This window comes from Nostoc sp. NMS9 (assembly GCF_017114995.1).
GTDB lineage: Bacteria > Cyanobacteriota > Cyanobacteriia > Cyanobacteriales > Nostocaceae > Nostoc.
In genome coordinates this window covers 115,086-230,428 of the sequence record NZ_JABXKL010000005.1, presented here as the reverse complement: position 1 = coordinate 230,428, position 115,343 = coordinate 115,086, and the positions used below count along the sequence as shown (strand labels likewise).

Annotated in this window: 107 protein-coding genes, 1 tRNA gene and 4 pseudogenes (2 of these 112 cut by a window edge); 52 read left to right on the top strand and 60 right to left on the bottom strand. The window is 41.7% G+C overall.

Annotated elements, in window-relative coordinates; translation table 11 throughout:
- On the top strand, positions 1–619 hold the 3' portion of the coding sequence (gene prfA / locus HWQ40_RS03120; RefSeq protein ID WP_292774905.1) for a peptide chain release factor 1. The gene continues 479 nt to the left of window position 1, outside the view; the window shows 619 of its 1,098 coding nt (coding positions 480–1,098); its start codon lies off the left edge, out of view; it ends in the stop codon at positions 617–619.
- Between the two features lie 10 nt (positions 620–629).
- Here prfA and HWQ40_RS03115 read toward each other — a convergent pair.
- Positions 630–1,076: pseudogene (locus HWQ40_RS03115) on the bottom strand (hypothetical protein).
- Positions 1,077–1,373: 297 nt separating this feature from the next.
- On the opposite strand from HWQ40_RS03115, the gene HWQ40_RS03110 reads away from it, so the two are divergent.
- Together HWQ40_RS03110 and HWQ40_RS03105 are read left to right on the top strand one after the other, a co-directional pair.
- Positions 1,374–1,679, top strand: a complete 306-nt coding sequence (locus HWQ40_RS03110) for a helix-turn-helix transcriptional regulator (protein WP_230966239.1) — start codon at positions 1,374–1,376, stop codon at positions 1,677–1,679.
- Between the two features lie 163 nt (positions 1,680–1,842).
- A complete protein-coding gene (locus HWQ40_RS03105; RefSeq protein ID WP_292774904.1) occupies positions 1,843–2,301 on the top strand; it encodes a DUF29 domain-containing protein in 459 nt (152 codons plus the stop codon).
- 52 nt (positions 2,302–2,353) lie between these two features.
- Here HWQ40_RS03105 and HWQ40_RS03100 read toward each other — a convergent pair whose 3' ends face one another.
- Together HWQ40_RS03100 and HWQ40_RS03095 are read right to left on the bottom strand one after the other, a co-directional pair.
- Positions 2,354–3,082 carry a type I restriction enzyme HsdR N-terminal domain-containing protein gene (locus tag HWQ40_RS03100; protein WP_292774903.1) on the bottom strand — a complete coding sequence of 243 codons (729 nt, stop codon included), beginning with the start codon at positions 3,080–3,082 and terminating at the stop codon, positions 2,354–2,356.
- 94 nt (positions 3,083–3,176) lie between these two features.
- Positions 3,177–5,156 (bottom strand): hypothetical protein, encoded by a 1,980-nt coding sequence (locus tag HWQ40_RS03095; protein WP_292774902.1) that lies wholly within the window; start codon positions 5,154–5,156, stop codon positions 3,177–3,179.
- Positions 5,157–5,466: 310 nt separating this feature from the next.
- Here HWQ40_RS03095 and HWQ40_RS03090 point away from each other — a divergent pair, with 310 nt between their 5' ends.
- From HWQ40_RS03090 to HWQ40_RS03065, 6 genes and pseudogenes are all read left to right on the top strand, one after another.
- Positions 5,467–6,009 carry a hypothetical protein gene (locus tag HWQ40_RS03090; protein ID WP_334985939.1) on the top strand — a complete coding sequence of 181 codons (543 nt, stop codon included), beginning with the start codon at positions 5,467–5,469 and terminating at the stop codon, positions 6,007–6,009.
- Between the two features lie 34 nt (positions 6,010–6,043).
- Positions 6,044–6,837 (top strand): annotated as a pseudogene (locus HWQ40_RS03085) (Rpn family recombination-promoting nuclease/putative transposase).
- A 155-nt stretch (positions 6,838–6,992) separates the two neighbouring features.
- Positions 6,993–8,678: an ABC-F family ATP-binding cassette domain-containing protein gene (locus HWQ40_RS03080; protein ID WP_292774900.1), complete on the top strand. Its 1,686-nt coding sequence runs from the start codon at positions 6,993–6,995 to the stop codon at positions 8,676–8,678.
- 221 nt (positions 8,679–8,899) lie between these two features.
- Positions 8,900–10,498, top strand: a complete 1,599-nt coding sequence (gpmI, locus tag HWQ40_RS03075) for a 2,3-bisphosphoglycerate-independent phosphoglycerate mutase (RefSeq protein WP_292774899.1) — start codon at positions 8,900–8,902, stop codon at positions 10,496–10,498.
- A gap of 144 nt (positions 10,499–10,642) precedes the next feature.
- Positions 10,643–10,876 carry a preprotein translocase subunit SecG gene (gene secG, locus HWQ40_RS03070; RefSeq protein ID WP_292774898.1) on the top strand — a complete coding sequence of 78 codons (234 nt, stop codon included), beginning with the start codon at positions 10,643–10,645 and terminating at the stop codon, positions 10,874–10,876.
- A 10-nt stretch (positions 10,877–10,886) separates the two neighbouring features.
- The gene (locus HWQ40_RS03065) at positions 10,887–11,675 is read left to right on the top strand and encodes a peptidase (RefSeq protein WP_292774897.1); all 789 of its coding nucleotides are present in this window, start codon (positions 10,887–10,889) and stop codon (positions 11,673–11,675) included.
- A gap of 384 nt (positions 11,676–12,059) precedes the next feature.
- Here the strand turns inward: HWQ40_RS03065 and HWQ40_RS03060 are convergent, their stop codons facing one another.
- The 5 genes from HWQ40_RS03060 to HWQ40_RS03040 all read right to left on the bottom strand — a co-directional run bounded on the left by HWQ40_RS03060 (position 12,060) and on the right by HWQ40_RS03040 (position 18,332).
- Positions 12,060–13,208 carry a glycosyltransferase family 4 protein gene (locus HWQ40_RS03060; protein ID WP_292774896.1) on the bottom strand — a complete coding sequence of 383 codons (1,149 nt, stop codon included), beginning with the start codon at positions 13,206–13,208 and terminating at the stop codon, positions 12,060–12,062.
- A 358-nt stretch (positions 13,209–13,566) separates the two neighbouring features.
- Positions 13,567–15,219, bottom strand: a complete 1,653-nt coding sequence (locus HWQ40_RS03055; RefSeq protein ID WP_292774943.1) for an MFS transporter — start codon at positions 15,217–15,219, stop codon at positions 13,567–13,569.
- Positions 15,206–16,210, bottom strand: a complete 1,005-nt coding sequence (recO, locus tag HWQ40_RS03050) for a DNA repair protein RecO (RefSeq protein ID WP_292774895.1) — start codon at positions 16,208–16,210, stop codon at positions 15,206–15,208. The genes HWQ40_RS03055 and recO overlap by 14 nt, the downstream gene beginning before the upstream one ends.
- A 92-nt stretch (positions 16,211–16,302) precedes the next feature.
- Positions 16,303–16,983 (bottom strand): deoxyribose-phosphate aldolase, encoded by a 681-nt coding sequence (gene deoC, locus HWQ40_RS03045; protein ID WP_292729187.1) that lies wholly within the window; start codon positions 16,981–16,983, stop codon positions 16,303–16,305.
- A 170-nt stretch (positions 16,984–17,153) separates the two neighbouring features.
- A complete protein-coding gene (locus HWQ40_RS03040) occupies positions 17,154–18,332 on the bottom strand; it encodes a DNA cytosine methyltransferase (RefSeq protein WP_292774894.1) in 1,179 nt (392 codons plus the stop codon).
- 374 nt (positions 18,333–18,706) lie between these two features.
- On the opposite strand from HWQ40_RS03040, the gene HWQ40_RS03035 reads away from it, so the two are divergent.
- From HWQ40_RS03035 to HWQ40_RS03010, 6 genes are all read left to right on the top strand, one after another.
- The gene (locus HWQ40_RS03035) at positions 18,707–19,981 is read left to right on the top strand and encodes a WcaI family glycosyltransferase (protein WP_292774893.1); all 1,275 of its coding nucleotides are present in this window, start codon (positions 18,707–18,709) and stop codon (positions 19,979–19,981) included.
- A 607-nt stretch (positions 19,982–20,588) separates the two neighbouring features.
- A complete protein-coding gene (gene rsfS, locus HWQ40_RS03030) occupies positions 20,589–21,047 on the top strand; it encodes a ribosome silencing factor (RefSeq protein ID WP_292774892.1) in 459 nt (152 codons plus the stop codon).
- On the top strand, positions 21,044–21,544 hold the full coding sequence (locus tag HWQ40_RS03025) for a CGLD27 family protein (RefSeq protein WP_292774891.1): 501 nt from the start codon (positions 21,044–21,046) through the stop codon (positions 21,542–21,544). The genes rsfS and HWQ40_RS03025 overlap by 4 nt, the downstream gene beginning before the upstream one ends.
- Positions 21,545–21,642: 98 nt before the next feature.
- Positions 21,643–22,596 carry an asparaginase gene (locus HWQ40_RS03020; RefSeq protein ID WP_292774889.1) on the top strand — a complete coding sequence of 318 codons (954 nt, stop codon included), beginning with the start codon at positions 21,643–21,645 and terminating at the stop codon, positions 22,594–22,596.
- Between the two features lie 46 nt (positions 22,597–22,642).
- Positions 22,643–22,719, top strand: a tRNA-Met gene (locus HWQ40_RS03015).
- Positions 22,720–22,823: 104 nt separating this feature from the next.
- Positions 22,824–24,281 (top strand): YcjF family protein, encoded by a 1,458-nt coding sequence (locus HWQ40_RS03010; protein ID WP_292774887.1) that lies wholly within the window; start codon positions 22,824–22,826, stop codon positions 24,279–24,281.
- Between the two features lie 77 nt (positions 24,282–24,358).
- Here HWQ40_RS03010 and HWQ40_RS03005 read toward each other — a convergent pair whose 3' ends face one another.
- From HWQ40_RS03005 to HWQ40_RS02995, 4 genes are all read right to left on the bottom strand, one after another.
- A complete protein-coding gene (locus HWQ40_RS03005; protein ID WP_292774886.1) occupies positions 24,359–24,655 on the bottom strand; it encodes a hypothetical protein in 297 nt (98 codons plus the stop codon).
- A 146-nt stretch (positions 24,656–24,801) separates the two neighbouring features.
- Positions 24,802–25,185, bottom strand: coding sequence for a ParA family protein (locus tag HWQ40_RS03000; RefSeq protein WP_292774884.1), 384 nt, complete (start codon positions 25,183–25,185; stop codon positions 24,802–24,804).
- 13 nt (positions 25,186–25,198) lie between these two features.
- Complete coding sequence (locus tag HWQ40_RS35545) at positions 25,199–25,369, bottom strand: ParA family protein (protein WP_334985922.1); 171 nt, start codon at positions 25,367–25,369, stop codon at positions 25,199–25,201.
- A 397-nt stretch (positions 25,370–25,766) separates the two neighbouring features.
- Positions 25,767–26,816, bottom strand: coding sequence for a sugar transferase (locus HWQ40_RS02995; protein ID WP_292774883.1), 1,050 nt, complete (start codon positions 26,814–26,816; stop codon positions 25,767–25,769).
- A gap of 198 nt (positions 26,817–27,014) precedes the next feature.
- On the opposite strand from HWQ40_RS02995, the gene HWQ40_RS02990 reads away from it, so the two are divergent.
- Positions 27,015–27,812, top strand: coding sequence for a 7-carboxy-7-deazaguanine synthase QueE (locus HWQ40_RS02990; protein ID WP_292774882.1), 798 nt, complete (start codon positions 27,015–27,017; stop codon positions 27,810–27,812).
- A 272-nt stretch (positions 27,813–28,084) separates the two neighbouring features.
- Here HWQ40_RS02990 and HWQ40_RS02985 read toward each other — a convergent pair whose 3' ends face one another.
- Both HWQ40_RS02985 and HWQ40_RS02980 read right to left on the bottom strand, forming a co-directional pair.
- Positions 28,085–28,729, bottom strand: coding sequence for a DUF3318 domain-containing protein (locus HWQ40_RS02985; RefSeq protein WP_292774880.1), 645 nt, complete (start codon positions 28,727–28,729; stop codon positions 28,085–28,087).
- Between the two features lie 77 nt (positions 28,730–28,806).
- Positions 28,807–29,364 carry a hypothetical protein gene (locus tag HWQ40_RS02980; protein WP_292774879.1) on the bottom strand — a complete coding sequence of 186 codons (558 nt, stop codon included), beginning with the start codon at positions 29,362–29,364 and terminating at the stop codon, positions 28,807–28,809.
- A 692-nt stretch (positions 29,365–30,056) separates the two neighbouring features.
- Here HWQ40_RS02980 and HWQ40_RS02975 point away from each other — a divergent pair.
- A complete protein-coding gene (locus HWQ40_RS02975; protein ID WP_292774878.1) occupies positions 30,057–30,938 on the top strand; it encodes a LysR family transcriptional regulator in 882 nt (293 codons plus the stop codon).
- A 159-nt stretch (positions 30,939–31,097) separates the two neighbouring features.
- On the opposite strand, the gene HWQ40_RS02970 is transcribed toward HWQ40_RS02975, so the two are convergent.
- Positions 31,098–32,441, bottom strand: coding sequence for a deoxyguanosinetriphosphate triphosphohydrolase (locus HWQ40_RS02970; RefSeq protein ID WP_292774877.1), 1,344 nt, complete (start codon positions 32,439–32,441; stop codon positions 31,098–31,100).
- A gap of 210 nt (positions 32,442–32,651) precedes the next feature.
- Here HWQ40_RS02970 and HWQ40_RS02965 point away from each other — a divergent pair, with 210 nt between their 5' ends.
- The gene (locus HWQ40_RS02965) at positions 32,652–32,882 is read left to right on the top strand and encodes a type II toxin-antitoxin system HicB family antitoxin (protein ID WP_292774876.1); all 231 of its coding nucleotides are present in this window, start codon (positions 32,652–32,654) and stop codon (positions 32,880–32,882) included.
- A gap of 29 nt (positions 32,883–32,911) precedes the next feature.
- Here the strand turns inward: HWQ40_RS02965 and HWQ40_RS02960 are convergent, their stop codons facing one another.
- The 6 genes from HWQ40_RS02960 to HWQ40_RS02935 form a co-directional block, all read right to left on the bottom strand.
- Positions 32,912–33,460, bottom strand: a complete 549-nt coding sequence (locus HWQ40_RS02960; protein WP_292774874.1) for a hypothetical protein — start codon at positions 33,458–33,460, stop codon at positions 32,912–32,914.
- Positions 33,457–33,792, bottom strand: a complete 336-nt coding sequence (locus tag HWQ40_RS02955) for a hypothetical protein (protein ID WP_292774942.1) — start codon at positions 33,790–33,792, stop codon at positions 33,457–33,459. The genes HWQ40_RS02960 and HWQ40_RS02955 overlap by 4 nt, the downstream gene beginning before the upstream one ends.
- Before the next feature lie 45 nt (positions 33,793–33,837).
- On the bottom strand, positions 33,838–34,629 hold the full coding sequence (locus HWQ40_RS02950; RefSeq protein WP_292774873.1) for an IS5 family transposase: 792 nt from the start codon (positions 34,627–34,629) through the stop codon (positions 33,838–33,840).
- Positions 34,630–34,857: 228 nt separating this feature from the next.
- Complete coding sequence (locus tag HWQ40_RS02945) at positions 34,858–36,666, bottom strand: ABC transporter ATP-binding protein (RefSeq protein WP_292774940.1); 1,809 nt, start codon at positions 36,664–36,666, stop codon at positions 34,858–34,860.
- A 465-nt stretch (positions 36,667–37,131) separates the two neighbouring features.
- Positions 37,132–38,262: an aldo/keto reductase gene (locus HWQ40_RS02940; protein WP_292774872.1), complete on the bottom strand. Its 1,131-nt coding sequence runs from the start codon at positions 38,260–38,262 to the stop codon at positions 37,132–37,134.
- A 178-nt stretch (positions 38,263–38,440) separates the two neighbouring features.
- Positions 38,441–38,938, bottom strand: a complete 498-nt coding sequence (locus tag HWQ40_RS02935) for a bifunctional nuclease family protein (RefSeq protein WP_012406891.1) — start codon at positions 38,936–38,938, stop codon at positions 38,441–38,443.
- A gap of 340 nt (positions 38,939–39,278) precedes the next feature.
- Here HWQ40_RS02935 and HWQ40_RS02930 point away from each other — a divergent pair, with 340 nt between their 5' ends.
- A complete protein-coding gene (locus HWQ40_RS02930) occupies positions 39,279–39,959 on the top strand; it encodes a riboflavin synthase (protein ID WP_292774871.1) in 681 nt (226 codons plus the stop codon).
- Positions 39,960–40,038: 79 nt separating this feature from the next.
- On the opposite strand, the gene HWQ40_RS02925 is transcribed toward HWQ40_RS02930, so the two are convergent.
- Entirely contained in the window at positions 40,039–41,610 is a 1,572-nt protein-coding gene (locus HWQ40_RS02925; RefSeq protein ID WP_292774870.1) for a M23 family metallopeptidase, read from the bottom strand.
- 90 nt (positions 41,611–41,700) lie between these two features.
- The gene (locus HWQ40_RS02920; protein WP_292774868.1) at positions 41,701–42,519 is read right to left on the bottom strand and encodes a biotin--[acetyl-CoA-carboxylase] ligase; all 819 of its coding nucleotides are present in this window, start codon (positions 42,517–42,519) and stop codon (positions 41,701–41,703) included.
- Between the two features lie 77 nt (positions 42,520–42,596).
- Between HWQ40_RS02920 and pgeF the strand changes: the two genes are divergently transcribed.
- Positions 42,597–43,382 carry a peptidoglycan editing factor PgeF gene (gene pgeF, locus HWQ40_RS02915; protein ID WP_292774867.1) on the top strand — a complete coding sequence of 262 codons (786 nt, stop codon included), beginning with the start codon at positions 42,597–42,599 and terminating at the stop codon, positions 43,380–43,382.
- Between the two features lies 1 nt (position 43,383).
- On the opposite strand, the gene HWQ40_RS02910 is transcribed toward pgeF, so the two are convergent.
- From HWQ40_RS02910 to csaB, 3 genes are all read right to left on the bottom strand, one after another.
- A complete protein-coding gene (locus tag HWQ40_RS02910; protein WP_292774866.1) occupies positions 43,384–43,836 on the bottom strand; it encodes a retroviral-like aspartic protease family protein in 453 nt (150 codons plus the stop codon).
- A 138-nt stretch (positions 43,837–43,974) separates the two neighbouring features.
- Entirely contained in the window at positions 43,975–44,292 is a 318-nt protein-coding gene (locus HWQ40_RS02905) for a hypothetical protein (RefSeq protein ID WP_292774865.1), read from the bottom strand.
- Positions 44,293–44,323: 31 nt separating this feature from the next.
- On the bottom strand, positions 44,324–45,361 hold the full coding sequence (csaB, locus tag HWQ40_RS02900) for a polysaccharide pyruvyl transferase CsaB (protein ID WP_292774863.1): 1,038 nt from the start codon (positions 45,359–45,361) through the stop codon (positions 44,324–44,326).
- A gap of 156 nt (positions 45,362–45,517) precedes the next feature.
- Between csaB and HWQ40_RS02895 the strand changes: the two genes are divergently transcribed.
- The 6 genes and pseudogenes from HWQ40_RS02895 (at position 45,518) to HWQ40_RS02870 (ending at position 48,637) form a co-directional block, all read left to right on the top strand.
- A complete protein-coding gene (locus HWQ40_RS02895) occupies positions 45,518–45,838 on the top strand; it encodes a hypothetical protein (protein ID WP_292774862.1) in 321 nt (106 codons plus the stop codon).
- 148 nt (positions 45,839–45,986) lie between these two features.
- A complete protein-coding gene (locus HWQ40_RS02890; RefSeq protein WP_292774861.1) occupies positions 45,987–46,322 on the top strand; it encodes a DUF2499 domain-containing protein in 336 nt (111 codons plus the stop codon).
- Positions 46,319–46,621: a DUF3593 domain-containing protein gene (locus tag HWQ40_RS02885; protein ID WP_292774860.1), complete on the top strand. Its 303-nt coding sequence runs from the start codon at positions 46,319–46,321 to the stop codon at positions 46,619–46,621. Before HWQ40_RS02890 ends, HWQ40_RS02885 begins: the two co-directional genes overlap by 4 nt.
- A gap of 184 nt (positions 46,622–46,805) precedes the next feature.
- A complete protein-coding gene (gene hisA / locus HWQ40_RS02880; protein WP_292774859.1) occupies positions 46,806–47,579 on the top strand; it encodes a 1-(5-phosphoribosyl)-5-[(5-phosphoribosylamino)methylideneamino]imidazole-4-carboxamide isomerase in 774 nt (257 codons plus the stop codon).
- 127 nt (positions 47,580–47,706) lie between these two features.
- Positions 47,707–47,898: pseudogene (locus HWQ40_RS02875) on the top strand (Uma2 family endonuclease); the annotation flags it as partial.
- 334 nt (positions 47,899–48,232) lie between these two features.
- Positions 48,233–48,637: a hypothetical protein gene (locus HWQ40_RS02870; protein WP_292774858.1), complete on the top strand. Its 405-nt coding sequence runs from the start codon at positions 48,233–48,235 to the stop codon at positions 48,635–48,637.
- 190 nt (positions 48,638–48,827) lie between these two features.
- On the opposite strand, the gene HWQ40_RS02865 is transcribed toward HWQ40_RS02870, so the two are convergent.
- A complete protein-coding gene (locus tag HWQ40_RS02865) occupies positions 48,828–49,019 on the bottom strand; it encodes a hypothetical protein (RefSeq protein ID WP_292774856.1) in 192 nt (63 codons plus the stop codon).
- Positions 49,020–49,269: 250 nt separating this feature from the next.
- Positions 49,270–49,875, bottom strand: a complete 606-nt coding sequence (locus HWQ40_RS02860) for a DUF3318 domain-containing protein (RefSeq protein WP_292774855.1) — start codon at positions 49,873–49,875, stop codon at positions 49,270–49,272.
- 232 nt (positions 49,876–50,107) lie between these two features.
- Here HWQ40_RS02860 and HWQ40_RS02855 point away from each other — a divergent pair, with 232 nt between their 5' ends.
- Positions 50,108–50,368, top strand: coding sequence for a hypothetical protein (locus HWQ40_RS02855; protein ID WP_292774854.1), 261 nt, complete (start codon positions 50,108–50,110; stop codon positions 50,366–50,368).
- Positions 50,369–50,440: 72 nt separating this feature from the next.
- On the opposite strand, the gene HWQ40_RS02850 is transcribed toward HWQ40_RS02855, so the two are convergent.
- The 5 genes from HWQ40_RS02850 to HWQ40_RS02830 form a co-directional block, all read right to left on the bottom strand.
- Positions 50,441–52,090 carry an iron uptake porin gene (locus tag HWQ40_RS02850; RefSeq protein WP_292774853.1) on the bottom strand — a complete coding sequence of 550 codons (1,650 nt, stop codon included), beginning with the start codon at positions 52,088–52,090 and terminating at the stop codon, positions 50,441–50,443.
- A 131-nt stretch (positions 52,091–52,221) separates the two neighbouring features.
- Positions 52,222–52,851, bottom strand: a complete 630-nt coding sequence (locus HWQ40_RS02845) for a Crp/Fnr family transcriptional regulator (protein ID WP_292774851.1) — start codon at positions 52,849–52,851, stop codon at positions 52,222–52,224.
- Between the two features lie 432 nt (positions 52,852–53,283).
- A complete protein-coding gene (phoU, locus tag HWQ40_RS02840; RefSeq protein ID WP_292774849.1) occupies positions 53,284–53,952 on the bottom strand; it encodes a phosphate signaling complex protein PhoU in 669 nt (222 codons plus the stop codon).
- 29 nt (positions 53,953–53,981) lie between these two features.
- On the bottom strand, positions 53,982–55,301 hold the full coding sequence (locus HWQ40_RS02835) for an ATP-binding protein (protein ID WP_292774848.1): 1,320 nt from the start codon (positions 55,299–55,301) through the stop codon (positions 53,982–53,984).
- A 53-nt stretch (positions 55,302–55,354) separates the two neighbouring features.
- Entirely contained in the window at positions 55,355–56,107 is a 753-nt protein-coding gene (locus HWQ40_RS02830; protein WP_292774847.1) for a response regulator transcription factor, read from the bottom strand.
- A gap of 510 nt (positions 56,108–56,617) precedes the next feature.
- Between HWQ40_RS02830 and HWQ40_RS02825 the strand changes: the two genes are divergently transcribed.
- Positions 56,618–57,601 carry a hypothetical protein gene (locus HWQ40_RS02825; protein WP_292774846.1) on the top strand — a complete coding sequence of 328 codons (984 nt, stop codon included), beginning with the start codon at positions 56,618–56,620 and terminating at the stop codon, positions 57,599–57,601.
- A gap of 53 nt (positions 57,602–57,654) precedes the next feature.
- Positions 57,655–58,734 carry a hypothetical protein gene (locus HWQ40_RS02820; RefSeq protein ID WP_292774845.1) on the top strand — a complete coding sequence of 360 codons (1,080 nt, stop codon included), beginning with the start codon at positions 57,655–57,657 and terminating at the stop codon, positions 58,732–58,734.
- Positions 58,735–59,129: 395 nt separating this feature from the next.
- Here HWQ40_RS02820 and HWQ40_RS02815 read toward each other — a convergent pair whose 3' ends face one another.
- From HWQ40_RS02815 to acpP, 5 genes are all read right to left on the bottom strand, one after another.
- On the bottom strand, positions 59,130–59,540 hold the full coding sequence (locus HWQ40_RS02815; protein WP_292774843.1) for a PIN domain-containing protein: 411 nt from the start codon (positions 59,538–59,540) through the stop codon (positions 59,130–59,132).
- A 6-nt stretch (positions 59,541–59,546) separates the two neighbouring features.
- Positions 59,547–59,840 carry a hypothetical protein gene (locus HWQ40_RS02810; protein WP_292774842.1) on the bottom strand — a complete coding sequence of 98 codons (294 nt, stop codon included), beginning with the start codon at positions 59,838–59,840 and terminating at the stop codon, positions 59,547–59,549.
- Between the two features lie 114 nt (positions 59,841–59,954).
- Positions 59,955–61,982 (bottom strand): transketolase, encoded by a 2,028-nt coding sequence (tkt, locus tag HWQ40_RS02805; protein ID WP_292774841.1) that lies wholly within the window; start codon positions 61,980–61,982, stop codon positions 59,955–59,957.
- Between the two features lie 327 nt (positions 61,983–62,309).
- Complete coding sequence (gene fabF / locus HWQ40_RS02800) at positions 62,310–63,560, bottom strand: beta-ketoacyl-ACP synthase II (RefSeq protein WP_292774840.1); 1,251 nt, start codon at positions 63,558–63,560, stop codon at positions 62,310–62,312.
- Positions 63,561–63,796: 236 nt separating this feature from the next.
- Positions 63,797–64,051 (bottom strand): acyl carrier protein, encoded by a 255-nt coding sequence (gene acpP / locus HWQ40_RS02795; protein ID WP_292774839.1) that lies wholly within the window; start codon positions 64,049–64,051, stop codon positions 63,797–63,799.
- A gap of 430 nt (positions 64,052–64,481) precedes the next feature.
- On the opposite strand from acpP, the gene HWQ40_RS02790 reads away from it, so the two are divergent.
- Positions 64,482–65,387, top strand: a complete 906-nt coding sequence (locus HWQ40_RS02790; protein ID WP_292774837.1) for a CoB--CoM heterodisulfide reductase iron-sulfur subunit B family protein — start codon at positions 64,482–64,484, stop codon at positions 65,385–65,387.
- A 234-nt stretch (positions 65,388–65,621) separates the two neighbouring features.
- Here HWQ40_RS02790 and HWQ40_RS02785 read toward each other — a convergent pair whose 3' ends face one another.
- The 6 genes from HWQ40_RS02785 to HWQ40_RS02760 form a co-directional block, all read right to left on the bottom strand.
- Positions 65,622–66,353: an iron-containing redox enzyme family protein gene (locus HWQ40_RS02785; protein WP_292774836.1), complete on the bottom strand. Its 732-nt coding sequence runs from the start codon at positions 66,351–66,353 to the stop codon at positions 65,622–65,624.
- A 699-nt stretch (positions 66,354–67,052) separates the two neighbouring features.
- Positions 67,053–68,105, bottom strand: coding sequence for a UDP-3-O-(3-hydroxymyristoyl)glucosamine N-acyltransferase (gene lpxD / locus HWQ40_RS02780; protein WP_292774834.1), 1,053 nt, complete (start codon positions 68,103–68,105; stop codon positions 67,053–67,055).
- 133 nt (positions 68,106–68,238) lie between these two features.
- Positions 68,239–69,321, bottom strand: a complete 1,083-nt coding sequence (locus tag HWQ40_RS02775) for a hypothetical protein (protein WP_292774832.1) — start codon at positions 69,319–69,321, stop codon at positions 68,239–68,241.
- Positions 69,322–69,559: 238 nt separating this feature from the next.
- A complete protein-coding gene (locus tag HWQ40_RS02770; RefSeq protein WP_292774938.1) occupies positions 69,560–70,801 on the bottom strand; it encodes an NAD(P)/FAD-dependent oxidoreductase in 1,242 nt (413 codons plus the stop codon).
- A gap of 51 nt (positions 70,802–70,852) precedes the next feature.
- Positions 70,853–71,017, bottom strand: a complete 165-nt coding sequence (rd, locus tag HWQ40_RS02765) for a rubredoxin (RefSeq protein WP_292774831.1) — start codon at positions 71,015–71,017, stop codon at positions 70,853–70,855.
- 275 nt (positions 71,018–71,292) lie between these two features.
- Positions 71,293–71,487: a hypothetical protein gene (locus tag HWQ40_RS02760; RefSeq protein ID WP_289799327.1), complete on the bottom strand. Its 195-nt coding sequence runs from the start codon at positions 71,485–71,487 to the stop codon at positions 71,293–71,295.
- 422 nt (positions 71,488–71,909) lie between these two features.
- Here HWQ40_RS02760 and HWQ40_RS02755 point away from each other — a divergent pair, with 422 nt between their 5' ends.
- The gene (locus HWQ40_RS02755; protein WP_292774830.1) at positions 71,910–72,467 is read left to right on the top strand and encodes an SRPBCC family protein; all 558 of its coding nucleotides are present in this window, start codon (positions 71,910–71,912) and stop codon (positions 72,465–72,467) included.
- Between the two features lie 104 nt (positions 72,468–72,571).
- Here the strand turns inward: HWQ40_RS02755 and clpB are convergent, their stop codons facing one another.
- Positions 72,572–75,190 carry an ATP-dependent chaperone ClpB gene (clpB, locus tag HWQ40_RS02750; protein WP_292774828.1) on the bottom strand — a complete coding sequence of 873 codons (2,619 nt, stop codon included), beginning with the start codon at positions 75,188–75,190 and terminating at the stop codon, positions 72,572–72,574.
- 262 nt (positions 75,191–75,452) lie between these two features.
- On the opposite strand from clpB, the gene HWQ40_RS02745 reads away from it, so the two are divergent.
- From HWQ40_RS02745 to HWQ40_RS02710, 8 genes and pseudogenes are all read left to right on the top strand, one after another.
- The gene (locus tag HWQ40_RS02745; RefSeq protein WP_292774827.1) at positions 75,453–75,848 is read left to right on the top strand and encodes a hypothetical protein; all 396 of its coding nucleotides are present in this window, start codon (positions 75,453–75,455) and stop codon (positions 75,846–75,848) included.
- A 121-nt stretch (positions 75,849–75,969) separates the two neighbouring features.
- Positions 75,970–76,224: a TIGR02450 family Trp-rich protein gene (locus HWQ40_RS02740; protein WP_292774822.1), complete on the top strand. Its 255-nt coding sequence runs from the start codon at positions 75,970–75,972 to the stop codon at positions 76,222–76,224.
- Positions 76,225–76,834: 610 nt separating this feature from the next.
- Positions 76,835–77,701 carry a ferredoxin:protochlorophyllide reductase (ATP-dependent) iron-sulfur ATP-binding protein gene (gene bchL, locus HWQ40_RS02735; RefSeq protein WP_292774821.1) on the top strand — a complete coding sequence of 289 codons (867 nt, stop codon included), beginning with the start codon at positions 76,835–76,837 and terminating at the stop codon, positions 77,699–77,701.
- Positions 77,702–77,733: 32 nt separating this feature from the next.
- Positions 77,734–78,528 carry a DUF5331 domain-containing protein gene (locus HWQ40_RS02730; protein WP_292774820.1) on the top strand — a complete coding sequence of 265 codons (795 nt, stop codon included), beginning with the start codon at positions 77,734–77,736 and terminating at the stop codon, positions 78,526–78,528.
- Between the two features lie 176 nt (positions 78,529–78,704).
- Positions 78,705–80,108 carry a ferredoxin:protochlorophyllide reductase (ATP-dependent) subunit N gene (locus HWQ40_RS02725; protein ID WP_292774819.1) on the top strand — a complete coding sequence of 468 codons (1,404 nt, stop codon included), beginning with the start codon at positions 78,705–78,707 and terminating at the stop codon, positions 80,106–80,108.
- Positions 80,109–80,275: 167 nt separating this feature from the next.
- A pseudogene (locus HWQ40_RS02720) lies at positions 80,276–80,523 on the top strand (AbrB/MazE/SpoVT family DNA-binding domain-containing protein).
- A 75-nt stretch (positions 80,524–80,598) separates the two neighbouring features.
- On the top strand, positions 80,599–80,826 hold the full coding sequence (locus tag HWQ40_RS02715; RefSeq protein ID WP_292774818.1) for a hypothetical protein: 228 nt from the start codon (positions 80,599–80,601) through the stop codon (positions 80,824–80,826).
- Positions 80,816–81,232: a putative toxin-antitoxin system toxin component, PIN family gene (locus HWQ40_RS02710; RefSeq protein ID WP_292774817.1), complete on the top strand. Its 417-nt coding sequence runs from the start codon at positions 80,816–80,818 to the stop codon at positions 81,230–81,232. The genes HWQ40_RS02715 and HWQ40_RS02710 overlap by 11 nt, the downstream gene beginning before the upstream one ends.
- Positions 81,233–81,256: 24 nt before the next feature.
- Here HWQ40_RS02710 and HWQ40_RS02705 read toward each other — a convergent pair whose 3' ends face one another.
- Entirely contained in the window at positions 81,257–82,402 is a 1,146-nt protein-coding gene (locus HWQ40_RS02705) for a hypothetical protein (protein WP_292774816.1), read from the bottom strand.
- Between the two features lie 242 nt (positions 82,403–82,644).
- On the opposite strand from HWQ40_RS02705, the gene HWQ40_RS02700 reads away from it, so the two are divergent.
- Positions 82,645–82,896: a hypothetical protein gene (locus HWQ40_RS02700; protein ID WP_292774815.1), complete on the top strand. Its 252-nt coding sequence runs from the start codon at positions 82,645–82,647 to the stop codon at positions 82,894–82,896.
- Positions 82,877–83,140, top strand: a complete 264-nt coding sequence (locus HWQ40_RS02695; protein WP_292774814.1) for a Txe/YoeB family addiction module toxin — start codon at positions 82,877–82,879, stop codon at positions 83,138–83,140. Before HWQ40_RS02700 ends, HWQ40_RS02695 begins: the two co-directional genes overlap by 20 nt.
- A gap of 147 nt (positions 83,141–83,287) precedes the next feature.
- On the opposite strand, the gene HWQ40_RS02690 is transcribed toward HWQ40_RS02695, so the two are convergent.
- Entirely contained in the window at positions 83,288–83,620 is a 333-nt protein-coding gene (locus HWQ40_RS02690) for a XisI protein (RefSeq protein WP_292774813.1), read from the bottom strand.
- Positions 83,608–84,024, bottom strand: coding sequence for a XisH family protein (locus HWQ40_RS02685; protein ID WP_292774812.1), 417 nt, complete (start codon positions 84,022–84,024; stop codon positions 83,608–83,610). Before HWQ40_RS02685 ends, HWQ40_RS02690 begins: the two co-directional genes overlap by 13 nt.
- A 382-nt stretch (positions 84,025–84,406) precedes the next feature.
- Between HWQ40_RS02685 and HWQ40_RS02680 the strand changes: the two genes are divergently transcribed.
- Positions 84,407–87,016: a U32 family peptidase gene (locus HWQ40_RS02680; RefSeq protein WP_292774811.1), complete on the top strand. Its 2,610-nt coding sequence runs from the start codon at positions 84,407–84,409 to the stop codon at positions 87,014–87,016.
- Here the strand turns inward: HWQ40_RS02680 and HWQ40_RS02675 are convergent.
- Positions 87,011–87,634 (bottom strand): Uma2 family endonuclease, encoded by a 624-nt coding sequence (locus tag HWQ40_RS02675; protein WP_292774936.1) that lies wholly within the window; start codon positions 87,632–87,634, stop codon positions 87,011–87,013. The genes HWQ40_RS02680 and HWQ40_RS02675 overlap by 6 nt on opposite strands.
- A 167-nt stretch (positions 87,635–87,801) precedes the next feature.
- On the opposite strand from HWQ40_RS02675, the gene HWQ40_RS02670 reads away from it, so the two are divergent.
- The 6 genes from HWQ40_RS02670 to HWQ40_RS02645 all read left to right on the top strand — a co-directional run bounded on the left by HWQ40_RS02670 (position 87,802) and on the right by HWQ40_RS02645 (position 96,077).
- On the top strand, positions 87,802–88,848 hold the full coding sequence (locus tag HWQ40_RS02670; RefSeq protein ID WP_292774810.1) for a Fic family protein: 1,047 nt from the start codon (positions 87,802–87,804) through the stop codon (positions 88,846–88,848).
- A 439-nt stretch (positions 88,849–89,287) separates the two neighbouring features.
- Positions 89,288–92,728 carry a tetratricopeptide repeat protein gene (locus tag HWQ40_RS02665; protein WP_292774809.1) on the top strand — a complete coding sequence of 1,147 codons (3,441 nt, stop codon included), beginning with the start codon at positions 89,288–89,290 and terminating at the stop codon, positions 92,726–92,728.
- Positions 92,713–93,114, top strand: a complete 402-nt coding sequence (locus HWQ40_RS02660; protein WP_292774808.1) for a CHAT domain-containing protein — start codon at positions 92,713–92,715, stop codon at positions 93,112–93,114. The genes HWQ40_RS02665 and HWQ40_RS02660 overlap by 16 nt, the downstream gene beginning before the upstream one ends.
- A 494-nt stretch (positions 93,115–93,608) precedes the next feature.
- A complete protein-coding gene (locus HWQ40_RS02655) occupies positions 93,609–94,574 on the top strand; it encodes a trypsin-like peptidase domain-containing protein (protein ID WP_292774807.1) in 966 nt (321 codons plus the stop codon).
- 72 nt (positions 94,575–94,646) lie between these two features.
- Positions 94,647–95,423 carry a methyltransferase domain-containing protein gene (locus HWQ40_RS02650; protein ID WP_292774806.1) on the top strand — a complete coding sequence of 259 codons (777 nt, stop codon included), beginning with the start codon at positions 94,647–94,649 and terminating at the stop codon, positions 95,421–95,423.
- A gap of 54 nt (positions 95,424–95,477) precedes the next feature.
- A complete protein-coding gene (locus tag HWQ40_RS02645) occupies positions 95,478–96,077 on the top strand; it encodes a hypothetical protein (protein WP_292774805.1) in 600 nt (199 codons plus the stop codon).
- Positions 96,078–96,183: 106 nt separating this feature from the next.
- Here the strand turns inward: HWQ40_RS02645 and HWQ40_RS02640 are convergent, their stop codons facing one another.
- Positions 96,184–97,341: an extracellular solute-binding protein gene (locus HWQ40_RS02640; protein WP_292774804.1), complete on the bottom strand. Its 1,158-nt coding sequence runs from the start codon at positions 97,339–97,341 to the stop codon at positions 96,184–96,186.
- 356 nt (positions 97,342–97,697) lie between these two features.
- Between HWQ40_RS02640 and HWQ40_RS02635 the strand changes: the two genes are divergently transcribed.
- Positions 97,698–98,069, top strand: a complete 372-nt coding sequence (locus tag HWQ40_RS02635) for a hypothetical protein (protein ID WP_292774803.1) — start codon at positions 97,698–97,700, stop codon at positions 98,067–98,069.
- A gap of 341 nt (positions 98,070–98,410) precedes the next feature.
- Complete coding sequence (locus tag HWQ40_RS02630) at positions 98,411–100,381, top strand: di-heme oxidoredictase family protein (RefSeq protein ID WP_292774802.1); 1,971 nt, start codon at positions 98,411–98,413, stop codon at positions 100,379–100,381.
- A 122-nt stretch (positions 100,382–100,503) separates the two neighbouring features.
- Here HWQ40_RS02630 and cobT read toward each other — a convergent pair whose 3' ends face one another.
- The 3 genes from cobT to HWQ40_RS02615 form a co-directional block, all read right to left on the bottom strand.
- The gene (cobT, locus tag HWQ40_RS02625) at positions 100,504–101,700 is read right to left on the bottom strand and encodes a nicotinate mononucleotide-dependent phosphoribosyltransferase CobT (RefSeq protein ID WP_292774934.1); all 1,197 of its coding nucleotides are present in this window, start codon (positions 101,698–101,700) and stop codon (positions 100,504–100,506) included.
- Between the two features lie 70 nt (positions 101,701–101,770).
- Positions 101,771–102,511 carry a DUF2232 domain-containing protein gene (locus tag HWQ40_RS02620; RefSeq protein ID WP_292774801.1) on the bottom strand — a complete coding sequence of 247 codons (741 nt, stop codon included), beginning with the start codon at positions 102,509–102,511 and terminating at the stop codon, positions 101,771–101,773.
- A 13-nt stretch (positions 102,512–102,524) separates the two neighbouring features.
- The gene (locus HWQ40_RS02615; RefSeq protein ID WP_104905149.1) at positions 102,525–103,226 is read right to left on the bottom strand and encodes a Crp/Fnr family transcriptional regulator; all 702 of its coding nucleotides are present in this window, start codon (positions 103,224–103,226) and stop codon (positions 102,525–102,527) included.
- A gap of 616 nt (positions 103,227–103,842) precedes the next feature.
- Here HWQ40_RS02615 and HWQ40_RS02610 point away from each other — a divergent pair.
- Together HWQ40_RS02610 and HWQ40_RS02605 are read left to right on the top strand one after the other, a co-directional pair.
- Entirely contained in the window at positions 103,843–107,931 is a 4,089-nt protein-coding gene (locus tag HWQ40_RS02610) for a hypothetical protein (protein WP_292774800.1), read from the top strand.
- 446 nt (positions 107,932–108,377) lie between these two features.
- Positions 108,378–109,031 (top strand): sugar transferase, encoded by a 654-nt coding sequence (locus tag HWQ40_RS02605; RefSeq protein WP_292774799.1) that lies wholly within the window; start codon positions 108,378–108,380, stop codon positions 109,029–109,031.
- Positions 109,032–109,110: 79 nt separating this feature from the next.
- Here HWQ40_RS02605 and HWQ40_RS02600 read toward each other — a convergent pair whose 3' ends face one another.
- The 7 genes from HWQ40_RS02600 to HWQ40_RS02570 form a co-directional block, all read right to left on the bottom strand.
- Entirely contained in the window at positions 109,111–109,947 is an 837-nt protein-coding gene (locus HWQ40_RS02600; protein WP_292774798.1) for a carbohydrate ABC transporter permease, read from the bottom strand.
- A gap of 214 nt (positions 109,948–110,161) precedes the next feature.
- Complete coding sequence (locus HWQ40_RS02595; RefSeq protein WP_292774797.1) at positions 110,162–110,374, bottom strand: hypothetical protein; 213 nt, start codon at positions 110,372–110,374, stop codon at positions 110,162–110,164.
- Between the two features lie 298 nt (positions 110,375–110,672).
- Positions 110,673–111,683 carry a catalase family protein gene (locus HWQ40_RS02590; protein ID WP_292774795.1) on the bottom strand — a complete coding sequence of 337 codons (1,011 nt, stop codon included), beginning with the start codon at positions 111,681–111,683 and terminating at the stop codon, positions 110,673–110,675.
- 20 nt (positions 111,684–111,703) lie between these two features.
- Positions 111,704–112,297: a 5-formyltetrahydrofolate cyclo-ligase gene (locus HWQ40_RS02585; RefSeq protein ID WP_292774794.1), complete on the bottom strand. Its 594-nt coding sequence runs from the start codon at positions 112,295–112,297 to the stop codon at positions 111,704–111,706.
- Positions 112,298–112,365: 68 nt separating this feature from the next.
- Entirely contained in the window at positions 112,366–113,310 is a 945-nt protein-coding gene (locus tag HWQ40_RS02580) for a GDP-L-fucose synthase (protein ID WP_292774792.1), read from the bottom strand.
- A gap of 22 nt (positions 113,311–113,332) precedes the next feature.
- On the bottom strand, positions 113,333–114,412 hold the full coding sequence (gene gmd / locus HWQ40_RS02575; RefSeq protein WP_292774791.1) for a GDP-mannose 4,6-dehydratase: 1,080 nt from the start codon (positions 114,410–114,412) through the stop codon (positions 113,333–113,335).
- Between the two features lie 493 nt (positions 114,413–114,905).
- Positions 114,906–115,343, bottom strand: partial view of a sugar transferase gene (locus HWQ40_RS02570; protein ID WP_292774932.1) — the 3' portion only. It continues 318 nt past the right edge of the window; the window shows 438 of its 756 coding nt (coding positions 319–756); the start codon falls outside the window, past its right edge — the gene reads right to left on this strand; the stop codon is at positions 114,906–114,908.

Sequence of the window (115,343 nt, the reverse complement as noted above, 5' to 3'; positions counted from 1 at the left end):
AATGGGTGGCTGGAAAGAGGTCATTCTCGAAATTAAAGGTAATGACGTTTACAGCCAGTTAAAGTTTGAAGCTGGAGTGCATCGTGTGCAACGCGTGCCGGCAACTGAATCCGGGGGACGGGTTCATACTTCCACAGCTACCGTAGCGATTATGCCAGAGGTCGATGATGTGGAAATTCATATTGACCCGAAAGATATTGAAATGACCACAGCCCGTTCTGGCGGTGCTGGTGGACAAAACGTCAACAAGGTGGAAACAGCCGTTGACTTGATGCACAAACCAACGGGAATACGCATTTTCTGTACAGAAGAACGCAGCCAGTTGCAAAACAAAGAACGGGCGATGCAAATTCTGCGGGCGAAGTTGTATGAAATCAAGTTAAGCGAACAACAAGCAGTTGTAACTTCCATGCGGCGATCGCAGGTTGGTACAGGATCGCGATCGGAAAAAATTCGCACCTATAATTATAAAGATAACCGGGCTACCGATCACCGCTTAGGTCAGAATTATTCCCTTAACCCTGTTTTGGAAGGTGATTTAGAGACGCTGATCCAATCTTGTATATCTTTAGATCAACAGGAACGTCTCGCGGAGTTAGCGACTGCTGCCGCTAACTAAATTTTTGCGTTTAGATACTCTGTAAAACCACTTGTTTGACTGTTGTTTTTAACACATATAAGTGGTTTTCTGATATCGCGTTGAGTGCATCTTCTATTTCACTGGGATAATGGTAATAGGCAAATTCGTACTTCATAAGGTAATTTAGCCTTGCCCATTCCTTCAGAGTTTGGCAGGTATAAATTAACTTTTCTACTTCCTTTTGCCAACGCGAAAAAATCCGGTAGCTAAAAAAGCTGCTGCACACGTTACCTTTTGCATCCCACTAGGAAATACACACTTGATGCTTCAGACGGTAGATTTTTTTGATTTGCTTAACGTTGTAGCCTTTAACTTTTAAGGCTTCTTTCGCTTCAGCCTCTGAAATGTGCCACTGTTCTGGTTTAATTTTATTAGTGGCTATAAGGTTTTTACCTTTGCGGCGATATTGATTAAGTTTGCGTGGCTTGTGAAACATGATGCACCTTCGACATTATTTCTTCGCAGCAAAGTTGAGCTACTAGCACAAGCCCAGTAGCAAACTAAGTTTTTTGGGTTGATTAAAGATAGATAAGTTAGTCTACTAGCTTGATGCCTGTAGTTGCCGTTTTACAACCAGAGATATAGTTTAGTACTAAAATACAAGGCTGTCAATATAAAAGTAAACTTGTAATATTAAAAGTAGACTTGTAAATAAAGTTGGCTAGCTACATAAGCAGTAAAGATCGAAAGCAAACAAAAACTGATTGAAATCATTAAACTAGCTCGCGGTTCAATGAGTCAGCGAGCGTTTGGTAAGCTTTTGGGAGTATCTGCAACTGCCGTTCAGATGTGGGAAAAAGGTGTGAAGGTGCCAGATACAGAAAATTTGGCTCAAATTGCATCGAAAGCAGGCTACACAATGGAAGAGTTAATCAGCTGCATAGATGGCAAGCCAATTCCAGAAACCTCAGATTTAAGTCTGATTCTGAGACAAATCCAGCACATGCCTTTGGCCCAAGTGGCTCAAATTGTCCAAGCTGCGGCAGATAGATTGGCGGCTGTGGCTGAGGCATCCGGGGATGAAGCGAAGGCTAGTTGAATATTAAAATAATTCGTAATGACGCTCTCTACGAGACGCTAAAAGCGAACGCGGACTCGCTACCGCGACGCTAACGTAATTCGTAATTAAGTTTTTTAAGGGCGATTTAGCGCAAAATCGGATCAAACTAGCTCGTGGTTTCTTGCTGTCAAGATTCAACTCTATGGATAAACCTTTTTTGTATGACCAAGACTTCTATGGCTGGACACAGCAGCAGGCTAAAGCGTTAGAGCAGAGGCTAGTTATGGAACTAGACTGGCAACACCTGCAAGAGGAAATTCAAGCTTTGGGGAGACAGGAGTATCGGGAACTCGTGAGTCGTCTGAGTGTATTACTCGGTCATCTATTGAAGTGGGAGTATCAACCCGAACAACCCTCTCGCAGTTGGTTTTTAACAATTCGAGAAGAGCGTCGCGCCATCCACAGACATTTGCGACAGAACCCCAGCTTAAAGTCTCGAATCGAAGAAGCCTTGTTAGATGGCTTTGAAGCAGAAGTGGATTTGGCGCTACGAGAAACTAACTTACCATTAAGAATTTTTCCAGAGCGTTGCCCCTATTTATTTGATGATGCGATCGCAGACAATTTTCTGTGCGATACTCGTCAAGACTGGGAAGGATAATTACTACCATTTTCCTTACGATCATTTGTTACTTGGAGACAAGTTATATTTCTCAATAAATAATAGAAACTAGCTTTTCAAAATCTTGGTAATTTAAGCTTTGCCGCATTTTACCATTTTTAAGATAGTTCACCTGATGATCTTGAGATTCAAAGAAAGTGCCTGATACAGGTAATTGTTCACCTTTAAGTCTAAAAGTTATTGTATTCAGCTTATATTCACCATACTTCTTAACAAGATAAATAAAACTATCAAAACTTCCATTTACAGCTTTTTCAAATTCTAATATATCCTTCTCTAACTTATTAGAATTTTGTAAAATTAACGGTGGTATATCTTTAAGACTATTGAGATAATTACTCGTAAATACTGCGTCTTTTTTCGTATATGCAATAATTTCATGATAATTATATAAAATACCTATTTCTGAACCAGATTTTTTTAGGTATCTTTCAATCTGTTCCTCATGATTCTGTAAGTCTTCTTCTTCTCGCTTCACTTCCACAATCATCAAAGGAGGGTGATATGGTTTAAAATATTTATTCTTGACAGTTTTATATAGTTCTATATCATGATTATTAGATTCAACTTTGATATCAATTTCATTTGGAAATAAACCACTTTTATTTATCATAAAGTAGATAAATATTTGCCTAACTTTTTCTTCAGGTCTTCCATCAAGAACAATTTCTCTTCCTCTAATCAAGCATTTTGTATATTCTGTATAACTTCTCTTGTATATCTTTAGTTTGATGGATATTTCTTCACTTAAGCTTTTCATAGATAGTAAAATTTAGTTAGTGATAAAAGAATTTTAAGGACGCAATCAGGTAGCGTCCTCTGTCTTTCTTATGCAATTTAAAGTTTATATCTGTCTATTTATCTCCAAAAAAGCTTAATAGTTTAATAACTAATTTTTCCCAATGTTTCACTGCTTGAATCTCTAAAAATGTATTTAAACTTTTATCTTTTTCAAGTTCGTTTTTCAGGGTCTGACATACATTATCGGTATAGGTTTCATCTGGAGGTCTTACTTTACCTTTTTCATTAATTAGAGCCTCCCAGAATTTAGAAGTTTCGCTTTGAGGTGAGAGTTTCTCTTCAGCTTTCTTTTGAATCTTTTTTCCTACTTCACTTATAAAATTGTCATACAATGAATGAAATTGTATAACTAATTCAGGAATAAATGTTTTTAAAGATTCATTTGCAGATGTAAGCTCATTAAGGATATTTTCTAATTCCTGTTTTGCTGGTTTTGTAAACTTCTTCAACATCTCATCTTCATTTCTTCCCTCAGCAATAACCCTCATATCGTAATATATGTCTATATTCTTTGGATCATAGTAACCGAAGTTACTATGGATAGCATGTTTTGTATTCCATGCTTTAGGATTAGTACGATAGTGTTCAACATATTTAGTAACAAAACCCTTATCTTGACCTTGGTCTTTAAAATTATGACTTGGTACACTTTTACTTAAATCCCGTAAATCTTTTATCCTCTGAATCGCATTTTCAATTGCCTTGATTTCTGCTATGGTCAAAGCATCACCATTTTTTATTCTCGTAAAGTTTTCTTGGATATTCTTTATTTCATCCAATAAAATATTTTGTCTACGTTCTACTACATCGGCTATGGCTTCGATAAATTCATTTTTATCCGCCTGTACATATTCTTTGGTGTATATATCATCCCCATAGTACCTAAATGCATCATAGAACAAAATATTCTCCAGGAAAAAATCTAAATTCAAATTCCTGAATGTAGTTTGAACTTCTTCTTTTCTGATTTGAATTCCTGTATCCCAATCTCCATCACATCCATTGACTTGTTCAGGTTGATTTTTGTGAGGCAATACCAAAGTTACAAATCTATGATGAAAATCTTTGGATTTAGATGTAAGATGATAACCTATTAAATTCCTAATATTAGCTTCAGGGGCATCATTAAAGGGAGTAACAAAGAGACAGATAGTATCCTGACTCTCAATATATTTCTGCAAGTCTTTACGAATTGGATTTTCATCAAGTCCTTTAGTATCCACAACTGAATCGAACTGAGATAAGTTTGAGCCAGATAAAACATCATAGCTCAAATAAAGATATATTTTTCTAGGAATAGCAAACTCCTCAAGCTCAACATTATTTATAGCTGCAAAGGTGTTCTTTATCCATTCTTGCTCATTTTTTTGATGATCAAATTCAATCTTATTCGTAATCCTAGATTGTAGTTTTGCATTATTCAAAGCAAGTTTTTTAAATTCAACGAATCCGAATAAATCAAGCTTTTCCTTAGCTGTGTCAATTCTTTTCGTTTTATTTCTAACACCATCAAGTTTTTTATTGTAAAAATTCATTTTTATAATATTTCTAATAGCCCTTTCAACTTCTGTAGAAATAATTGTTTTTTGATCTGCTTGAATATTATTTTTATCTGCAATATATTCGCAGAATTCAAAAATAAGATTTTCCATCTCATCAACTGTATAAGGCTCTATTTCTATATAAGTTTTTTCCGCAGATTTTATAATTACTTCACATATAGTAGTTTTACCTGATCCCGTTGATAGTAACTCTTTGGTATTTTTGGAAACATGAAAGTCGCTTATCAAGTTAAAAAGATGACAAATAGCCGTAGTTTTTCCTTGCCCAACAGTACCTATAAAAGCAATTTTATATTTTTCTATACTAAGAATTTTTTCTATTTCATCTAATCGCTCTAACTTGGATTTCAGGTTATTAATGCAAATATGATTAGGTATATTAATTTCAGAATTACTTGAGATTTTTTTAATTTCCTTCTTCAAATCTTGTTTTAAGGATGCAATCTCTTCTTGCCATGTTATCGTCAGCATACTGTTTACCCTATTTCGATGCCTACTTACTTGATATTTACAGTATGCCCATTATGCTTGAATATCTAACAACAGCCTCATAACACTACCAACCCCTTTTCTGGTAAGACTTTAGCTACTTGGTGATGAGCAAGGCGATCGCTAATTTTGGCTGAGTTAAAGGTTCTGGTAGAAATACGTAATAGCTGCACAAACTAAGTCCGTCTGCATGGACTTTAGCAAGTTGAAACCCACGGAGGTGGGTTTTGTCTGTATAGCTGCGATTTCTAATCGCCAGTGATAGGGTATTTTACTGGCAGTTAAAGAATAAATGGTTTTAAAATGGTGCAATCTTAAAATATTTAGGGGTGCAGCTATGTCGCTACGCAATGAGCCTTTAGATTGGCAACTTGAAACGAATAATCCTTATATACCAGTTTATCATCAAGGTAATTTGGTGGGATTTTTTAAACCAGAATATGCCAGTGAAATTATTAAAGTTTTAAATGAAGAAGAAGTTTTGAAGAAAGCGCTAAAAATGGCTTGTACTGATTTAATTAAAAAAATCGGCGGCGATACCAGAAAAGTCAATTTTTTAATGGAAAAATATGTAAAGACTAGTGAGCGTCCAAAGCATGGAACTAGAGCGATCGCAGTTTTGCTTCATGATAGGCAAAAAGAGCTTGACTTGAATAACCAGGAGTTTGCTAAATTCTGCGATACCTTTAAATTATCTCCAACTGAACTGAATAATATTTATGCTGGAGAAACATTTGATGATAGTTTGTTAGCGCCCTTATCACGTATATTAGGGCTGGCAAAAGAGCGGTTGCTGGAAGTGCGAGATGGTTCGGAAAAATCAAGTAACACATGAACAGCAAATCCAAATCTTCAAATAATATAAAATTGTGAAAACAGACATCATTTTTTATCGGCTGTTTCAAGAATTCTCTGATATCTTCTTTGAACTTATTGGTAATCCGCCCGAAGAAGCTAGCCTTTATCAATTTTCATCAGTTGAAATCAAACAAACAGCCTTCAGAATCGATAGTGTATTTCTGCCTACACAAGGAAGTGAGAACCCGATTTACTTTGTTGAAGTGCAATTTCAAGCTGATGGGAAATTTATTCACGGCTAATTGTAGAAATATGTTTATAGCTCCGTCAGAATGAACCATTAAATGACTGGGGTGCTGTGGTTTTATACCCAAACAGGAATGTAGATACAGGCAATATCAAACATTACCGTGAGTTTTTCACAAGTGGGCGCGTCAGGCGCATTTATTTGGATGAATTAGATGAAGGTGCATCGCTTCCAATTGGCATTGCAACTGCTAAATTAGTAATTGCAAGCGATGACATAGCGATCGCTAAAGCAAGGGAGTTGATAGACAGAACCAAGTCAGAGATAAGCTCACCACCAAAACAGTAGCAATTATTACAATTTATAGAGACTATTTTGGCTTACAAGTTTCCCACAATGAGTAGGGAGGAGATGGAGCAAATGTTTAGCTTAAGCGAGTTAAAGCAAACCAGATTTTATCAGGAAGCTTTTCAGGAAGGTGTTGAACAAGGTGAGGTTAAAGGGAAACTAAAAGCAGTAACAGCAATGTTGGCAGCAGGATTGATTGTAGAACAAGTAGCAGAAGCGTTAGATTTGAGTGTCGAAGAAGTTGGACAAGCAACACAAAGTCAGCCTTGAGATATATGTGGTAAATTTTATCCGTGGCTCAAGCCAAATTTGGTTTGCGGCTTCCAAACTTTCTCGCGACAAATTTATAGTTAATTTTTGTTAAGATTAGAGGCGGTGTTAGTACTTCGTCCTCAACCACCCACTCCCTACCTGAGAGAAACTTAATGCTGCGACTAGAACATATAAGTAAAATTTATCCCACAGGCGAAGTTCTCAAAGATATCAACTGGGAAGTTAAACCAGGCGATCGCATTGGCTTAGTCGGTGTCAACGGTGCTGGAAAATCAACCCAACTCAAAATCATCTCTGGGGAAATTGAACCTACCGCAGGCGAAATTATCCGTCCTAACAGCTTACACATAGCTTACCTCAACCAAGAGTTTGAAGTAGACCCCACCCGCACCGTTAGAGAAGAATTTTGGACTGTCTTCAAAGAAGCCAACGAAGTACAACTATCTCTGGCGCACATACCACAAGAGATGGAAACGGCTAGCCCAGAGGAACTGGATCGACTAATCGACAAGTTGGATCGCTTGCAGCGCAAATTTGAAGCCTTGGATGGCTACAACTTAGATGCACGCATCGGGAAAATCTTACCAGAAATGGGGTTTGGGCTAGAAGATGGCGATCGCCTCGTCAGTGCCTTTAGTGGTGGTTGGCAGATGCGGATGAGTTTGGGTAAAATTCTTCTACAAAAACCCGATTTGTTGCTGCTGGATGAACCGACTAACCACCTGGATTTAGAAACCATTGAGTGGTTAGAAAATTACCTCAGAGGGCTAGTTACGCCGATGGTAATAGTCTCCCATGACCGGGAGTTCCTTGACCGCCTCTGCACCCAAATTGTGGAAACTGAACGTGGCGTTTCCAGTACTTACCTTGGTAACTACTCGGCATATTTAGAACAAAAAGCTGAAAATCAATCAGCACAACTGAGTGCTTACGAACGCCAACAGAAAGAATTAGAGAAACAGCAAACCTTTGTTGATAGATTTCGCGCCAGTGCTACTCGCAGTACCCAGGCAAAAAGCCGGGAAAAGCAACTCGACAAAATCGAGCGCATTGAAGCACCCATTGCAGGGGTAAGAACTCTACATTTCCGTTTTCCGCCGGCACCCCGCAGTGGACGCGAGGTAGTAGATATTAAAGATTTAACTCATCTTTATGGTGATAAAATCTTGTTTTTAGCAGCAAATCTCCTAATTGAAAGAGGCGATCGCATTGCATTTCTTGGCCCCAATGGTGCTGGAAAATCTACTCTTCTGCGCGTAATTATGGGTATGGAACCACCCACAGAAGGTAGCGTTCAATTAGGCGATCATAACGTTATTCCCGGTTACTTTGAGCAAAATCAAGCTGAAGCCTTAGATTTGAAGAAAACTGTCATGGAAACTATCCATGATGAAGTTCCCGACTGGGATAATCAAGAAGTCCGCACGCTTTTGGGACGCTTCTTATTCACTGGTGACACAGTATTTAAGGCAGTTGGGGCATTAAGTGGAGGAGAAAAAGCTCGTTTGGCGTTGGCAAAAATGCTCTTACGTCCCGCGAACTTACTAATTTTAGATGAGCCGACAAACCACCTAGATATTCCAGCTAAAGAAATGCTCGAAGAAGCGCTCCAAAACTATGATGGCACGGCAATTGTAGTCTCTCATGATCGCTACTTTATTTCTCAAGTAGCTAACAAAATCGTCGAAATTCGTGATGGTGAATTCCGGGTTTACTTAGGAGATTATCACTACTATCTCCAGAAAATTGCCGAAGAAAAAGAACAAGCAAAGTTAGCTGCAATAGAAGCCCAAAAAGCGGCGAAGAAAGCTGCAAAAGCTTCCACAAAAAGGAAATAAAGGAGTGGATAACACCTTAGTAGTAGTGCTCAAATGCTACTACTAAGTAATCACTCGTTATTAGCGTTTAAAAACATCACAGGAAAATTACTAAAATTTAAAACATATTTCAAAAGACTGCAAGTCCTTCATAAAAGAAGTTAATAAGCAAAAATTCACTTGCGGCGTGGATTAGCAGTGGTATCATTCGAGTATTACAAAAAGTAAAGGGCAATTTTACTATGACCAAAGCACCTGTTGCTCCTGTGGTGCTAGTCATTTTAGACGGATGGGGCTACTGCGAGGAAAGGCGAGGAAACGCTATTGTTGCTGCTAAAACTCCCATAGTGGACAGTTTATGGGCAGCTTACCCGCACACCCTCATCCACACTTCAGGAAAAGCCGTAGGGTTGCCAGAGGGTCAAATGGGCAACTCGGAAGTTGGTCATTTGAACATTGGTGCAGGGCGAGTGGTACCGCAAGAACTGGTACGCATCTCCGATGCGGTCGAAGACGGTTCTATTGCCTTAAACCCAGCACTTGTCAAAATTTGCCAGGAAGTTCGTTCTCGGAATAGCAAGCTGCATCTAGTCGGGCTTTGTTCTGAGGGAGGGGTACATTCGCATATCACCCATCTATTCGGACTACTTGACTTAGCCAAAAACCAGCGAATTCCAGAAGTTTGTATTCACGCTATCACCGATGGTCGTGACACCGCCCCAACTGACGGTGTAAGAGCGATCACACTGCTGCAAGATTATATAGACCGCGCAGGAATTGGGCGCATAGTCACCCTCAGCGGTCGCTACTACGCGATGGATCGCGATCACCGCTGGGATCGGGTCAAACGCGCCTATGACATGATGATACAAGATAGTGTTGGTAATGGCCTCAAGGCTGTGGAAGTCTTGCAAGCATCTTACGACCAAGGGATAAAAGATGAATTTGTCAACCCAATCCGAATTGCTCCCGGCGCAATAGAACCAGGAGATGGGGTGATATTTTTCAACTTCCGCCCCGATCGCTCTAGACAACTGACTCAAGCTTTGGTCAGTCCCACATTTAAAGGTTTTGAAAGACGGCAAATCACACCACTATCTTTTGTCACCTTTACGCAGTACGATTCAGACTTACCCGTGGCTGTAGCCTTTGAGCCGCAGAACCTCAGTAACATTCTGGGAGAAGTCATAGCCAATCACAGTCTGAAGCAGTTCCGCACCGCTGAAACAGAAAAATACGCCCACGTCACCTATTTCTTTAATGGGGGTCTGGAGGAACCTTTTGTCGGAGAAGATCGAGAACTGGTAAGCAGCCCGATGGTAGCGACTTACGATCATGCCCCAGCGATGTCAGCAGCAGCAGTTACAGATGTAGCGATCGCTGCGATTCAAAAGGGTACATATTCTCTAGTTGTAATTAACTATGCCAACCCAGACATGGTAGGGCATACTGGTCAAATCGACGCTACCATTACAGCAATTGAAACAGTTGATCGCTGTTTGGGACGCTTGTTAGAAAGCGTTATCAAAGCCGGCGGTACAACAATTATTACTGCCGATCACGGCAACGCTGAGTATATGCTAGATAATGGGGGTAATCCCTGGACGGCTCATACCACTAACCCAGTCCCCTTCATCTTGGTGGAAGGAGAGAAAGTCAAAATCCCTGGATATGGTACAAATGTCGAACTGCGAAGCGATGGCAAGCTATCCGATATCGCCCCCACTATTCTAGAGATTTTACAGCTGCCTCAGCCACCAGAAATGACCGGGCGATCGCTGCTGAAAACAGCAGAATACGAGCTACAACGTACTCGCACCCCTGTGCAAGTAGGACTGTAAAAGAGTTAGGAGTGAAGAGTTAAAAATAAGGAGTTAATAATTAAGAATTAATAGTGAAGAGTGATCAATTAAGACTTTCCTAACTCCTAACTCCTAACTCCTGACTTCTGTTTTTTAAAACTCGTTATAAATGAGATTCCTACCATGACAGTTACTAATATCGTGCAAGGCATTTGGGCATTTTCCGCCACTGGTTTGATTATCTTAGTTTTGCTGCATAGCCCTAAAGGTGATGGTGTTGGCGCCATTGGCGGACAAGCCCAGCTATTTAGTAGTACCAAAAGTGCAGAAAACACCTTAAACCGAATTACTTGGGCATTGACAGTAGTTTTTCTAGGTTTAACAGTAGTTTTAAGTGCTGGCTGGCTGCCTAAATAAGGATAGGTAAATGGGGAGAATAACCCAACACCCGATAGTTAACACCCTAATAAATTTAGTTTCACGACGGTTAATTACAGCTCTTGCCTTGTTTATTGGCACAGGGCTGTTAATCATTTTTACTAATATCCAGTCGAGTAACGGGTTTACAATAATACCAGAATATGTACATTCAGATTTAATAATTTCTCTCCCCACTTCCCCAAAACCCCATCCCTTACCGCCCACACTTGCACAGTGGCAAGATAATACTCACAGTGGTGACTACTTTTCCCAAGTCACAACAACCCAAGTTGGTTATTTAGTCTGGTCACAATTTCCCATTCGAGTTTACGTAGAAACACCAAAAGCCATCAGCGAAAAACAAGCTCAAGCATGGGTTAATGGTGTCTTGCAGGGTGTACAGGAGTGGAGTACTTATTTACCTTTAAAAGTAGTCGAACAGTCCGAAATTGCTGATATTACAATTGTGCAAAAAGCGCCACCTCTACAAATTTTCCCTGGTAGTAATATACCCCGTGCGCGATCGGCACAAACTACTTACGAGTTATACACCAGCAACAAAGTTTTATCCCACCGCTTCACCATCTTATTAAGCCCCAGTCAAACAGGTGAGTATCTAATTGCAGCAGCCCGCCACGAATTCGGTCATGCGCTAGGAATTTGGGGTCATAGTCCGCTACAAACTGATGCGCTCTATTTTTCTCAAGTTCGTAACCCGTCGCCTATTTCTCCCAGAGATGTAAATACTTTAAAGCGGGTTTATGAACAGCCAACGACTTTAGGATGGTCTTTATAGCAGTTCTCGTTTGGATGTAATACAGGGCAGGGAACATTGCTCATGGATGTCAAATTAAGCCCAAATCCCTTTAAAACCTCGTTTACAGCCAGAGGCTGTAAATACTATTCATTGCGGCCCTGCCGCTCTTTCTTGAGGTGGAGCTTAGATAACAAGTTTAAATTATCACCGCCTGTTGCCTGAGCATTAAGAATGTTTTCAAGTTCCCAAAGTTCTACTCGCCAAGTATCGGGATTTTGCCACTGTTCTGTGCTGATTATTAGAGCAAAGTTAAAACATAATATAAGACTGATGAAGGAAAGCTAAACTGCACCTGATGCATCTGGAGAACAGTGATGAGCGTAAAAATGCGTAAGCGCAGGCATCGCACTTTATTCCCTTTCCTTACGCTCTACGACTTAGTGGTAGAGGTCGCTGTGCTAAAACTCCTTTATAAAGTTCTTCCAGCAGACTAATATTTTTACTAAGGGTATAGCGGTCTAATACACGCTGTCTAGCTTTTTGCCCCAGTAGGGTTGTTAATTCTGGATGGTCTTGCAACACTGGCAAGAGCGTTCTCAATTGCGATCGCGCTGTTTTGGTACTAATAACTACACCTGCACCCTTTTCCAATACTTCTCCATCTGCACCCACATCTGTTGCTAAACAAGCCAACCCACACGACATTCCTTCTAACAGAGATAAAGACAAACCCTCTACCAATGAAGGCAAAACAAATACATCTGCGCCCCGCAAAATTTCGATGCGTCGGTCTTCATCAGCGACAAATCCCAACCAGATAATGCCGTATTCTGAACCATAAAATGGCTCTAAGGAAGACTTCAAAGGGCCGTCGCCAACAATTAGCAACTTACTACTAGGCGCCATTGGCGACTGCTTCCAAGCCCGGAGGAGAGCTTCAACATTTTTTTCTGGCGCTATGCGACCCTGATAGACAAACAAGCGTTCGGCTTTAAATTCTGCTTTGATTTTAGAAAGTCCTGGAGAATACCTGGTGGTATCAACACCGTTGGGAATTACGGCAATATTTTCTTCCCTTACGCCCATCCCTGCCAATAATTCTCGCTGAATTTGAGAAAATACAATCACGCGATCGTAGTTAACTAAAAAAGGCGCGTAGAGCTGATAAGCCAAAAGTTGTGTTCCCGATACCAGCTTTGCCCCCTTGCCAGCAAACGGCGTGTGAAAAGTGGCAACTAGGGGCAACCTCAGTTCTTCACAGATTTCCGGTAGAAAAAAGTCCAGGGGAGATAACGTCAAGGAAGCATGGACTACATCTGGTTTGATTTCCCGCAGCGAATCGGTTAAAACTTTGGTGGCTTTAAAAGTGGGAATTGTGTAAACCTGGGACTTGTAAATGAAAGGTAGGGAAACCTCTCGAAGATTTGGCCAATTATCAGGTTCAGACTCTTCCTGGGCGAAGTGAAGAAAGCTAACTTGATGTCCCCTATCTAGCAAAGCATTTGTAATTTCTCGACTGTAGGTGACATTGCCGCAAAAAGGTGATTTTTTTCCAATCCAGGCTATACGCATTCTTTATTTAGCTGTAAGAAAAGCAGGTTTAATCTTATTACTTGTGTGTCCTTTGTGATTTTTCTTTTATCTTGCTATACTTGCTAGTTTTTTTATTTATTAAAAATTTCCACAACTTTCTACTAGTTTAAAAAGCTTATTGTGAGCTAATTAAACCAGTGGATTTATGGCTTTATTTATTTTAGTTATAAGTTGTTAATTTCTGATATTTAAACAACTTATTCTGACTAATGTCAGATTCATATCCGGCAAGTATGTGATAAATTTTCACTGGCAACAGTTTACCACGAACACAAAAGCTTTAAGTAAATTATTAATTACGTCAAGGTAATGAATAATAACTCCTGTTAGCTGATAACTACTTGTGGGAGTTATACCAGGTTAATATACCTCCTGAAAAGACGATCGCAGCTAATCCCAAAAAAACTACCTGTAATCCCAGAAAGGTTTCTGCGACACCAGCTAATGCTAAAGGTAAGGAGAGGGCAATATTAATTACATTGTTCTGCAAGCCAAAAACTTTACCACGCATTTCTGGAGGTGTTTCTGTTTGGATTGCAGTTTGCATAGGAATTCCCACTAGTGCCCCAAAGATACCTAAGAGCGTCACTAGTAACAAGACGAGCCACAGTTGAGTTGTAAATACTGACAGACCAATCAGGGATGCAGCCATACCCATACAACCGCACAGACTTAGCTGAGTATAGGAGAAGCGTTGACCAAATTGACCGAGAATTGTTGCTCCAGCCGCGATGCCAACACCGCCAGCTGCTAGTAAAAAGCCAAACTGGGAAGCTTTCATGTTGGGAATTATTTCCGCCATCCGAACAGCTAGAACAGTTAATGCTGCAAAAACAGAAAACAAGATAATCAGTTGAAGCAAAGCATTGCGGACGCGCTGATTTGCTTTGAGATAAGCAAAACCGTCCCGCAAGTCAGAGAATACGTGAGGGAATTCTGTATCGGGGTGGTGGTGTTTTTCCTTAGTTGCCAGAAGGAACAAAATTATTCCAGCGATCGCATAACTACCACCTACTAAAAGTTCTTTGCCCAAACTACCACTACCACCAATTTGCAGCCAAAGTCCATCTGCGATCGCTAACAAGGGTTCCCCGACAGCAAACCCAATAATTACCGATGCCATCATCGTTGTTGTGTAAAGCGAATTAGCCGAGAGTAAATGCTGTTCTTCTACGATTAAAGGAATTACCGCCTGTTCTGCCGGGGCAAAAAACTGCGTTAAAGTCGAAACTAAAAAAGTCACACCTAAGATAATTACAAAACCCACTGGCAGCAATCCTATAGGTTTCCAATCATGAGTCAACCACAGCATGAAGGGAATTGACAAAACCAGAATGCCGCGCCAAATATTCGTTGCTACCAGCACAGCCTTTTTCGACCAGCGATCGACAAACACACCAGCAACGGAACCAAACAATACGGCTGGAATAGTAAAAGCCATCATCAAGACTGATACCCAACCACTAATACTCTGATTGCTTCCTTGAAACTGAGTATTAATCAAGGCAATCATCAGCACCAAATAAACTTTATCTGCTAGTTGGGAGAAAACTTGACCGCCCCAAAGAGCCAAGAAATTAGGATTTTTCAATACAGGTAAAAATCCTAGCTGTTTTACATTCCCTGCAATAGCTTCTCCACCTGAAGCAGAGGCATCTAATTTCGGTAATTCTTTTTCTGGAATAGTAGCTATCGGCAAATTCTGCCCATTGCGAACGCCATTGCTATCTACCTCAGCAGTGGTTAATTTGTCCTCAGATTGTATTTCTGATTGGCTTGGAAGATCAGTTTTTGGGATCTCCGCTGTCCAATTTTGATCGTTTTTAGAAACGTCTTTTGGGGACATTTCTTGGCCCTTTATTTGACTAGGTGTACACTTGGGAACAGCATTCAAGTGATTCCTGACTGTAGGATCTGATACCCTATTCTGTTTTTTGGCGAGGCTTGGTGACAAAGGTAGGATTTTTTTATCCAAATCAGACGGTTGCATCATGGTTGGCAGCAAAATAAGAGTCGATCAAGGTAGCAGAGCGGATAGGGCGACCTAATTGATACTGAGCATACTGGCGCAAAATCTGCTCAACAGATAACCAGTCATGATCTCTAGCACCATCAATTTGCATTATCTCTGGTTGTGACAGATGTTGAAGCAAAGCTAGTTCCATAGCACCCAGACGGCAAGAAATCACAGGTATTTCTTGCCGATGCACAACAACTGTTTGGGCATTGGGGAGCCAGTGCGTTGCGGAGGTTCCCGACGCTCGAGTACTCGCTAACGCTGCGCTATCCGTTGAAGCAACTGGCGTCATTGGGAATCGGGCATGATGGGGCACAGGGAATTGGTTATTAATCTCCCCCTGCTCCCCTGCTCCCCTGCTCCTCTGCCCCTCTGTTCGTAAACGTTCCCTAGCTTCTAAGGAAACCGTTCCACCCGCAGGGATACTAAATCCTACCTGCCAGTTGGGGTCTGTAAAGTCTGGCTTGAGGGGGTGCTGAGATAAGCAACAGATTTGGACTTGCGGCGTCAGTCCTGCTAAGGCTAATAGGTGAAATACACCATGAGCCAGATGAGCCAAAACACCAGATGGATTTGCACTAGACACCGCCTCTAAGCGATGGAGATGTTCATTGAACAAATCATAAAGTTCTTCTTGGGGTTGTTCGCTCAAAGCTTCACACAGAACTATTTCTGCTAAATATTGACTGGCTGCCAGTTTTCCCAAATCTTTAGCTAAACCAGGATAAGTTTTTAATGTCTGTGCTTGAGTAATTTTATCAAGTGATCGCCCTTTAGCAATCAATAGTTCATTCACAACGAACATTCCACTCCTACCGCCCAGGCTGGAGTTGTGCTTACGTGACCCTGGAGCCACGGCTCGAATTAGACCGAATTCTCGTGTCAAAATCGTCACTATTTTATCCGATTCTCCTAGCGCCTGGGTTTTAAGATTAATACCAGTTGCTTTGTAGGTTCTACTCATTAGTCATTATGTAGTTATTTAGTCATTAGTCATTGGTCAAGGGTGATTAGCTTAAGACAAATGACAAATGACATAGGACAAAAGACAAATGACTATTCACCCTTTCCCAGGTTATCGCGCTGACGGATCAAATCCATACCGCGAGATGTGCCTAATCTAGTAGCACCCGCTACGATTAAGTCTAGGGCTTGATTGATAGTGTGAATACCACCTGAAGCTTTAATTCCTACCCTTTCTTTTGCCAATTCTTGCAAAAGTCGCACATCTGCCACAGTTGCACCACCATTCCAACCTGTACTAGTTTTTAAGAATGCTGCTCCCGCCTCCATAGCTATTTCAGCAGCTATTTTTTTCTCCGCATCTGTCAACAGGTTAGTTTCCAAAATTACCTTAACTGTTTGCCCAGTCTCTTCACAAATTTCGGCAATCTCTCGGTGGACTTCTTCAGTTTTGCCAGCTTTCAACCAGCCCAAGTTCATGACTACATCCAACTCAGTGGCCCCACTATCCGCCGCTTCTTGAGCTTCATACAGTTTCACGGCTGAAGTCGTTGCACCAGAAGGAAAACCAATCACCGTACAGACTTTGGGGTTTTTACCGTGGAGGAGTTCTACTGCTTGCTTAACATTAGCGGGGAACAGACAAACCGCTGCAAAGTTGAATCTATATGCTTCTTCACACCATTGCTCAACCTGCTCTGGAGTAGCCGTTGGCATTAACAGGGAGTGATCGATAAATGGCGCAATATCAATGTCTGGATAGTCTGCTGCCATCGTGTCTTCTGCCAGTGATTGATTATTAAACTTTATAAAAAATTAAAACATTTCTTATATATATATTAAACCACATTTATTACGAGTTTATCCTGAAAACAAGCTGCTGAATTGTCTTTAATATTGGCTTTACAGATATCCCGGAATTAGTGCAAGTATTTAAGTTGACGCTAAGTAGTAGTAATACTAGGAATATCAAGAGTGTTTTTTACACTCTTTACTAAGAAGTTAATAATAGTTTGAGCCAATGCCTGCGATGCCAAATATGGGACACCATTACCAATAGTTTTAAACATATTAGTAAGTGACATACTTTCTGGAAGGATAAAATTTGCAGGCAAAGATTGGATAGCTAAAGCTTCTGCTACAGAAATCCGCCGGATTTTGTAAGGATGTAAATGTACTTCATTATTTCCATAGCAAGCTGTCGGAGAGTAACGCCATCTATGCAGACGCTTGAAAGACTTTTTAGAATCATCTCCTTCATCAATAGCAGCAAATTTTGTGATGCCTGCTCTTGGTTGAAAACAGTTTTCAGCATTGGGGTGCTTAAGTACATTATTTTTTCTAAACCAGTATTCAACTGTTAATTCTTCAGGGATGTCATCAGGACAAAGTATTAGAGAATTTTCTTGGAATGGTTCACACTTCCGCCAGGGGTAAGCAAAAACATTTTCTTGAGGATATAAAATATGATTTTTCCAAGGAAAAGATCCCTCATGTAGTAACTTTTCACTACCGATTTTGATCCCAATATCCTGAAGAAAATTATTGTTGACACCAATTAGGATAATTCTTTCTCTATCCTGCGGTACGCCATATTCGATAGCATTAATTAAACGCTCTGTTAATATATAGTCTGCTTCGTGTAATTGTTGCTTGAGGGATTCAAAAAATAAACGGTGTTTTGTTGTCTTCCATAAACCCTTAACATTCTCAAATAAAAAGAAATCTGGAAGATTGCGGCAAATTAATTCAATATATGAAGCGGAAAGTTGACCATTATCTCCTAAACTTCCTCTATTTTTCCCACCAATAGAAAAATCAGGGCATGGAGGCCCACCGATGAAACCAATTATATTATGAGATTTGCGGCAGTCTTTGACTAATTCTTGAAGGTGTTGTGCTTCTTTTCCGACAATAAGTTTTGTGACATCTGCTGCTTCACCATGATGATATCCATATTCAGGCGATCGCATTTTCAGAACTTCTCGTGAATGGCGATAGGCGGCGATGAATGGAACGAAGATTTCATTAACATAAACAATATTAAAACCGCTGGTTTCAAAACCTAAATCGAGGAAACCTGAGCCAGCAAAAAAAGAGAAAATACAAGGGCGATCGCTCATTGCACGACTAGTACGATCAAAAAGTATTATTAATATTCAGATTGTCGGAAAATGGGTTATGTGCGTAACTTATAGAGAGAGTTAATACTAACTATCCCAATTTGGATTTAAGAGTTGGCAAAACCTAATATACTTAGGGTTTCTACGTAAGTACCAATTAAAAAAGAACAATTGTAAAACTGCTTAAATAGTAAAAACTTTTTACAGTTCCCCTAAGTATTACATCTCAAAGTTTACTCAATCTTTAAGGAAAATACCTGACAGAAAAAGAGTCTGGAGTCACAATTAAATATAGGGGTTTCCAAGCCCAAATGATATTTCAGACAAATATTTGTCACTAAATAAAAAACCGGGGTACTTCAGACTAAATTTTTATGCGGATTTTAATTTACTCCTACAACTACTATCCAGAACCGATTGGTATTGCCCCACTGATGACTGAATTAGCAGAGGGACTAGTGAAACGTGGGCATGAAGTGCGTGTAGTCACCGCTATGCCCAACTACCCTGAGCGGCAAATTTACCAGGAATATCGGGGCAAATGGTATGTCAACGAATACAAAAATGGCGTTCAAATTCAACGCAGTTACGTTTGGATTCGTCCACAACCAAACCTATTAGATAGGGTGTTACTAGATGCTAGTTTCGTCGTCACTAGTTTTGTACCCGCCCTCATCGGTTGGCGCCCAGATGTGATCCTCTCAACATCGCCATCCTTGCCAAGCTGTGTACCAGTTGCGCTTTTAGGATGGTTACGTGCGTGTCCTGTAATCTTAAATCTACAAGATATATTACCAGAAGCAGCCGTCCACGTCGGTCTGCTGAAAAATAAATTACTCATCCAGTTGTTTACATTATTGGAAAAATTTGCCTACCGCAGTGCCAGTAAAATTAGCGTCATCGCCGATGGGTTTGTGGACAATTTGCGAGCTAAAGGCGTAGAAGCTCACAAAATTGTGCAAATTCCCAACTGGGTTGATGTAAATTTTATCCGCCCTTTACCTAAAGAAGATAACGCTTTCCGCACAGCACATAATCTCAACGGCAAATTTGTAGTACTTTATTCTGGTAACATTGCCCTAACACAAGGCTTAGAAAGCGTTGTCAAAGCTGCTTCTGTGTTGCGCCATATCCCAGATATTGTCTTTGTCATCGTTGGAGAGGCAAAAGGTTTACAGCGATTGCAACAGGAATGTCTAGACTGCGGCGCAGACAATGTGTTACTACTGCCATTTCAACCCCGCAAAGATTTGCCACAAATGTTAGCAGCTGCGGATGTTGGTTTAGTAGTGCAAAAGAAAAATGTTGTATCCTTCAATATGCCGTCAAAAATTCAAGTCCTACTTGCTAGTGGAGGGGCCTTAGTTGCTTCTGTACCCGATAATGGTACGGCAGCAAGAGCCATTAGGCAAAGTGGCGGCGGAGTTATCGTTCCTCCAGAAGATCCCCAAGCTTTAGCGATGGCAATTTTAGATTTGTACCAAAACCCCGAAAAAGTTAAAACTCTGGGTTACAAAAGTCGCCAATATGCCGTTGAGCAATATGCTTTTGAGCAAGCTTTAAATCAGTATGAGTCCTTGTGTTACTCATTGACAGCAGAACGTAGAACAATTCAGTCTACAGGCATAGTTACGAAACAAGAAGTTTAATCTTTGCAGCAAAGTTATGTTGCATCTGTAGAAATTGCAATTATACCCTCATATCTAAGTAACAGAAAGATTGAGGGTAAATAATTTTACTAATAAAAATATAGCAATACACAAGCAGGTTTTCAGGTGGATTGTTGAACTAAAAATCTCACGGTTTCACTTCATTCAACCCGTGGGCAATCGGCAAAAGGGTATTTAATAGCACTTTAACTATACGTATAAAAATCGTACTTTTGCTAGACCAGTCATTAGGTATGCTGTGTTGTATCGTAATTTTTAGCAGACAGACAGTAGAAAGCGTAGATGTATAGTTAACTGCGAATTACTAGCTTTACATTGCTATGCTGTTTGATGAATCTGCGATTATTTTCACTGTCAATTCCTGCCGGAAAGCTATTGGTTGATTTATCGCTGCACAATAACCATCAGCAATCAGCTGTTGCGGATATCGAAATCTAAACAGCCAATTATCAAACTAGGCCCATAGACACCTGTTTTTTTGTTAGTATTCAAAAAAACCTATTGACACATTTGTCAGATCAATTGTTTGTTGTTTGTAAGTAAATGTCAACAATTGTTTCAAAAGGAAGAAAGCACCTGAGGTTTAATGACTGATTATTTCCAAGGAAATTTCCCATTGCAATCTGTTCCACTGACGAAGAGTGCGGTAATAAGCCACGGCCAAACCGAAGAGGCGAGCGAAAAATTAGCTGCAACGATCGCTGTTGCGGCATCAGACCGCAAAGCAGGTGAGATTTTATTGCTCAAAGTAGCAGAGGTATCTTACCTGGCTGATTACTTTGTGATGATGACTGGCTATTCTAGGGTACAGGTCAGGGCGATCGCTCAAGCAATTGAAGGAAAAGTCGAAACTGAGTTGCAACGGCGCCCCTTAAGGACAGAAGGAAAAATCGAGGGGAGTTGGGTACTACAAGATTACGGTGATGTGATCGTTCACATCATGATGCCCAAAGAACGGGAGTTTTATAATTTAGAAGCGTTCTGGATTCATGCAGAACGTATTTCCCTTCCAGAATCTGATGAAGGTGAGGGTAAGCCAACATGATTAGGTCTTCGGTTTCTAATTGCCCAGTTCCTACAGACCAACAACCGCTCAATGAATACGAAGAATTAAAAACTTCCTGGCTGTTTCGTGATACCACTTTAGATTGGCGCGAGTATATCACGAAACTTGGTTGGATTTGGGGTTTATCTTGGCTTTTTGCAGGGCCGATAGCTGCGGCAAGTTTTCCCCCTCACAAGTATATTGCACATTTTATTCTCTGTGGTGCAGCCGGAGCAAGTGTTGGGTTAGTGCTTATATTAGTGAGGTTGTACTTAGGCTGGTTCTACGTGTGCGATCGCCTTTGTAGTCCCACAGTATTTTATGAAGAGTCCGGCTGGTACGACGGTCAAACTTGGACAAAGCCACAGGAAGTCCTTAACCGCGATCGCTTAATTGTTGCATACGAAATCAAACCCATTCTGCGACGGTTACAATTTACCTTTGCTGGCTTGGCGGGAATCTACGTTATTGGTACTATAGGTTGGCATTTGTTTTAAAAAGTTAGGAGTCAGGAGTTAGGGGTGATTAGTTAGTTAATAATTCATAACTCTTAACTCCTAACTCCTAACTAAAAAAAGGTGATAAATATAAACCCATGACAATGGGAAAACGAACTCAAGCCGCAGCACTGGAAGTCCGGTTGCTGCGGGAAGGTATTATTGAATCCAGGCATATAGTCCAAGCTGTTGTCTGCGACGAACGAGGACGGGTTCTAACCGTTGCCGGAAATTCTGAAACTGCTGCATTTATCCGTTCAGCCCTCAAACCATTTCAGGCACTCGCTGTCACCACAACAGGTACACTGGAACGCTATCAACTTAGCGATCGCGACTTAGCAATTATCACAAGTTCCCATAAAGGAAGAATAGATCAAGTCCGACAGGTATTTAACATCCTTTGGCGGGCGGATCTTGACCCAACTATACTCCAGTGTCCAATTCCTGAAGGCAAACGGAGTCCTCTGGAATACAATTGCTCTGGAAAACATGCGGGAATGTTAGCTGTTTGTCAGCAACGTCATTGGCCCTTGAATAACTACTTGGATCGCAAGCACCCAATACAGCAGTTAATTTTGGGCAAAGTAGCAGAGTTGCTGCGAATGCCAGCAGCAGAATTTATCAGCGCTCATGACGATTGTGGCGCACCAACTTATCTGATGCAACTCGGTCACATGGCATCTTTATATGCACTGTTAGCCTCTAGTACCAACTTGGATATGGAGCGCATTGTCCGTGCCATGACTCATCACCCCGCAATGGTAGCAGGAGATGGAGAATTTGATACGGAACTGATGCGCTTAACTCCAGGAGAACTAGTCAGCAAAACTGGTGCCGAAGGAGTGCAGTGCATTGGTAGACTTGGTGAAGGCTTGGGATTGGCAATCAAAGTCATGGATGGGGCGAAACGGGCAAAATATGCCGTTGCTATTCACTTACTCCAGCAAATGGGGTGGATTAGTCCCAGCACCGCCGAAAGCCTCTCAGAAAAGTTTGTCACCTTGGGAAAATACAAGCGTTTAGAAGTAATTGGAGAATTATCATTTTTGTAGTTGCCAAACTCTTGACTATAGGTTACACTATAAAAGTTAAGAGCGACGCGGGATAGAGCAGCCTGGTAGCTCGTCGGGCTCATAACCCGAAGGTCAGTGGTTCAAATCCACTTCCCGCCACCAAATAAAAGATAAAACAAAAACCCTACAATCAGTAAAGATTGCAGGGTTTTGTTTTATTTTGATCTATTCTGGAAGAAATAGCCATCTAAAAGGCGCGGAGAATCATGGTTGTGAAGTTGCAGCGACCAATTTTAGTGGGAGGATTGGGACTGTCCTTTTCTCTATGGATGTTGGACAGTTGGCACGATTCTATAGTGCAGGTGGGTGAGTTTGGTTTATTGAGTGCCTTAGCTGTAGGCGGTGGTTTGTGGTTATTCCAGCAAAATCGCCCCAAAGACAGTTTAAAGCAGCTAGATGGTATGGTGGTTAATCGGGCGACTGTGGAAAGTGCGATCGCTAAAACTGAAACTGTAATTAACCAACTAGCACAAGAAGCAGAAAACCATCCAGCCTTAGAGACACTCAGAGAACAAGTTGCCCAATTGTTGCTGGAATTAGACAGGCAAAAAATTAAAGTAGCTGTGACTGGCGGGAAATCCGTGGGTAAAAGCACTTTAATTCAAGTGCTAGAGCAAAATCTAGAGACACAAAATTTCGTGTCTCTACAAGAGACAGCACCTTTATTTAGAGAAGTGGGTGAAAATTCAGATGCCACTATTTTGGCAGAAGTAGCAAAATCTGATTTTGTTCTATTTCTGACAAACGGTGATTTGACAGACTCAGAATTTCAAACCTTACAGCAGCTAAAGGCAGCAAATCAGCCTAATATACTGGTTTTCAACAAACAAGACCAGTATTTAACCGATGAAAGCGCCAACATTTTGCTGTCATTGAAACAGCGGATGCAGGGAAATGTAGTTGCAACTGCGGCCTCTCCCATTGCCATCAAAGTCCGAAAGCATGAGGCTGATGGTTCTGTGCGAGAGTGGATGGAGCAACCAGCAGCAGATACCCAGCAGTTAACTCAGCAGTTGGGTGAAGTTTTGGCACAGCAAGGACAACGGCTAGTTTGGTTGACAACCATGAGGAAAGCCGGATTGTTGAAAGCTGAGGCGAAAAATTGGCTGAATGTAACCAGACGCGATCGCGCCACCCCAGTTATTGAACAATATCAGTGGATAGCTGCTGCCGCTGCCTTTGCTAATCCAGTACCAGCCTTTGATATTCTGGCAACTGCGGCAATTAATGCTCAAATGGTAATGGATTTGGGTAATATCTATCAGCAAAAATTTTCCCTAGAACAAGCACAAACCGTAGCTGGAACAATGGGAAGTTTGATGCTGAAACTCGGTTTAGTTGAACTTTCTACAAAGGCTATTAGTACTGTTCTGAAAAGTAATGCCGTTACCTTTGTTGTTGGTGGCGTAGTGCAGGGAGTAAGTGCAGCTTATCTGACTAGAGTCGCAGGGTTAAGTCTAGTTGAGTATTTCCAACAGCAGGAAATAGCGATAGATTCTGGAACTGGTTTAAATTTGGATAATTTGCGGCAAACTTTGCAAAAAGTATTTCAGCAAAATCAGCAGATTGGTTTTTTGCAGGGGTTTGTTAAGCAAGGTGTGAAGCGTTTGTTGCCAGAGGCGCAGCCGATTGAAGTAGTTGGTGTTCAGAAGGCGGTGGGTTAAGTTCACGCAGAGGCGCAGAGTTTTTCTTAGCATCTTTGCGCCTTTGCATTAGGCTGAAAAGGAGTTTGAAAGTATTTTTAGATACTGTTTATCACAGTCAAAAGTCTTTGTGCTATTGGCTCAAAATAATCAACTAAGTCTCTAGCTCTACTAATGTGTGCCCCACGCAAACCATCTGCACTGGTACAATCAAAAACTGGTTTTTTTGCTTCTAATGAATAAGGAATTAGACTGTGAAGATTAGGAATTTTTCCTAGATTAAAAGTTTTATCAGGCCAGTAGTGAACTTGCTCCAATTTTGCTAATCTGTTGACAATATTTTCTTGAATTGCTGACTCGATGCGATTTCCAAATATCTGCCAGCCTTTTGTCATTTTTTCTTCAGAATCTTCGCGGATATTATGCTATTGCATCACATAGCCTAAAAATGTTGGGCATCCGTGCGGTAGAGCTAAACTTTGATCTTTCCATGCATGATTACATTGTTCCCAACCTTGACGCCATGCTTCGAGTTTAGAACCTAGATTTTCTGTGCCTCTAATCGAGAGAAAAGATCAGGAGAGATGGGAATTATAAAATAATCACTAGCCCCCAGTACAGCACAATTGAGAGCACCTAGATTAGTACCAAGATCAACCATGATAACATCCGCCTGAACACGGTTTGCAGCCCAATTAATATAACGATAAATAGCCGACTGAACTCTTAAACTAGATTCACTACCACCTCTTCCACTGTTCCATGTATCACCCAAAAGGTCTTCGTAGTTACTTAAGAGTAAATCGCCAGGAACTAGGTAAAGATTTGGATAGTTGTTTGGACTTATTTGAGATGGACCACGTTGCCGAATATCTCCAATGTGATCTATAAACTGGCTCAATTGCTCGCCAGATGCTATTTCCACGCTCGCTCCATGCTCATTCTATATTGCTTTCAGGTAGTGCATAAGCTGTTAGATTGCATTGGCTATCACAATCAACCATAAGTACGGTTTTATTAGACTGCTCAAGAAGGTGGGCTATATAGAACATATAAGTGGTTTTACCCACTCCACCTTTATTATTAAAGATACTAATGATGGCTGGCATATATATAATTTAAACTTTCAAATACTACAGTACCATTTGAGTGATGAAATGTATATTTTTATTTAAATAAAAATTATTTTTTGATGAACAATCGCCCTTGTACTTTCTCTTTTTTTGCTGCTTAAGGTTTCCTAGATTTAGGTTTTGAAACCAGTAGTTTTAAACATTATTTATATCAACGAAATCTTTTCCCTATTCATCGCAGCATCTTGCCATTTAGGTGGAGATTCGCTTTTTTCTTTTTTCTTTTTCCTTTTTACTTGTTAAGCAGACAATGACACTTGTATGGTGCTGTAGGTTAACCTAAAATTTACCCAAGCCTAAAATAGGCTTGGGTGTATTTAAGAATATCGTGAGAGTTGCGAGTTCTCAAAAAATTGTGAATAAGGATAATTAGCTAAACAGCACCACTGTTTCTATTAAACAGAATAGCTATAGTTTTGAAAATTAGCTTTAAATCGTACACTAAACTCCAATTTTTTTGATACTGCAAATCCAGACGAATTACATCTTCAAAACTACGGACTGTAGAACGTCCATTTACTTGCCATTCGCCAGTCATACCGGGTTTTACATCTAAACGTTGCCACTCTGGTACTTCATAGCGTTCCACTTCATCAGGTGTCGGTGGTCGAGTGCCTACTAAACTCATCTCTCCTTTGAGAACGTTCCAAAATTGGGGTAATTCATCAAGACTAGTTCGCCGTAAAAAGCGCCCTACCTTAGTAATTCTAGGGTCATTCTCATTCTTGAAAAAAGCACCTTGCACTTGGTTTTTGACTTGGGATTTCTTCGCTTCCGCATCCACACACATAGAGCGGAATTTCCAAATTTTAAACTGTTTCCCCATCCAGCCACAACGAATTTGACAAAAGAAAATAGGCCCGGGATCGTTAATTTGAATAGCGATCGCAATCGGAATAAACAAAATTCCTGTAATTAATAAACCAATCACTGACCCAACAATATCTAAGAACCGTTTCATCCAAGATGCCATAGAAGGGTGAGTAGTGGGTAACTGCTCTACTTTACGGGAAGTTGTCTTCCGATTATCTACTACGTCATCTTGTTCTATTAACGACCCATCCCCCACAAGCTCTAGAGGAAAAACCTGATCCAACCCTGTGAGTTTTAGGACTGCCATGACTTGAGGTGTTACATTCCGCAGTGTTAATGTAATACCCTTAGTCTGGGCGTATTTAAAATTACTTACCAGGGCACCTAAACCACTACTATCGATAAAAGTAGTTTGGTGAAAGTCAATGATGATTTGCTTGGGATATGAATTGGGCTGAATTAAGCCTTGGCAGGTTTGCTTAAAGCCTAAAGCCTCCAGCACGCTCAACCGCGTCGGCACCTGCACTATAGCCATGTCGTTTAGGGAATTAACTGGAAAATCGACCTCTGTCGGTTGGCTAGTCATGAAGCTCTGCACTTTCGTTGCCATGTATAATGTAATATGCCAAACATTACTTTGTCCTACAAAATTACTTAACCTAATATCGGAATTAGTGATAATCAGGACTAACTACTATTTACCGGGGCTGAGATTGGAGATCGCTAGCGACGATTCACAATAGAACAAGAAGCCAAAAAACATCCTTGCTGTTGTGCCGACGCAGCGCGATTGCGTTGCTCTCATCAAATGATTGCTAAAAATACGGTTACACCTACCGCACGCCTGATTGAGGTCTTTTCTGCCATTCAAGGGGAAGGACTGAATGTCGGGACACGTCAGATATTTATTCGTTTTGCTTTGTGTGATTTGCGCTGTCACTTTTGTGATAGTGCCCACACTTGGAGTGCACCTACAACTTGTCGGATAGAGCGATCGCCTGGATTGCGCGACTTTGAAATTCACTCTAACCCCGTCCCATTACCCATATTAATCGAATGGGTGGAACAGCAAAATCTACCTTGTCTACACGATAGCATTAGCTTAACTGGCGGCGAACCACTTCTTCATGCCTCATTTTTAACGCAGTTTCTACCCCAAGTGCGAGCCATAACTGGTCTACCTATATACTTAGAAACCGGCGGACATCGCCCAGAACAACTAGCAATGATTATCCCATACTTAGACTCTGTAGGTATGGATTTCAAATTGCCCAGTGTTAGCGGCGAAAGTCATTGGCAAGAACATAGTAAATTTCTCCAGTTATGTTATGACTCATATTTAAATGTTTTTGTCAAGATAATTGTGTCTCAAAACACAGATCCCGCCGAGTTGGAACGTTCAGCTTCCTTGGTGGCAGAGGTTAGTCCAGATATCTCAGTATTTTTACAACCTGTTACGCCTTTGGCAGTACCAGAACAATTTTCTCCAGTACCTGTACTTGCGCCTTCTGGCGATCAAGTTTTGACGTGGCAAGCTTTGATGAAGGGGTTTGTCAAGCACGTGCGCGTGATCCCCCAAACGCATAAAATGCTGAACCAGTTGTAAAATTTGAGTTTGATAAAGATGTAGTCAAGAAAAAAGTAAGATTTTATGAAATGGTAATTGGGCTGTTGTCGCTAATTAGGGAGGCAGCAGCCTCCTTAGTAGGCAGTCTAATTAGCTAAATCAAAAGACCACTAACAGGTTTCGTAAAATCTTCCCTCTCAAACTCAGAGAGAAACTTGAACTAAAGTTCAAGGCAGGGGACTTTGTTAAAGCTACGTTGATTTAGGTATTTCGGGGGGTGAGCAAATACCCCCCAACCTAATTTATGGTTTCTATAGTCCGCCCTCGTTTGGAGTTTTCGATTTAGCTTTTGCCTTATTAGCACTGCGTTTGAGGGCAGAGAGTCTTGCTTCGTATCTCGACCGTTGGCGCTTACTAGGAGTATTATCAATCAGGGTTTTCAAGGCGCTACCGAGACTTTTGTAGGCATTGGGGAGGCTATAACCAAAACGAGTTGCTAAAGCGATCGCTTTCTCATCAGCATTGAGCAATTCTCTTAGTTGCTTTTCCCCATTATTCTTTTGGTACAGTCGCCAGCCTGACACGCCACAAAGCGACAAAGCTAACACCAGCAGCAATCCATCTTGTACCCACAATTCCCCTACAGCACCACCTAAACCGATGGCTAGTGCTGCCATTTCCCAACCATCTTTAGGAATTGTGTCATTTTGAACGCGAGCAACCTCATGCCAGAACAGCAGATTACGCTGATCCATTGCGAGGGCATCCCATTTCACCAAATCAATTTGAATTTCTACCTGGTCTTTACCAATTTCTTCGCAGCGAACCAGGGGTGGATTGACCTCAGTTGTGCCTTCAACCGTGACCCAGCTTTGCAGTTCTGGTGGTAGTAAGGCTTTCAACCGCCGGAGTTCGCTCATTTCCGCTTTGGCAGAGGAGGTTGCATAGGATGTCATAATATCCAGCCCCAGAAAATTTCAGTATATAGTGAGGGTATCACTTTGGAGTATAGCTATTTAAGTGATGATCCGTCTCACTCACTAGGAAAACTTCCTCGCTTTTTTCGCGCTTCCATTGCTTTTTCTAGTAGATCTAACAATCCTGGGGCTTCTTCTTGGATACTGAGTAATAGTCTTTCCCCAAGTTCTATATTCCCCGGATCGAGGCCTGTTGCCATCACTTCTGTCAGGCGAGGTATTGCTATGCCATCCACAATCTGAATTAATCCACTCAGACAACGGTGAAATTGTTTTTCTGTGAGAATCGAGTCTTCTAAAGGAAACTCAATAATGGCACGAATTTCACCATCCGATGGGTCATACTCCCATTGCAACATTTTGGTTTCCCAGGAAATGGCGAGCATTGTCTGGAGGATAGCTGCCTTGTGAGGATGGTCTTGGATTCCTCCCAGAACTTGAGGGGCAAATACCCGAAAAAATTTTCCTTCTTCATCCAGTTGGACAACTATTAGGAAATCTTCTAGATTATCAGCCTCCACACCTGTTATAATTCGGTCTTCTTCATCATCAAAACGGTAGTCCCAACCAAGGTTGTCTAAATAGTTGGCAATCTGTTTGAGGTTAGCTCCCATAAAAGCCTCATAAGGAACGTGGAGCAGTTGTTACCAGACCTAGTTTAACCTGCTAGGGGTAGTTGTTTGGGTTGGTGTGGATACTTCTGATCGCATAGAAGTATGCAATTAGGGTATTGGGCATGGGTTATGGGGTATGGGGCATTGAAGATAATAAAAATAGATGATCGTTCGGCCCTATGAATGATATTTTTTGAATGACTCTTGCTCATTATTAAATAAGCGATAATTACTATTTCTCAAATTTTAGCCAGTAAAGGATATAGCACTAATTCGCTTAAATGTTAATACTTTTTCTAGTTTGAATGAATATATTGCTATATCAAGTATGGTGGCATAATTTGCAATTAAATTTGAAACCTAAAGCCAAGTTTAAATAATTTATATATAGCATCTAAGGTTTTGGAAAGCACACGTAAAAATTTCAATTAATGCTTCTAAGAGTGAATAAATATAGCATGGTAAATGATACAGCTTGATATTAAAAACAACAAACTTTTTTCACAGAATGATTGTAGTGAAAAATGCATTTTTGATTGTGATTATCAATAAAGTTTATGTGTAGATCAGCATTAATTCTAGCGATCGCACCTCTAGTTTTTGTTACAAATCATCTAAAAACTCTGCGCTACTTTGCGCCTCTCTGAGTTTATATATTTATAGAAAATTGAAACTTATAAAATATCAAAAAAATGGAATTGCGACACCTGCGCTACTTTATTGCTGTAGCTGAAGAACTGCACTTCAGTAGAGCCGCCGAGCGACTGCACATCGCTCAACCACCCTTAAGCCAGCAAATTCACCAACTAGAAGCGCAATTGGGGGTAGAACTATTTCACCGCAAAACCAAACGACAGGTACAACTAACAGAAGCAGGAAAAGTTTTTTTGCAAGAGGCTTATCAACTTTTAGCTCAACTCCAAAGAGGAATTGAGCAAACCCAAAAAACGGGAAGAGGTGAAAAGGAACTACTGCGAATTGGGTTTACCAGTTTGGCAACTTATGATTTGCTTCCTGTGATTTTGCGGCGGTTTAGAGAACAGTTTCCAGAAGTAGAGTTGGTATTGCAGGAATTAACCACAACTCAGCAGGAGCAAGCGCTACAGGATTGCTGCATTCATGTAGGTTTTGCCCATCCACCTTTAGAAAACAACACACTCAATCAAGAATGCATTCAGCAAGAAGCTTTAATTGTGGCTATGTTGGAAACTCATTCTTTAGCTGAACAAGAAAAAATTTCAGTGCGATCGCTAGTAAACGAAAACTTTATCATGTTTCCTCGCCATTTGGGGCCCGGACTTTACGAGCAAATCGTAAGTCTTTGTCAGCAAGGAGACTTCAGCCCAAAAGTGACTCAAGAAGCGATTCAGATGCAGACGATTATCGGATTGGTTTCAGCCGGAATGGGGATTGCGATCGCACCGTCTTCATTGCAAAATTTTCAGAGAACTGGTGTAGTTTATCGTACTCTAGAGGAGAAAACACCATTAGTAGAAACGGCCATAGTGTGGCGGGAAGAAGATATGACACCTGTGCTAAGGGAATTTCTACAAGTTGTCAGAAGTATCTGTTGACAAATGACGACCCTCTTCTGACGAAAATCCTATGCGAACACGATTTAGCTTTATTTTTGCCAATCTACTTATTTCGTTAAAACAGGTTTTGCTACGTTGTCAATGTATTATTGAAATGGAAAATTTTAAATCAAGTACCATTATAAATTTGAATTAAACCTATCCCAATGAAATCCCACTAAATTGTTGGAATAGACTGGTAGCGTAAGAATCAGTCATACCGGAGATATAGTCTGTAACTCTAAGAATTTTATTATAATTATCTTTGTCTGAATCCGGATTATTATATTCTTTGGGAAGCATATGATAGACCAAATTGCCTTTTTTACTATTGTGCAGGACGGCATTAACAAATTCAGCAAATAGTTTACCCAAAACTTCATACCCAGCAATCTGGATACTAACAACATCAGGATGTTGGAAAACAGCCGTGCGAGTTTCCTTTCCAATTTCTTCTAAGTGGTTTGCATAATTGCTTAGAGATAACAAGTCCTTATCAAACTCTCCAGAAAGTATATCTTCTTCGTGTTTCAGGAAAATATCACTTGCCTCATTTATAAGTTTATTGATAGCTAAAGCCCGCAATCGCTTAACTATTTCTGTATTGCTTTCACCATGTTCTTGAATATCTTTATTTGCAATATTTGCAACTACGTTAAGTAATTCCTTGGTTTTTTCAAATGGGATGTAACCCATACGATGGCCATCTTCTACATCAACAATTGAATAACAAATGTCATCTGCGGCTTCAACAAGAAAAGCAAGCGGATGTCGAGACCACCATGCTGCATTATTATGACGGCGAATTAGACCAACCGTTTCTGCTACTTCAGCAAATAAATCTTTTTCTGCCTGGAAAAAACCATATTTTTTAACACTTTTACCTGAGTAACCGTTAAAAATAGATTTTGGTAGAGAAGATTCTCTAGGGTACTTTGTGAAAGCAGCTAAAGTTGGGCAGGTTAGTTGCATTCCGCCTTTTCTGGGGGGCATTTCAAGCTTGGTTAGAATACGAAAGCCTTGTGCATTACCTTCAAATGAATCAAAGTCAGCTTTCTGAGACTTGCTGAGAAGTTCTTCGCCTACATGATTAACAGTGTTGTACCATGATTCAAATCCTGTACGAATAGCATCCTCTCCAGAATGGCCAAAAGGAGGATTCCCAATATCATGAGCCAGACAAGCAGCAGATACGATATCACCAAAGTCTGAAGCACGTAACCCATCCTGATTAAAGTCGTATTTTTTTACAATTGCCTCACCCACTATTCTGCCAAGGGAGCGACCGACGCAAGACACTTCAAGGCTATGAATGAGACGAGTACGAATGTAATCATTTGTGGACAAAGAAAAAACCTGAGTTTTATCTTTGAGACGACGAAAAGGTGAGGAAAACACTAGGCGATCGTAGTCTCTTTGAAAGGGAGTACGATCAAACTGGAGATTTTCCGCGTCAGTCTTGCCAAGTCTTTTTGGTGTCAGGAGTTTCTTCCAATCCATCATTACTGTGTTATTTGAAAGTAGTTAGACAATGCCCCCTAGCTAGAAGGAATGGGCAATGCCACATTGTAACTCTACTTATCACTAAGTAAAAAATTATTCTATGCCATCAAACCACTTTAAGTAATAACCACAGTTTAAATTACTCAACTTCAACTGTGAATGCCAAGTCAATCGTGTTTTGAAGCAACTAGGAGAAATAGAGGAAGAATAATGAACGATCGCTACAGTATGGTAATTCAATGGTCAGATGAGGATAATTGCTACTTAGTACACTTACCAGAGTTTCCTTGGCAGCAATTCCACACTCATGGTAAGAGTTATGAAGAAGCCGCTAAACACGGGCAAGAGGTAATTGAATCTCTGATTGAATGGTATGAAGAGCAAGGAAAACCTTTGCCAGAGCCAATTACTTTTCCTCAAAAATCGTTAAAAGTGGCTTAAATCTTCGCTTTGATTATTTATTAATCAATTTAAACTGTAGGTGTAGCAGCAACTGATGATAAAAAATTAATCAGGTTTTGTATTAATGGATGTTGTTGCAATGCCTGAATTTCATCATTATTGATTTTGTTAAATATTTTATTAAATGGTGTATCTTTTCCAAAAACTGCTGTTAGAAAATCTTTGGGTTTACTCTGAGCCAGTTGCCACTCTAAATCAGTAAAGCTGCGTTCAGCTATTTTTTCAATTAGTGAGCGGTCTTGCAATAAAATTATTTCTATTTCTGGAACTGCTAGAAACACTTTATAGGGTATGCCTGGAGATGCTTGACGGAGTAGATAATTAAGTGAATCTAATTGTTCACTAACAAGTGAATTATCTTCTGTATCTGCATCATTAATCAAAGCAACAGGAATTGATCTAGTAACTAAAAGTGTACTTGCTAATGAGCGCGCTCCATACTGCCCTGAACCATCTACAAATTTAAAGTTTATGTCTTGAATAACAGATTGTGGGAGCAATTGCTTTAAAATTTCTATATCTTTATTTCCTTCTGTAATAATATAAGCTAGAGTCATATATCCTCAATTGTAATGTCGTAATCAGGAAGACCATACTCAACGCAGTACCGATATTTTTTGATTAGCGACCTACGTATGTATTTATTGTACAGTGAATATTTAATTTCTTTCCCTCCCCACAACAAAATAGTTTGGGGTGAAATATATCTCGCTAATGTTATAGCACCTACCGTAAACCCACTACGACTAAATACACTACCGATACTTGTTGTTGGTCTGCGTAATAGTTGATTTCTTAGCTTCGCAATTGCTTCAATATTAAGGCTTTCATTTGAATCTTTGCATTCTATAATACAAGCTAAACCATCTGAATAAATTACTCCATCAATTTGTTCTAAGAGGATGTCTGAAAAGTTTTGAGGAGGTGATTTTGACTAGGCAAGCTGTTTTAACATTAAGCGAATCATGGCAACATAAATAAAAGCCTCTGTCGTTTCAGGTAAAATCTCATAGTCTTTACTGAGTCTGCGACACCAATTGAACCAACCAAAAGTTCTCTCAACTAGCCAACGCTTTGGCAGGACAACAAATCCCTTCTGTTCTTCAGAGCGTGTAACAACGCTCCAGAGCCAGCGATAAACATCCATTACCCAATGCGTAAAATCCTGACCACGATAGCCACCATCAACCCAAATCCGAATCAATCTACCCATGCGCGAGCGTACTTGATGAAGTTTTGATAGAACCTTTTTTGCTCCTGCTTGTTCACTGACGTTGGCGGCTGTAATGACGACAACGATCAGTAAGCCTAATGTATCGATAAGTATATGCCGCTTACGCCCTTTAATTTTTTTACCTGAGTCATAGCCGACTTCCTTAGAAACCATTGTTGCTGTTTCAACCGATTGACTGTCCATAATCGCTTCAGATGGAGATGGTTCTCGATTTTGGCTTACACGCACCCATAAACGCAATCGCTCATGAATTTGTTGCCACGTCCCGTTCTGACGCCACTGGCGGAAATAATGGTACACAGTTTTCCACTTGGGGAAATCGTTTGGGAGCATTCGCCATGCACAACCCGCACATAATATGTATAGGATTGCGTTAACGATCGCCTGCATATCAACACTACGTTTTCGACCACCACTTTTTGGTTGAGGAATTAGTCCTGATAGTATTTCCCACTGTTCTAAAGTCAGATTACTTGGGTACGATGGATTCATCGCTCTCATAACGCTGTCATACTTAAGTATTTTTTCTACTGACAGGATACCGTTATGCGGGCTTTCTTACTTCTCAGACATCCTCTTAACGATACGGAGCGTCTAGGCACTAAAGAGATTTCACTCATGTTTACCGAACAGTTTAACGTAGTTAGATAGAAGTGTTATGTGCTTTGTAGAAAGTGAGCGATCGCTATCTCAATTCACAAAGTCTGCTAGCTTCTTTTCCTATTGATAACCAGCTGCTTGTAACAGAAACAATTTGGCATAACGTCCTCCTACCTGTAACAATTCTTCGTGAGTTCCTTGTTCTATAACTTCCCCGTTTTCTATAACTAGAATTTTGTCAGCCATCCGTACCGTCGAGAAGCGATGGGAAATCAAAAGTACCATCTGATTTTGAGTAATAGCGCGAAAATGATTGAAAATCTCAAACTCAGCTTGGGCATCTATTGCCGATGTTGGTTCATCTAACACCAAGATATCTGCTTGCGATCGCATAAAAGCACGAGACAGGGCAATTTTCTGCCACTGTCCCCCAGAAAGTTCCTGTCCTCCCTTAAACCAACGACCAAGTTGAGTTTGAAAGCTTTGAGGTAATTGGTCAATAAAAGATTGGGCCATGCCTTTTTCAGCAGCAGTTTTCCACCGTATTTTGTTTTCGAGATGTTCTACATCGCCCACGCCAATATTTTCTCCCACAGTGAACTGGTAGCGGACAAAGTTCTGAAAAATCACACCAATGCGACGCCGCAATACATCCACATCCCATTCCTGCAAATCCAAGCCATCTAAGAAAATTCGCCCAGAGTCAGGGGTGTAGAGTCGAGTAAGTAGTTTGATTAAGGTAGTCTTACCGGAGCCGTTTTCACCGACAATTGCCAGTTTCTCTCTGGGTTTCAGATGCAGCGAAATGTTTCTCAATGCTGGTTTGGAACTTCCCGGATAAGTAAATGAGACATTCTCAAAACGGATACCATCTTGGGAATTTAACCCAATGGTTGCCTTACCCCAAGATTTTGGTACTTCTTCTTCCAGAAAATCGTAGAGATTTGATAAATATAGGTTGTCTTCATACATCCCTCCAATAGAAGTGAGGGCATTGGAGAAAGTAGATTGTCCTTGGCGAAAAACGGTGAGATACATTGTCATATCTCCCAAGGAAATCTTACCTAACACTGTTTCCAACACAATCCAAGCATAAGCTAGGTAAAAAGCCCCAGTACTGACTAAACTCAGCAGATATCCCCACAATCCTCGCCGCAGAGTTAAATCACGGTCTTCGCCATATAGTTGATCGAACAGGCTGCGATAACGTCCTAGCAGCATTTCTCCCAACTGATAGAGTTTGACTTCTGTGACAAAATCTTCTCTTGCTAGTAAATTTTCTAAGTAGTGCTGTTGACGGGTTTCTGCCGCACGCCAACTAAATAAGCGAAAGGCTTCCCCAGCAAATTTTGTTTCCGCAATAAATACAGGCATAGCTGCCAAAATCAATACCACTACCGCCCAAACTGAGAAATTTACTAGCAAAATCCCATAGGTGATTAGGGAAAGGGCATTTTGCACCAACCCAAAGGTGCGGCTTACTAGGGAAAGAGGACGAACTGATGCTTCTCGTCGGGCATTGGTCAATTTGTCATAAAATTCTGAATCTTCAAACTGCCTAAGATCGAGTGTCAGCGCCTTTTCTAAAATGAGTACATTTACCCGTTGACCCATTAGCGCCCGCAATAACGACTGACAAATGATGATGCCCCGTTGACTACCTGCTAGTAAAATTACAGCGATCGCTTCTAATCCTACATAAAATAGAGACGGGTAAATATTGACAAAACCATTGTTTTGTGAATTAACTTGAGAGGCAAATACTACTGCATCAACAATTAATTTACTGATGTAGGATATTGCCGCCGGTAAAAGACCAGCCACTAAAGTTAAACTTGCTAAAAGAATAGTAAGTGATCGGCTAGTAGTCCATACCAAGCTTACAGCCCGTCCACTGTAACGGAAAACCGTCAGTGATTGGCGTAGGATATTTCTTTTTTTTTAATCTTCATCTTTCTTTGCGCGAGATACCCCAGCTTGGGCGGATCTTCCTGACTCTTGTAATCTTTATATAATTTTACCAAAAAATAACTTAGAACTCAGGAGCTAGAATGACGGGTGTGCAACTAAGTGGTAACTCTCATACTGAGGTTAACGGATATTCTGAATTCTGGATTCTGACTCCTGTTTCTCAAACAGAATTCAGGAGTCAGGAGTCAGAATGGGCTAAACGCCCCACTACCGCTAACAGAATGAATTCTGTATGACTGGCGGATGAATAACCGGGTTTAAGACCCTACCAAATTGAAAATTTGGTGGTCTTCAATCAGTCGCGGGTCTGAATCCACGATTGATAGCGTTCGCCTTTGGTGTCTCGTAGAGAAGTGTTAGCGAGTCCGCGAGCGTCTTGATTCTGACTCCTGAATTCTGACTTCTGAGTTCTTCTTCAAATTTTTATCCCCACAATCTCCGACCTGCTTTCCCACTTAATTTTTGGTGAGTATCTCTTAACAAAGCTGGAATATCTAACTTTTCTGGACACCGAGGCAAACAGTCACCACATTCTGTACAACGGTTGCCTTTCATTCCAGGGAACCAGTGACCGGCATTTTCAAACATTCCGTAACGATATTGACCATATTCTTTCATCTCGTATGCCACGGCGAGATTACGTAAACGTAATACCTCTGGAATATTGATATTTTCTGGACAGGGCAAACAAGCATAACACTGGCTACAATTATCAGTTTCCAAAGCAAGTTTTTGGTGATTTTCTAACCGTTGGAAAGCGGAAATTTCTGCTGATGTTAACTCTCCATCATGGTCAGCAACTTGCAAAGGTTCTCTTAATTCCTCTGGGTTAGCTGGCCCTATACTCAAAGTAGTAATACGGTAATCAGCAAGTAAAAACCGATAGCTTAATTCTAAGGGTGAATACGGATAACACAGGTTTTTTAAGGTTTGAGGTGGCGTGTAGAGGCGTCCTCCCTTATCAGCAGGGGAAATAATGAAAATACCCATATCCTTTTCGGCAGCTAGTTGAATCGCTGGTGCGTGCCGTTGAAAAAAATAGTAATAATGCAGATTGATAAATTGAAATAAATCTGTATCGATTGCAGCCTGAATTATCTCTAATGGCCCGTGGGTGGAAAAACCAACGTGTCGTACTCGGCCATCAGCAATTGCTTCCTCTACTGCTTGCATACAGCCATTTTTAGCTTGCACCCACTCCAAATGTTGCCAAGTATTCAAACCATGAACACCTAAGCAATCTAAATAATCTAGTTGTAATCGTTCTAGAGATTCGTCGATGCACCGACGCATGGTGTCAGCATCTGCTGTAGCTGAGATTTTGGTAGTGACATAAAGCTTCGTTCGGGGTACTGACAACCCAGCTTTTAGCGCCCTACCAAGATACTCCTCGCTTTTGCCGTAACCTCTGGCGGTTTCTAGATGATTAATTCCTAGCGCTAAGGCTTGTTCGATAGTTTGGTGAGCATTTTCAAAATCAGCCAGGTAGCGCATCGTTCCCAAGGAAAAAACCGAGAGGCGCAGATTCGTTTTTCCAAAGCGTCGGTATTTCATAAATTGAGTCCTGAGTAGTGAGTCCTGAGTAGAAATACGATTAATAGTGTCTCTACAAGAATGAACAGAGAAAGAATAAAGAAATTATTTTATTCTCTAGATTCTCTATTCTTTCTCAGCACTGGCTCAACCCTAGCTATCCGCTAACAGCACTCAGCACTCAGAACTCAGCACTCTCCTAGCTGTCGCCATTACCGAAGCGCTTGATCAAATCTTCAGGACGGAGATTAGAAATAAATTCACGGAAGGCTTGCTGTTCGGCTTCATCTGCATCACGATCGACAGGGATAGAAGCATCGGCAATGACTTCTTCCATTACCCAAATGGGAGTATTTGTACGGAGGGCAATAGCGATCGCATCGCTAGGACGCGCGTCAATTTCTTTTTTGACTTCGCCTTGTTGGACAATTAAAGCTGCATAAAATGTATCCTTTTGCAGGGAATGAATAATGACCTTTTCTAGAGTCATGTTCCAAGTCTCTAGAAGATTCACAATCAGGTCGTGGGTTAAGGGTCTGGGAGGCTTCTGATTCTCCAGCGCACCCATAATTGCCCTAGCCTGTTCCTGACCAATGTAAATTGGCAAAGCCCGCCGATCTGAAGAATCTTTCAAAAGGACGATCGGGCTGCGGGTTATGGCATCTAATGCTATGCCAGCGACTTTCATTTCAATCATTGCCTAAGCCTCTACAATGCTTTGAGAGCCTTGGATGCCGTGTATTAAATAGCACCCGTTTTTAGGCGGTTTGGTGACAGGAATAAACATAAGCATTCGTTCTCTATAATTGCTTCTATTAAACTCCGAACTTGTGGTGAAAACCAGAGTAAGTCAAATTGGTCTTCTTAGACAATAACCTTCTTACCCAAGTATGCCCTGTGAAGGATGCTAATGTGTTAATATTCCTATGCGAAAAAAAGTCAGAAAATATACTTGGATGTTCGAGATTTCTGTGACAATTACCAATTGATTTCAGCCAAAATTAGGCAATAAATAGAGTTAGTTTGACAAAAAAGCCGTGTTTACAGGATTAATCCAAGCATTAGGAACGATGGAACCCTTAGGGAGCGATTCTTGGCAAATTACTTGTGTAAGCCATTCGGGTGAAGTAATTATGCAAGATTTGGCTTATGGTGACAGTGTTGCTGTAGATGGTGTTTGCCTGACAGTGGAACAAGTTTTAAAAGACGGGTTTATTGCCACGGCTTCACCGGAAACTCTACGCCGCACAACGTTGGGAGGTGAGCAAACCCAACAGAGATATGTCAATTTAGAAGCATCGCTTAGGGTAGGCAGCAAAGTTGGCGGTCATTTTGTGATGGGTCATGTAGACGGCATCGGTCGATTGCTAGTGGCGGAACAAACGGCTAGTTCTTGGGAAATGACCTTTATTGCATCCGAAGCGATCGCACGGTACATTGTCCCCAAAGGTAGCATTGCCGTCAATGGCATCAGCCTCACAGTCGCCGCTTATGAGCCAGAACTCTCCCAATTCAAAGTAGCGGTAATCCCCCTCACATACAGCGAGACAAATCTTCGCTATTTGGTTGCTGGGAGTTTAGTGAATCTAGAAGGGGATATTCTCGGCAAATACGTGGAAAAATTTCTTTATTCTGGCAACCCACACACCACAGCCACTGATGACAATAGTATAGATGGCATTACACCCGCATTCCTAGCAGAACACGGGTATTTGTAACTAAAAAAGTTAGAAGTTAGGAGTTAGGAGTTAGGAGTTTTAAATTCATAACTCTTCATTCCTCACTCCTAACTTTCTTCTAGCTGCCTGGTTGCTGGCTTAACTGGGCGGTTTGCAAGCCTCGCACTAACTGGCTGAGGGCACTTTGTAATTCCACGCCTGGGTCAGTAGCAACCCACCCATCTTGTGTCAGGTGGCGAACTTCAAAGTGCAAGTGAGGGCCTGTGGAGTTCCCGGTACTACCAACTCGCCCGATGACAGTTCCAGGTTGTACCCACTGACCGGGCTGAACGAGGATTTCTGACATGTGACCGTAGAGAGTTTGTTCAGCAGATTTGTGATTCAGGATAACGGTTAAACCATAACCACCCATCCAGTTAGCAGTTTCCACTTGACCAGCAGCAGCCGCCAAAACTGGTGTTCCCGTAGGCGCACCTAAGTCTGTACCAGCATGGAAGCGTTGATTACCTGTGATTGGATGAACTCGCCAACCAAACAAAGAAGTAATAGGAGCGGGAATAGATAGTGGATACATCATTCCCGTACCACTATAGGCGACTCTCCCCATGTAGGGGATTTGTGGCAATACTGATGCCAGTGAGAAGTCGTAAGCTACGTTGCTGGGGCGGGGTGCAATGTTGCCATCTGCCATTGGTGGCGGTAAAGTCCCACCACTCGGTGCAATGGGAGTTGCACTTACTCTTGTGGGGCTGAATTCAGCAGGAGTCGGAATAAACCGATTCGGCCGAAATGCGCTCTTGGTGACACCGCTAGAACCACTTTGAGCAGCACGCCATCTACTGGTGTTGCCAGTAGTTGCAATTTGCCGCACTGGCGGAACTACTGGTAATTGTGCGTTTTGACTTCTTCTGAGCCAATTAGGTGCTGGTTTACCATTAGAATCAGCTACACTCCTCTGGGGTATTTTGGCGCAAACGCCGCCTAATACACTTTGCCCTGATGGCAAAATGGCTCGACAACCACTGGAGCGTTCTGTAACAATTACAGAGTTTGGTGCTTGATAAGTACCTGTTGCACCACTGTCATAACTATTAGGATCGATATAGGCATTATTATAATCCTTGGTTTTCTCCGCCGTTGCACTGACAGGGCTGTTGGAGTTATTTGATGGTTGAGCAACTACTGGAAGTTTTTCAGGTGCATAGCGGGCAGGGGTATTGGGTTTTTCCTGTCTCACCCTTACAGGAGTAACCTGGGAGGCTTCTACTTTGGGCCTTGACTGTCTGATAATCACAACAGGTTGGGCAGCTTCGATTTTGGGTGTAGACTGCCTAACTGGCTCTTTTGATTGAGCAACCTCTGGCTTGCCTAGTCTCTGTCTGAGTCTGGCTCGCCGTTGGGAAAATTCCGGTTGCGCTTGAGCGACTTCCGGCGCAACAGCCTGTTTTTTAAAAGTCGAGGCTTTAACTGGATTTGTAACTGCTGTTGGTTGAGAACTTTCAACAGTGGGAACGATGTTGTCTATTTGTGCTTCCGTTTGGGCAAACACGAAGCCACCGCTAAGGAGGCTAACGCTACTCAGCCAACAGAGGCTCTGGGCTGGTAGCGTTGAGGCAAAACGTTTTTTTGTTAGACCTTGCTGCCATAAGTAATGCAAACGATGATGGGCAGAATTATTGCGCTGCGTCATTTGTTCTCTCAGTTGTGTGTAATTAGCCTAAAGAGATGATGCTAGTGGTTTGTCTTGCCCAAAGAGCGAAATTTTGAACAAACCTCAAATTTAAACGGAAGATTTATGGTACCCCAAACTGATTGTACCGGGTTCAATATAAATTTCCGGTGTAATTAATTCCTTTGTATGATGTGTTTCTAAATCAACTCGTAAATTTCCTTGAGGAGTCACCCCAACTACTGTACCTGAAAGATTATTGACGTAGACTCGATCGCCCATGTTTGTAAGCAAGTCTAGATAACCAGATAAGAGTATATTTACTCCTTCTTGAAAAAGGCACTCCATACCGGATTCTATTCCCAGTAAGACTCTAGAGGTTAGCATTTCCAGACACGAAATTGGTCTGCAATCTTGGAAAGCTTGCCACGATTCCAGATTGATTCCAGTTTCTGGTACTGGGTTCGTCCAGTTAATACCAACACCAATTACTGCTTGGGTGATTTGTCCTTTGTTTACTTTGGTTTCTGTCAAAATGCCGCCTAGTTTGCGACCATTTAAAACTAAATCATTGGGCCATTTTATCCCAACATCTATACCGCATTGGCGCAATTGCGACGCAATTCCCCAAGCAGTAGCGAAAGTTAGTTGGTAGCTATCAGTAGCCTCTATTTTCTGGTCGAAAGAAATCGCTACGGAAACATATAATCCCCCAACCGGAGAAATCCACTGACGGCCCCATTGTCCCCGCCCAGCAGATTGCTGAGTTGCGATTACTACTGTTCCTGAAATAGCCCCTTGGTTGAGTAAGTTCCAGAGGGTTTGGTTGGTTGAGGAGACGCTTTCAAAAAAGTGAAGAGAAAATGGTAAATATGTATGCTTACGCCCTGCTTGCAAGGCTGCTTCCAAGTTTTGCAGATTAAATCCCACAGCAGTTAACCCAAATTCCGTTGTTCAAGTTAGCATTGATTGACTGATGAGTGATTTCTGTTTAGGTTTGGTTGAAGATGCACACTTGGCACTGGCGCAATTGGGAAGGAATGCCTTATCTAACTTGTAGTATTCTGGAACGTTGGCATCACGGCTTTTTTACCCAGCAGTTTTGGCCGCGATCGCCACAAGTTATCACAGAAGTATTGCAACCAGAGGCATCAGTCTATCGCTTAAAGCAGGTTCATGGCAATACTGTTCTCACCCCCCAAGAAGTTGAAAGCTTCTTAAGCTCTGCTGAGGAGGATTTCGCATCGGCAGATGGTTTAATGAGCGAACAGCCTCTACAAGCGGTTTGGGTCGCTAGCGCAGACTGCACACCCGTGCTAATTGGGGATGTGCAAACTGGACGGGTGGCAGCACTACACGCAGGCTGGCGGGGAACTGCCAAGAAAATTGTGCCCCTAGCGATCGCTAGATTACAATCTCAAGGCAGCAAACTTGATGATTTGAGGATTGCAATGGGGCCAGCGATCGCTGGTGAAGTTTACCAAGTCTCTATCGAAGTGGCTGCCGAAATCGGGGCTAGCATTATAGCACATGAAGACGAAGAAAAAATTGTAACGGCATTGCATGAATTACCAAATTCACCTTTACTAGAAGATCCAAATCCCGGAAAGGTACGGTTGGATGTGCGGCGAGTGAATACCTTACAACTGGAAAATATGGGAATTAGTGCAGAACAAATTGCGATCGCACCTTATTGTACTTTCCAAACTCCAGAGCATTTCTTTTCTTATCGTCGGGAAAAAGAGAAAAAAGTACAGTGGTCAGGGATTGTCAGCGGCAAAACGAGTCACTAGCCTATATTCTCATCACCGAATAGTTAGGATGTTCAGGATTCGGGATAAGTCGTTGATTTCTACAGTCCACCAGTAAATCCAGCGTTTCTAGAACCGTCTGTCCAATGAGAACTATATTACGTGTAACTAATGTGGCTTCGGTAGTTTCTCGTCCTGCCAATTCAATAATTACGGGTTCAGTTACTCCTATAGATTCTTCACTACCATTGGCGTATTGAGCAATCTGCTGTCCTCGAATTCTCAAACCAAGTTGCTGGACAATAGACATGGGTAGTACAGTACGTACTGCCCCAGTGTCTACTAATGCTTCAGTTTCATAAACCCGCAGCATATTTGGATTGAGCATTCCTCGGCTGACAAGTGCTTCATCAATGGCATTCGTGAGCTTGACTTTGACTCGAACTGCACCCAGATGTTGATTGGCGGCAGAATTGGCACGATTCAGATTTACCATAATCTTGAGTATTGATAGCTAACCACCCATCTGTAAACCCAGTATCGAGTAAAGCTTCAACAGAAAATTTGCCATCATTAGCAGCAACAAGCTGAATTTCAAATAATAGCTCGCCATTATCCCCAAACGAACCTGCAATCATAACCTGCCGCAGGTTCCCATGTCGTTGAGTCGGAATATAGTAAGTTTTACTTCGTTAGTATTGCCATAAGCATCATGAATTTTTTGCATTATCCCCAAGAGTGTTGGGTCAATGAGATAGTGTTCTGTTTCAAGGTCGATGGCAATATGCCAGTTGTAATGCATTTCGATCAAAGTTGGACGTAAGCGCTCGAAAACACCACGACACCGCACAGTAAGAGCATCACGCTGTTCCTGGCGATGGCTTACTTCTTCAGGTGCTAAGGTTGATGCTGGTAAAATGCGAGTGCGTTTTGGCTGGGATACCTGTGTCATATCATTATTTTGTTTATATCTAAATAAAAACCTAACTCAAAGCTTCACTCAACAACTCGCAGTGCATTAAAGCGCCATCCACCAAAGATTGGATTTTCTCTGATGATAAAGGATCGCCATTGGCGTAATGCTCCATCCAAGTCAGACCAATCAAATTGGGGTCATCTGGTAAACTCGCTAAATCCCATCCAGGCATTTCCAAGTCTTCCATGAGGCGATTTACTTTGGGATCATAACTGAGAGCAAAGCAGCGACAACCAACAGATGCAGCCATAATTAAACTGTGCAAACGCATCCCAATTGCCATTTCAACGCCGCGAAACACACCTTTTAAAAGTTGCGGATCTTCTAGACACAAAATCTTGCTAACATCTTTAAGGTGTGGTTGAATGGCTTCGGCAATACTTAAATCTTCACTTTTTTGAAATGGCAGTAATAAAATAAATGCTTGCGTGGCTTTTTGAAAATCCACCAAAGCGCGAGTTAAGTTTGCCATACGTGTTTCTGTAAGTTGAGGATGCGATCGCAACGTTACCGCAACTCTCGGCGCAGGTAAATCCCAAAGTCCTGGTACTGGTTTAGATTCCAACGCCCAAACCGGGTCAGGAGCTATAATACAAGAAATTTGCCAATCAGATAATAGAGCTGCACTGGCGCGATCGCGTACACTGATTTTGGTACAATTAGCAAAGGTTTGCCGTGCCAACCAACGAGTTTGCGGACGCACCAAAGGGCCAATACCCTGCGCCCAAGCAATGGTTTTCAAACCCATTTTCTGCGCTAATGCCATCAGCCCCCCATAATAAAATGGACTGATAGTACTGGTGACATCCTGAATGAGACTCCCGCCGCCCCAAATCAAAGCATCACAAGAGCGTAAAGCTTGCAGTACAGCTAAGGGAGCCATGCGATCGTAGGTTTCTACATTGTAGCGATCGCGCGTTTCCTTTGGATTACCAGAAAGCACCACAGGCGTTACATCAGGTGGTAACATTTGCAAAAGCGTTGCCAACAAAGCTTCGTCACCACCATTACCTTTACCGTAATACCCAGACAATAATGCCCGCATTTTGACCATTTTGGATTAATAGCTATTGTTAAATGAATCTCTGTCCCCGATACAGATGGTAAACTCATTCCCAAGTTCTATTTTGAATAGTGCAGAAAATAGTTAGAACTCCCTCAGAACTCGAACGTTGAACCTTTGAACTCGGACGTTGAGCTTTTGAACTCGGACGTTGAGCTTCTGAACTCGGAAGTTGAGTATTTGAACTCAGACGTTGAGCTTCTGAACTCGGAAGTTGAACCTTTAAACTCAGACGTTGAGCTTCTGAACTCGGATGTTGAGCCTTTGAACTCGGATGTTGAGCCTTTAAACTCCGACGTTGAGCCTTTAAACTCCGACGTTGAGCCTTTAAACTCCGACGTTGAGCCTTTAAACTCCGACGTTGAGCCTTTAAACTCCGACGTTGAGCCTTTAAACTCCGACGTTGAGCCTTTAAACTCCGACGTTGAACCTTTGAACTCGGAATTTTTAAAATTCTAAAAGAACAAGTGAAGATTTTGCTTAAACAAATATAAAATTCAAGCTACATATCACCTTGACACCCCTACTCCTAACTCCTAACTCCTGTACAGACGCGATTAATCGCGTCTCTACTCCTAACTCCTAACTCCTAACTCCTAACTTTCTTATGAACGCCCTTTCGATTCCCACCTGGATTATTCATGTTTCTAGCGTTATTGAGTGGATTGTCGCCATTTGGTTAATCTGGACTTACGGCGAACTGACTAATAACCGCAGCTGGTGGGGATTATCCCTTGCCATGTTACCAGCTTTAGTCAGCGCTATGTGTGCCTGTACCTGGCATTATTTCGACAACCCCGAATCTCTGGAATGGCTGGTAACGCTTCAAGCTACCATGACTTTAGTTGGTAATTTTACACTTTGGGCAGCCGCGTATTTGATTTGGCGTTCTACCAAATCTATTAACACTGTTGAACCAAAACCTATTAAATCAGAGCAATGATTTCTAAAGAAACCCTGTTTGCACTTTCACTGTTTCCCTATTTGGGTTTCTTGTGGTTTATCAGCCGCAGTCCGCAAATGCCGCGTTTGGCACTGTATGGATTTTACGGCACGCTCGTCTTTGTTGCTATCACCATCCCGGCGGGGATTTATGCTGTATTGCATTATGGTAAGTCTTTAGCCAATGTGGATTGGTTGCACGGTGGTGCAGAACTATTTTTGACGCTTTCTAACATCTTGCTTGTGCTGGGTTTTGGGCAAGCTGTAAGGCAATTAAAAATGAAAAATGAAAAACAGTAAATTCAGCTATAAACCTCGTCCATGTTGAAACCTGGAGTTTTGAATTATTCTGTTGTGTCATTGCGACGTTCGCTCTTAGCGTTAAGGCAGGGTAGGAAGCAATCGCAAAACTTTGGTAAAAAACTACAGTTCTCAAGTTAGACGAGGTTTAGATAGCGTTTTGATTGCAATGAGGAAGAGTTAAATGGACGTAATTCCAGCGATTGATTTACTAGAAGGTCACTGTGTGCGACTGTATCAAGGAGACTACGATCGCTCGCAAGTTTTTAGCGAAAATCCTGCTGATGTTGCCAAACAGTGGGTAGATCAAGGTGCTACTAGATTGCATATAGTTGATTTAGATGGTGCCAAAGCAGGTAAAGTAGTAAACCTGGGGGCAATTGAAGCGATCGCTCAAGCGGTGTCAGTACCCATTGAAATTGGTGGAGGATTGCGCGATCGCACCAGCGTGCAACAAGTATTCAATCTAGGCATACAGTGGGCAATTCTCGGAACCATCGCCGTAGAACAACCCCAGTTGGTGCAAGAACTCTGCCAAGAATTTCCCGAACAGATTATTATCGGTATTGATGCCCGTAACGGTCGAGTAGCAACTCGCGGCTGGTTAGAAACCTCGGAAGTTTTAGCAACTCAACTGGCTGTACAAATGCAAGAATTAGGTGCAGCCGCCATAATTTACACAGATATCCACCGAGATGGTACACTTACAGGCCCAAATTTAGAAGCTTTGCGAGAACTTGCAGCAGCAATTTCCATCCCGATAATTGCCTCTGGTGGGGTAAGTTCCGTCACCGACTTGTTGAGTTTGTTGGCGTTAGAACCTCAAGGCGTGACTGGCGTAATTGTCGGACGTGCCTTGTATACTGGGGATATTTTACTCAAAGAAGCATTACAAGCGATCGGGCCTGGGCGAATTCAGGATATTCCACCGAATCTAGGTTTTTCTAGCTTTGCTTGACATTTTCTGTCTTTGCTAAGTTCCCAAATGCAGTCTATTTGTAGACAGGAGTTTTGTTCAGCGTTGCTGAATGAATCTTGGTGTAGAGACATTGTAATACAACGTCTCTACAAAGGTTTGAAATCAACCGATGGGTTTAGAATTGGGTATTTGGCAAGGCCGCTATCAAAATCTAGAATTACCCTGGTTGCGCTGGTGGGATAATCAGGGTAATTTGCTACAAACAGGATGGGAGCGATGTCTACGACGGGCTACGCCTACGCAACGCTTGGCTGCTAAACTGAGAGAATTAAATATTAACCCCGACGAGTTAGTTTAATTATTTTGGCAACTACCTTTAGATAGATAAGGTAAACACTACGCGGTTTCTCATTAGAAATCCCTTGCTAGTACTGAAAAAATCTACATCTCATCTTGAATTTATTTTGTCAAGGTGTAATCCCTTGTATGGTCTAATAAATCAGCAAGGCTTTCTTTGGACTGAATTTATATTCATGCTTTCAGTAGATGCAGTTATAACTTTGCAAATGTAATAATACATATGTTCTCAAACAATAAATAGTTGCTGTTGTTCAAATAAAAAATTAGATTTTATCAGACTCTAGTAACTTTGGTTTTTAGACAATTGTTTGATGTTTTGAGAAGGTAACACAATGAATAAAATCCTAAAACGCGCACTTTTACCCAGCCTCATGGCAGCAAGTTTAGCTGGTGTCACCTTAGTTCCTGCCAAACCCGCTGCGGCTGATGACCAAGTACTAAGAGATGCAGGTATTGGGGCTGTTACCAATGTTGTAACCGGAGCAGTTAGGGGACGTCATAATGTATTAAGAAATGCTGTTAGGGGTGGTGTCACTGGCGCAGCTGTCAATGGTGCAAATGGTCTGAGAAACACTCGCAATCGCCGCCACCGGAACGCTGCTCAAGATGTCGGAGTCGGTGCAGGGACTAGTGCATTGACTGGTGTAATTACTGGCGATAGGAAAGACACCCTTGGCAATGCTGTTGATGGTGCTGCTGTAGGTGGAGCAATCCATCTATTAACCAATCACAAATAATTCGTAAATTCATCAGCTGAAATACTTTACCAACGATTAACGAACTTATCCCTCCCTAATTCCTCTCCTTCCTAAAAGGAGCAAACCCAACCTCTTTTTCCTCCTAGTACGGAAGGGAGGTTGGGATATTTTCTGTTGAGATATTATGCCAGCGTCAGAATCGTGATGACGTTAGGTTTAATAGTAATCCCTAGCCCTTCAACGCCTTTCTAAAGTTTCGACGATAAGATTGATTTGTAATAAACAAAGCTGGCCATAGCAAAGATAAACCAATCCGATTGGTCAAAGTTGGATTAAAATTAGTCCGTCCAAACCCATTCCAAAACTTCCAAGCCCCGCCTCCGTAAACCCCTATCAAGCCAATAAAAATTAAGGTACTCATTCCCATCAACTCCGTTAGTAACTGACAGAATTTAAGTTAAGTTTTACCACACGAGGTAATCACCTCATAAGCAACACCGAGAAGGTATGACAAAACTCCCCAGTTTTTGATATCTAAGTAAGTTAAACACACATCTCTTATTCCAGTGTAGAATACCCTCATGGAGGTTTTTGATTGATCGCTCTCAAAAACTCATATAAAGACTTTTCACTTTAAATGTTGCTACAAATGGGCAGCAGAGACATTTATTTTACTTATCATAACTTTCTGGTATACCCACTGGTGATAAACCTGCGATCGCTCGTAAGTTTTGGCAACGAATCAACTCAGTAAAATTGAAACTGAAACGCCCTTCAATTTTGGCTACCGCTTCAATTGCAGATAATAGGTGCTGTGCTGCTTCAGCTTCTGAATAACCGCGCCGCTGTGCTATCTTAATTGCAGCTGCATCGGCATTTAACTCTGACTCTTGAGATTTATTCGTGCGCCAGATCCGAAAAGCAGCGATCGCACTTAATCCCCCAGCTACAGCAACGCCCACTACATCTGACTGTGCTGCTTCCAAGAATCCGCCTAACAGCCCAGCTAACACCACACCTTGATAAATGTCGGGTTTAAACCACTTTACTCCCGTCAACCAGCTAACCATCTGCAACAGCAGCAAGTCTCGTTGCGGCTTTGTCAAGCGACGCCACAAATCAAAATTAATATATATCGGTCGCGCTTGGTTCCAGGGTTGGGGAAAGGAAGCGTCAATTACTTTTGCTTGCTCTGGCTTACTGACGATTTTTGTCGTCATCCGACCAGAAGCTGGCATCACATCTAACAAACGGCGAATTTCAACATTTGGCTCCATAAATTTAATTATTAGCCATAATGTGCATAGTAACTAGGTGTGTAAAAAATAAAGTTTTCGTGTTAACCTTTGATTTATGAGATGCTCTCGCAGTCTTGAATAAATTCAGATCGAGCTATAAGAATATTGATTAAACAGTTTGATAGTGTGGCGGGATTTTATAGTATTCGTTTGCCGCCAAATTCAAAACGTCAAAGTTTTGGCTTGCCATTAAGACTATATTTGTAACTACATGGACGCTTTTGCTACCCTCCCACCTGAATGGACAAATAAGGCAATACATGCTTATGATTTTTGCTGTCCTAACTGCCACTCAAGTAGCCTAGAAGCTGAGAAAGTTTGGCTAAATCGGCGATCGCCTGTACTTACAGAAGACCGTCGTCGCAAATGGCAAGAATTCTACTACTGTCACTGTGGTTCTGTGTGGTGGGCTTGGAGTAGCGATCGCCCCCCAAAAGATATATCCAATCAGCCAGATTATAATCCTACATAGCTAATTTTCTTCCGAAACAAAACCCCACCTAAAAGTGGGGTTTTATTTATCTAATTCTGAGCTTTGCCAATTTTAGAAAGTGAAGGTAGTACGTAGAGTACCTACATATTCAGTGTCGTTAGCGTCGTTGTGCTCTGGATTGAAGATTACCAACAAGCCAGGTGTTACCTGAATATTATCGGAAACCTTGTACTTGTAAAGACCCTCTAAGTGATAAGAGGTACTGTCGTCGAAGGTAGTATTGCCAGCGACATTTTTGATGCTACCACCAGTAACTTTGGGTGGTTGACCAAAGATGATACCCAAAACGTTGCCTTCGCCACCAAAGTCTTTCAAAGCAAGCGCTCCAGCCCAGTACCAAATATCTGCGTCTGCACCTGCATTAGCACCAGTAAGCGCATCAGCAGTGGTATAACCTCCCCAACCACTAAGAGCCAATTGAGGACTAAATTGGAAGGTAGCTTCTACACCGTAGTTATTGGATTCTGTACGAGTGTTAGCCCCAAAGGGAGTGTTGGCAAAAATACTACCTGTACCTTGGAAAAGGTTATTAGCCGCACCATCAGTTTGATAAGTACGGGCATAGGTTAAGCCAATATTAAAAGCTTTGGTGGGTTGGAAAGATAACTGACCAAAAATCGCGTTATCACCATCCAACAGCCCATTATTCAGGGTTGGGTCGTTAGCAGTCCTAGCTAGATAAGCACCAGTCAAACTGATAGCGCCTTTAGGATTGAAAGTAACAGTTACACCAGCGCCACCTTGACCTTGACGATATATGGGGCTGAAACGTCCAAACCGAGAGAGAGCACCTCTAGCAGAGCTAGTAAAGTCAGGGTTGAAAGTATTAACGTTTTCATATAATTCACCACCACTAGCATCAACTTTGACACGTACTGCGTCGGTCAAGTTGAAAGCATAGTTGATTTTATCAATTACAACAGCGTTGCCGTTATCTCCATCAAAACCCAAGCGGGTCATGTTGGTACCAGTACCAGTACCCAATGCATCATTACCACGATTGGAGATGGTGTTATTAGCATTCAGCCGGAGTTGCAACTGGTCTTTACCAGTGAAACTGCTCAATAAGTTCAAACGAACGCGATCGCTAAAAGTGGTGTTATAATTCAAGTCTTGAGTAGGATCGCCACCAGGAACTGCTCTATTGTCGCCAAAAACATCAGACACAGCGAAAATAGCTTCCCCAACCAACTTGGTGGTAGTGGAGAACTGATTAGCTTCCAACTCAGAAGTGCGCGCTTCTAGTCCATCAACACGACCGCGCAGAGTTGCTAATTCAGCAGAATATTCTTCTTGTAAGCGCTGTAAAGTAGCTAAATCTTGTTTGCTGACCAAATCGGCAGTAGCTGTAGCAATCAGTTCGTTAACCCGATCTAAACAGGCATTCAAACCTGCGGCAAATTCATAGCGGGTTAAAGCACGGTTCCCACGATAGGTACTGTTAGGATAACCTGCAATACAGCCGTAGCGCTCAACTAGAGATTGTAAAGCTTGGAATGCCCAATCTGTAGGCTGCACATCCGAAAACTGAGAAACTGATGTTACCTGACTCATGTCGTTAGACTCTTGAGCTTCAGATAACTGGTCAACATTTGTTAGCTGTTCCTTGACTTCAGCAGCTAAGGCATTATTAGCAACGAAAAATGTAGCAGCTAATACAATCGGACTAACCTTAAAAAGATTCCAGAATCGTTTTGTCATGTTTTTACTTTCACTCACACCTACAATAATCCACCCATGAGAAAATGCTTTAAGCACTTCTGTTTTGTGGATTTTACACACAATCACAGCAACGATTATACATTTATCCTGTGATTATTACAAGCAATTAGTTAGCATACTGCTGAACTATAATTTTTAATTAATTTATTTGGTAAGCGCAAAATAATGCGGCGTTTGTGACGTAAAACTGTTCCTTCTTCCTCTAACTGCTGTAGGAGTCGGGTAACAGTTACTCGCGTAGTATTTAACACTTCAGCAATATCTTGATGGGTAACATTTAAATCAATTAGCTTGCCCTTGTCTACGTCACGTCCAAATTTTTCACTTAACCAGACTAAAAACTGCCATAAGCGTAGCGAAATTGGTTTTCGATGCACAATGCTTAGTAGATCCTCTGCTTGTTGAATATGAGACAACAAAGCATTAATATCCTGATGCCACAAATGAGGTGGCACAATGCTTACTTCCACGCCCGTGAGACATTCAATCTGGTAGGGCTTCACCTTAGACAAAGGATAGCCAATCAGATCCCCTAGTCCCCAATAACCGAGAGTGATGAATGTTCCATCCTCACTCCACGTTAAGGTACGAACTGCACCGTATTCAATGCGCCAAATTACGTCATTGTGAGGTGGAATTACTTCCCTACGGGTAAATATCTGCTGGGGTAATTGTCCGCCCAAAGCAGAACCATTTAACACAGCAGAAGAGTTTGAAGTAGGAATTGGGGAATACATCATTAACCGTAACTACATAATTATCAGGGAATCTCGCTATTTACAATGATTAAGAAACTCTAATAATTTGTATTAAAAATCACCTGTATCTCTGAAAGTCTATTCTTCTCAATCAGAGCTAGAGACTAACTCAAAATCTTCTGATGGTAACAACTTTTGCTTAAGGTATCTATCAGTGAGATAGAGCCGAAATTTTCAGTTGTTTATCTGTTACTTTAATTGTGTAAGTTTAAGAACAGGTAAGCTTTTAGTAAAATATTTAGTTAACTTATTTTTAATTATTTGGTATTTTATGAAGACTAAGTAAGTATGGAGGCGCAAATAATCTATGAAGATAGTAGGGTGGAATGGCGCTTACTAAATCACTGGATTTAGATCCCCAACTTCTTGCAGACACCTGGAGAGTAGAAGTCGGGGATCTGGGTGGCATATCAATTAGGAGCGTTGACCGGTGACAATATATGCTACTCTTTGACCGATATTAGTAGCATGATCTGCCATGCGTTCCAGACAACGAATTGCCAGTGCCAGCAGTATAATTGGCTCGACTACACCAGGCACATCCCGTTGTTGGGCTAAAGTCTGATAAACGCGATCGTAGGCATCGTCTACAGTATCATCCAGATGTTTTAAACGGCGTCCACCAGCTTCATCAAAATCTCCCAAAGCCTTTAAGCTAGTTGCCAGCATCGCCTGTGCGTGAAGGGACATAGCTTCAATGTCGGGCATTGACGTATGAGGCGCGTAAGGAAAAATTTTAATCGCAATCTCAGCTAAATCCTCAGCATAATCGCCAATGCGCTCTAAATCTCGCACTAGCTGCATAAAGGCACTCAAGCAGCGCAAATCGGGAGCCGTAGGCGCTTGTAGCGTCATAATCGCCGTACAGTCTGATTCGATTTGTCTATAAAAGCGATCAATCTTTTTATCTAATCGGGGGAGTTCCTCAGCTGCTGTTAAGTTACGAGCAAATAACGCTTGGTGGCTGAGGCGAAATGATTGTTCTACCAAGGCACCCATGCGTAATACATCCCGTTCTAAGCGCCTAATGGCGCGTGCGAGTTGTGGTCTTTGAGGATTAGGAGTATAATCGATGGCTTTCACACTTGTTGTCTTAAAGGTGAAGAATATTACTAACTATAGTCTTGGCTTAGGGAGTTCGCCATAACTTCAGGAAATTGGAGTTGCATCCACGCACCGCCAGTTTCTGGATGGTTCATCGCTTTGATTGAACCACCGTGGGCAATTAGAATTTGCTCAACGATCGCTAATCCTAATCCATTGCCAACGATCGCTCCTATGGAGTTACTATCTTGGGGAGAATGAGTTCGCGCTTTATCTCCTCGATAAAATCGCTCAAAAACGTGGGGTAAATCTGCCTCAGAAAAGCCGACTCCAGAATCAATAAGACTTATTTCCAAGATTGGGGAAGCAGGATCATTATCCTTTGTTGATAAGATTTTCGCTTCAACGTAAATGCTTGTACCAGGAGGACTGTACTTAATGCTATTGTCTAGCAAGTTGAGAAAAACCTGGTAAATTCTGGCTTTATCTGCTTTAATCCAAAGATTTTCTGGGCCCGAATAAGAAAAAGACAGATGTTGACGCTGTGCTAAGGGTTCTAGTGTTTCCCAAACAGATGTAATGAGCGATCGCAATTCTACAGCTTTAGCTTGTAATTGCATTTTTGGGTTTGCTTCCATTTGGGTGAGGTCTAACCAGCTTTGCACCAAGTTAATCAGCCGATCAACTTCTTGCATTAGGCGGTTAACCCAGCGATTTAAAGGTGGTTCCAAGCGGGTTTGTAAAGTTTCCGCAACCAAGCGAATCGAAGTTAGTGGCGTTCTGAGTTCGTGTGCTAGATCAGAAAAAGAGCGATCGCGTACTTGATTTATATCTAATAGGGGTTGACGATTTTCTAAAAATACTCCCACTTGTCCATTGGGTAAAGGCAAGCTACTGGCCCGCAAAGCCAGAGATTTAATTGTTGCCATCTCTGCTGCATCATCACAAGATGGATGAAATATCCATTCTCCCGTTTGTGGTTTTTGCAAATCACGAGTTTGCTCAATTAAATGGTCGAGTTCATAAGACCTGACCAACTCCAATAACAACCGTACCTGTTCTGGTTGCCACCTTTGCAGATACAAAATTTCCTGCGCCTGTCGATTACACCACAGCAGTTGATTTTCCTCATCCACCTGTAAATATCCCACTGGTGCAAAATCTAGCAGGTCTTGATAAGTTTGCAACGACTGCTGCAAATCTTGCCGTTGCTGCTTCACCATTGCTATTTCTTGCCGCAACCCAGGAATCAGCAACAGTCCCATATTGTAAGAATGGGAGGTTAACGGTCGGAGTAAGCGCCCCAGGTAGCGGTTAAGTTGAACCTGTTGCCAAACCCAAAACCCAATGCCTACCGCTAAACCCAGAAAAAATCCCAATAAAAGCATTTGAGTTGTTAGTTTCTTGGTGACTACTAAAAACTAACAACTATCCCAACTAATTATCCAAACCTATAGCCAAAACCTCTTACAGTCACAATATATTCGGGATGACTGGGGTCTTGCTCTAATTTTTCGCGCAACCACCGAATGTGAACGTCTACAGTTTTACTATCGCCCACAAAATCCGGCCCCCAAACCTGATCGAGCAATTGTTCCCGTGACCATACCCGGCGGGCGTAACTCATAAACAGTTCCAGCAAACGGAACTCTTTGGGGGAAAGACTCACTTCTTGACCGCGAACCAGCACGCGACATTCTTGAGGATTCAAGGAGACATCCTTAAACTTTAATACTGGTATTTGTGGTAAATTACTTAGGCGTTGGCGGCGGAGTAAAGCGCGACAACGAGCAACTAACTCGCGCATACTAAAGGGTTTGGTCAGGTAGTCATCTGCACCCACCTCTAACCCCAAAACGCGGTCAGTTTCACTACCCTTAGCACTCAGCATTAAAATAGGTACTGGGTTGCCTTGATGACGCAGCAAACGGCAAATATCTAACCCATTGATTTGCGGCAGCATCAAATCAAGAATGACCAGATCAAAGGGAAGTTCCCCTGAATTGGTTTCAAAACTTTTGAGATACTCTATAGCAGACCGCCCATCAGGGGCTGTTATCACCCCGTAACCTTCTTCTTCCAGAGCTACAGCTAGCATTTCCTGGATTAATTCTTCATCTTCTACTACTAGAATACGGCTGGTTTGTCCAATGCCCGTTCTGGCAGAGTATTTGGTCGATTCACTGGTATACATTGATATCACAAAAGTCTAGGACTGTGCTTGTATCAATTAGGATGATTAAGTCTATTATCTCGCCTTACTGCAACCACATTTCGACTAGGGTTAATTCTTTTAGATTTTCTTTACAAAAAGTAACATATACCACAGCAGTCTCCTAAATCATAAATAACTGTGGCTGCAAGCTTCTATAGTTATTTAATTAAGGACTTTGAATTTTCGATTCTGTCTTCAAAAGATCCAAAGACATTATTGCATGAAGATTATCTTGACAGAGGAGATTAGGTTAGGTATATTTATTTTAGTACAAAAGTACTATAATTATCAAAGGGAAAACTATATCTGAAAAACAGAAGGACATACATGTGGAAAATTCGTACCCACTAAGTGTCAGATGTTGATCATTTCAGTATTTCCACTGCGTTAAAAATGTTGATTCAAAGGCTACTCTGATGTCTGCATAGGGTAGTCATTGGTATGGCTTGCTACCCAATAAATAATTTGCCTATTGAAGGGAGTTGGAAGATGACTACAGTTGGAGTCAAAGACAGCAAACAACAACTAATGCAAGCATTTCAACAAATTATTATCCAAAGAAAAAAACTTGAATCTAAAATAGCAACCAAACAAGAGGAAGCAGAAAAGGCAAAAAGTCAAGAAATTCTGCAAGCAGCTTCTGCATATACAGTTGATAGTATTGTCAAAGGTTTAGCTGATTTACAATTGGAGTTTGGCAGTATTCTCAACGGATTATCTGAAAAACTAGCTCAGGAAAATTCCAAGTTAGATGAATTGAACCGAGCGATAGAAATTGAAACTCAACGCCTACAAGAACTGCAACAAATTAGAGTTGTAGCGGATACTCTAGACATTTTAAGTCAAGAACATCAAGAAAAATTAAAAATTCTTGAACAAGATACTATTAGCAAAAAGGAAGCACTAGAGAAAGAAATTATAATTAGGCGGAAAGAATGGCAAAAAGAGCAAGCAGAGTATGAAGAAAAACTCCAAGCATACAATGATTTATTAGCCAAAGATCGCCAACAAGAACAAGAAGAATTTCAGTATAAGTTAGAAACTACTCGTAAACTTAATACAGACAGCTACGAAGGGATAAAGCGCCAACAACAAAGGGAAATACAAGAAAATTCTCAAAAGAAAGAGAAAAATTGGGTAGAACGAGAAAAAATCTTCGCTGAACGCCAACCACTCTTTGCAGATTATGAACAAAAAGTAACTACATTTCCTAGCGAACTTGAAGAAGCTGTTAAGAAGGCTAGAGAAGAAGCAATTAAAGAAACAAGCCAAAAAGCTAAAATCGAGGCTGATTTATTTGAAAGAGAATGGGAATCGAATAAACAGAGTTATGAACAAAAAATTCAATCTCTGGAAGAAACAATTAAGAAACAGTCTGAGCAAATAGAAGGCATTTCTGCTCAATTGCAAACTGCATTAAAACAAGCACAAGACTTAGCTATGAGGGCTTTTGGTAGTTCTAACCCTAAATAGTTGTGAATTCGTAGCATCTTAATCATTTTGAATTCCTGAAGAGGAGGTTTGTTGTGGTGGGGAAAAAACCGACTGATAAGAATACTAAAGTAGAAATTCTTCAGGCGTATGAGGAGTTGGCAAAAGAAAAAGTAGCACTGAAATCAGAACTCGATAAAGTTACCAAAGAAAACCAGTCTGGAACTAAAGAACAGCCTAAATTAGAACAAAAAATAGCTATGAATCAGCTTTCTAGTGTCCAACAAAAGATGAACAATACAATTGAAAGCTTGGCAAAGATTCAATTAGGTTTTGGCAGTGCTGCTAATGAATTATCGGAACAGCTAACCACAAAAGCCTCTAATTTGGAAGAAATAAGGCGAACTTTAGAAGAAGAAATCCAACAATTAACACAACTGCATAATTTAGAAATTTCTGATGATATCTTGGATACTCTCATCCAAGCCTATGAAGATAATACTAAAGCTTATCAGGAAGAATATAGCCGACGTTCTGAAGTGTTATTCCAAGAAATACTAGAGCAAATAAATACTTGGGGAAAAGAACAAGAGGAACAGCAACGGGCAATAAAAGAACGGAATGAAAACTTGAATAAAACTCGGCAACGCGATGCAACAGAGTATAAGTATAATTTAGAACTCCAGCGGCAACTGCAAAATGACGAATACGAACAAGAGCAGAAAGCGCTATATAAGCAACTGGAAGAATTACTCCAAGAAACAGAAAAGCAGTGGGCTGAACGGGAGAAAGCAATTTCTGAGAGAGAGAAACAATTTGAAGAGTTAAAAGCCAAGGTAGAGGCTTTTCCAAAAGATAAAGAAGCAGCCATCAAAAAAGCTACAGAAGAAGGCAAAGGTATCGCCCACTACCAAGCTAAAGTAAAATCAGATTTATATTCTAAGGAAGTGGAAGGGCAAAAGCGTTTCTATGAACAAAGACTGCAATCTCTAGAACAAACTATTACTAACCAAGAGACGCGAATTCAAAATCTTTCTAAACAACTTGAATCCGCTCTCAAACAAGTTCAGGATTTGGCAGTTAAAGCTATTGAAGGTACTTCAAATGTTAATTCATATCAGGCAATCAAAGAAATAGCTTTAGAACAGGCAAAGACTCAAGCAAAAAATAAATAAGCTGATTTATTTTTGATGATAATTGGAGAGACTTATTGAATTTAAGTCTCTCCAAGTAATTCTAATACTTTTTATTCGGTTTTCTTTGGTTTTTTGATGTCTGGAGGAGGTTGTACTTTCTTCTTCTTTGTTGAGCTAGCCTGCGTTTGCTTCAATGCTTTGTTGGAATTTTGTTCTTGACTAGACATAATGCTAAGTTTTAATATCTCCTACAATATTATTTACATTACAAGTATCATTCATTACATCAATATATCACAGAGAATTTAAGTTTAACTAAAATAATATGTTCTAAATTTAAACCATGTACTGAGGCTCTGAAATCAAGATGGAGCCTGTTTTTACAACGCTGTAATTCATAAGATTAAATCAATTGGAAACTTGAGTAATTTTCATCAAGATTCCATTCTCAACCAATTTTCTAAATTAAGCCTCTCGACTCTCAACAAATCAGAATCATCTGAAATCAGAACCAAACCGCGTACAATTGCCGTAGCCGCTATTAATACATCAGCCTCTTGTATTTTCCTACCCTTTCTTTTTAAATCTGCATGAATTTCGCAGGGTTTTTCTATAATTTCTAAATCATCTAAAAATAAAATTCTATAAATTCCACAAAATTTATTTAAATCAGATATCTGTCTGCTAGCATTTGCATAAAGCAATCCTCTTTTGGATTCAAAATAGGTTATACAACTTATAAATACATCTTCTCCCAGAAAACGCACCTCCTCTAGCTTACTATTTACCTTCTGATTATTCTTCAAAATAGCCGTTAATATATTCGTGTCGAGAAGATAGCCCATTTATTCCTATCTCCTTTCTACTGCTGCATCAAACATCTCTATTTGCTCTGGTGTTAAATCATTTAATGTTCCAGAAACTGCCTCTATTACTAAAATACTATCAATTCTGTCTGTTAATTCACCATCAGAAAGAGCATTTATAAATTCTGGTGAAAACTTATCCAATAAATTAACTAGATGTTGAATAATTTCTTGTTTATCTAATCTTTCTTGATAAAGAATATTATCTTGAATTAACTTATCGACAATTTTTGATAACCGTGCAATCGCTATATCTCTTTTACCCGAAACGTCCTGCATAACTTCCTCTCAATTCTTCAGTGATTTATTCAATTATAGTTAATCTTCCTCTGCGCGTAAAAAAAGGTGGGCAAGATGCCCACCCCGCAAAATTTTGAGAATATTCTGTTGCTATTAACCCAACAATTGTTTAGCCTTAGCTAACACATTATCAACGCTAAAGCCAAACTTCTCTAAACAAACATTGCCTGGAGCCGAAGCACCAAAGCGATCAATACTAACAGTATCGCCTTCAGTACCTATGTACTTGTGCCAACCGAAACTGCTACCAGCTTCTACAGACAAACGCTTGGTGACAGCTTTCGGCAGAACGGACTCTTTATAAGCCGCATCCTGTGCTTCAAACAGTTCCCATGAGGGTAGCGAGACAACACGGACTTTCTTGCCTTCAGCCGTGAGTTTTTCGGCTGCGCCGACTGCGAGGCTCAGTTCTGAACCAGTGCCAATCAAGATGATCTCAGGTGTACCTTCGCTATCAACCACGGTGTATCCACCCTTCGCCACGCCTTCAACCGATGTACCTGCCAAGTTGGGGACGTTTTGACGGGTAAACGCCAACAGAGACGGAGCGTTTTGCTTGGCCTTTTCGATCGCTATTTTATAAGCACCAGAGGTTTCGTTACCGTCTGCGGGACGAAACACGGTTAAATTAGGAATAGCTCGCAAGGAAGCCAGAGTTTCAATGGGTTGGTGCGTGGGGCCATCTTCACCTTGTCCAATGGAATCGTGGGTCATCACCCAAATCACACCAGCTTGGGAAAGGGCGGATAAGCGGATGGCAGCACGCATATAGTCTGTGAAGATCAAAAAGGTAGCACCGTAGGGAATTAATCCCGAAGCGTGCAGCGCTATCCCATTACAGATTGCGCCCATAGCATGTTCCCGTACACCAAAGTGGATGTTGGGGTTTTCGTAGTGCCCTTTTTGAAAGTCGCCTTTGCCCTTGACTTCGGTAAGGTTGGAGTGGGTCAAGTCAGCCGAACCACCAATCAATTCAGGTAAAACTGCCGCTAATTTGTTGAGGGAGATTTCTGAGTGTTTGCGGGTGGGTTGTCCTTTGTCTTCTGGGGTGTAGGTGGGTAGTACCTTATCCCAACCGTCAGGTAGTTTGCTGCTTATGTAGCGTTCAAAGTCAGCCGCTTCTTGGGCATACTTAGCTTTGTAGTCTGCAAAAGTCTTGTTCCATTCGTCTTCGTAACCTGCGCCACGTTCCACTGCTTTGCGGGTGTGGTTGAGGGCCTCTTCTGGGACTACGAAAGGCTCATATTCCCAACCCAAATTTTTCCGAGTCAATGCTATTTCGTCTCCACCAAGGGCAGCACCGTGAACACCAGCGGTGTTTGCTTTATTGGGGGAACCGTAACCAATAATGGTTGTTACCTTGATGAAAGAAGGCTTATCGGTAACAGCTTTGGCTGCTTCAATTGCTTTGGCGATCGCTTCTAAATCGGTATTGCCGTCCTCGACGTGTTGGACGTGCCAGCCGTAAGCTTCAAAGCGCTTAGAAACATCTTCGGTAAATGCCACATCGGTTGAACCGTCGATGGAGATGTGGTTGTCGTCGTACAGAGCGATGAGTTTGCCTAATCCCAAGTGTCCTGCGAAAGAACAAGCTTCACCAGAAATTCCTTCCATGTTGCAACCGTCACCCACAATTACGTAGGTGTAATGGTCAACAATCTTGGTATCGGGTTTGTTAAATTTAGCGGCAAGGTGCGCTTCGGCGATCGCTAAACCGACTCCATTGGCAATTCCTTGACCCAAGGGGCCAGTGGTGACTTCCACGCCTGGGGTCATGAAGTTTTCGGGGTGTCCGGGGGTTTTAGATTCCCATTGACGGAATTGCTTGATATCTTCAATGCTGACGCTATCGTAGCCTGTCAGGTACAGTAGGGCGTACTGCAACATCGAGCCATGACCGGCAGATAAGACAAAGCGATCGCGGTTAAACCATTTGGGATTCTTGGGATTAAACTTCAAAAAGCGATCCCAGAGTACAAAAGCCATCGGAGCCGCACCCATTGGTAGTCCTGGGTGTCCCGATTTTGCCTTTTCTACGGCATCAACAGCCAAGAAGCGGATCGAGTTAATAGCCAGTTCTTCGACGGACAATTCTTTGGCGGATTGGGTTGCAACAGTCATAATCTCTTGTTTTTAACGACGGGTTAGCACTCTTCGTAGCTTCTCTTGCTGGGGTTATTTTAGATTCCCCACAGTATCCTCATCATCCCACTCCCACTTGTCGATGGACAAGCGGGATCTCCTGAGTTTCTGGTGATAAATCAAGCTGATAATTGGGTCATGCTGAACGCTTACTTTATATCGGAATGATATTTCTGATACATTGGGCATTGGGCATTGGGGATTGGGCAAAGGAGCAGAGTCGGATCAAACTACTGAATTCTGACTCCTGAATTCTGAATTCTGACTTTTGCTTCCTGCCCCCTGCCTCCTGCCTCCTGACTTCTTTTAAACGTATTTCTTAAAGGCCAGTGTGACATTATGACCGCCAAACCCAAAGGAATTGGATATTGCCACCTCGACTTTTTGAGCGCGGCTAGAGTTAGGCACGTAATCTAAGTCACACTCAGGATCGGGATTTTCCAGATTAATTGTCGGTGGAATTTGGTCATTAGCGATCGCTAGTACTGTTGCGACTGCTTCAATACCTCCAGAACCGCCCAATAAATGACCTGTCATCGATTTGGTGGAGCTAATTGCCACTTTATAGGCATATTCTCCCAAGGCTTTTTTGATTGCTGAGGTTTCAGTTGAATCATTAGCTGGGGTGCTAGTGCCGTGGGCGTTAATATAGCTAATTTGTTCGGGAGTTATGCCAGCATCTTTGAGCGCTAGTTCGATCGCTCTAGCGGCTCCAAGTCCACCAGGTACGGGGGAGGTGATGTGGTAGGCATCACAGGTCATGCCATAACCGATCATTTCCGCATAAATGTGAGCGCCGCGACTGATGGCGTGTTGCAGTTCTTCTAGAATTAAAATTCCTGAACCTTCACCCAAAACAAATCCGTTGCGATCGCGGTCAAAGGGACGGCAAGCATGAGCCGGGTCATCATTGTTAAAAGAGAGTGCTTTGCAGGCGGCGAACCCAGCTATCGATAAGGGTGTGACAGCTGACTCCGTTCCCCCGCAAATCATCGCTTGGGCATATCCCCCTTGAATTAAGCGAAAAGCATCTCCAATAGCGTTGGAACCAGCGGCACAGGCAGTTACAGGACAGGAGTTTGGCCCTTTAGCACCCGTGTGAATTGCCGTTAATCCTGCGGCCATATTGGCGATCATCATCGGAATCATGAATGGACTACAGCGATCGGGGCCACGGTTGAGGTAGATAGTTTGCTGGTCTTCTAATACCTTAATCCCACCAACGCCAGAACCGATCATCACACCTACCTGTTCTGCATTCAGGTCATTGATCGCTAACTCCGCGTTAGCTAAAGCCTGTTTTGCTGCCGCAACCCCAAATTGGGAAAATCGATCCATGCGCTTGGCCTCTTTACGCTCCAAGTAATCATGCGGATCGAAGTTTTTCACCTCACCAGCAATCTGGCAATCATGGCGAGACGGATCAAATAATGTGATGTAGTCAATGCCATTGCGTCCACTCAATAATCCATTCCAATATTCTGTTGCTGTGTTACCTATAGGTGTAATCGCGCCAACACCAGTTACAACAACGCGTTTACGTGTATGATCTGTCATGATTCAGTTAAAAATGGCGAAAAAGCTAGCAGGCAAAAAATTTGAGGTTAGCGACTAGGTACTGGTGAGCCAGCGCGATCTTAAAGGTTTCCTTTACGAGCGACTGGCATCGGATTTGCTGACTTCAAGTGACTGTCGTTAACGTCAGCATTAGTGACATTAGCAGCGTCAGGCGAAGAGTGGCTAGATATTAGAGAAAAATCTCCCCAATCCCAATCCCCAATTCCAATCCTCAGTTAAGCTGAGGCGGTAACTTTGTTATTGATGTAATCTACTGCGTCTTGAACCGATACAATCTGTTCGGCAGCTTCGTCAGGAATTTCGATATCAAATTCTTCTTCCAAAGCCATCACCAGTTCAACGGTATCTAAGGAATCTGCTCCTAAATCTTCCATAAATTTGGACTGGGGAGTGATTTTGGTATCATCTTCAACACTCAGTTGTTCGGTGACGATTTTCTTGACCTTTTCAAAAAGTTCCGTTTGGCTCATAAATAATAAAAGTCCTTAACCAGTTGCTAGGTTCTGCTCTTTACGGGAAACATTGTTTTGAGCATATACATCTTATCGTCAAGCGCGATCGCCCGCATACTTCCAAGGGTTTTTCTGCTAGAAAACCTCTCCCATTCCTAAAATAAATGAGGTAAGTTTTCTAGGAACACTTGAGCAGTAGAGCGTGCTACGCCATCCCCAATACCGTGTAAATGCTTTGGTTTTCCAATTATTGCTAAAATTTTTTACAATGTCTCGATCAGTATTTACAGCCTTGCTAGCAGTTAAGAATATGTAGATGCCGCGACCCCTAACTGTCTAGGTTAAAGGGTAGCTAAACGTCAAACATCAGATCAGAACTTTGGTGCTAACAAGGGAATGATAAAACAGTTATTGTTTAGAGCGATCGCTCTAACCCAAACATACTTCTATGCTACCTCAGACACTGAAATACGCTTACTTCCCCGGTTGTGTTGCTCAAGGGGCCTGTCGGGAACTTTACCAATCAACTCAAGCGCTTACCCAAGCACTGGGCATTGAACTAGTTGAACTTAAAAAAGCTGCTTGCTGTGGTTCTGGCACATTTAAAGAAGATTCGCAACTGCTAGAAGATACAGTTAACGCCAGAAATATTGCCCTAGCAGAAGAATTAAATTTGCCCTTACTTACCCATTGCAGCACTTGTCAAGGTGTTATCGGTCACGTCAACGAACATCTGAAGGAATGCCAGACAACTAATCCTGTTTACATTGAACAAGTTAATGGCTTGCTACATAAAGAAGGCTGTTCGCCTTATCGCGGCAGTACTGACGTTAAACATCTTCTTTACGCCTTAGTAACAGATTACGGTTTAGAGGAAATTACCAAACGTGTCACCCGGAAGTTAACTGGATTAAAATGTGCGGCTTTTTATGGCTGTTATCTCCTCCGCGCCCAAAAATCTATGCCTTATGACGACCCTTTCCAACCGGAAGCGATGGAAAATATGTTTCGGGCGGTGGGTGCAACACCAATTTATTACCGAGGGCGGACACAATGTTGTGGTTGGCCGCTTTCTAGTTATGCCACTACCCAATCTTTCAAGATGGCAGGGATGCATATTCAGGACGCTTTAGCATCTGGTGCTGACTGTATAGTTACGCCTTGTCCTCTGTGCCACTTAAATTTAGATTCGCGTCAGCCAGAGGTAGAAAAGGTGATTGAACAAAAGCTAGGTTTACCAGTGTTGCATTTACCCCAGTTGATTGCTTTGGCACTTGGGGTTAGTCCAAAAGAACTGGGTTTAGACCGTCACATTGTTTCTACAAAGCCAGTGTTGGAAAAATTAGGATTTTAGTTTATGGATTACAAGGGGCTTAAGTCCCTTGTCTGGTTAATTGATTGGACTTTGGACGATTAACAGTATTCGTGTACTTTTATTTGTCCGAAGTCCAATAATTTAAATGTTAGCTAGATTTACGCCGTACATGTTTTGATAAAAAAATTTCCAAAATTAACCAACTTACAATATATAAGACTGGTAATTTTGGATAATTTTAATTAAACTCTAATTTTGAGAATTGCTTTGGTATTAGCTTCGTAAAGTTAACGCTTCTTTTTCGATGTTTTCATCCATCCAAGAAAACATATCACCAATTGATTTAACCATATCTTCAACTCCTTCACGGAAGAGTTCAACATCTTTCTCAGACTTGGTATAAATTTGGGCCACTTGAATCAATTCGTCTGTATGTTCTGGATCTAAGTGACAGTGAAGATGAAAATATTCGATGGTATGGTCATCAATCCCTTTAAATATCTTACGAATTCCTTCGATATATTTGATGAAAATTCCAGGTAAGACTTGCTCAATTGCTGCAAATCTTCCTAAAGAGCGTACTATAGGTTCATCATCACAAAATTCAAATTTCTTAAAGCGTAATGCCGGAATGAGAAACGCTCCATCATCGGCATTGATATCAATTTTAGGACAATCAATACCTTTCATAAAACGCATAAAAAGTGCTACATGAGCAAAGTCTGGGTTGAGTTCTCCATGCTCTGTAAATGCATTTTCTAGCATAATAGTTCTAGCATGGTAACTATCCATTTTTGACGCAACTTTCAGAAATGCCATATTGAATCTGTTTGAGCCAGGTAGCATTTTCATAGCAAACTGGCGGATTGCATCTTGTGAAAATTCTCCCTTGGCAAAGCGTTGAACGAAGGGATGTAGAGACAAATCTTGTACAGTCGTGAGTTCTAACAAAACTTGCTGTAATTGGTTTGATATCTTAGTATCCAAAGAAAGAATTGCAGTCATTATTCTAGGAGATAAGTGGGTTGTTGTTGATGCTTGATTGTCTAATTTGGCGTGAATATCTAGACAATTATTCACGCAGCTTGCATAGCAAAAAATGCATACTCCTTGCAACTATGTTTCAGAGGATGTTTGCAAATGCTTATTAACAAAGTGAACTCACTTCAGTTACTTGATTGACTGATTGGATGCGAATAATGGACAATTACTGAGGCAAGTTTACATAGTAAAATGTGCATACCCTTTGTAACCATACTTCCCAAGTTATTTGCAAATCCTTATTTCGGTTAGGATCAGCTTGAAAATTGAGATTATCTTCAACAATTGAGGCTAAACTTTAACTAGAATGCGTTTGAAAAATTTTTGTTTTTGGTTAATTGAACTGTACGCACAATTATTTTGACTAATTTATTACCCTCTTTGATAAAAGAATTCAGTACAAGTTCGTACTTTGTCCTCATAAAAATTCTAGTGTTTTATTTTTTTCTAAGCAAATAAAAAAAATATCATTAACTAAATCTTTACTTTTTTCTATAATTTCTAAAGTTTGTATAAGAATTATATAAGCAACTTTTATTTGTCATCTGTCAATAAGAATAAAAACAAAATCCTCTGGAATAAGAATACAGAATAGGACGTGAAAGATTCACGCCCCACAAGAGTTATTTTGAATTTGGTTATGTAATTTAGATAACTTTCAGCTTATTCATTGCTATTTTTGAATTGACGTTGCAATTGTTTGAGCGATTGATACATATCTGGCAGGCGACCATAAACAGCAGATACCTTGAGATATAGTTTGTAAGGAAGGGCTGGAGTTCCGCAGACAATTTCTCCTGGTGCAACATCGTTGTGAATTCCAGTTTGAGCAGATGTCATCGCCCCATCTCCCATCTTCACTTGATTGACTATTCCTGTTTGTCCAGCTAAAATAACGCGATTTCCCAGTTTAACCCCTCCCGCCATGCCAACCTGACCTGCGATCGCACAACCAGAACCGATTTGGCAACCATGACCTATTTGCACTAAGCTATCTATTACTGTATTGCGACCTACCCGTGTTTCTCCGACTGCTGGGCGGTCAATGCCAGTGTTGCAGCCAACTTCCACGCCATCTTCTAAGACTGTATAGCCTGATTGTTCCATTTTGAACCAACCAGTACGGGTAGGAACAAAACCAAAGCCTTCTGCACCAATGACAGCACCACTGTGAATGACGCAATCTGCACCGATGCGGGTGCGTTCGTGGATGGTACAGTTGGCGTGTAAGGTGGTGCGATCGCCTATTTTGGCATCTGGATAAATCACTACATTGGGATGAATGATTGCACCGTTACCAATTTCTACCCCTTGTTGAATCACAGCATGGGGGCCAATATAAACATCACTACCAACTTTTGCGGTGGAGTGAATCACAGCGGTGGGATGAATTTCTGGGGTAGGGCGATATGGTTGATAAAAAAGTGCGATCGCTTTGGCAAACAATAATCGCGGATCTGGGGTCGCTAGCCAGACAATACCCCTTTCTTGTGCAAGCGCTTGTAATTTTTCGTCTTGGGGCAAAATTAAAGCACTAGCATTGGTATTGCCAACAAAAGATTTAAATTTTGCACTTTCTACGTAACCGATCGTACCGTTGGTAGCTTCATCAATGGCTGCTACCCCTGTAATTTCTGGGTCTTGGTCTGGGTTGCTAGTCAGGCTATGATTGGTGGCCGCGTCACCAAATAGACGGAGGATTTCGCTGAATTTCATTGTTGGGTGTGTTCAAAATTGATCTACAATCGCAAGATAATTTTCCCTCTTTATGCTCCAATACAATAATTTTATAGACGCATAGTGATGAAACAATCAGACTGTTCCTAAATTCACTTCAGGTTGGATTACTTTACTGACATTCTTCTGTTGATGGCTCTCGTGAGCTTACTTTCACTGAATCTTGTCTCAATAGCGTCTTGAGGCGTTGATTATCTTCGGTAGCGATCGTTTCACCATAGTGATGAAGTTGAAAAAGCTGGCAATAACGGTTTTGTTTAGCGCAAATCAAGCAGCCATAGGCATGATTGCCGTTAGTACCGCATAGCCGATGTCCCATCACTGGGCCGAGAGAAATATTTTGCTTGCTAGCAACAGTGCTGAGAATTGAGCGCAGTTTTGACTCGAATTCCAATGACAAGTATTGCTTACGTCCTGGTTGTGTACGATCCCATTCTGGAACGATTAATTCCTGTTTTAACAGACTCGCTTCAATCTCTTCAGACATTACAAGCCCAGATAAAATAACGTGACGGGAAACATGAGGCAATAATGTACGTGCTAATTGCCACATTAAAGCTTCATCAAACCACTCTTCAACCAGTGGACGCAGATACCAACAACAGGGTATACCAAGGTTTACTAAATCTTGCAACAACTCTACCCGACTCTGAATTGAGGCTTGCTCATAGCCTGGTTTCAAGGGTGGTAGACTAACAAAGACAGTGACTCGAAGTGAATGAGGACGCTCTAAAGTTGTTTTGAGGCTTTCTAGAAAAGATTGACCGGGATGGACTTTGGTGGTGATGTAGACGATATTGGCGGCTTTCCGGTCAATCAGTGCATCCAGAATTGATAGTACACGTTCTCGATGGGCTGGAATAAAAGGGTCAGAGTAATCGCATAGTGAAATTGGAAAGCCCTTTTGTCCTTCCGGGGTAGCAAAAATGTAGTCTAGCAAAAGATCGAGCAGGTTAACTGGAGCTGAGACATCCTGAAAGTTTTGTGGATAATGATGCCATTCACGGTCTTGATGACAGACACAATAGGCACATTCAATCGGACAACGATTCTGGGCGTTTGGCAGAAATGGATTGAGGCTGAAGTATTTTACAGCACGCTCTTCATCAGGAATACCAAGCACTGGAAAGCCATGTAGCATATACTGGCTTCCCTGCAACATAATTTCAGACGCAGCATTTTTATCAGTATTCATACATTTTTTATGAAAAAAGTAATACACCCGGAAAAATTTGTCTTCTCTAGGGTGGCTGGTGTGAATATAGAGTGGCAAGGTGGGAAATGCTGGAGGATTAGTAAGAATTTTGATAAGTAAATATAGTTAAGTAGCGATCGCTTGTTCCTAAAGAAATGGTAAATGGGTTCGGGTTAACACAGAGAAAAATCTCCGCGTCTTTGTGTCACTCCAATTCCATCAATTTTGGATCGGCAGATTATTCGTGGCTAGTCGCCATTGCCACTCCTGCTAAATACCCGGTTGTCCAAGCACTTTGAAAGTTAAACCCACCGGTAACGCCATCAATATCTAAGATTTCTCCGGCAAAATAAAGACCAGGAACTAACCGACTTTCCATCGTCTTGAAGTTGACTTCTTTGAGCTTGACGCCGCCACAGGTAACAAATTCTTCTTTAAAGGCTCCTTTACCGTTGATTAAGTATTGTCCCTGAGTAAGTTCTTGCACCAGTTGATTTAAGGTTTTACTAGATATTTCTGCCCAACGGTCTTCTGTAGTAATGCCTACACGGGCAATGATATATTGCCAGAGACGATGGGGTAGATCGACGCCACGATGCAATGCGATCGCTTTCTTTCCCCATTCATCTTTAACTGCTAAAACTTTTTCTCGCACTTGTTCTTGGTGCAAATTAGGCAGCCAATTAATCAATAATGTGGCTTGATAGCGGCTTTCGTGCAGAACTCTCGCACCCCAAGCAGAAAGCTTCAAAACAGCCGGGCCACTCAAACCCCAGTGGGTAATTAGCAATGGCCCAGTTTGTTGCAATTGGGATTTTCCGCCCGCAGATAAGCGTAATTGAGCAGGGTTAACGCTAACTCCAGCCAATTCCCGCAGCTTTTGATCGACAATGTTGAAGGTAAATAACGAGGGTACTGGCGGTTCAATTTGATGACCTAACTCTCGAACAATTTTATAACCTGCAAGGCTGCTACCGGTTGCCATAAGTAGGCGATCGCATTTAATCGTCTCTCCCGACTTCAGAAGAATATCAAACCCCCCGTCTGCTGCGGTTCGTTTCACCGAAGTTACATGCGTACCGATACGAAGTTTTACCCCAGATGTCGCCACCGCTTTAATTAGACATTCCACAATGGTTTCTGAAGTATTGGTGACAGGAAACATCCGGCCATCAGCTTCCGTTTTGAGATAGACTCCACCAGTAGCAAACCAAGCTACTGTATCTTGAGGCCCAAACCGAGTCAAAGCACCCCGCAAAGCTTTTGCACCTCTGGGGTAATTTTGCACTAACTCCTCCGGTTCAAAGCAAGCGTGAGTGACGTTGCAGCGTCCGCCACCAGAAATTAGCACTTTCGCTAGGGGTTGACGACTGGCTTCGAGTAAAGTAACTTGGGCAGCAGGATTGGCTTTAGCACAAGCGATCGCGCCAAAAAATCCCGCCGCCCCACCCCCAATAACTACAATTTGTAACGGTAACAATTTCAAAAATGTCTCTTTTACAGCACCTACTTTCTAGGCTAGCTGTTATTTTCACTCTTCATCAGGTTCAAAGTCGTCTTTTGTCGCACCACAAGTTGGACACGACCAATCTTCTGGTATATCTTCAAAGGCTGTTCCCGGTGCTATGTCGCTATCTGGATCGCCTTCTGCTGGGTCATATATATAGCCGCAAACAGTACATTTATACTTTGCCATATTCCTTTCCCCTCGTAAATTGTTGGCATTGCTTCCCTATTAAATACTTTTGGCAATGAGTCAAAATAGGCAAGCTACAATTCTTAAACGAGACTACGGCATGAAAATCAAACAGCTTCGCAAAGTCATTAGTCCAAGAGAAACCACGCCCCTTGTGAGCGTAGTAGGAATTAGTCCGATATCCTGATTTTTTTCACCTACAAGAGGCGAGGTATGTACCAAAAACTCTTGTATCTTAGGCGAATGATCAATGACCAATGACAAATGACAAATGACTAAAAACGCCACCATGTCCTTTGAGCGTAACTGATAATTCCGATCGCGATCGCCCCAAGTAGCAGTAACCAAATAATTCCACCTGGAATAAAAGTGAGAATACCAATACCTCTCAGTACCCAGACGGCGACGCTAATGCCGAGAAGGATACCAAAAATCTGGATTAATCTACGATTTAAAGAAGATTGACTCACCTAATTTTCCTCTCAACTCAACAGACATTACACTTGATTTTGATAATTAAAATATGAAGTTACGATGAAGTTGCAGTTTCATCATAAATAACACGTAAAAACCGAGAGATACTATCCAAACGTTAGGGTAAGGTACTTGATGTTAAATCGTGTTTGTGCCATTCTAGCTGTTAACAACGCAGTTTTTCATTTACAAGTATTACTTTGACAAAACTCACTTGAGTATTAATTATGTTAATTGTGATAAGAAACACAGTTTTTACAGTAAAGTAACTGAAATGATTAGCAAAAAATCACCCTTTCTGGAAAAGATAAGTATTAAACTGGAACTAATTTAATAATGGGTTGGATCTAAATCAAGTTTTATGGCTTGTAGTTTCAACTCTATTTAGGTGGATGAGTTGAGGAGTAACTTAATCATTATGTCTGTGTCTTATATATCAGATTCAATTATTGCAGGTTCAGATATGGCTTGGAGTCAAGACAAGCAAAAGTTGCTGGTACAGGGTGAAATTTTGGTAGAAACGCGATCGCACAAGATGTCGGGTGGTTCAGTGACAGCCTGGATGTATTTGCCGATGGTGCGATCGCACGTTTGGCAGCAATTAACTGATTATCCCCGCTGGGTACAATATTTTCCCGATATCACCAAGAGTGAGGTAGTACATAAAGGTGAAGTCAAACGTCTGTATCAAGCAGCACAAAAAGCTTTCTTCTTTTTTACGGCTCAAGTAGAAATTTACCTCAATGTTGTAGAAGTGCTGGGGCAGCAAATCCAATTTCGCATGGTAAATGGGACTTTTGAGGACTTTGACGCCAATTTAGAACTAAAAGATTGTGGTAATGGCACAATACTTGCTTATACTGTGCAAGCGACACCTCTAATTCCGATTCCATCTATTTTTATTCAACAAGCGATGAATTTCGAGTTGCCTGCAAATATGCGTAAAATGCGACAAGTTATGTGTAAGACTCAATAAAAAATTCAGGCATTGCTGATAGGATTTTCACTTTACCTCTAGATAATTCAAAAACCCGTTCTCTGTCAGAAAACGGGTTTTTGTGTGTGATTTGTGAGGTGTAATTATCCGGTAAAGACTTCAACTGGTAAACGACTAAACGACAACCTTTCGTTTTGCACATCAACAAAGATGGTGTTGCCATCGTTGAATTCGCCGCGCAAGATGGATTTAGCAATTTGAGTTTCTAACTCTCGCTGAATCGCCCGCTTCAGTGGACGCGCCCCATACACTGGGTCATATCCTACTTCTGCTAAAAAGTCAAGTGCAGCATCCGATAGTTTGAGAGATATTTTGCGATCGCCCAATCTTTGCCGCAATCTTTCCACTTGCAACAGCACAATTTGCCGCAATTCCTTCTTATCCAAACCGTGGAAGATGATAATTTCATCAATCCGGTTCAGGAACTCTGGACGGAAGCTATTTCGCATCGCTTCCATGACTCGACGGCGCATTTCGTCGTAGTGGGCGTTATCCCCAGCGACATCCAGAATATACTGCGAACCGATATTGCTGGTCATAATGATAATAGCGTTCTTGAAGTCCACCTTATGACCTTGGGCATCAGTGACGCGACCATCATCAAGAATTTGCAAGAAGATATTGAAGACATCAGGGTGTGCTTTCTCGATTTCGTCGAAGAGAATCACTGAGTAAGGACGGCGACGAATCGCTTCTGTAAGTTGTCCGCCTTCTTCGTAACCCACGTATCCTGGAGGCGCACCGATTAAGCGAGAGACGGCGTGTTTCTCCATGTACTCCGACATATCGATTCGCACCAGCGCATCTTCACTGTCGAACATATACGCCGCCAGCGCTTTCGCCAACTCGGTTTTACCCACACCCGTAGGCCCAAGGAAAATAAAGCTAGCGATGGGACGATTCGGATCGGCTAATCCAGCCCGCGATCGCTGAATTGCATCCGCTACTGCTGTGACTGCTTCTTCTTGTCCAACTACGCGGCGGTGCAGTTCATCTTCTAAATGCAGCAGTTTCTCTTTCTCCGATTCCACCAACTTGCTGATCGGAATTCCTGTCCATTTAGAAATAATTTCGGCAATATCAGCTTCTGTGACTTCTTCCCGTAACAGTGATTTCCCACTTCTTTGAGTACTTGCCAATTCAGCTTCTACTGCTTCCAATTGACGATGCAAACTGGTTAAATTGCCGTATTTCAATTCCGCAGCGCGGTTAAGGTCGTAGTCGCGTTCTGCTTGCTGAATCTCCAGGTTGACCCGTTCAATCTCTTTTTTAACCGACTGAATTTTGTCAATGATATCTTTTTCAGACTGCCATTGAGTATTCAGGGTTTTTTGTTCTTCTTTGAGATCGGCAATTTCTTTTTCCAGTCTTCCTAGACGTTCGCGAGAAGCGGCATCGCTTTCTTTTTGCAGCGATAGCTTCTCCATTTCCAATTGCAGAATCTTGCGATCAATTTCGTCGAGTTCTTCTGGTTTGGAGGTAATCTCCATTTTTAATCTCGCGGCGGCTTCGTCTACCAAGTCAATTGCTTTATCTGGTAAGAAGCGATCGCTAATATAACGACTCGACAATACGGCTGCTGCAACTAAAGCACTATCAGAAATCTTCACCCCGTGGTGGTTTTCATAACGTTCTCTCAACCCGCGCAAAATCGAAATACTATCTTCTACACTAGGCTGATCGACATAAACCTGTTGGAACCGTCTTTCTAGTGCGGCATCTTTTTCGATATATTTGCGGTATTCATCCAGGGTTGTTGCCCCAATACAGCGCAATTCGCCCCGCGCCAACATCGGTTTTAATAAGTTACCAGCATCCATCGCACCTTGAGTTGCACCAGCGCCGACAACGGTATGAATTTCATCAATAAATAAAACAATATTGCCGCCAGATTCAGTAACTTCTTTTAGTACTGCTTTCAGGCGTTCTTCAAATTCACCCCGGAATTTTGCCCCTGCAATCAAAGCACCCATATCTAAAGCGATTAACTTACGGTCTTTGAGCGATTGAGGTACATCACCTGCGATAATGCGCTGTGCTAATCCTTCAGCGATCGCAGTTTTACCAACACCTGGTTCACCAATTAGCACAGGATTATTCTTGGTGCGGCGAGAGAGAATTTGGACAGTGCGACGAATCTCATCATCTCGTCCAATTACTGGATCGAGTTGACCTTTACGCGCGGCTTCGGTGAGGTCACGCCCGTATTTTTCCAGTGCTTCATATTTGCCTTCTGGATTTTGATCGGTCACTTTTTGGCTCCCACGAACTTGTTTAATAATATTTTTGAGTTTGCCTTCGTCTAAACCAAACTCTTGAAATAAAGCTTTGCCAAAGCGGTCATCTTTAGCGTAAGCCAGCAATAAGTGTTCAATTGAAATATATTCATCTTGAAACTCTTTGCGATATCCATCTGCTCGATCTAGAAGTGTATCTAAGCTCCGTCCTAAGTATACTGAGGTACTATTACCAGATACTTTCGGCTGACGTTGGAAAAATTGCTCAGTGCGATCGCGCAGTTTTTGGAGGTTAACACCTGCCTTGGTAAGAATCCCAGTTGCTAGACCATCTTGTTCTAGCAGCGCTTTCATCAGGTGTTCACTTTCAATTTGCTGTTGTTGATATTGTTTAACAATATCCGGGGTATGGGCGATCGCTTCCCAGGCTTTTTCTGTAAATTGGTTAGGATTAGTAGGTTGCATAGGCTTTTTCAGGAACGTAGAGACGCAGTGGCTTGTCGCAGGCTACCACCAGAACTCCAAGTAAAGAAAATTTCTGTTCTCAATAGATATTGTAAGAACAGGATAGCGATCGCCTAGATCGGTGTTCACGTCTTGTAAAAGTGGTATTTTCCCTTAGTTCCCATTTTCTATGGGCGATTCTTGCTCATTGCACTTAACGCAATACCGGAAGTTGTATTAAATCAAGCTGTATGGCAGTACTTACAACGATGATTAGCTCGTTGTGCGATCCCACCAATGGAAAATGATTGACCCCTACGACTTTGAAGATGATGACTTTGACTTTGAAGATGAAGATTTCTTGAAAATAAAACCCATCAGCCAAATGACTGAAGGAGAAAAGCTACAGCGATTTAAGCGGTTCTTTGACAGCAGCAGCCGTGCTATGTTGCAAGACTGTCTATTTCGCATCGTCAATTACGAAGATGGTACAGGCACGTTAGAAATTCTTTGCCCTAACGAAGTCGTAAGACAACGCCTTTCCAAGAAAAAGCGCAAAATTACCAACAACATCAACACCTGCTGGAGCCATATTAGATGGTTTTCGCTATGTGTCCAGCAAGATAGTGAGTTGCATTGCCAGAAGTTTACCCGTAACGGCGATTTGGTCGCATCTTAGCTGGGGATTGGTGACTAGGAGAGATGGGGAAACAAGAAGAATAACCCATACCCATACCCATACCCATACCCAATGCCCAATGCCCAATGCCCAATGCCCAATGCCCCATGCCCAATAACAAATGACTAAAAAACAAAAATTTCCTTACCTAGTTGGTTCTAAGTGGACAGCACAGCAAAAAGTCGATGGCTGGCGGCACTTCCAAGTTGTCAATCGGAAAAATCAGGCTAAGTGGGTTTACGCCGAAATGGTTGCTGCTTGCGATCCGAAAGTCCGTTTTTGGATGAATGCCAAATTATTACAAGATAACTCCCAGTGGCAAGCTGGCTGGCAAACATTACAGGAAATCCACGGACTTGAAACTGAAATGTCCTAATTAGCTTTATTGCTTCGTTCCCAGCCTCTGACTGGGAATGCCCATTAGTGGGTTGCCGTCTGATTATTTGGCAAATTAATAATTTTTTACAAAATCACACTAACTTACTCTCAAGCAGCAATTAAACGGTCTTGGCTACCGACTGAAAATTGGGGATTTATCTGCGATACCTTCGGTGAGCTACGCTAACGCAAATTCCAGTAGTATTTCTAGCATCAGGCTGCATATACCTCTCTTTCCCCTTGACCCTGCGCCCCAATGCCTTGAAAACACGTTGTCAAAACATCAGCTAATTCTATGAAAAGCATTCAAAAAAGCCAATTTTATATTTTTTTATTTTGTAACTATTTTTATAAAAATAAGTAATAAAAACTTTTTATTGACTATTATTAGAGCTTTAAAAGTCTTTAAGGTTCATAAAACCCCAAATAGTCATAATTGAAGTTTAATTCATCGTATAACACCGTTTTACAGATTAGAAGCCACTTTCTTTTCTACGTAATTTGCCCAATAATGACATCAACAGACCTCACGCATCGCCATCTCAGGAAAGGTGAAGGCAAATGTTTGAGCCACAAGTTTGACAAAAAGCTATAAGAGGGAAACAACAGTGAAACTAGCAGTCTACGGAAAAGGTGGTATCGGTAAATCCACAACTAGCTGTAATATATCCGTCGCCCTAGCTAAACGTGGCAAAAAAGTGCTGCAAATTGGTTGCGACCCCAAACATGACAGTACCTTTACCCTGACTGGGTTTTTGATTCCGACAATTATCGACACCCTCCAAGAAAAGGACTATCACTACGAAGATGTCTGGCCGGAAGATGTAATTTACAAAGGCTACGGCGGTGTGGATTGCGTAGAAGCTGGTGGCCCACCTGCGGGTGCTGGATGCGGTGGCTACGTAGTTGGTGAAACCGTGAAATTACTTAAAGAACTCAACGCCTTTGATGAGTACGATGTAATTCTTTTTGACGTTCTGGGTGACGTAGTTTGCGGTGGTTTTGCAGCACCACTCAACTATGCAGATTACTGCCTGATCGTTACAGACAACGGCTTTGATGCTTTATTTGCTGCTAATCGGATCGCTGCTTCAGTCCGCGAAAAAGCAAGAACTCACCCACTGCGTTTAGCTGGGTTAATTGGCAACCGCACCTCCAAACGCGACTTGATTGAAAAATATATAGAAGCAGTGCCCATGCCAGTTTTGGAAGTTTTACCTTTAATTGAAGATATTCGTGTTTCCCGTGTGAAAGGTAAGACTTTGTTTGAGATGGCAGAGCAAGATCCTTCCCTAGACTACGTTTGCGACTACTATCTCAACATCGCCGACCAAATTCTAGCGCGTCCCGAAGGTGTTGTACCTAATGATTCACCAGATCGTGAGTTGTTCTCTTTGTTGTCTGATTTTTATCTAAATCCGGGTAAACCCCAGGTTCCTAATTCAGAAGAGGAACTAGACTTGATGATTGTATAAATCACCAAGTTCTCAGGATGGGGGACAATAACATGGCATTCTTTCACAGCTTTACAGATTCAATAAAGCAAAAGTGGTTGCAATTTTTCCAGAATAATCGAGACTGGATTACCCTCCACATGGAAGTGGAATCGGTGTACACCCCTGATGGCGGGAAGCGACCACCTTCTTACCTCATCCTGGGAGTTCTTAACGCCCTAGAGCCAAAGCTAGCGCAGTTAATGTTGCCCTTTGCCAAACTTAATCCTGATGCCGATACCCTAATTGAGGTGCTGGATTTGCATTTTGACCCAGATTTAGCTCTTGGTAATCGCTTCGTCGTCAACCCAGATGTAGAGAAATACGTAGAAGAAGCAGCAGCTGTCATTGATGAAAAGCCTGAAGATGAAACATTGACACATGCTCATACAAATGGCTTTGCAGCAGTGGCGGTAGTTGAAGAGTTCGCAATCGTGGATTCTGAGGATGAAAGCCTGGGAATCAGCGAGTTAGAGGAAACAGAAAATGGCTTTGGCGATATTTCGTTAACCAACGGACACAAATCAAAAGATGAGTCTCTCCAAAGCTCTAGTTTAGAAGCAGATGAGTTTGGGGAAATTGCCTTCGATACAACAGCTGCAATGGAAATAAAGCTGGATGAAGACGAAGAAGAGGCGCTTGGAGATAGTCCGATAGATGAGAATGCGTTTAAAGACGTGTTGTCAGATGTCTGGGGTGATGAAACAGCTTTACAAAAGGCTGAAGAAAATAACGATTTTTTGGGGGAAGAACTGCCAGCAGGCGTTTTTGATGAATCAGAAATTGCCCGCCTCTTCCCCAACGCTTAATTATTGCCGTTCTTTGCAATTTTAAGGTTTAGATTTGGGGTTTTGGATGAGGAATTAGGGAAATTGTCGTTAGACAGAGGATACTTTTGTTGTCCCAGCCTTCAATCCAAAATTATCAATCTAAAATCTGAAATTGGTGGAACTGCCATTAAATATCAAGGGGAGAAAAAACCAAAATGACTGTCGCTCAACAACCAGAAGCTTTAAACTTTGAATGTGAAACCGGGAATTACCATACCTTTTGCCCAATTAGCTGCGTGGCGTGGTTATACCAAAAAATTGAAGATAGCTTCTTTTTGGTGATTGGGACAAAAACTTGTGGCTACTTCCTGCAAAATGCGATGGGGGTAATGATTTTTGCTGAACCCCGCTATGCAATGGCAGAGTTGGAAGAGGGCGATATTTCGGCACAGTTGAATGATTATGAAGAGTTAAAGCGGTTGTGCTTGCAGATTAAACGCGATCGCAATCCGAGTGTAATTGTCTGGATTGGCACTTGCACTACCGAAATTATCAAAACCGATTTGGAAGGTTTAGCACCAAAACTGGAATCCGAAATTGGGATTCCCATTGTTGTAGCGCGGGCAAATGGTCTAGATTACGCCTTCACCCAAGGGGAAGACACCGTATTAGCAGCAATGGCTAACCGTTGTCCTGATAAGGCTCCGGTGGTGGAAACAGAGAAAAGTGAACGCAATGCGATCGCTAAATTGCTCAACTTTGGTAAGAAGAAAGAAGATGTCGCCCAAGATGAGTCTGAATACGTCGATCATCCACCACTGGTTCTCTTTGGCTCCCTTCCCGACCCTGTGGTTACTCAGTTAACCTTGGAACTGAAGAAACAAGGTATCAAAGTTTCCGGCTGGCTACCCGCGAAGCGCTTCACTGAATTGCCAGTACTGGAAGAAGGGTATTATGTCGCTGGTGTCAACCCCTTCCTCAGCCGTACAGCTACCACTTTAATGCGCCGCCGCAAGTGTAAACTCATTGGCGCACCCTTCCCGATTGGCCCCGATGGCACTCGCGCTTGGATTGAGAAAATCTGCTCGGTGTTTGGTATTACTCCCAAGGGTTTGGATGAACGCGAAGCACAAATTTGGGCAGGCTTGGAAGATTATGTGAAACTGATTCGCGGTAAGTCTGTATTCTTCATGGGTGATAACTTGCTGGAAATTTCCCAAGCAAGATTCTTAATCCGTTGTGGGATGACTGTTCACGAAATCGGCATTCCATACATGGATAAGCGCTATCAAGCTGCTGAGTTAGCACTGTTGGAGAAAACTTGCCAGGAAATGAATTCACCCCTACCAAGGATTGTGGAGAAGCCGGATAATTACAATCAACTTCAGCGAATTTATGAGTTGAAACCAGATTTGGTAATTACTGGTATGGCTCACGCTAACCCATTAGAAGCACGGGGTATTAATACAAAATGGTCTGTGGAGTTTACTTTTGCTCAAATTCACGGCTTTACGAATGCGCGTGACATGTTAGAGTTGGTGACTCGTCCGTTGCGTCGAAATAATAATTTGAAAGATTTAGGTTGGGATAAGTTGGTGAGAGAAGAAGCGAAGATTTAGATTTTGGTTTGGATTTAGCAACAGTATAATACTATGTTACGGGCGAACTTTTGGGTTCGTCCTTTTTTTACGTAGACGCGCGAAGAATACAGAGGAAGAGGAGAAATGGGGATAATCAAAAATGCTAAAATTTTTATATTACTCTTAGTTTTTTACTTCTTAAGTTAATGGAAATTACAAAATTGTCTCCCCAAGGACAAGTAATTATTCCCCAATCTTTGCGGGAAGCTCATCAATGGAAAGTAGTCAAGAATTTATTATTATTGATATGGGTGATGGAATTCTTTTAAAGCCTAAGAAAATTTTTCCAAAAACTAAATTAGATGATGTAGCAGGTTGTTTAAGATATCAGGGAAAACCTAAAACTCTTGAGGATATAAATAATGCAATTCGCCAAGGTATAGAGGAATCGTGATTTAAAACTAAAAAACTGGCTCAAACCTGATTAAAAAAGCTAACAAGTTTTTATGCCCTAACTCTAGAACTCACCATGACTCAAAAAACCTATCAACTCCCCCTAACCTTCGAGCAAATTCTTAATCTTGTCCTACAACTTCCCGCACAACAACAAGAACAACTTATTCAAGAAATAAAGAAAACCTCTTCAAATAATAAAGATGAAGATTTACTTAGTGTTTTTGACAGAATCGGCAGAAATGCTCAAGCCAAAGGATTAACCGAAGAAACTCTAGAAGAATTACTTGCCGATGAATCATAAACTAATTGTCATTGACACAAATGTTTTACTTAGTGCTGCTCTAAGTCCTAATGGAACAGCCCGTAAAGCCCTAGATAAAGTCTATAAAGAATTCAAAATTGCTCAAAGCGATGAAACTTATCAAGAATTAAACACACGAATTTACAAACGTAAGTTCGATAAATATATCTCAGATGAAGACCGACAAGATTTTTTGGACATAGTTAAAAAGTACAGTCAATTTATAGAAATAAAATCTCAAATAAACACCTGTAGAGATCCAGATGACAACAAATTTTTAGAACTTGCTAAAGATGCCAATGCAGAATTTTTCATCACAGGAGATCAAGACCTTTTATCACTCAAGACCCTAGTCGAATATCAAAACCAGATTATTACTCCCAGAGACTTTATTAACCTTGATTAATTCATCTTTAATCCTGTAATTAGTTCACATGGAAGGCTGTAACTCTAAAGGTTTAGATGGAATAATGTACATTAATTTTGCACCCTCTGGTTTAATTTCTGTAGGTGGAGTTAATTTAAGCCAGTCATAAAAGCTGATTCCTAATTGGGATATTGCTTGTAATTCTGTTTGATATGCTGCAAAACGAAGATTGGTTTCAATCATAGATTCAACTACAGCCAAAGTTTTAGGAAGACGTGCATAAATCTGCGGCTTAGGATCATCCAAAATTGCTTTGCCTACCCAATCTACTTTAGAATCCCAAATTGCTGCTGGTATCGATTCTACCCACTTCGCGTTATTCGGATCTTTAGCCAACATGAATAGATTCATACGTTGCATATCAAAGACTGCATTTTCATTCAAAGTTGGGTCGAGCCATTGGTAAATTCGGGTTAGCCTCCGCAAATCAATCTGACCTCTGAACTGAGGCTGTAAGTATACTGCTGGGTTAAAAGTAAGCAGAAGCTTAACATATTTCTGAATACGAGAACGAATTACTATTGACCCTTCTTGGAAGCGGCGAAGTGCTGTTTCGTGTTCTTCTAATTCAAGATAACAACGTGCTTCAGCTAAGTAGGCTAAAGATAAAGTCAGCAGATATTCATCAGCAATTTGGCTTTTTTGCTCAATTTCAATATCAGCAAATTCAGTATAAATATGCTCTGCTTCTAAAAAGCGGTTAATAGCTTGTAGTGCGCTACTTCTACGATTTTCAGTTTTGGTCATCGTAAAGGCATTAGTTGCTAATTCAATTGCAGCACGAAAATTAGCATAGAAACTAAGATCGATTTTACGGTTAATGTGATTTAACAGTTTTTGTGCTTGTTGTAGCCGTTGCTCTAATTCTTTTAAGCGTTGTGCTATCACAGCAAAGCCTATAACTGAGACACCCATGTTAAGTATACTGACTGCACTAGTTACCTGCAAAATTCCTTGAGTTAATAGCATACTTCGCCCAATTTCCCCTAACTGATTTCCAGTAGGAGATCCCTGCTCCCGTAACCACGTAACGATATGTTTACTTCCTACTTCTCGGATTACACCTCCAACCCTTTCCAATGTTCCATCTGCAATTCCTTTAATGATCCAATCAGCAAGCATAAAGGTTACTGTCACTGGTAAAGTCATAATCTTCTCCAAGTTGATAAATACTCAGTAGGGCTATATCTGGCAAAAAGTCGCTTGGATTCTCCGCAGCAAACAACCGCACTTTACTCAGTATTCCCAATTTGAGTTCTATTCTGTCTAATAGCAATCGCTCTTTTTAACGAACTACCCACGCCAACAAAGAAAAGCGAGCGATCGCCCAAATCTCATCTGATTCATCTACAGTTACAATAAGGTGGTAAATATGGGAGTAAATAGGAATTATGCTTAGTGGGATTAAACAAAAGGCTATTGTCGGAAAAAATGGCAAGATTGAATTGTCTGCAACGGAATTACCAGAAGGAACTGTTGTAGAAGTCATCGTGTTAGTTGAAACACCAACTGAAGAAGATGAAACTACCTATCTTCTAAAATCAGAAACTAATAAAAAACATCTGCTCAAAGCTTTGGAGAATGTAGAAAAAGGAAACCTAGTTTATGTAGATTTAGATGAATATGAAAAAAGTTGCCTTTGAACCAGAAGCTTTTGAACAATTAGGTCAGTGGGCAACAGAAGACAAGAAAATTTTCAAAAAAATATTGGAACTGATTACAGATATACAAAGAGATCCTTTTGCCGGGATAGGGAAGCCAGAACCATTAAAATATGAACTACAAGGTTACTGGTCAAGGCGAATCACAGATGAACATAGATTAGTTTACAAAGTGCAAGAAGATTTATTGATTATTTTGACTTGTAAATATCATTATGAGCAATAAAGTTTATTGAGCCTGGGATATTATTTTAGCTCAGGCGTTCGCTTGTTTTTAACCTAATGATGTGAAGCAAAACAAGAGAGCGATCGCAGATACAATGATAAGTAAAAGGCAAGCTAGTAGAAAATGGCTAAAATTGTCACCCTTCAATTAACTAACAGCGAAATCTGTATATTTACGTACAGAGGGTAACTGAAAACCTAAAACAATATCCTCTTTTGGGACACCTAATTCAACCAATTCATTAGCAATTCCCACCTCCGTTCCATCTTGCTGAATCCAGATTTTCTCGTTAAGAATATCTACATGGAGAACAGGCCCATATATGCGGTCTTGCTCGCGCCAACCTACATAAACTAATTGATAACGATCGTGTTCTGTATCAAAAATCGTCTGTGCTTGAATGCGATTATCCCAAACAGTATTAGCGTGTTGTTGAAGCAAACTCTTAATATATTTTCGATATTCTTCTAGCTTTGCCATTGGGCGATCGCCTCCTGTTCAATATTATAAATTAGTAAACAGAGCTGATTAGTTTGAATTACAGATTGGATAAATGGAAGTATAAAAAAATCATTGTAAACAGTACTAGGAACCGCTAAATATAAAGTGCGATTGGCTTCTTGTTTTTGTAAAGCGATTCGGTAAATGATAAATTGTCCTAATGCAGCATAAAGTTCTGTGATTTTTGAAGGACTCAAAAAACTTTTAATTTCAACAGCTATTTTTTGTCCTTGTTTTTCGGCTGCAAGAACTTTTTCTGCTCCTAAATCAATATATAGCTCAAGGGTTCCTGCCTGGAGGGTATAAGGATCGTGAGTGATTAACCAGCCATCTTTCTCAAGTGCTGTTTTGACAACTGTATGAAAAGCATCTTTAGCAGACACAGGTTTAATTCCAATTTATCGTAAATTCAAGGGTTTAAGACCCCTACATCTATATGTAGCGCGGAGTCGGAGCCACTCCGCCTCCGATCAGTTTCAGTCGGGGTTTAAATCCCCGTCTGAATGTCTAAAATGTTTGAATTTTGAATTTTGAATTGTTAAGGCGGTGCTTGATTTAAGAATTTCCATTTTGTTAATACATTGACAACCTAGCGAAACTTTTTTTAACTAAATTTAATATAGTTCTGTTTCTTCTCGCCTGTCTACTTACTCCAGATGCAGAGGAGAAGAGGATTGAATGAACCGCAGATGAAAGAGCGATCGCCCCATCCCCCAATAACTTCGATAAAATCACTATGGTGCTAGTTAACCCTCCCAAAATCTAATGAAAAGCGATCGCTCTCCTTCACAACCTTCCCTTCAACGTCCTGAACTACTCGCGCCAGCAGGTAATTGGGACTGTGCTAAAGCTGCTGTGGAAAATGGGGCAGATGCGATTTACTTTGGTTTGGATCGGTTTAATGCCAGAATGCGGGCACAAAATTTTACTGAGGCGGACTTACCCCAATTGATGACATTCCTGCACCGTCGGGGCGTAAAGGGTTATGTCACTGTCAACACCCTAATATTCCCCAAAGAACTAGCAGAAGCACAGCAATATCTCCGCACAATTATTGCAGCTGGTGTGGATGCAGCGATCGTTCAAGATATTGGTATATGCCGTCTCATCCGTCACCTTTCCCCCGATTTTCCCATCCATGCTTCCACGCAAATGACGATTACCAGTGCGGCTGGGGTGGAATTTGCCAAATCTCTTGGCTGTAAATTGGTGGTGCTGGCGCGTGAATGTTCTCTCAAAGAAATCAATAAAATTCAACAGCAGATTGCCCAACAGGAAACGTCGCTGCCCTTGGAAGTCTTTGTTCACGGTGCTTTGTGCGTAGCGTATTCCGGTCAGTGTTTGACTAGTGAGGCTTTAGGCGGACGTTCTGCTAACCGAGGTGAATGTGCCCAAGCTTGCCGGATGCCCTACGATTTAATTGCCGATGGGGAAGTTGTGAATTTAAAAGAGCGCAAATATTTACTCAGTCCTCAAGACCTAGCAGGGTTAGACGTTCTGCCAGATTTGGTGAAATCAGGAGTAACCTGTCTCAAGATTGAAGGTCGCCTGAAAGCTCCAGAGTATGTTGCTAATGTCACCCGTGTTTATCGGCAAGCTTTGGATGGGGTAATGACGGAATTGGAAAGACCTAACCCCTTAACCCCTTTGCCTACAAGGGAAGGAGAAAGAGGTCAATCAGACCAAGAACATTACAACCTAGAAATGGCATTTTCTCGCGGACTCTACACGGGCTGGTTTGGCGGGATTAATAATCAGGAACTAGTTCACGCCCGCTTTGGTAAAAAACGTGGGGTTTATTTAGGTGAAATCAGCCGCATTCACAACGAACAGGTAACAGTCAAATTGGAAGCGCCTGTAAAACCAGGGGATGGAATTGTATTTGACTGCGGTCATCCAGAGGCGAAGGAAGAAGGCGGGCGAGTTTATGGGGTGGTTTCCAAAGGTAAGGAAAGTGTGCTGACCTTTGGTAGAAATGACCTGAACTTACGCCGAGTGCATATAGGCGATCGCATTTGGAAAACCAACGATCCAGAACTCGATAAGCAACTACGTCAGAGTTTTGCTGGCGAGAACCCACAATTTCAGCGTCCCATTGATATGGAAATTTATGGAGAAGTTGGTCAGCTACTGATTGCGATCGCCCGCGATCGACTCGGTAATATTGTACAAGTAGAGTCTGCAATGTCTCTGGTAGAGGCGCACACCAAACCCCTAGATACAGAGCGTTTACAAGAACAATTCGGTCGTCTCGGTAACACACCTTTCTGTTTAGGAACACTAATCAACCACTTCAGCGGTGCTATTATGCTACCCGTAAGTGAATTGAACCGGATGCGGCGGGAAATCGTAGCACAGTTAGAAGAATTGCGAAGTCAACCCAAACGCTGGCAATTAGGTTCTGATGTCTCTTTCCAAGATTTATTTCCCTCCTCATTACCCTCATCTCCTTCATCTCCTTCACTCATCGTCTTGGTACGAAATCTCAAGCAACTGCAAGCTGCCCTCAAAGCTGGTATTGAAACACTGTATTGTGAATTTGAAGACCCCCGTGCCTACCGAGAAGCGGTGCAAATAGTGCGCCAGCAACAGCAAAAAAACAAAGCAGACAATTCCTCACTTTTAACTCATAATTCAGCACTCATAACTCCTAACTCCCCACTCCCCACAATTTGGGTTGCACCACCCCGAATTACCAAACCGGGAGAAAATTGGATTTTGCAGCAAGTACGTGGTTCAGAAGCAGATGGCTATCTAATACGCAACTATGACCAATTGCAATTCTTTGCTCAAGACCGTTGTATTGGAGATTTTTCGCTCAACGTTGCTAATCCCTTAACAGCAGACTACTTTCAGCAACGCTTTGGTTTAGAACGGCTGACGGCATCCTATGACCTGAATATTACCCAACTACAAGACCTGCTTACCAGTTGTCCACCCCAGTGGTTTGAGGTGACAATCCATCAGCATATACCGATGTTTCACATGGAACACTGCGTATTTTGTGCCTTTCTATCGACGGGTACAGATTACACCAACTGTGGACGACCTTGTGAAAAGCAGGAAGTGAAATTAAAAGACCGTATAGGTAGCGAACACGTCCTCAAAGCAGATGTAGGTTGCCGTAATACTGTATTTAACGGCACTGCTCAAACGGGAGCCGAGTACGTACAGCGTCTGATAGAACTGGGATTACGTCACTTCCGCATCGAATTTGTGAATGAAACACCAGAGCAAGTGAGTAAAACAATACATTTTTATACCCAATTATTGCAAGGTGAGATTACAGGTTCTCAACTATGGCGAGAGTTGAAGTTGCAAAATCAATTAGGCGTGACTCGTGGCCCTATGGGAGTGTCTGCATTGCGGTCATAATTGATTTTCTGAACGCCCAGCTTGAAAAATCTGTTCGGCGGTCAAGTTTAATTCTGGGAATGTAGGAGATATGATGCGGTCATTTCCCCGAAACAGGTTAACTTGATATTCACCATCCACCAAATAATAAACCGAAATAGTCGGTTGTTTGGGATTACCTATGTACCTTCTACCGCCCAAAGCTAAATAGTCAACAATCCAGTATTCAGGAACGCCAAAAGTTTCATAGTCAACCAGCTTGGATGCATAATCATCCCTCCAATTAGTGCTGACAACTTCAATAACTAGGGGAACCGATGCAGCTTGAGTAACCGTTGAAGACTTTTTCCACATCGGTTCTGCTGAAAGATTCTTTTGATTTATCACTATCACATCAGGCGAATAACCTGATTCTTTGTCAGGAATCTTAACTAGTGCTTGCTTGGATATGAGGTATGGGAGTTTTAATCGTTTGAACTCTAAAGTTATTTCACCAGCTAAAAAACTATTAATCTCTTCATGGTTTCCTACTGGTTGCATTTCAACAATTGCTCCGTCGTGTAGTTCATAACATCCACCATCTGGCTTCCAATTGAGGAATTCTTCAAAAGCGATCGTTTTTGATAAAGCTTGAAACATCACACTTAAAACCTCGTTAGAGAACGCCAAAATAAGGAATCCGGAAGATTTCGTAAAATTTTCAGAGGGGTACAGTGGGCTTTCCTACGGAACGCTACGCGATCGCCAACGCACTCAAACGACGAGGCAATGAGAATATGGTGGAGTTAAGTTGATAGGAACTGTCGATGCAGTCGTTTGAACCAGGCTTTATCGAACGCCAGCCAATTACTCAAAATCTACTGCGTACCGTCCGGCTTATTGGTGAGTACAAAGGCAAGCAGGAGTTGTTCAAAGAACAGTCGCCTCAAGTATTGGAGACACTGCGTCAAGCCGCGATTATTCAAAGCACCGAGTCTTCCAACCGTATAGAAGGCATCACAGCGCCCCTGGAACGCATCAAGGAACTGGTAGCCGAAAAAACTACGCCCCGCGATCGCTCCGAACAAGAAATTGCTGGCTATCGAGATGTACTTACCACCATCCACACCAGCTATGCTCACATCCCTTTCACCCCTGGAGTGGTGTTACAGCTGCATCGTGACCTTTACCAGTTTACTGTTGGTGAGGGTGGGCACTGGAAGTCGGTAGACAATGTAATCAGCGAAACTTACCCAGATGGCTCTAAGGTTGTGAGGTTTCAGCCAGTCCCAGCTTATGCGACACCAGATGCAATGCAACGGTTGCACGAACAGTTCAACCGCCTCTTTGAGTCCGAGGAAATCGAGCCATTACTGCTCATCCCCACTTACATCCTGGATTTTCTGTGTATCCACCCTTTTAGTGATGGCAATGGACGGATGGCTCGGCTGCTAACACTACTGTTACTGTACAAAGCTGATTATGAAGTGGGTCGGTTTATTAGCTTGGAACGGATTGTAGAACGCACAAAAGAAAGCTACTACGATACACTTTATCAATCGTCACAAAACTGGCATCAAGGACAGCATAGCTTGTTGCCGTGGTGGGAGTATTTTCTGGGTGTGGTAGTGCTGTCGGCGTACCGGGAGTTCGAGCAGCGAGTCGGGTTAGTCAGTTCGGTCAAGGGTGCTAAAACAGCTATTGTGCTAGATGCTATTAGCAATATACCTGGAGATTTTTCTATCAAGGATTTACAGGAACGATGTCCCACAGTGGGAATTGACTTAATTCGCCGCATTCTGCGCCTTGAGCGGACTGAGGGGCGGCTGGAATGTTTGGGGCGAGGCCCAGATGCGCGTTGGCGCAAGAAATAGGTACAGTACCTATTTAATAGGTACTGGAAAGCCGTTTAGTACCTATTTGTTGAGAAATTCAGTTTGGAGTTGAATCACTTGACCTTCAGATCCCCGACTTCTTAAAGAAGTCGGGGATCTAAGTCCACATAAAACCTCGTTAGAGAACGCCAGAATAAGGAATTTGGAAGATTTGGCAAAATTTTGTTTCTATTTTGGAAACAACGTCAATTCAGGTGAATGAACGTTATAAACTCAACGTTGGAATCAGAAAGAGATTTATTAAACCAGTGAACAGTTATCAGGCGTATGGTGAGGGATTTAAACCTGTCACCAAAGCGTTCCACTTTGTTTATGGGAGACTTAAACCTCAAGAACAAAATTGATAACTGATAACTGTAAAAAAATTCAACCATAAATATCTAAACCCAAGTAACTCATAGGTTATTGAGGCATCAGCATGAACAAGAACGCTAAGTTTCAGTTTAATTTTTGCTGCTCATTTTCTCGTGTTTCTCGTTATAGTTTAACTGCGTTGCTGGGTGTGGTTTTGCTGTCTGATGCGGTGGGTGCAAAGGTTGGTGATTTACAGAACTATTCACCAAAGATATCTCCAGAAATTCTATTAGATAAATATCAAGATAAATTCCCATCTTTAGAAACTGGGGATAAGCAAGTATTGCTGAAAAGCTATCATAATCAGCAGGAAATCTATCTTGCACAGCAGCCAGCGCCTACCCCATCAACTCCTTTGAATCCAGAGCAACAAAAGTTATATGAGCAGGGAGTAAAGCTATTTCAAGAAGCACAGGAGCTAAAGAAAAAAGGTAATAGAGAAGGATACGAGCAAGCTATAAATAAATATCAACAAGCGTTGAAAATTGTCCAGAGTATAGGACTGCGCCAAGAGGAAGCTGAGATAAACCAAAATATTGGAGTAGTTTACTTTTTGCTTTCTGACATGAAAAATGCGCTTGAGTCCCACAATAAAGCACTTTCAATCTGGCAAGAACTAAATCAGCCTTTGCAGCAAGCATCTGCACTCAGTTTAATTGGTAACGTGTATGTCGGAATGGGCGAACATCAAAAAGCAATCGAATATTTCAACCAAGCACAGTCAAGTTTTCGGGTACAGAAGCAATTTGGTTTTGTAGCTATAACTTTAAACTCTACCTCTAATGCTTACATTAGATTAGGTCAGATGAAAAATGCTCTTAGCTCCCTCAATCAAGCACTAGAGATTTATCGTACTAGATTTAAAGACCTAGATAAAGAAGCTTATATTCTTGATCATATTGCTTTCGTCTATTCTCAAATAGGTGAATCAGACACAGCTTTTCAATATTATAATCAAGCTCTAGATATTCAACGTAAAAGGCGAGATTTACCTGCACAAGCGATAATTCTGAGACACATTGGTTCTCTGCACCTTAAATTGGGCAAACATCAACAAGCATTAGAATTTTTAAATAAAGCACTGGAAATCCAACAGACAAAAGGTACATTAATAGACCAAGGTTTAATCATTCAGGATATTGCTGATGTCCATATTTCATTGGGAGCTTATGATCAAGGTATTGAACAATACAATAAAGCAAAATTACTCTTTCATCAAGCTGGTTGGACGAGCTTAGAGTCCCAGGCTATTGGACTGATTGTTAGTGTTTATAGAAGTTTTTTAGGTGATATCCAAAAAGCACTGGAATATACAAATGAAGCACTTCAGCTTCAACGTCAAGGTGGTGATAAAGAAGACGAAGCTTCAACTCTTAATCAACAAGCTGATATCTATCTTTTACAGGGAGATTATCAGATTGCATTAAACCTTTATAACCAAGCCTTAAAAATTGAGCGATCCATAACAAAAAATCCTAAAGCAGAAGCGCGTACCCTTGGTAATATTGCATTACTTTACAATTCATTAGGCGATCCTAACTCAAGTATTAATACTTATAACCAAGCACTACAGATATATAGGAAGCTGGACAATCAAAGTGAACAAGCAAGAATTATGAGAGCCATTGGCAATGTTTACCAACTAGATGGAAGGTACAACGAGGCTTTCAAATATTATAATCAGGCACTATCGTTATACCAAAGACAAAAGGATCATCAATTGGAAATTGCTACACTTTGGGGTATAGCAAAAACCCATCGGTCTTTGAAAGATTATGACAAAGCGTTCGATGCTGCTAATCAGGCATTAGTATTATCTCAGCAGTATCAATATTCTTTTGAGCAAACAGCTTCTCTTGGCATTATCGGTAGCGTATATTTTGCTAAAGGCGACTATCAAAATGCATTAAATAGCTATAAAAATATTTTGGTAGATTATCGCAAAGTTGGATTACGAATTAAGGAAGCTGAAACCTTAAATACCATGAGCATGGCTTATGAGTTCCAGAAAAAGTATCAACAGTCAATAAATAGGCTCAATGAAGAACTAAAATTGCGACGAGAATTAAAAGACAAGACAGGAGAAGCACAGGCACTTTACCAAATTGCCATTAACCAACGCAATCTCGGAAAACTCGAAACCGCACTTTCTAACATCCAAACTACAATCAACATTGTTGAAAGCATACGCGGTAATGTCCAAAGTGATGAACTGCGTATCTCATACTTCGCTACAGTGCAGAATTACTACAAATTCTACATCGACTTGTTGATGCAATTGCACAAAAAAGACCCCACCAAAGTATGCGAATTCAACATCCAAGACCTCAAAATCAAAGATAAATGCGATGCTATTGCACTGCACATCAGCGAACGCGCCCGCGCCAGAAGTTTGGTTGAACTTTTAAAAGCAGGTAATGTCAATCTCCGTAAAGATGTTGAGCCACAACTCTTAGCAGAAGAACGTCGTTTGCAGAATAAACTGACATTGCAGGAAACGCGTTTATCAGACTTATTAAGTCAAAAAGGCTCATCTACTGAACTCATCAACAAAACCAACCAAGAAATCACCAATATTATCCAAGAATCACAAAAACTCACCGCTAAAATCCGCGCCACAAACCCAGAACGTGCAGAATTAACAGACCCAGAAGACATCCTGCAATTACCAGGAATTCAACAGCAATTAGATAAAGATACTATCCTGTTGCAATATTCCTTGGGTGAAAAACGCAGCTATTTATGGGTAGTCACTCCTAATTCTTTGGAAAGCTACGAACTCCCCGGACAAGAAAAGATAGTCGAAGCTGCAAAGCATTTGAATAGCCTTTTACAGCCAAAACAGTCACTACTGATTCAGGGAGGAACCCTAGAAGACAACGCGCAAACTTTTGCAAATACAGAGAAAGCTGCAATTGCAGTTAGTGAACTTATCCTTAAACCTGTAGCAGGAAAGTTAGAAAACAAACGTTTAGTCATTGTTGCTGATGGAATTTTACATCAAGTATCATTTGCAGCTTTAAACGAACCGAGAAAATCAGCAGCCAGCAACGAATATCAACCCCTAGTTGTGAATCATGAAATTGTCAATCTTCCTTCAATATCTAGCATTGCAACTCACAGAAAAAAACTCAAAACACGCGACGTTGCACCCAAAACCCTAGCTGTCCTCGCAAATCCTGTATTTAGTGCTGATGATACACGGTTGAAGAATGATAAACCCTCATCTGTAGAAAACAACCTCGACCGTTCAGCTTTAGAAACTTTAAGAAACACCAATCAGGTTTTAGAACCACTACCAGGTACGCAAGCTGAGGGAGAAGCAATTCTCGAACTGGTGAATTTTCCTAATAACAAGCTTTCCGCTTTTGGATTAGATGCTAACTACAACTTTGCAAACAGCAAACAGTTACGTCAATATCGCTATCTGCTATTTGCAACTCACGGGATTTTCAACACAGTAAACCCAGCCTTATCAGGTATCGTATCGTGCTGTCTCTGGTAGATAAACAAGGTAAACCCCAAACCAGAAGCTTTCTGCGACTCAACGATATTTTCAACCTCGACTTCCCCGCAGAGTTGATAGTGCTGAGTGCCTGTGAAAGTGGACTAGGCGATGATGTCCAAGGTGAAGGGCTGGTGGGCTTGACAAGAGGCTTTATGTATGCAGGTGCAGCTAGAGTCACCGTGTCTCTGTGGAACGTGAACGATCAATCTACCAACGAGTTAATGATTGCATTCTACAAACAAATATTGGAACAAAAGAAATCTCCCGCCGCCGCCCTTAATTTTGCCCAACGCCAAATGTGGCAAAGGAAAGATTTGCAAAATCCAGCTTGGAAACATCCCCGTTATTGGGCGGCTTTCACTCTGCAAGGGGAGTGGCGGTGAATATTTAATTGACCTTTCCCTAACCCTCTCCTTTTAGGAGCTACCGTGTACACACAAGTCGAATTTCTTCTTAAATCCCAAAGATTACCTACTTAATCGCAGTGATGGTTAGGGTGGGGTAAAACTAAAGCTAAAACCTTAGTAAATCAGGTTTGGGGTGAGGTTTTGAGAATTTATGCAATAAATATATCGATTTCGGGTGGTCGTTTATTGAATTCGGGTGGTCGTTTATTGAATTCGGGTGGTCGTTTATTGAATTCGGGCGGTCGTTTATTGAATTCGGGCGGTCGTTTATTGAATTCGGGTGGTCATTTATTGAATTCAAGCAGTGGTTAGGGTGGGGTAAAACCCAGATTCTTGAACAACTTCAGACTTGTGTGTACACCGTAGCCTTTTAGGAGAGGGAACTGGAAAAAGAGGCAATTTAAAGCCTATCTCCTCGCAGGAGAGAGATCAAATATCAAATTTTCACTTTGAATTCAGGAGTAAAATCAATGCGTAAACCGTCTATTTACAAACAACTGCTTGCTTTCTTTATCCCCGGAATTGTAATTTTTACCACTTTAGGTGGTTGGAGATCAGTCCAAGCAGAAACAGAATCACCGATATCGCCAAATACAGAACAGCTGAATTTGGTAGGGGATGGTAAACCCTTTAAACCGACCGATCTCGAACAGTCCGAAAAACCTTATGAAGGCGATCGCGGTATCCCCAGAGGCATAGATAACCGTATGCCTGTGCTAAGTAGATATTATCCTTGGTCAGCGATCGGACGAGTGCAAGGAACAACAGCTGACGCTAAAAGCTATTATTGCACGGGCACATTAATTGCTGATGATATTGTTTTAACCAATGCTCACTGTGTAATTGATACTGAGACTCATCAACTCAGTAAAGAACTTCGGTTTATACCCAATGTTATTAATGGCAAACTCCAGAGTCAAGAAGATATTGCCAAAGTACAGAATGTTACAAAAAATGTGTGGTACGGTACAGATTTCAAGAATGGTGGTTTCGATAACGTCAAAAATCAAAGCAAAGACTGGGCATTAATCAGAATTAATCAGCCCCTAGCCCGCAAATATGGTCGTTTAGGATGGAAGTCTGTACCTAGTTCTACTTTGATTAAACAAAAGCAAGATAAATTATTCTTTGTTGGTTACTCTGGTGACTACCCAGATCCCACCAAAGAAGGCTATGAATCCTACACCGCCGGTAAGGGATGGACTGCGGGTTATGAAGATAATTGCAGTATTGTTGGTGAAGAATCAAATCTTTTACTTCATGATTGCGCTACCGCAGGCGGCGCTTCCGGCGGGCCAATCATTGATTGGATTGACGGTATGCCCTATATTGTCGCCCTAAATAACGGTGAAGTTACAATCCCTAGCACAGGGCAAGATATTATCAACTTTGCAGTAAAAATGGATTTCTTAGATAAGTTGACTAGTAGAAAGTAAACCAGCGATCGCTGTAATTTAATGTAGAGATGTTGCAATGCAACGTCTCTACACACCATAAAATCCTACATTATGAATAATATTTCGACAAGCAATAATTGGGACACTTCCCTTTACGAAGATAAACACGCCTTTGTCTGGCAGTATGGCGAAGACTTACTGAAATTACTAAACCCTCAGCCAGGAGAATCCATTTTGGATCTTGGCTGTGGGACTGGACAACTCACAGAAAAAATTGCCCAAGCTGGTGCTGAAGTTATGGGGGTTGATTATGCACCCGCGATGATCGAAAAGGCCAGACAAAACTATCCCCATATCCGCTTTGATATTGCTGATGCTAGGAACTTTCAAGTAGATAAGCCATTAGATGCTGTATTTTCCAACGCTGTATTGCATTGGGTGAAAGAAGCAGATAGTGCGATCGCATCCATACACCAATCTCTAAAACCCGGAGGGCGTTTTGTTGCAGAATTTGGGGGTAAAGGTAATGTAAAGGCGATCGCCACAGCTTTATACAGTGCTTTAGAGTCCATTGGTATCCCTCAAGCACAAGTAGAGAATCCTTGGTATTACCCCAGTATTGGCGAATACAGCAACCTACTAGAACAGCAAGGCTTTGATGTCATTTATGCTATCCTGTTTCCTCGCCCAACTCCCCTAGCAGAGGGAGAAGCTGGCATCGCAAACTGGATTAAAATGTTCGCCAGCCCTTTTTTAGCAGGACTTTCACCTGAGCAACAAATACAAATAATTTCCGTTGTTGAGGAATATCTGAAACCAACACTATATCAACAAGGAACTTGGACAGCAGATTATCGAAGAATTCGCATCGTTGCCATTAAACTTTAATTTGTGCGAATTTTAACTTGTGCCTTCATAACGAATGATGAATTAGTATCAGTTATGCATATACTTAAATTGTGCGATCGCCCTACAGCCCTTCTCCTAAAGGAGACGCTACGCGAACGGGCATCCTACGGCAGGCGTTGGCGCAGCCATTGCCAGACATCATTTTCATTACTACTAACTATTAGCCTCACCACTTTACTAGTCCCGCCTTCACTAGCACAAACCCCCTCAATCCCGTCGCCTTCTAGTGCGCCTTTAGAACTAGACTTATTGACCAAGCCAAAAGACTATATAATCACAGCTACCACCATTCATCCAGAACGATTAACCGTTCCCAGTTTATGGTGGGCACAACAAAACTCTGAGAAAAAGCTATTGGATAATTGGATCGCATATCCAGCTTCTAACAAAGAACCTGCACGAGTAGACTTAATCGTGAATCAGCAAATTTGGAGTTTACTAGAGTATGTAGAGCGCTACGACTTCGTAAATCGCTTGGGTAGCGCTGCACGGAACTTTGGTTACAACGTCCGGGTATTTAATTATCAAAAAGAACCCTTGGCAACCTACACTTGCAACTTTAGTACAAGTCCAGCTTTATGCAGTATCCAAACCACTATTAAGAACAAGATAGGGTTACAGCGTTCTTTGTAGAAAAAAGGGTAGGGAGTGGGGAGTGGGGAGTGGGGAGATGAGGGAGATGAGGGAGATGAGGGAGATGAGGAGAATTAATAACCAATGCCCAATGCCCAATTTCCAATTAAACCTTAATTTTGGCAAATAAAGACTCGTATTGTTTTATTGCTGATGGAGGTAAGGGAAGTAAAAATTCACTTTTATCAAAAACTTTGCGATCGCTCTCTAATAAACTCCATAATGGTTCTTGGATATCCGAAGCGGCAATATTTGTAGAAATTGGTGAATTACTTTTAGTCAGCACCGAAATTTGTTTAGCTGTGCTTGGTTGCCAACAAAAATCAATCCATTGATCTGATAAAGTATCCTTAGTAATCCCTGCGGGACGTACCCATAAGTCCGCCCACATAGCTGTTCCTGACTGGGGGATAATTGCGGCAAGTTGTGGATAACGTCCCAGAACAGGCAATACATCACTTGACCAACCAACCGCTAGCCAAGTGTCTTCCATAATTAGAGGTTCCAAATAGTTATTGGAACTGTAAAATTTCACCTGTTGATTTAATATCTGTAATTCCTTTTCCAAGTCTGGTACTTGGTCAAGATTGTCTGTATTATAAGATTTTCCTAGCTTTTTTAAGACCAAACCAATAACTTCTCGTGGTTGATTGAGTAGGGAAATACGCTGCTGCATTCCATCTCGCCACAAATCACTCCAATCTTTGGGCGTCCATCCCAATTTTCGCAACTTGTCACGGTTATAAACAATTACTGTACTACCCCACCTGTAAGGCGCACCCCATACCTTCCCTTGAGTATCCAAAATACCTTGATCGTTACGCGTTACCAGTTGTTTCCACCTTTCATCTAAAGTAGACCACTGCTTTAATTCGTTTCCCTGTACTTCTTGGAGTGGTTGAATCAATTTCTGTTCAATAGCTGCTTGTAGCCAGTAATCTCCCAATGTCACTAGGTCTGTGTCAGCTGCTTTTTGACCTTGCCTAAAGGGTATAAAGCGACTCCATCCCTGCTCATCGCTGGTCCTTGGCTTCTGCTGCCAATTTTGTAATTGGTGAAATAAATCCTGTATATGCTCAACTGGAGCAAACTTTAACTGCACCCGTTGCTGCAAACCTTTGTGGAACTGATTCACAACCTGACCAGGTATAGAACCTTTTAATAACTGTACTTTTAGTTGCGTCTGCTTGTTTCCACCACAGCCAAAAAGCAGTTGTGAAAGTGCCAGTGTGCTCGTACCTAGCAAAAAAGACCGTCGATCCATTGATTTTGGATTTTGAGATTTTTGATTATACCTAATATTAAGCAGAGATTTAGCAGTGGATGACTAGCTGAAAAAGTGGATCTGGAGAATTATCGGTATTTTTTCTTGATAATACGGTTAATTTTGAATATTTGACTTAAATTAGCGATTTTTTGTCAAATTACTACCTAAAGATAAATTTTTATCCATAAATTTACTTGATGGTACTTATGGTGGAACCTTACTTGTATTTAGAACTAATGATTGAAATGTTACATTTCCACCAAAAATTATCAATACTTAAAAAATCCATAAGTATCGTTAAGGTTGGGAGTAAATTGAATAACATATAGAAAATGTAAGAATAAAGGTATTAAATGGAGCTATTACAGCAGCAGATCCTGACTTTAAGCCAAAAGTTAGATGCCGTGTGCCAAGTAATTGAGCAGCTTGATGGTAAAGTCACTCAAACTTTCTCAGAGTGTTCTTTAGCGAATACACAAGCAAAGGATAATTGCCAACAAAATGGCGCGGCTGGAGGCTACCAGTTTAAAGGACGTAACAATTTAAATCCAGAAATGGAACACAAGGATGTATTGACAGATGGCATTTATCTAGATATGCATCGTCAAGCTGGAGATAACATAACACCAGAAATTCAAATACAACGACTGACAGCGCAATTAACAGCAGCGTACAATCGCATTGCTGCTTTAGAAGAACAATTACTTAGAGAGAGAATTCATTAAATTTAACCTGAAGTTCAACAAATTAAAAAAATGGATTGAGGTAGGTAAGACAAACCTTTAGGTTGAGTATAGAGTGATGGTTTGATAAGCATATACTTAGATACAAGTAAGTAATCCAGCCATCAAATTAATAAAAAAGTTAAACATATTATTACATATCTTTACGTAATAGTGTGATATATCTACCCCTAGGTTTTTAGTTCCTACCTCACTATGAAACAAAAAAAAACAACCCTAAGACTGATGTCATTAGGGTATTGTATGTTTCAAAAACCAAGATTTTTTTCTTAATCTGCGTTTTTCTCATTAGCGTTTTTAGCATCTTGTTATCAAATTGGTTGATGACAAGCCAGACAGCTTTTGCTAAGATCGACCTTTTACAACCTTCTCCTACTCAACCGTTAGGCTATTACGACTATTTCGGCAAACTTCTAAGTCCTCAAGAAGCATCACAACTAGTTGTAAATAAAGGATTTGACCCTAAAAATCCCATTTCCTATCAGCGGATAGGGGCAGTTAAAATTACTAAAGAATTAATTGCAAAAGGCGAAGATATATTCTTCAATCGGAAGATTGGCGATATATTTGGTTTGCAAGGAGTATTCGGTTTTGGACTTGGCATTGCTAAAATTTTGCCAGAATTACAGACAGCAATAGTTAAGTTGCAAGGTCAACCTACAACAAACTTAAAAATTGTTCTTCAGAAGAATATAGCGTTAGGTAGTCGAACTTTTCCCAAAGGAACTGTCATTAATACAGGCTTAAAAATGGAAAAGGGAGGGACTTTTCCCATTGGGCTGGGAATCACACCTAAGATTGATGTTAGCTGTGCTGCTTGCCATGTATCTCTTTCAAATAACGGTGAACGTCTTTTGGGAGTACCTAATGGCGAAATTGCTACGCCCCTGTTAGTTGCCTTATCACCAAATACAGCCGCAGGATTCGCACGATTAAACTTCAACCCTCTAGATCCACAATACCAAGGCAACGGTAAGACTATTATTGACAGTAAAGGTAATAAAGTAAAATTACCTGATCCTGAAAAGTTTGAAAAAGCTTTTGACGATGCAGTATTGGATGTGCCTTTTGGTAATTTTGAGAGTTCTTCAGATAGTATCAACAATACTACTCAAATTCCTAGCATATTCACATTTAAGAATCATCCTTATTTCCTTGATGGACAGTTTGCTGTGGGGCCGTTTGCGGGACTCAGCGCTGTCAGCAACGGTGTTCATTCTTCAGAAAATAATCTGTTGGCAGCTGCTCAACTGAGTGCAGAAACTCTTGGTATTGACCCAGAAGTTTATATTGGTACTTTTCTGCAAAATGCTGCCACTCCCAGCCTACGTTTACCAGAAGGAGTGATAGTAAAACCTTCTGAATGGCTGCGGGGGATAATTGCACCGAATCCTATACAAGCAGAATTAGAAGACCAAATTCCTGCTCCTGGTACAGGAACTTACCCAAATCTGCGCCCCAGTTTATTTACTTACAACGGTTTAGTTTTCAGCCCAAATACTCAAAAGCCCGGTGATATTGCGAGTGGCCCTTTCTTATTTGCTGCCAATGCTATGTCTGCTTTCCAAAATAGCTTAGTACCACCTGCCAACCAGACTTCGGAAAACTGGCAAGCGTTGAACAGCAATTCTGTTAAGCGTGGCGCAAAAGTTTTTGAGAAAGCTAATTGCGCAACTTGCCATATTCCCCCATTCTTCACTGATAACAAAATTCATCCAATTGATGAAATTCGTACTAACCCAGCTCGTGCCCAATCTCGCTTGGGACTAAGTAATTTATTAGTACCACCCAAGCTATACACTTTTAATACTCCTGTTCCCATACCTGCTAAGGCTGAAGTGCTGAATCTACCAACGCAGGGTATCTCTGATACTCCCACAACTCTACCCAAAGGTATATTGCCAAAAGGCGGTTACAAAACTACTACGTTACGTGGTCTTTATTTAAGCGCCCCATATTTGCACGATGGTGGTGCAGCAGTACGAGCAGGAAGCCTAAAAGTTAACTCAAATGGTAGTTTCACGGTTGTCAACAAGAGTGGCTTAGGGCTATCTGGCACTCTTAGCCAAATTATACCTGCCGATCCTGCTAGCAGCTTGCGGGCCCTGGTTGATCGCGATCTTCGTAGTTTGGTTGTGAAAGCCAACAAAGCTAACCCTAGTTTAGTGCGTAGTAACCTTGATGGCACAGGTCATTACTTCTATGTAGATAGACAGTCTGGGTTTAATTCCAACCAGCAAGCAGACCTGATTAATTTCTTGCTGGCACTTGATGACAATCCTGGAAGTTTTTAATAAAGCTACAGCTGATATCATCTGTTAATACCAAGTCGTCTAGTGATACATCATGAACGCGACTTGGTATTACTTTAACTTTAAGTAATAGTAAGACGGCAGCCACATTTTAACATTAATTTTTAGTTCAAGGCAGTACTTAGCCGTTCAAGTTGGGCTTCAATGGCTGCCAAAAGTTGGTTTTGCTGCCAATCTTGGCTAAGATGGGCGGCTATGCAAGCGGCTCCAGCACCCATACCTTCTTTGACAAAGCCCTGCTCATAAGCTCTCAGTTGGGGATAACGAGAATCAGCAAAGCTCAGATGAGTTGCTAATAGAGGAGGGGTTTCTCCACTCGGAGTTAAGCTGTTTTTTCCTAAGTTAAGGGCTAAGTCAACTGTAGCGCCAGTAGGATCTTCAGCCACCCAGCGGGTTGTGCCTACAACTACTGCTTCTGATTGCCATGATAAAGCGTAAGCTTGAGCGATCGCACTCATCAACGCATAAACCGCCAGCATTTGCGTCCCTCCAGCCAGCATCACACCACAACTACGGCTAGCAGCGATCGCCATCCCAGCTACCACCGCTTGCATGGGATCACCCACGGCGGCGACGAGTTGTAGGGGATCTACAGAATTTTGGATTTGAGATTGGAATATCTCATTCTGCTGCTTGCTCCCTGCCCTCTGCCCCCTGCTCCCCTTCATCTTCTCCAGTCCAGCTTGCACTAATGCCCACTTTTGCGCGTGGTTACAAACAGGGTGGCTACTGTTAACTTTTCCGGCAGCATCTATACCTAAACCAGTTAAGATTGCCAGGGCAGTTGTAGTACCTCCGACTACGCACTCACCGACAATCAGATACCCCTGTTGAATATTGGTAGCTAGGCGTTCTCCCCAAAATAGCCCTTGTTCAAACAAGTGGTGTAGTGTTGTAATTTCCATCGCAGCACCTCCACTTAAACACTTAGCAGGAGCGCCACCCAAATCAATTAATGGCACAGCAGGAGTCTGGGGTAAACCAGCATTAAATAAATGAACTGGTATCTTTAGTGACTCAAAGACAGCGCGAGAAATCAGCACAGGTGAAGCCCCAGCCGCCAATGGTGGTAGGGGATATTGGGCTTTATGTTCTGGGCCGTAATACAAAAACTCGGCATCGGCACAAGCTGTATATTTCCGATCCTCTGAAGTGCGACCAGCTGCTGAAATCCCTGGAATTAAACCAGTTTCAGTAAATCCTAAAACACAAGCAAATACGGGTAGACAACCACGATACCTTCGTAGCCATTGTTCACCCTGTTCTTTTTGGGTATAAATACTAATTTGGGAATTGGGCATGGGCAATTGGGCATGGGGCATTGGTTATTAGTTAGGACTGATCGTTTAACCAATGACAAATGACTAATAATTATCCTTCATAATCCATGAGAACTTGTACCCAGTGTGGTGGGCGGGGGATCGGGTTGCCCAGGCGGTCAAAAAGCAACCATGCTGCCAGGTGTACCACAAAAAGGTAAATAAAGTTGTTGAGTATAATTAAAGCGATCGCTCCCACTTGAATCAAAAATATGCTGGGACTCATCAACAAACTTAAGTTAAAAAATACCCACTCAATGAACTCAGTCACCTGAGTAATCACATAAATCCACAGGTCTTCACCCGACAAAACAGACAGCAACCACAGCCTAAAAAAGACTCCTAAAGTACCTAATAGCGTACCCAAAGTGATAGAAACAATCCAGGGAACACGACGACGATACCACGTCGCGCCCAAAAGGACGCCCATGAACCCGTAGGGCATGACAAACAGCAAACTGCGGGCTGGCCCCATCAATACTGTCAGCAGTAACCCAGAGGTGAGTGCTGCCATCCATGCTGCACGTTTGCCCCAACGCAGATAAACTAGAGCGATCGGCACTGGAAAAAATATCCGCAAAACTGGGCCCAAAGGAAAGTAAAAATTAATAAACCAAATTAAGCTAGCGGTACTGGCTAAAAATGCCGTTTCCACCATCCTCAAGGGTGCATCAGCCTTGATTTGAGGAGGCATTAACTGCTGTTCTTTATCTAACCAATGATTCTGAGGAGTTGGAGATTCAAGGGATGGATCTTCCTCCGGTTCATCTGGGAGAGAATCTAAAATACTCATATCTGACAAGTTTTTAAACAATCATTCTTTCTAAGGCTGACAAATCGGGAATACAAATAGTATCTTGATCCCGTTTAATCAAGCCTTTTTTTTCTAGCCTTGTCAATACTCGTGTCACCGTTTCCCGCGCCAGTCCGCTCAAACTACTCAATTCCCGATGAGGTAAATTGGGGATTTCGGTTCCGGTTTGCCCTTTTTTTCCCTGTCCTTCTGCCAAAAATAACAACGTATCTGCTACCCTTGACTGGCTATCAGATTCCCGCAACCGCAATCGGCGATTTACTTGCCGCAAACGTCGTGCCATTAGTTGCGCCAATCGAACTCCCGCCAAGGGTTCTATCTGAAGTAATTTGACAAAATCCTGAGCAGGCATACTACCAATTACCGTTGGGGCCAAGGTAATCACATCCGTGGATCGAGGTGCTTCATCTAGCGCCGCCATTTCACCAAACAATTCACCTTTGCCAATAATATTCAGCGTTACCTCTTTTCCTTCCAGATTGTAGGTGCGAATTTTTACCCATCCGTCCATAATAAAATACACAGAACCACCCCAGTCATTTTCCAGTAGAATCACCTGATTGGCTGGGTGAGTGCGGGTAACAAGATGGGTGAGGGCTGATTCCACAGCAGTTTCTGGCAACCCTTGAAAAAAGGGAGCGGAGGTGATCATCCAGGAATTAGCCTGTGCTTGCAAGCTATATCGATCTTCCATTACGACATCTTTAATTCAAGCTGCTATGTACACACAAAAAACAGGAGCGCCATTTGTAGCCTAAGCTATCATTGGACAGCTCTTTTTCAAAGAAAAAACTAAACTATGCTACACAAGAAAGCGACAAGAAGTTTTTCTAAATAATCTTTACCTATAAGTTTAAACGGGGTAAAAGTTTTGCAAAAAGTAGTTTATAGCCTGCGGTTGTATTGCTTAGGGGCTAGCTGCACTGCAAACTTGATTAGTTATGAATATAGGCAAACAACATTAATGATACTAAAGGGAGTAAATTATTGCTCAGGTATTTTAGCGATTTTCAAAAATAGGCAACCAATGACCTACAAAATTAAGCTTTTCGAGCAAAGGCTGTTGAAGAAGACAAGGAGAGAGGGAGATAAGGAGACAAGTTGCTCTTTGTCTTCTTCGATGAATGAAGATTGCCACGACTCCCAGTAATCCATAACATAATGACAGTCACAAGTGCAAGCAGCGGCTTTTGCCACTCAAAACTTCTCCTATGGTCGACGCTGCACGTAGCAAGATCCCCATAGGGGTACGGTGATTGTAAAGTAATTGTCACATTAGTTGACATAGATTTGTAGGTAAGGTAGGAAAAGTGACTTTTAGTACAGATGAAATTCAAAAGCTGATCGCAGACATTGACAACTTACTTGCCAGCGGTGGCAAGCGCCTGTCTAGATTTCTGTCTGGTCAGGCGCAAGAGCCGAAAGAAGTTTTAGAGCGAATTCGCAACTTCTTGGTGAGGTTACAAGAAAAAGCAGCATTAGAGAGCGGCATCCCAAATCAGTCTTCTGAAGAACCGCGTTCGCCCTTGGCGTTGGCGGAGCCATCGCCTTTGTTAACAAAATTTATTGATCGCGATTATAACCAGTATCCACTACCGCAGCTCGAAGCCAGTCAGGAAGAGAGTACTGTTGGTGCAGGACAATTAAAAAATGAATTTTCGAGATTGATTCAGCCGTTGCGATCGGAATTAGAATTACTCTTGCAAGAGCGAGCCACTCTCATACAAGAAATTCGGCAACTAGAACAAAAGCGTTTGCAAAACTACTCCTTAGCGCAGCAGTTGACAAACCAGGAGCAAATGATTACCGAGTTTTTACAGGTACTCATGAATCGCCTTGTGCCAACTTTAACACCCCTGCTCGGACAGACGAGGGAAAATTCCACCAGTTCTTCAGGAGGAATTAATTACGCAACCTCTGCAACTCAATCTTTGTTAGAATCCTCTAACGATGTAGAGCGCTTAACCCAGCTAGCTAGGGAGTTGGATCAACGCCTATTATCACTAGATGGGACGGTGAATGTAGTCTTTGAAGCACTACAGCGTAACATTAATACTTATTACGAATCCCTGTCGCAAGCACTGGCAAGAATGCATAGCAAGGGGATGCAAGGCGAACAGCTGATGGCCAGCTTTGTCAACAATTTGACCCAGCATTTGCAACAAGAATCCCCTAGTTCGCAGTCATCTTTGCTGGGAGGAGAATCTGAGACACTACCATCATTGACTGAGCCAGCCGAGATTGCTGCTGGAGTTGCGCCCCAATCCTTCGAGCTTGTACAGCCAGAAACTTCATCTCCACTCACAAATGAGCAACAGGAGACTACCCTCACAGAGGATCTAGATGCAGTGCTATTGCAGCTTGGTCTAGACTCATCTGAATATTCTCAAACCCCGACCGAATTACCGCAAGATGTTTCTGCGGCAATTGGTGATGAAGTAGACCAACTTTACGCCAGTTTGTTTGATGCTGGTGATGTTAACAATTCCAGTCTCGATGTTCCCACAAATGACTTATCTGCTTCTACAGCCTCTCCATCACCGTTGAACATCGCACAGCCTCCGCCTGTCTCTCCAATCGTGGATTCTGCGATTGTGACACCGGAAACGGATCTTCCAATCCAAGATTTAGGAGAAATCACAGATTCATCAGAGCCACAGGAAGAACTATTTTTTGCAGAGGATACTGACCTAGACTCACCTCTTAGCTTTTCTACTCCACAAATAGACAGTTTGCCACAAATCAGCACTCAGCCAGCTAGTGTTGATACAATTAATACCCTAACTGACTTATTGCCTGATGCTGGTAGCGAACCGCAATTGCTGGAAGTCTCATCTTTTGGGGATAATGCCACAGCTAGAGCAACTGACCTATTGCCTGATACCGATAATAAACTGCAACTGCTGGAAGTCTCATCTTTTGTGGATAATGCCACAACCACAACACCAGTGACTCCAGAAGTACTAGAAATTGCGTTGGCAGAGCCTACTGAAAGTATCGCCACATCGGAAGTATTAATTAACAACGATCGCTCCGAACTGTCTTCAGATAACTACATTGCTGCTTCACCCCAAGAAAACTTACTTTCTATTGAGTCAAACCAGTCTCCAGCCGTACCAGATATTTCTTTAGATGAAGAACAGTTGCAGCAATTAGATCGGGATTTGGCTAATTTTGATCGCCAGCTAAATTCTGAGTCGCAGCCAGCTACCAACTTGGATGTTTTATCGGAACCACTTGATAACATTCAAAACACAACTTCCCCTGAAAATCTCCAAGTAGCAGAGAATACATCAACTACTGCATTCTCCAGTTTGGCAGTTCCCCAGGTAGAAACTGAAAAAAAGGAAGTCACAACTCCTGTTGCAGAAAGTTATTTACCTCCAATTGCTAACTCCATAAATAATCCAGAAGTTTCGCCCAATGTTTTAGAATCAGTCTGGTATTTAGGAATTGATTTAGGTACAACAGGAATTTCCGCCGCATTATTAAATCGCTCAACTTTTGTTGTACATCCTATCTACTGGTCAGCAGAAAATCCGTCGGGAACAAGTTCCTTTCAACAATCGTTTCGTTTACCAACAGAGGTTTATCTGCCTATAGCTTCTGTACCCCACGGTGAAAACGAAACTATCGAAGCACATGAGCAGACAGCACCTGCGGCTGTTGCCCAAGATAAAGTACCCGATCGCTCGGCTACCACTCCTGCAACACCAAGATCGACAGCAGATCCGACGAAAAATATTCTCTACTCGGCGCAGTTGAAGCCCTATCTCCAAGTAGCCATTCCCTACAAAAGTGAACGACACAAATGGGAACCAGTTTTGCAATTAAATGAATTTTCGGCAGGGCCTTTGATTTGGGTTGTGCGATCGCTCTCTAAATTACTGTTAACTCTCAAATCCGAAAAAACAAGTACCACCCCTAGTTTAGTGGCTGCCGCTGTTGGGATCGGCGAACAAGATTTTCCCCAGATTATCAATAATATTGCTGGTGTAATTTGTACCTGTCCATCTAGCTGGTCGGAACAATACCGCTTTAACGTGCGGGAAGCTTTACTCACTAGCAAACTTATTCAACATCCGCAGCAAGTATTTTTTGTCGAAGAAGCGATCGCTAGTCTACTCCCAGAACTCGATGCTGCTAATGGTGAGCAAGTAAAACTAAGCGATGCTCAAGGTTCTCATCCAGCAAAAACTAGCGAACATCCCATTGTTGGCAACACCCTTGTGATTAACATTGGGACAACTGCCACAGAAATGTTGCTGGTGAATATACCAGAAACCTTGCAGCAATTGACATACAATGATTTCATGCTCCATAGTTTTGCTTATGCTGGTAAGGGTATTGAACAAGATATTATCTGCCAGCTGCTATTGCCACCGAAATCTCGGCAATCACGCCTAGAAACACCAAGCGATGCCTGCGGCGGGCTACGCCTACGCAAAACTACCACGAGTAATCCTTGGCAATGGCAACCCTCAATTCCCGGTTTGGACCAAATGCGTTGGCAGACTTTAGGGTTGGAAGAATTAGAACTACCTAGAGTCGGAGAACCAGATATCACCGCTCGAATTCGTCTCCAACAGCGTCTAGAAAGTTCTCTACTAGGACAGGCAGTATTAGATGCGGCATTAGCCCTAAAACTGATTTTGCAACACCAAGACTCTTTTACCCTAGAATTAGCCGATCAGCGATGGGTTTTGCAGCGACGAGACTTAGAAAGCCAAGTATTTATTCCCTTTGTGCGCCGCCTGAACCGAGAACTTAACAAGTTATTGGTAGCTTGTGGCATCCCCACAGAAGCCATTAATCAAGCTATCCTGACTGGTGGAGTGGCTTGTGTCGGGACGGTGAACCGCTGGTTACGGCAAAAACTTCCCAGCACTAAGATTATTCAAGATTTATATCTCGGCGAAAATGGCGCTCCCAATTGCAGTCGGGTTGCTTATGGTTTGGCGATGCTGCCTCTGCATCCCCAGATTTTAGATATACCCAGGCAACAATACACTGATTATTTCTTGTTTACAGAATTGTTGCGATTGCTACCAGACCGACCCTTATCTTTCGGTGAAGTTATCCAGTTATTTGAGGGTCGTGGGATTAATACTCGCACTTGTCAGCAAAGGCTGCTGGCTTTTTTGTCAGGTGAACTGCCTTCCGGTTTGATACCGTCAGTCATAGAATCAACCTGGCTTACCCAGAGTTCGCAAGAAAATCCTGACTATCAGGCGATCGCCACAGCACCACTTTTTGAAAAACAAGGGAGTCTCACTTATCGTCCCAACTCTCAACAATTGTTGTCTTTGCGTCGCTATCTAGATGCAATTAAGGCTAGTAATCAGCAATCACTAGAGGAACCATATACGGTGAATTTTGCCTTAGAGGTTGATCGTTGAGACTAGTAGATCGCACTAGAAATAAGAATACTACTCAAAATTCCAAATGCTCATAACGTAAGCATTTGGAATTTTACAAATTACTACTATTGATCCGCCAAGTCAACAATGCTTGATTTGAGCGCTTCAGCGCTCAAATCAAGGACTAAAGTCCTTACTACAAACTTATTCCCCATCAAATTTAGTGTGGTGGACTACTAGTACTTCAGGACAGTAATTTTTAGGATATGTACGATACTAGTATCTTTTTATTAGATGGATAAAATACCGTAAATTTACAATCTATCCTTGAATTGAAAGATTCTGTAAATTTTTGGTTTTTGGTTTTTATATCGGTTAAGATTTGTGTACATTAACACTCAGTAGTAGCGGCAACAGCAGTAAAAATCATCTCTATGTCTACACTACTGATGTAAAAACCCCTATCATAACATAAGTTAGCCCTTGTGAATAATCTTTATCTTTATTCAGTTAATTGTTTGCAACAGCCTTCACACCCGTCAACTTTAAGCGTGAGAAAACGATTAATTGACATTGTTGGAGCAATTGTGGGGCTGATTATTACATTTATGGTAGCAATTCCCGTAGCAATTGCTACCTTTATTCATGAGCCAAGTCCAATATTTTATTCCCAAATTCGCTGTGGTTTAAACGGAAAAACTTTCCGCATCTGGAAATTCCGCTCCATGATAGTCGATGCTGACAAACTCAAGCATTTGGTTGAGAACCAAGCCAAAGGTCATATCTTTAAATCCGTTGACGATCCTCGCATTACTCCTGTTGGTAAATTTTTGCGGCGTACTAGCTTGGATGAATTCCCTCAATTTTGGAATGTTTTATTAGGGGACATGAGTTTAGTTGGTACTCGTCCACCTACTCCTGATGAAGTCAGTAATTACGATCTACACCACTGGAATAGATTGCGAGTCAAACCAGGCATTACCGGAGAATGGCAAGCTAATGGACGTTCCAGCATCACAGACTTTGAAACCATTGTCAAAATGGATATAGATTATCAACGCAAGTGGTCTGTAACTTATGACCTGAGCCTGATTCTTAAAACTATCTGGGTAGTCTTGAAAAAGACTGGGGCTTATTAAATTGGGGCATTGGGCATTAATTATTTCTCCCTCATCTCCCTCATCTACCACTTTCTTATTCTGACTTCTGAATTCTTCGTCAACCCTTGACCCCAGTACCAGTTTCCGTGGGAACAATGTAACGTTGTAAAAACAAAAATAGTAATAATACTGGGGCGATCGCAATTACTGAGCCAGCAGCTACCAAGCGCCAGTCAAGAGAAAATGTTCCTGCTAGCTTTGCAACTCCCAAAGGTAGAGTGTATAAATTTTCATCTTGGATGACAATTAAAGGCCACAAAAAGTCACTCCAAGCACCAATAAATACGAAAATAGCTAAAGTTACCAGTGCTGGGCGAACTGCTGGTAACATAATATGCCACCATAATCCTAACTCTGAGCTGCCATCCATCCGGGCCGCTTCTTCTATTTCTTTTGGGACACTCATGAAAGCTTGGCGTAACAGAAAAATACCAAAGGCAGAAGCTAAACTCGGAAAAATCATCCCTAAATAAGTATTTCTCAAACCCATCTGGACTGTCAAAATATAAAGGGGAATCATTACGATTTGGAAGGGAATCATAATCGTAGAGACGATCGCTACAAAAATCCAGTCTCGCCCCACAAATGACAATCTTGCCAACGGATAGGCAGCTAAAGCGCAAAACAGTAGATTTAAGCCCACAGTCAGTACTGACACTAAGGTACTGTTATACAGGTATTGTCCAAAAGGTAGAGAGTTCCATACACTAGAGAAGTTATTTAGTGTTGGCTGACTGGGTAGCAACTGTGGCGGCGACTGAAAAATATTTTCCGTCGGCGATTTCAGGGCTGTACTAATTAGCCATAGTAAAGGAAAGAGCATCAACAGTGCGATCGCTCCCAATAGCGCATACATTAGCAGAATTTGCGATCGTGATTTTTTCCAGTTCAGCATTTGATTAATATAGGAAATTATATTTTTTGAAAATTAAATTATGTCTCATCACAAGCGAGGAGAGGTTAGGACTAGGGTGAAATATTGGGTGGATGCTCACCCATTTTGACGCATATTTTACGTACACGAATCAATTGCAAACGATTCATTTTTAAAGCCAAAATTGTTGATCTTCCTACAGATGTAATTCCGACAATTTCTGTAGCATCATCATTCAAAGCAAAATAGTATGTCCACAATTGCTGTTGTGGATTAAATAATTTAACCTAATTTTGAGAATTGGGGTTTGCAAGTTATCTCGATTTAAACCAATCAATAATTCCGAATCTCCAGACAAGTTGGTTAGCTGTTGGTAAGTTTCTAAATCTAACAGTACTCCAACTTTTTCTCCCTGTGCGTTAGTGACATACTGAACTGAGTCAGACATGGCTTTACTTTAAAATTTGATTAATTTTATCGTAACCTATGATCAAAAATCTAGTTAAATCAAGAGTTGCAGTTCACATCCCCTACTTATTAAATAAGTCAGGGATATAAATCCAGCTTAAGTAAGTTACATTCCACTTTCATCTGTAAATGTAGAGACGTAAATTTTTACGTCTCTACAAGAGTTTTGGTTGCACAACTAATAACTTTTATACATCAAATCAACAACGCCAAAAATCGTATCTAATCAAGTAGGGTTATAGCCTATCATCCTACAGTTTTAAGTCAAACTATAGTAGTTAATCTTCAACCGCTACATAAGGTTGTGGTTCCTGCAAGCGTTTGGTGATTTCTTCTCGCCGATACTTTGCAAGTTCGCTGTAAAGTCTCTTGCGAGAGAGATTCACACTTCCAACAGGTTCATGCTCTAACAGTGTATGCCAAGGGGAAAACAGCGAACCCTCATCTAATCTTTTGCGTTCTTCAAAGTCAAACTTCTGACTAGGAATGCGGACAGTTGCAACTTTGATAAACGGTGAATCTGCTTCTTGCCATTCTTTAACGTGGTCTTCAATCGGCGTTTTATCATCATTTACATAAAACTGAATTAAAAAGTCAAAAGATGCTTCTCGCCCTTCTTCCGTTAAATATTTGACCAGCGTTTCTCGAAGGTAATTTTCTGACTCTGGAAGTGTTTCTGGTGGTTGTTCAGGCTGTTGAGATTTGACAGATAATTTTACAATCCGCTCACCAAATTTAAACGGAGCCATGCTCCAATATTGAATCAAAAGTGGATTTCCTACCTTGTGGCTGACAATTTTTTGCAAGATAGCAAAGGCGTAACCAAGTTCTTCCAGCCGTTCTGGGGTAAGTTCTCCACTACCTGCTCTGGAAAGATCGGCGTAATCACGAACGTCTTTGGTAAAGAAAGTAGGATAATTGTTGAGTATAAAATCTTGAGTTTTTTCTTCATCATCCAGCACTTTTTTCCCGTCCACATTCATCACCTTGATGGCGATACCGCGAACATCAGGTTGGCTATCGGAGTTGAATTGACCACGCTTTTGAGGCGCACCACCACTAGATAAACGAATCCATGCAGGATAGGTTTGGGGCGTTTTGAACAAACCTACTCTCAGGTCTTCAGGTAGATTCGGTTCAATAATAAACTCTCCCCAAAGGAGTCCATGACTTTTGCTATGAATTTGGCGGAGGTCTGGGCCTGTTTTTTGTTGAGCTTGGAGACTAATTGCGATAATCTCGTCGATTATTGCTTCCTGCTCAGTGGTAGATGAGGTTGGGTTAGTCATAAAACATTTTATGAGATGTCTTAGTTATCCTGAATCCTTCGACCTTTTCGAGTCAATCCGGTTTCCGTACAAATAGCTTGTAGTGGTTTATCCCAAGGCTCAATAAGTATGTGGCACAAATAGGCAAAATCAAAGACAATTCCGATGGTTGGCTTTGTCTGCCACTGCGGTAAACTGAGCAAGCGATCATAATATCCGCCACCATAACCCAAACGATATCCTTGATAGTCGCAAGCTACACTGGGTACGAGAATCAAATCTACATCGGCAGCATCTAAGATTGGAGCATCAGGGTGGGGTTCAGGAATGCCATAAGCGCCGCTTTGGACAGAATCGTTAGGTGCCCAAATATGCCAACATAGGGATTGATCAACGCAGCGAGGAAATCCCCAACGGTATTTGGTGTTTGCAAATAGTTGACTGAGGTCAGGTTCTTGGCGAAAGCTGAAATAAGCGAGTATTGTTTTTGCTTGGGTAAACAAAGTAGAGTTTTGTAAATGAGAGCTAATGCGATCGCTTTTTTCTCTCCATTCTCCAACGGACATTGATTGACGTGTTTTGAGTAGAGTGCGGCGCAGTTCTACTTTATTTAGTTGATGATTAACTTTGTCCATAAAATATAGTCAAAAAAATAAGCTGGGCATCACCCAGCTTGTATCACTCTACATTCACCAGAACATTGTTATGCAGCGTGTTGACGATACCACTCAATGGTATTCTTTAGCCCTTCTTCAAAGCTCACCTGAGCCGTGAAATTAAAGGCTTGCTTTGCCCGTTCAGTATCTAAACAGCGGCGGGGTTGACCATTAGGCTTATCAGTTTGCCACACAATTTCACCCTTAAACTCCATCAATTCGCAGATTAGAGTTACTAAATCAAGGATGGAGATTTCATAACCGGTTCCCAAGTTAACTGGTTCCGATTCGTTATAGAATTGAGTCCCCATCACAATCCCCCGCGCTGCATCTTCTGAATACAGAAACTCACGGGTGGGACTACCATCACCCCAAACTGGAAGTTGCTTTTCTGCTTTAATTTGGGCTTCGTGAACTTTGCGAACTAACGCTGGAATGACGTGGGAACTTCCGGGGTCAAAGTTATCTTCTGGGCCATATAAATTTACTGGCAGTAGGTAAATCCCATTAAAACCGTACTGCTGACGGTAAGATTGCAATTGAACTAAAAGTGCTTTTTTTGCAATTCCGTAAGGGGCGTTGGTTTCCTCTGGGTAGCCATTCCAAAGGTCATCTTCTTTGAATGGCACTGGAGTGAATTTAGGATAGGCGCAGATTGTGCCAACACAAACAAATTTTTCTACTCCAGCTTGATAGGCAGCGTGAATTAGCTGGGTTCCCATGATCAAGTTATCGTAAAACAACTCTGCGGGTTTTTCGCGGTTTAAACCGATACCACCGACATGAGCTGCTAGATGTATGATTATGTCTTGCTGGTCAACTGCACGTTGGCTATTTTCCCAAACACGCAAATCGGAATCGTGCGATCGCGGTACTGTAATTTTCTCATGATCGGCTCCTGCTTTACACAGTTGATCTATCACCTGACGACCTAGAAACCCCGACCCACCAGTGACGAGAATCCGTTTATTTTTTAATCCTAAGGCGGTCATATTTTATCCTCTGTGATGCGAATCAGAAGTGCAAAGCGCCCAGTGTTTGACGAATAGTGGCAATATCATTTGGAAATTGTGAACCATTTCCATTGGGTGAAGTGTGACCCAATGCTTGTAAGTCTGCTTCTACCATTAGGGAAACTAGTTCTTCAAAGGTTACTGATGGTGTCCAGCCCAAGTTCTGCCGTGCTTTGGTAGAATCGCCAATCAATAACTCTACCTCAGATGGACGGAGGTAACGCTCATCAAACTCTACATAATCTTGCCAATTAAGATTCACATAACTAAATGCCAGTTCCAAAAACTCGCGCACCGAGTGGGTTTCACCAGTAGAAATTACGTAATCGTCTGGCTGGTCTTTCTGCAACATCAACCACATTGCTTTGACGTAATCCTTTGCATAGCCCCAATCTCGCTTGGCATCTAGATTACCCATGTAAATCTTTTTCTGCTTACCAGCAACAATACCAGCCACGGCTCTAGTAATTTTGCGGGTTACAAAGGTTTCACCCCGCCGTGGTGACTCGTGGTTAAAAAGTATGCCATTACAAGCAAATAAATTATAAGATTCACGATAATTTACAGTTTGCCAGTGAGCGTAAACTTTCGCACAGGCATAGGGACTACGGGGATAAAAGGGCGTTGTCTCAGTTTGAGGTATTGCTTGTACTAAACCGTACATTTCTGAAGAACCCGCCTGGTAAAATCGCACCTGAATTCCGGTACGATGCTGGTAGTCTCGAATTGCTTCCAACAGACGCAATGTTCCCATTCCTACTGCATCCACCGTGTATTCTGGTGAATCAAAGCTGACTCTGACATGGGATTGAGCGCCGAGGTTGTAAATCTCTACTGGCTTTACTTCTTCTAAAATACGCCGCAACGTTGTACCATCTGTCAAGTCACCGTAGTGAAGAAACAAGCGCACTCCCTCTTTGTGGGGGTCTTCGTAAATGTGATCGATGCGGTCTGTGTTGAAGGTAGAAGTCCGGCGAATGATGCCATGAACCTCATAACCTTGTTCCAACAAAAACTCACTTAGATATGAACCATCTTGTCCAGTAATACCAGTAATCAACGCTCGCTTCTGTTGCGTCATGCTCAATTATCCCTTATTGTCTTTGATTAAAAAGTTACAGTCAATCTGATACAACCTAGCAACTAATTGCTGAATTGCCTAATGGGAAACCTACGAGTTCTTGTTGTTATAAGACTTTTTCCGTAAATAAATATACTTAATAAAAAGTAATTTAACACGTAAGTCCAACCTTAGATAGCTCAAGATTGTTTAATTATGTATATTTTCTTTTTTATCAGATAGATCAAGAGTATTTTTATGTATGTTGTTTTTTTGTCAAAGCTTCATATATCTGTGGTTTTGTGAAGACTTAATAAAATAGGTATTTTAAATTAGATTTCTGGCAGAAATGTGAATCAAGGGAAAAGAGCCAAAGATCCACACTCACAGAAGTCTTCGTTAAGTAAAAAAGCAAAAATTATAGAAAGTAAAGATGGGCAATCCTTTAGTCTTAGGGGAAGAATTGGTACTTAGGGGCATTAAATGCCCCACAGAATCGACCCTAAGTAGTTACTCAGTATGCACCGTTATTTTTGGGTAGAATTACCACATCAACAGTTTTCAAGATGATCCATAAATCAAGCCAGAAATTCCTAAATTTGACATAATGCAGGTCTATTTGGACTCTCCGAGGGTAGGGAATGTCATTACGCCCAGATACCTGCCACAAACCAGTAATTCCTGGACGGATTGTTAAAATCTCATCAATGTGATAACCGTATTTTGGCAGTTCTTCTGCTACCAGAGGTCGGGGGCCGACTACACTCATGTCCCCTTTTAAAACGTTCCAGAACTGGGGAAATTCGTCTAAGCTAGTAATTCGCAAAAATCGACCAATTTTGGTAATCCGGGGGTCTTGTTTCAGCTTAAAACTGCTCTCAAATTCTTGTCGCAATTCGGGCGATGTTTCCATCATTTGCATGAGGATTTCGTCCGCATTGCTTACCATTGT

What these genes read in the sequence shown, in the direction of transcription:
- HWQ40_RS02710 (WP_292774817.1), top strand. Translation starts at nt 80,816, where the DNA reads ATGAATCATAAACTAATTGTCATTGACACAAATGTTTTACTTAGTGCT.
- csaB (WP_292774863.1), bottom strand. Translation starts at nt 45,361, where the DNA reads ATGCGGGCATTATTGTCTGGGTATTACGGTAAAGGTAATGGTGGTGAC.
- HWQ40_RS02775 (WP_292774832.1), bottom strand. Translation starts at nt 69,321, where the DNA reads ATGAATACTGATAAAAATGCTGCGTCTGAAATTATGTTGCAGGGAAGC.
- HWQ40_RS02970 (WP_292774877.1), bottom strand. Translation starts at nt 32,441, where the DNA reads ATGATGGATTGGAAGAAACTCCTGACACCAAAAAGACTTGGCAAGACT.
- HWQ40_RS02580 (WP_292774792.1), bottom strand. Translation starts at nt 113,310, where the DNA reads ATGACCGCCTTAGGATTAAAAAATAAACGGATTCTCGTCACTGGTGGG.
- HWQ40_RS02595 (WP_292774797.1), bottom strand. Translation starts at nt 110,374, where the DNA reads ATGTCTGACTCAGTTCAGTATGTCACTAACGCACAGGGAGAAAAAGTT.
- HWQ40_RS03065 (WP_292774897.1), top strand. Translation starts at nt 10,887, where the DNA reads ATGGGGAGAATAACCCAACACCCGATAGTTAACACCCTAATAAATTTA.
- HWQ40_RS02650 (WP_292774806.1), top strand. Translation starts at nt 94,647, where the DNA reads ATGAATAATATTTCGACAAGCAATAATTGGGACACTTCCCTTTACGAA.
- HWQ40_RS02965 (WP_292774876.1), top strand. Translation starts at nt 32,652, where the DNA reads ATGAACGATCGCTACAGTATGGTAATTCAATGGTCAGATGAGGATAAT.
- HWQ40_RS02890 (WP_292774861.1), top strand. Translation starts at nt 45,987, where the DNA reads ATGAACGCCCTTTCGATTCCCACCTGGATTATTCATGTTTCTAGCGTT.
- HWQ40_RS03010 (WP_292774887.1), top strand. Translation starts at nt 22,824, where the DNA reads ATGGTTGTGAAGTTGCAGCGACCAATTTTAGTGGGAGGATTGGGACTG.
- HWQ40_RS02990 (WP_292774882.1), top strand. Translation starts at nt 27,015, where the DNA reads ATGATTGCTAAAAATACGGTTACACCTACCGCACGCCTGATTGAGGTC.
- HWQ40_RS02910 (WP_292774866.1), bottom strand. Translation starts at nt 43,836, where the DNA reads ATGGTAAATCTGAATCGTGCCAATTCTGCCGCCAATCAACATCTGGGT.
- acpP (WP_292774839.1), bottom strand. Translation starts at nt 64,051, where the DNA reads ATGAGCCAAACGGAACTTTTTGAAAAGGTCAAGAAAATCGTCACCGAA.
- HWQ40_RS02730 (WP_292774820.1), top strand. Translation starts at nt 77,734, where the DNA reads ATGGCATTCTTTCACAGCTTTACAGATTCAATAAAGCAAAAGTGGTTG.
- HWQ40_RS02620 (WP_292774801.1), bottom strand. Translation starts at nt 102,511, where the DNA reads ATGAGTATTTTAGATTCTCTCCCAGATGAACCGGAGGAAGATCCATCC.
- HWQ40_RS02950 (WP_292774873.1), bottom strand. Translation starts at nt 34,629, where the DNA reads ATGAATCCATCGTACCCAAGTAATCTGACTTTAGAACAGTGGGAAATA.
- HWQ40_RS03095 (WP_292774902.1), bottom strand. Translation starts at nt 5,156, where the DNA reads ATGCTGACGATAACATGGCAAGAAGAGATTGCATCCTTAAAACAAGAT.
- HWQ40_RS02790 (WP_292774837.1), top strand. Translation starts at nt 64,482, where the DNA reads ATGCTACCTCAGACACTGAAATACGCTTACTTCCCCGGTTGTGTTGCT.
- HWQ40_RS02815 (WP_292774843.1), bottom strand. Translation starts at nt 59,540, where the DNA reads ATGGGCTATCTTCTCGACACGAATATATTAACGGCTATTTTGAAGAAT.
- HWQ40_RS02665 (WP_292774809.1), top strand. Translation starts at nt 89,288, where the DNA reads ATGAACAAGAACGCTAAGTTTCAGTTTAATTTTTGCTGCTCATTTTCT.
- HWQ40_RS02670 (WP_292774810.1), top strand. Translation starts at nt 87,802, where the DNA reads ATGCAGTCGTTTGAACCAGGCTTTATCGAACGCCAGCCAATTACTCAA.
- HWQ40_RS02835 (WP_292774848.1), bottom strand. Translation starts at nt 55,301, where the DNA reads ATGCTTTTATTGGGATTTTTTCTGGGTTTAGCGGTAGGCATTGGGTTT.
- HWQ40_RS03090 (WP_334985939.1), top strand. Translation starts at nt 5,467, where the DNA reads ATGGTTTTAAAATGGTGCAATCTTAAAATATTTAGGGGTGCAGCTATG.
- HWQ40_RS02985 (WP_292774880.1), bottom strand. Translation starts at nt 28,729, where the DNA reads ATGACATCCTATGCAACCTCCTCTGCCAAAGCGGAAATGAGCGAACTC.
- rsfS (WP_292774892.1), top strand. Translation starts at nt 20,589, where the DNA reads ATGACTGATTATTTCCAAGGAAATTTCCCATTGCAATCTGTTCCACTG.
- HWQ40_RS02825 (WP_292774846.1), top strand. Translation starts at nt 56,618, where the DNA reads ATGACTACAGTTGGAGTCAAAGACAGCAAACAACAACTAATGCAAGCA.
- HWQ40_RS03005 (WP_292774886.1), bottom strand. Translation starts at nt 24,655, where the DNA reads ATGACAAAAGGCTGGCAGATATTTGGAAATCGCATCGAGTCAGCAATT.
- HWQ40_RS02885 (WP_292774860.1), top strand. Translation starts at nt 46,319, where the DNA reads ATGATTTCTAAAGAAACCCTGTTTGCACTTTCACTGTTTCCCTATTTG.
- tkt (WP_292774841.1), bottom strand. Translation starts at nt 61,982, where the DNA reads ATGACTGTTGCAACCCAATCCGCCAAAGAATTGTCCGTCGAAGAACTG.
- HWQ40_RS03080 (WP_292774900.1), top strand. Translation starts at nt 6,993, where the DNA reads ATGCTGCGACTAGAACATATAAGTAAAATTTATCCCACAGGCGAAGTT.
- HWQ40_RS02905 (WP_292774865.1), bottom strand. Translation starts at nt 44,292, where the DNA reads ATGACACAGGTATCCCAGCCAAAACGCACTCGCATTTTACCAGCATCA.
- HWQ40_RS03025 (WP_292774891.1), top strand. Translation starts at nt 21,044, where the DNA reads ATGATTAGGTCTTCGGTTTCTAATTGCCCAGTTCCTACAGACCAACAA.
- HWQ40_RS02860 (WP_292774855.1), bottom strand. Translation starts at nt 49,875, where the DNA reads ATGGAGCCAAATGTTGAAATTCGCCGTTTGTTAGATGTGATGCCAGCT.
- HWQ40_RS02755 (WP_292774830.1), top strand. Translation starts at nt 71,910, where the DNA reads ATGTCTGTGTCTTATATATCAGATTCAATTATTGCAGGTTCAGATATG.
- HWQ40_RS02680 (WP_292774811.1), top strand. Translation starts at nt 84,407, where the DNA reads ATGAAAAGCGATCGCTCTCCTTCACAACCTTCCCTTCAACGTCCTGAA.
- HWQ40_RS02850 (WP_292774853.1), bottom strand. Translation starts at nt 52,090, where the DNA reads ATGACAAAACGATTCTGGAATCTTTTTAAGGTTAGTCCGATTGTATTA.
- HWQ40_RS02705 (WP_292774816.1), bottom strand. Translation starts at nt 82,402, where the DNA reads ATGACTTTACCAGTGACAGTAACCTTTATGCTTGCTGATTGGATCATT.
- HWQ40_RS02740 (WP_292774822.1), top strand. Translation starts at nt 75,970, where the DNA reads ATGACTAAAAAACAAAAATTTCCTTACCTAGTTGGTTCTAAGTGGACA.
- HWQ40_RS02695 (WP_292774814.1), top strand. Translation starts at nt 82,877, where the DNA reads ATGAAAAAAGTTGCCTTTGAACCAGAAGCTTTTGAACAATTAGGTCAG.
- HWQ40_RS02830 (WP_292774847.1), bottom strand. Translation starts at nt 56,107, where the DNA reads ATGTATACCAGTGAATCGACCAAATACTCTGCCAGAACGGGCATTGGA.
- HWQ40_RS02980 (WP_292774879.1), bottom strand. Translation starts at nt 29,364, where the DNA reads ATGGGAGCTAACCTCAAACAGATTGCCAACTATTTAGACAACCTTGGT.
- HWQ40_RS02615 (WP_104905149.1), bottom strand. Translation starts at nt 103,226, where the DNA reads ATGGAAGATCGATATAGCTTGCAAGCACAGGCTAATTCCTGGATGATC.
- HWQ40_RS02870 (WP_292774858.1), top strand. Translation starts at nt 48,233, where the DNA reads ATGAATAAAATCCTAAAACGCGCACTTTTACCCAGCCTCATGGCAGCA.
- HWQ40_RS02690 (WP_292774813.1), bottom strand. Translation starts at nt 83,620, where the DNA reads ATGGCAAAGCTAGAAGAATATCGAAAATATATTAAGAGTTTGCTTCAA.
- HWQ40_RS02585 (WP_292774794.1), bottom strand. Translation starts at nt 112,297, where the DNA reads ATGGACAAAGTTAATCATCAACTAAATAAAGTAGAACTGCGCCGCACT.
- HWQ40_RS02785 (WP_292774836.1), bottom strand. Translation starts at nt 66,353, where the DNA reads ATGACTGCAATTCTTTCTTTGGATACTAAGATATCAAACCAATTACAG.
- HWQ40_RS35545 (WP_334985922.1), bottom strand. Translation starts at nt 25,369, where the DNA reads ATGCCAGCCATCATTAGTATCTTTAATAATAAAGGTGGAGTGGGTAAA.
- HWQ40_RS03100 (WP_292774903.1), bottom strand. Translation starts at nt 3,082, where the DNA reads ATGAAAAGCTTAAGTGAAGAAATATCCATCAAACTAAAGATATACAAG.
- HWQ40_RS02645 (WP_292774805.1), top strand. Translation starts at nt 95,478, where the DNA reads ATGCATATACTTAAATTGTGCGATCGCCCTACAGCCCTTCTCCTAAAG.
- HWQ40_RS02700 (WP_292774815.1), top strand. Translation starts at nt 82,645, where the DNA reads ATGCTTAGTGGGATTAAACAAAAGGCTATTGTCGGAAAAAATGGCAAG.
- HWQ40_RS02715 (WP_292774818.1), top strand. Translation starts at nt 80,599, where the DNA reads ATGACTCAAAAAACCTATCAACTCCCCCTAACCTTCGAGCAAATTCTT.
- HWQ40_RS03055 (WP_292774943.1), bottom strand. Translation starts at nt 15,219, where the DNA reads ATGCAACCGTCTGATTTGGATAAAAAAATCCTACCTTTGTCACCAAGC.
- deoC (WP_292729187.1), bottom strand. Translation starts at nt 16,983, where the DNA reads ATGGCAGCAGACTATCCAGACATTGATATTGCGCCATTTATCGATCAC.
- HWQ40_RS02935 (WP_012406891.1), bottom strand. Translation starts at nt 38,938, where the DNA reads ATGATTGAAATGAAAGTCGCTGGCATAGCATTAGATGCCATAACCCGC.
- HWQ40_RS03040 (WP_292774894.1), bottom strand. Translation starts at nt 18,332, where the DNA reads ATGAGCGATCGCCCTTGTATTTTCTCTTTTTTTGCTGGCTCAGGTTTC.
- pgeF (WP_292774867.1), top strand. Translation starts at nt 42,597, where the DNA reads ATGCACACTTGGCACTGGCGCAATTGGGAAGGAATGCCTTATCTAACT.
- fabF (WP_292774840.1), bottom strand. Translation starts at nt 63,560, where the DNA reads ATGACAGATCATACACGTAAACGCGTTGTTGTAACTGGTGTTGGCGCG.
- gmd (WP_292774791.1), bottom strand. Translation starts at nt 114,412, where the DNA reads ATGACGCAACAGAAGCGAGCGTTGATTACTGGTATTACTGGACAAGAT.
- cobT (WP_292774934.1), bottom strand. Translation starts at nt 101,700, where the DNA reads ATGCCCAATTCCCAAATTAGTATTTATACCCAAAAAGAACAGGGTGAA.
- HWQ40_RS02675 (WP_292774936.1), bottom strand. Translation starts at nt 87,634, where the DNA reads ATGTTTCAAGCTTTATCAAAAACGATCGCTTTTGAAGAATTCCTCAAT.
- HWQ40_RS02635 (WP_292774803.1), top strand. Translation starts at nt 97,698, where the DNA reads ATGGAGCTATTACAGCAGCAGATCCTGACTTTAAGCCAAAAGTTAGAT.
- HWQ40_RS02655 (WP_292774807.1), top strand. Translation starts at nt 93,609, where the DNA reads ATGCGTAAACCGTCTATTTACAAACAACTGCTTGCTTTCTTTATCCCC.
- HWQ40_RS03035 (WP_292774893.1), top strand. Translation starts at nt 18,707, where the DNA reads ATGCGGATTTTAATTTACTCCTACAACTACTATCCAGAACCGATTGGT.
- HWQ40_RS02865 (WP_292774856.1), bottom strand. Translation starts at nt 49,019, where the DNA reads ATGAGTACCTTAATTTTTATTGGCTTGATAGGGGTTTACGGAGGCGGG.
- recO (WP_292774895.1), bottom strand. Translation starts at nt 16,210, where the DNA reads ATGAGTAGAACCTACAAAGCAACTGGTATTAATCTTAAAACCCAGGCG.
- lpxD (WP_292774834.1), bottom strand. Translation starts at nt 68,105, where the DNA reads ATGAAATTCAGCGAAATCCTCCGTCTATTTGGTGACGCGGCCACCAAT.
- HWQ40_RS02845 (WP_292774851.1), bottom strand. Translation starts at nt 52,851, where the DNA reads ATGATGTATTCCCCAATTCCTACTTCAAACTCTTCTGCTGTGTTAAAT.
- HWQ40_RS02640 (WP_292774804.1), bottom strand. Translation starts at nt 97,341, where the DNA reads ATGGATCGACGGTCTTTTTTGCTAGGTACGAGCACACTGGCACTTTCA.
- HWQ40_RS03020 (WP_292774889.1), top strand. Translation starts at nt 21,643, where the DNA reads ATGACAATGGGAAAACGAACTCAAGCCGCAGCACTGGAAGTCCGGTTG.
- HWQ40_RS02940 (WP_292774872.1), bottom strand. Translation starts at nt 38,262, where the DNA reads ATGAAATACCGACGCTTTGGAAAAACGAATCTGCGCCTCTCGGTTTTT.
- HWQ40_RS02960 (WP_292774874.1), bottom strand. Translation starts at nt 33,460, where the DNA reads ATGACTCTAGCTTATATTATTACAGAAGGAAATAAAGATATAGAAATT.
- HWQ40_RS03105 (WP_292774904.1), top strand. Translation starts at nt 1,843, where the DNA reads ATGGATAAACCTTTTTTGTATGACCAAGACTTCTATGGCTGGACACAG.
- HWQ40_RS02855 (WP_292774854.1), top strand. Translation starts at nt 50,108, where the DNA reads ATGGACGCTTTTGCTACCCTCCCACCTGAATGGACAAATAAGGCAATA.
- clpB (WP_292774828.1), bottom strand. Translation starts at nt 75,190, where the DNA reads ATGCAACCTACTAATCCTAACCAATTTACAGAAAAAGCCTGGGAAGCG.
- secG (WP_292774898.1), top strand. Translation starts at nt 10,643, where the DNA reads ATGACAGTTACTAATATCGTGCAAGGCATTTGGGCATTTTCCGCCACT.
- HWQ40_RS02995 (WP_292774883.1), bottom strand. Translation starts at nt 26,816, where the DNA reads ATGGCAACGAAAGTGCAGAGCTTCATGACTAGCCAACCGACAGAGGTC.
- hisA (WP_292774859.1), top strand. Translation starts at nt 46,806, where the DNA reads ATGGACGTAATTCCAGCGATTGATTTACTAGAAGGTCACTGTGTGCGA.
- HWQ40_RS02600 (WP_292774798.1), bottom strand. Translation starts at nt 109,947, where the DNA reads ATGCTGAACTGGAAAAAATCACGATCGCAAATTCTGCTAATGTATGCG.
- HWQ40_RS02925 (WP_292774870.1), bottom strand. Translation starts at nt 41,610, where the DNA reads ATGACGCAGCGCAATAATTCTGCCCATCATCGTTTGCATTACTTATGG.
- HWQ40_RS03060 (WP_292774896.1), bottom strand. Translation starts at nt 13,208, where the DNA reads ATGCGTATAGCCTGGATTGGAAAAAAATCACCTTTTTGCGGCAATGTC.
- HWQ40_RS02630 (WP_292774802.1), top strand. Translation starts at nt 98,411, where the DNA reads ATGACAAGCCAGACAGCTTTTGCTAAGATCGACCTTTTACAACCTTCT.
- HWQ40_RS02975 (WP_292774878.1), top strand. Translation starts at nt 30,057, where the DNA reads ATGGAATTGCGACACCTGCGCTACTTTATTGCTGTAGCTGAAGAACTG.
- rd (WP_292774831.1), bottom strand. Translation starts at nt 71,017, where the DNA reads ATGGCAAAGTATAAATGTACTGTTTGCGGCTATATATATGACCCAGCA.
- HWQ40_RS03110 (WP_230966239.1), top strand. Translation starts at nt 1,374, where the DNA reads ATGAGTCAGCGAGCGTTTGGTAAGCTTTTGGGAGTATCTGCAACTGCC.
- HWQ40_RS02810 (WP_292774842.1), bottom strand. Translation starts at nt 59,840, where the DNA reads ATGCAGGACGTTTCGGGTAAAAGAGATATAGCGATTGCACGGTTATCA.
- HWQ40_RS02725 (WP_292774819.1), top strand. Translation starts at nt 78,705, where the DNA reads ATGACTGTCGCTCAACAACCAGAAGCTTTAAACTTTGAATGTGAAACC.
- HWQ40_RS02590 (WP_292774795.1), bottom strand. Translation starts at nt 111,683, where the DNA reads ATGACTAACCCAACCTCATCTACCACTGAGCAGGAAGCAATAATCGAC.
- gpmI (WP_292774899.1), top strand. Translation starts at nt 8,900, where the DNA reads ATGACCAAAGCACCTGTTGCTCCTGTGGTGCTAGTCATTTTAGACGGA.